General features: G+C 48.0%; 118 protein-coding genes, 1 tRNA gene and 1 riboswitch (1 of these 120 only partly in view). Of the genes, 35 read left to right on the forward strand and 84 right to left on the reverse strand.

What is annotated here, in order from left to right; translation table 11 throughout:
* The 9 genes from ATH33_RS09735 to ATH33_RS09780 form a co-directional block, all read right to left on the reverse strand.
* On the reverse strand, positions 1-628 hold the 5' portion of the coding sequence (locus tag ATH33_RS09735) for an MBL fold metallo-hydrolase (RefSeq protein WP_037995213.1). It extends 332 nt beyond the left edge of the window; the window shows 628 of its 960 coding nt (coding positions 1-628); its start codon is at positions 626-628; its stop codon lies off the left edge, out of view.
* A gap of 115 nt (positions 629-743) precedes the next feature.
* Positions 744-1,304: a hypothetical protein gene (locus ATH33_RS09740; RefSeq protein ID WP_121874358.1), complete on the reverse strand. Its 561-nt coding sequence runs from the start codon at positions 1,302-1,304 to the stop codon at positions 744-746.
* Between the two features lie 26 nt (positions 1,305-1,330).
* Positions 1,331-2,521, reverse strand: a complete 1,191-nt coding sequence (locus ATH33_RS09745) for a hypothetical protein (RefSeq protein ID WP_121874359.1) — start codon at positions 2,519-2,521, stop codon at positions 1,331-1,333.
* A 93-nt stretch (positions 2,522-2,614) separates the two neighbouring features.
* The gene (locus tag ATH33_RS13860; RefSeq protein WP_258558506.1) at positions 2,615-2,740 is read right to left on the reverse strand and encodes a hypothetical protein; all 126 of its coding nucleotides are present in this window, start codon (positions 2,738-2,740) and stop codon (positions 2,615-2,617) included.
* An 858-nt stretch (positions 2,741-3,598) separates the two neighbouring features.
* On the reverse strand, positions 3,599-4,747 hold the full coding sequence (locus ATH33_RS09760; RefSeq protein WP_121874361.1) for a mannitol-1-phosphate 5-dehydrogenase: 1,149 nt from the start codon (positions 4,745-4,747) through the stop codon (positions 3,599-3,601).
* A gap of 13 nt (positions 4,748-4,760) precedes the next feature.
* Positions 4,761-5,186, reverse strand: coding sequence for a PTS mannitol transporter subunit IIA (locus ATH33_RS09765; protein WP_037995198.1), 426 nt, complete (start codon positions 5,184-5,186; stop codon positions 4,761-4,763).
* Between the two features lies 1 nt (position 5,187).
* Positions 5,188-7,311 (reverse strand): BglG family transcription antiterminator, encoded by a 2,124-nt coding sequence (locus tag ATH33_RS09770; RefSeq protein ID WP_121874362.1) that lies wholly within the window; start codon positions 7,309-7,311, stop codon positions 5,188-5,190.
* A 60-nt stretch (positions 7,312-7,371) separates the two neighbouring features.
* Complete coding sequence (locus ATH33_RS09775) at positions 7,372-8,826, reverse strand: PTS mannitol transporter subunit IIBC (RefSeq protein ID WP_037995194.1); 1,455 nt, start codon at positions 8,824-8,826, stop codon at positions 7,372-7,374.
* A gap of 206 nt (positions 8,827-9,032) precedes the next feature.
* Positions 9,033-10,322, reverse strand: a complete 1,290-nt coding sequence (locus tag ATH33_RS09780; RefSeq protein ID WP_121874363.1) for a homocysteine synthase — start codon at positions 10,320-10,322, stop codon at positions 9,033-9,035.
* Positions 10,323-10,399: 77 nt separating this feature from the next.
* Positions 10,400-10,512: riboswitch (SAM riboswitch) on the reverse strand.
* Between the two features lie 389 nt (positions 10,513-10,901).
* On the opposite strand from ATH33_RS09780, the gene ATH33_RS09785 reads away from it, so the two are divergent.
* The 3 genes from ATH33_RS09785 to ATH33_RS09795 all read left to right on the forward strand — a co-directional run bounded on the left by ATH33_RS09785 (position 10,902) and on the right by ATH33_RS09795 (position 12,517).
* Complete coding sequence (locus ATH33_RS09785) at positions 10,902-11,300, forward strand: DUF1259 domain-containing protein (RefSeq protein ID WP_037997593.1); 399 nt, start codon at positions 10,902-10,904, stop codon at positions 11,298-11,300.
* Between the two features lie 88 nt (positions 11,301-11,388).
* A complete protein-coding gene (locus ATH33_RS09790; protein ID WP_037997591.1) occupies positions 11,389-11,871 on the forward strand; it encodes a TVP38/TMEM64 family protein in 483 nt (160 codons plus the stop codon).
* 100 nt (positions 11,872-11,971) lie between these two features.
* The gene (locus ATH33_RS09795; protein ID WP_037997588.1) at positions 11,972-12,517 is read left to right on the forward strand and encodes a DJ-1/PfpI family protein; all 546 of its coding nucleotides are present in this window, start codon (positions 11,972-11,974) and stop codon (positions 12,515-12,517) included.
* A 41-nt stretch (positions 12,518-12,558) separates the two neighbouring features.
* Here ATH33_RS09795 and ATH33_RS09800 read toward each other — a convergent pair whose 3' ends face one another.
* A complete protein-coding gene (locus ATH33_RS09800; protein ID WP_062842828.1) occupies positions 12,559-16,872 on the reverse strand; it encodes a PolC-type DNA polymerase III in 4,314 nt (1,437 codons plus the stop codon).
* Between the two features lie 223 nt (positions 16,873-17,095).
* Between ATH33_RS09800 and exaC the strand changes: the two genes are divergently transcribed.
* Both exaC and ATH33_RS09810 read left to right on the forward strand, forming a co-directional pair.
* Positions 17,096-18,628, forward strand: a complete 1,533-nt coding sequence (gene exaC, locus ATH33_RS09805) for an acetaldehyde dehydrogenase ExaC (RefSeq protein WP_121874364.1) — start codon at positions 17,096-17,098, stop codon at positions 18,626-18,628.
* 11 nt (positions 18,629-18,639) lie between these two features.
* Positions 18,640-19,005, forward strand: a complete 366-nt coding sequence (locus ATH33_RS09810) for a DUF779 domain-containing protein (RefSeq protein ID WP_037997583.1) — start codon at positions 18,640-18,642, stop codon at positions 19,003-19,005.
* 41 nt (positions 19,006-19,046) lie between these two features.
* Here ATH33_RS09810 and ATH33_RS09815 read toward each other — a convergent pair whose 3' ends face one another.
* Positions 19,047-19,607, reverse strand: coding sequence for a CAP domain-containing protein (locus ATH33_RS09815; RefSeq protein WP_052186866.1), 561 nt, complete (start codon positions 19,605-19,607; stop codon positions 19,047-19,049).
* An 83-nt stretch (positions 19,608-19,690) separates the two neighbouring features.
* Positions 19,691-20,266: a hypothetical protein gene (locus ATH33_RS09820; RefSeq protein ID WP_121874365.1), complete on the reverse strand. Its 576-nt coding sequence runs from the start codon at positions 20,264-20,266 to the stop codon at positions 19,691-19,693.
* A 509-nt stretch (positions 20,267-20,775) separates the two neighbouring features.
* Here ATH33_RS09820 and ATH33_RS09830 point away from each other — a divergent pair.
* Positions 20,776-21,093, forward strand: a complete 318-nt coding sequence (locus ATH33_RS09830; RefSeq protein ID WP_037998441.1) for a hypothetical protein — start codon at positions 20,776-20,778, stop codon at positions 21,091-21,093.
* 107 nt (positions 21,094-21,200) lie between these two features.
* Here the strand turns inward: ATH33_RS09830 and ATH33_RS09835 are convergent.
* Together ATH33_RS09835 and ATH33_RS09840 are read right to left on the reverse strand one after the other, a co-directional pair.
* A tRNA-Leu gene (locus tag ATH33_RS09835) sits at positions 21,201-21,284 on the reverse strand.
* A 123-nt stretch (positions 21,285-21,407) separates the two neighbouring features.
* The gene (locus ATH33_RS09840) at positions 21,408-21,650 is read right to left on the reverse strand and encodes a hypothetical protein (protein WP_037997417.1); all 243 of its coding nucleotides are present in this window, start codon (positions 21,648-21,650) and stop codon (positions 21,408-21,410) included.
* A gap of 181 nt (positions 21,651-21,831) precedes the next feature.
* Between ATH33_RS09840 and ATH33_RS09845 the strand changes: the two genes are divergently transcribed.
* Both ATH33_RS09845 and ATH33_RS09850 read left to right on the forward strand, forming a co-directional pair.
* Positions 21,832-22,362, forward strand: coding sequence for a divergent PAP2 family protein (locus ATH33_RS09845; protein WP_049719679.1), 531 nt, complete (start codon positions 21,832-21,834; stop codon positions 22,360-22,362).
* Between the two features lie 75 nt (positions 22,363-22,437).
* Positions 22,438-23,256, forward strand: a complete 819-nt coding sequence (locus tag ATH33_RS09850; protein WP_121874366.1) for a cobalamin-binding protein — start codon at positions 22,438-22,440, stop codon at positions 23,254-23,256.
* Here the strand turns inward: ATH33_RS09850 and ATH33_RS09855 are convergent.
* The 4 genes from ATH33_RS09855 to ATH33_RS09865 form a co-directional block, all read right to left on the reverse strand.
* Positions 23,242-24,114, reverse strand: a complete 873-nt coding sequence (locus ATH33_RS09855; RefSeq protein WP_049719678.1) for a diacylglycerol/lipid kinase family protein — start codon at positions 24,112-24,114, stop codon at positions 23,242-23,244. The two genes, ATH33_RS09850 and ATH33_RS09855, sit on opposite strands and share 15 nt — an antisense overlap.
* Before the next feature lie 61 nt (positions 24,115-24,175).
* Entirely contained in the window at positions 24,176-24,445 is a 270-nt protein-coding gene (locus ATH33_RS09860; RefSeq protein WP_082240761.1) for a YuiB family protein, read from the reverse strand.
* Between the two features lie 90 nt (positions 24,446-24,535).
* Positions 24,536-24,670: a YuiA family protein gene (locus ATH33_RS13630; RefSeq protein ID WP_049719677.1), complete on the reverse strand. Its 135-nt coding sequence runs from the start codon at positions 24,668-24,670 to the stop codon at positions 24,536-24,538.
* Between the two features lie 203 nt (positions 24,671-24,873).
* The gene (locus tag ATH33_RS09865; RefSeq protein WP_037997405.1) at positions 24,874-26,073 is read right to left on the reverse strand and encodes an NAD(P)/FAD-dependent oxidoreductase; all 1,200 of its coding nucleotides are present in this window, start codon (positions 26,071-26,073) and stop codon (positions 24,874-24,876) included.
* 283 nt (positions 26,074-26,356) lie between these two features.
* On the opposite strand from ATH33_RS09865, the gene ATH33_RS09870 reads away from it, so the two are divergent.
* Positions 26,357-27,364: an NAD(P)/FAD-dependent oxidoreductase gene (locus tag ATH33_RS09870; protein WP_037997403.1), complete on the forward strand. Its 1,008-nt coding sequence runs from the start codon at positions 26,357-26,359 to the stop codon at positions 27,362-27,364.
* A gap of 63 nt (positions 27,365-27,427) precedes the next feature.
* Complete coding sequence (locus ATH33_RS09875; RefSeq protein WP_037997401.1) at positions 27,428-27,691, forward strand: hypothetical protein; 264 nt, start codon at positions 27,428-27,430, stop codon at positions 27,689-27,691.
* A 32-nt stretch (positions 27,692-27,723) separates the two neighbouring features.
* On the opposite strand, the gene ATH33_RS09880 is transcribed toward ATH33_RS09875, so the two are convergent.
* Both ATH33_RS09880 and ATH33_RS09885 read right to left on the reverse strand, forming a co-directional pair.
* Positions 27,724-28,083 carry a HesB/IscA family protein gene (locus ATH33_RS09880; protein ID WP_037997398.1) on the reverse strand — a complete coding sequence of 120 codons (360 nt, stop codon included), beginning with the start codon at positions 28,081-28,083 and terminating at the stop codon, positions 27,724-27,726.
* Positions 28,084-28,146: 63 nt separating this feature from the next.
* Positions 28,147-28,395: an aspartyl-phosphate phosphatase Spo0E family protein gene (locus ATH33_RS09885; protein ID WP_037997396.1), complete on the reverse strand. Its 249-nt coding sequence runs from the start codon at positions 28,393-28,395 to the stop codon at positions 28,147-28,149.
* A 393-nt stretch (positions 28,396-28,788) separates the two neighbouring features.
* Here ATH33_RS09885 and mqnE point away from each other — a divergent pair, with 393 nt between their 5' ends.
* Entirely contained in the window at positions 28,789-29,889 is a 1,101-nt protein-coding gene (gene mqnE, locus ATH33_RS09890) for an aminofutalosine synthase MqnE (protein WP_049719675.1), read from the forward strand.
* 36 nt (positions 29,890-29,925) lie between these two features.
* On the opposite strand, the gene ATH33_RS09895 is transcribed toward mqnE, so the two are convergent.
* The 10 genes from ATH33_RS09895 to cysK form a co-directional block, all read right to left on the reverse strand.
* Positions 29,926-30,165, reverse strand: coding sequence for a DUF1450 domain-containing protein (locus tag ATH33_RS09895; protein ID WP_037997390.1), 240 nt, complete (start codon positions 30,163-30,165; stop codon positions 29,926-29,928).
* A gap of 102 nt (positions 30,166-30,267) precedes the next feature.
* Complete coding sequence (locus tag ATH33_RS09900; RefSeq protein WP_037997387.1) at positions 30,268-30,837, reverse strand: hypothetical protein; 570 nt, start codon at positions 30,835-30,837, stop codon at positions 30,268-30,270.
* 24 nt (positions 30,838-30,861) lie between these two features.
* Entirely contained in the window at positions 30,862-32,502 is a 1,641-nt protein-coding gene (ggt, locus tag ATH33_RS09905; protein WP_037997384.1) for a gamma-glutamyltransferase, read from the reverse strand.
* Positions 32,492-33,631, reverse strand: coding sequence for a CapA family protein (locus ATH33_RS09910; protein WP_165489713.1), 1,140 nt, complete (start codon positions 33,629-33,631; stop codon positions 32,492-32,494). Before ATH33_RS09910 ends, ggt begins: the two co-directional genes overlap by 11 nt.
* Before the next feature lie 107 nt (positions 33,632-33,738).
* A complete protein-coding gene (locus tag ATH33_RS09915) occupies positions 33,739-34,899 on the reverse strand; it encodes a CapA family protein (RefSeq protein ID WP_049719673.1) in 1,161 nt (386 codons plus the stop codon).
* A gap of 96 nt (positions 34,900-34,995) precedes the next feature.
* Positions 34,996-35,472 (reverse strand): poly-gamma-glutamate biosynthesis protein PgsC, encoded by a 477-nt coding sequence (gene pgsC, locus ATH33_RS09920; protein WP_037994174.1) that lies wholly within the window; start codon positions 35,470-35,472, stop codon positions 34,996-34,998.
* Positions 35,473-35,484: 12 nt separating this feature from the next.
* Positions 35,485-36,753, reverse strand: a complete 1,269-nt coding sequence (gene pgsB / locus ATH33_RS09925; protein ID WP_121874367.1) for a poly-gamma-glutamate synthase PgsB — start codon at positions 36,751-36,753, stop codon at positions 35,485-35,487.
* Between the two features lie 269 nt (positions 36,754-37,022).
* Positions 37,023-37,331 (reverse strand): YuzD family protein, encoded by a 309-nt coding sequence (locus ATH33_RS09930; RefSeq protein ID WP_037994172.1) that lies wholly within the window; start codon positions 37,329-37,331, stop codon positions 37,023-37,025.
* A 26-nt stretch (positions 37,332-37,357) separates the two neighbouring features.
* A complete protein-coding gene (locus ATH33_RS09935) occupies positions 37,358-38,491 on the reverse strand; it encodes a bifunctional cystathionine gamma-lyase/homocysteine desulfhydrase (protein ID WP_037994170.1) in 1,134 nt (377 codons plus the stop codon).
* Between the two features lie 3 nt (positions 38,492-38,494).
* Positions 38,495-39,421, reverse strand: coding sequence for a cysteine synthase A (cysK, locus tag ATH33_RS09940; RefSeq protein WP_121874368.1), 927 nt, complete (start codon positions 39,419-39,421; stop codon positions 38,495-38,497).
* 185 nt (positions 39,422-39,606) lie between these two features.
* Between cysK and ATH33_RS09945 the strand changes: the two genes are divergently transcribed.
* Positions 39,607-39,840 (forward strand): NifU family protein, encoded by a 234-nt coding sequence (locus ATH33_RS09945; protein WP_037994168.1) that lies wholly within the window; start codon positions 39,607-39,609, stop codon positions 39,838-39,840.
* 100 nt (positions 39,841-39,940) lie between these two features.
* Complete coding sequence (locus ATH33_RS09950; protein ID WP_049719671.1) at positions 39,941-41,212, forward strand: Nramp family divalent metal transporter; 1,272 nt, start codon at positions 39,941-39,943, stop codon at positions 41,210-41,212.
* A gap of 55 nt (positions 41,213-41,267) precedes the next feature.
* Here the strand turns inward: ATH33_RS09950 and ATH33_RS09955 are convergent, their stop codons facing one another.
* From ATH33_RS09955 to ATH33_RS09980, 6 genes are all read right to left on the reverse strand, one after another.
* Positions 41,268-42,269, reverse strand: coding sequence for an ABC transporter ATP-binding protein (locus ATH33_RS09955; protein WP_249037513.1), 1,002 nt, complete (start codon positions 42,267-42,269; stop codon positions 41,268-41,270).
* On the reverse strand, positions 42,262-43,287 hold the full coding sequence (locus tag ATH33_RS09960; RefSeq protein ID WP_037994164.1) for an ABC transporter ATP-binding protein: 1,026 nt from the start codon (positions 43,285-43,287) through the stop codon (positions 42,262-42,264). Before ATH33_RS09960 ends, ATH33_RS09955 begins: the two co-directional genes overlap by 8 nt.
* 14 nt (positions 43,288-43,301) lie before the next feature.
* Positions 43,302-44,234 (reverse strand): ABC transporter permease, encoded by a 933-nt coding sequence (locus ATH33_RS09965; protein WP_037994163.1) that lies wholly within the window; start codon positions 44,232-44,234, stop codon positions 43,302-43,304.
* Between the two features lie 7 nt (positions 44,235-44,241).
* Entirely contained in the window at positions 44,242-45,171 is a 930-nt protein-coding gene (locus ATH33_RS09970; RefSeq protein WP_037994161.1) for an ABC transporter permease, read from the reverse strand.
* Positions 45,172-45,262: 91 nt separating this feature from the next.
* The gene (locus ATH33_RS09975) at positions 45,263-46,891 is read right to left on the reverse strand and encodes a peptide ABC transporter substrate-binding protein (RefSeq protein ID WP_037994158.1); all 1,629 of its coding nucleotides are present in this window, start codon (positions 46,889-46,891) and stop codon (positions 45,263-45,265) included.
* Positions 46,892-47,278: 387 nt separating this feature from the next.
* Positions 47,279-48,928, reverse strand: a complete 1,650-nt coding sequence (locus ATH33_RS09980) for a peptide ABC transporter substrate-binding protein (protein WP_037994156.1) — start codon at positions 48,926-48,928, stop codon at positions 47,279-47,281.
* Positions 48,929-49,110: 182 nt separating this feature from the next.
* Between ATH33_RS09980 and ATH33_RS09985 the strand changes: the two genes are divergently transcribed.
* A complete protein-coding gene (locus tag ATH33_RS09985) occupies positions 49,111-49,476 on the forward strand; it encodes a DUF3899 domain-containing protein (RefSeq protein WP_049719667.1) in 366 nt (121 codons plus the stop codon).
* Between the two features lie 37 nt (positions 49,477-49,513).
* Here the strand turns inward: ATH33_RS09985 and ATH33_RS09990 are convergent, their stop codons facing one another.
* Both ATH33_RS09990 and ATH33_RS09995 read right to left on the reverse strand, forming a co-directional pair.
* Positions 49,514-49,882 (reverse strand): PqqD family protein, encoded by a 369-nt coding sequence (locus ATH33_RS09990; protein WP_231564576.1) that lies wholly within the window; start codon positions 49,880-49,882, stop codon positions 49,514-49,516.
* Positions 49,882-51,801 carry an OPT family oligopeptide transporter gene (locus tag ATH33_RS09995; RefSeq protein ID WP_428843392.1) on the reverse strand — a complete coding sequence of 640 codons (1,920 nt, stop codon included), beginning with the start codon at positions 51,799-51,801 and terminating at the stop codon, positions 49,882-49,884. Before ATH33_RS09995 ends, ATH33_RS09990 begins: the two co-directional genes overlap by 1 nt.
* 325 nt (positions 51,802-52,126) lie before the next feature.
* On the opposite strand from ATH33_RS09995, the gene ATH33_RS10000 reads away from it, so the two are divergent.
* The 3 genes from ATH33_RS10000 (at position 52,127) to ATH33_RS10010 (ending at position 55,730) form a co-directional block, all read left to right on the forward strand.
* Entirely contained in the window at positions 52,127-53,524 is a 1,398-nt protein-coding gene (locus ATH33_RS10000; RefSeq protein WP_121874370.1) for an FAD-binding oxidoreductase, read from the forward strand.
* A gap of 2 nt (positions 53,525-53,526) precedes the next feature.
* Positions 53,527-54,867 carry a (Fe-S)-binding protein gene (locus ATH33_RS10005; RefSeq protein WP_121874371.1) on the forward strand — a complete coding sequence of 447 codons (1,341 nt, stop codon included), beginning with the start codon at positions 53,527-53,529 and terminating at the stop codon, positions 54,865-54,867.
* A 167-nt stretch (positions 54,868-55,034) separates the two neighbouring features.
* Positions 55,035-55,730 carry a DUF6022 family protein gene (locus ATH33_RS10010; RefSeq protein ID WP_121874372.1) on the forward strand — a complete coding sequence of 232 codons (696 nt, stop codon included), beginning with the start codon at positions 55,035-55,037 and terminating at the stop codon, positions 55,728-55,730.
* Positions 55,731-55,803: 73 nt separating this feature from the next.
* Here ATH33_RS10010 and ATH33_RS10015 read toward each other — a convergent pair whose 3' ends face one another.
* Together ATH33_RS10015 and ATH33_RS10020 are read right to left on the reverse strand one after the other, a co-directional pair.
* Positions 55,804-56,985, reverse strand: a complete 1,182-nt coding sequence (locus ATH33_RS10015) for a phosphotransferase (protein ID WP_170151257.1) — start codon at positions 56,983-56,985, stop codon at positions 55,804-55,806.
* A gap of 56 nt (positions 56,986-57,041) precedes the next feature.
* On the reverse strand, positions 57,042-57,821 hold the full coding sequence (locus ATH33_RS10020) for an SDR family oxidoreductase (protein WP_037994140.1): 780 nt from the start codon (positions 57,819-57,821) through the stop codon (positions 57,042-57,044).
* Between the two features lie 89 nt (positions 57,822-57,910).
* Here ATH33_RS10020 and ATH33_RS10025 point away from each other — a divergent pair, with 89 nt between their 5' ends.
* Complete coding sequence (locus ATH33_RS10025; protein WP_037994138.1) at positions 57,911-58,423, forward strand: phosphatidylglycerophosphatase A family protein; 513 nt, start codon at positions 57,911-57,913, stop codon at positions 58,421-58,423.
* 52 nt (positions 58,424-58,475) lie between these two features.
* On the opposite strand, the gene ATH33_RS10030 is transcribed toward ATH33_RS10025, so the two are convergent.
* From ATH33_RS10030 to ATH33_RS10050, 5 genes are all read right to left on the reverse strand, one after another.
* Entirely contained in the window at positions 58,476-59,441 is a 966-nt protein-coding gene (locus ATH33_RS10030; protein WP_049719662.1) for an MBL fold metallo-hydrolase, read from the reverse strand.
* 19 nt (positions 59,442-59,460) lie between these two features.
* Entirely contained in the window at positions 59,461-60,225 is a 765-nt protein-coding gene (locus ATH33_RS10035) for a TIGR01457 family HAD-type hydrolase (protein WP_049719661.1), read from the reverse strand.
* A complete protein-coding gene (locus ATH33_RS10040; protein ID WP_121874374.1) occupies positions 60,222-60,953 on the reverse strand; it encodes a class I SAM-dependent methyltransferase in 732 nt (243 codons plus the stop codon). The genes ATH33_RS10035 and ATH33_RS10040 overlap by 4 nt, the downstream gene beginning before the upstream one ends.
* 122 nt (positions 60,954-61,075) lie before the next feature.
* Positions 61,076-61,705 carry a helix-turn-helix transcriptional regulator gene (locus ATH33_RS10045; RefSeq protein ID WP_049719659.1) on the reverse strand — a complete coding sequence of 210 codons (630 nt, stop codon included), beginning with the start codon at positions 61,703-61,705 and terminating at the stop codon, positions 61,076-61,078.
* A gap of 32 nt (positions 61,706-61,737) precedes the next feature.
* On the reverse strand, positions 61,738-62,154 hold the full coding sequence (locus tag ATH33_RS10050) for a DUF86 domain-containing protein (protein ID WP_037994135.1): 417 nt from the start codon (positions 62,152-62,154) through the stop codon (positions 61,738-61,740).
* Positions 62,155-62,297: 143 nt separating this feature from the next.
* Here ATH33_RS10050 and ATH33_RS10055 point away from each other — a divergent pair, with 143 nt between their 5' ends.
* From ATH33_RS10055 to ATH33_RS10075, 5 genes are all read left to right on the forward strand, one after another.
* The gene (locus tag ATH33_RS10055; RefSeq protein ID WP_049719658.1) at positions 62,298-62,534 is read left to right on the forward strand and encodes a spore coat protein; all 237 of its coding nucleotides are present in this window, start codon (positions 62,298-62,300) and stop codon (positions 62,532-62,534) included.
* Positions 62,535-62,549: 15 nt separating this feature from the next.
* Complete coding sequence (locus tag ATH33_RS10060; protein WP_049719657.1) at positions 62,550-62,888, forward strand: spore coat protein; 339 nt, start codon at positions 62,550-62,552, stop codon at positions 62,886-62,888.
* A gap of 157 nt (positions 62,889-63,045) precedes the next feature.
* Positions 63,046-63,660: a MerR family transcriptional regulator gene (locus ATH33_RS10065; protein ID WP_037994131.1), complete on the forward strand. Its 615-nt coding sequence runs from the start codon at positions 63,046-63,048 to the stop codon at positions 63,658-63,660.
* Between the two features lie 52 nt (positions 63,661-63,712).
* Positions 63,713-63,985, forward strand: a complete 273-nt coding sequence (locus ATH33_RS10070) for a DUF3055 domain-containing protein (RefSeq protein ID WP_082813455.1) — start codon at positions 63,713-63,715, stop codon at positions 63,983-63,985.
* Between the two features lie 55 nt (positions 63,986-64,040).
* On the forward strand, positions 64,041-64,292 hold the full coding sequence (locus ATH33_RS10075; RefSeq protein WP_037994129.1) for a hypothetical protein: 252 nt from the start codon (positions 64,041-64,043) through the stop codon (positions 64,290-64,292).
* Positions 64,293-64,349: 57 nt separating this feature from the next.
* Here the strand turns inward: ATH33_RS10075 and ATH33_RS10080 are convergent, their stop codons facing one another.
* Positions 64,350-64,643: a YutD family protein gene (locus tag ATH33_RS10080; RefSeq protein ID WP_037994127.1), complete on the reverse strand. Its 294-nt coding sequence runs from the start codon at positions 64,641-64,643 to the stop codon at positions 64,350-64,352.
* Positions 64,644-64,771: 128 nt separating this feature from the next.
* Between ATH33_RS10080 and ATH33_RS10085 the strand changes: the two genes are divergently transcribed.
* Entirely contained in the window at positions 64,772-65,449 is a 678-nt protein-coding gene (locus ATH33_RS10085; RefSeq protein WP_170151258.1) for a YhcN/YlaJ family sporulation lipoprotein, read from the forward strand.
* Positions 65,450-65,495: 46 nt separating this feature from the next.
* Here ATH33_RS10085 and lipA read toward each other — a convergent pair whose 3' ends face one another.
* The 3 genes from lipA to ATH33_RS10100 all read right to left on the reverse strand — a co-directional run bounded on the left by lipA (position 65,496) and on the right by ATH33_RS10100 (position 68,690).
* Positions 65,496-66,398: a lipoyl synthase gene (lipA, locus tag ATH33_RS10090; protein WP_049719656.1), complete on the reverse strand. Its 903-nt coding sequence runs from the start codon at positions 66,396-66,398 to the stop codon at positions 65,496-65,498.
* A 241-nt stretch (positions 66,399-66,639) separates the two neighbouring features.
* Positions 66,640-67,680, reverse strand: a complete 1,041-nt coding sequence (locus ATH33_RS10095; RefSeq protein ID WP_037994121.1) for a FecCD family ABC transporter permease — start codon at positions 67,678-67,680, stop codon at positions 66,640-66,642.
* A complete protein-coding gene (locus ATH33_RS10100) occupies positions 67,677-68,690 on the reverse strand; it encodes a FecCD family ABC transporter permease (protein ID WP_121874383.1) in 1,014 nt (337 codons plus the stop codon). Before ATH33_RS10100 ends, ATH33_RS10095 begins: the two co-directional genes overlap by 4 nt.
* A gap of 205 nt (positions 68,691-68,895) precedes the next feature.
* On the opposite strand from ATH33_RS10100, the gene ATH33_RS10105 reads away from it, so the two are divergent.
* Together ATH33_RS10105 and ATH33_RS10110 are read left to right on the forward strand one after the other, a co-directional pair.
* The gene (locus ATH33_RS10105) at positions 68,896-69,870 is read left to right on the forward strand and encodes an ABC transporter substrate-binding protein (protein ID WP_052186653.1); all 975 of its coding nucleotides are present in this window, start codon (positions 68,896-68,898) and stop codon (positions 69,868-69,870) included.
* A 93-nt stretch (positions 69,871-69,963) separates the two neighbouring features.
* The gene (locus ATH33_RS10110; RefSeq protein ID WP_049719653.1) at positions 69,964-71,019 is read left to right on the forward strand and encodes a M23 family metallopeptidase; all 1,056 of its coding nucleotides are present in this window, start codon (positions 69,964-69,966) and stop codon (positions 71,017-71,019) included.
* 60 nt (positions 71,020-71,079) lie between these two features.
* Here the strand turns inward: ATH33_RS10110 and bcaP are convergent, their stop codons facing one another.
* Together bcaP and ATH33_RS10120 are read right to left on the reverse strand one after the other, a co-directional pair.
* Positions 71,080-72,489, reverse strand: coding sequence for a branched-chain amino acid transporter BcaP (gene bcaP / locus ATH33_RS10115; RefSeq protein WP_487248017.1), 1,410 nt, complete (start codon positions 72,487-72,489; stop codon positions 71,080-71,082).
* 197 nt (positions 72,490-72,686) lie between these two features.
* Positions 72,687-72,938: a glutaredoxin family protein gene (locus ATH33_RS10120; RefSeq protein ID WP_049719652.1), complete on the reverse strand. Its 252-nt coding sequence runs from the start codon at positions 72,936-72,938 to the stop codon at positions 72,687-72,689.
* A 108-nt stretch (positions 72,939-73,046) separates the two neighbouring features.
* Here ATH33_RS10120 and ATH33_RS10125 point away from each other — a divergent pair, with 108 nt between their 5' ends.
* Positions 73,047-74,804: a menaquinone biosynthesis decarboxylase gene (locus ATH33_RS10125; RefSeq protein WP_037994115.1), complete on the forward strand. Its 1,758-nt coding sequence runs from the start codon at positions 73,047-73,049 to the stop codon at positions 74,802-74,804.
* Positions 74,805-74,848: 44 nt separating this feature from the next.
* Here the strand turns inward: ATH33_RS10125 and nikC are convergent, their stop codons facing one another.
* The 6 genes from nikC to pdxK form a co-directional block, all read right to left on the reverse strand.
* Positions 74,849-75,709, reverse strand: a complete 861-nt coding sequence (gene nikC / locus ATH33_RS10130) for a nickel transporter permease (protein WP_121874386.1) — start codon at positions 75,707-75,709, stop codon at positions 74,849-74,851.
* 59 nt (positions 75,710-75,768) lie between these two features.
* On the reverse strand, positions 75,769-76,779 hold the full coding sequence (locus tag ATH33_RS10135) for an ABC transporter permease (protein ID WP_037994111.1): 1,011 nt from the start codon (positions 76,777-76,779) through the stop codon (positions 75,769-75,771).
* Between the two features lie 80 nt (positions 76,780-76,859).
* Positions 76,860-78,467, reverse strand: coding sequence for an ABC transporter substrate-binding protein (locus tag ATH33_RS10140; protein WP_037994109.1), 1,608 nt, complete (start codon positions 78,465-78,467; stop codon positions 76,860-76,862).
* Between the two features lie 91 nt (positions 78,468-78,558).
* Positions 78,559-79,527 (reverse strand): ABC transporter ATP-binding protein, encoded by a 969-nt coding sequence (locus ATH33_RS10145; protein ID WP_049719715.1) that lies wholly within the window; start codon positions 79,525-79,527, stop codon positions 78,559-78,561.
* Positions 79,514-80,506: an ABC transporter ATP-binding protein gene (locus ATH33_RS10150; protein WP_049719714.1), complete on the reverse strand. Its 993-nt coding sequence runs from the start codon at positions 80,504-80,506 to the stop codon at positions 79,514-79,516. Before ATH33_RS10150 ends, ATH33_RS10145 begins: the two co-directional genes overlap by 14 nt.
* A gap of 271 nt (positions 80,507-80,777) precedes the next feature.
* Complete coding sequence (gene pdxK, locus ATH33_RS10155) at positions 80,778-81,605, reverse strand: pyridoxine/pyridoxal/pyridoxamine kinase (protein ID WP_121874376.1); 828 nt, start codon at positions 81,603-81,605, stop codon at positions 80,778-80,780.
* 131 nt (positions 81,606-81,736) lie between these two features.
* Here pdxK and ATH33_RS10160 point away from each other — a divergent pair, with 131 nt between their 5' ends.
* From ATH33_RS10160 to ATH33_RS10175, 4 genes are all read left to right on the forward strand, one after another.
* Positions 81,737-83,227: an FAD-dependent thymidylate synthase gene (locus tag ATH33_RS10160; RefSeq protein WP_049719650.1), complete on the forward strand. Its 1,491-nt coding sequence runs from the start codon at positions 81,737-81,739 to the stop codon at positions 83,225-83,227.
* A gap of 132 nt (positions 83,228-83,359) precedes the next feature.
* Positions 83,360-83,695, forward strand: coding sequence for a hypothetical protein (locus tag ATH33_RS10165; RefSeq protein WP_037994104.1), 336 nt, complete (start codon positions 83,360-83,362; stop codon positions 83,693-83,695).
* Positions 83,692-84,078, forward strand: coding sequence for a hypothetical protein (locus ATH33_RS10170; RefSeq protein ID WP_037994102.1), 387 nt, complete (start codon positions 83,692-83,694; stop codon positions 84,076-84,078). Before ATH33_RS10165 ends, ATH33_RS10170 begins: the two co-directional genes overlap by 4 nt.
* 109 nt (positions 84,079-84,187) lie before the next feature.
* The gene (locus ATH33_RS10175) at positions 84,188-85,603 is read left to right on the forward strand and encodes an alanine/glycine:cation symporter family protein (protein ID WP_062842819.1); all 1,416 of its coding nucleotides are present in this window, start codon (positions 84,188-84,190) and stop codon (positions 85,601-85,603) included.
* Positions 85,604-85,629: 26 nt separating this feature from the next.
* Here ATH33_RS10175 and ATH33_RS10180 read toward each other — a convergent pair whose 3' ends face one another.
* The 18 genes from ATH33_RS10180 to yfkAB form a co-directional block, all read right to left on the reverse strand.
* The gene (locus tag ATH33_RS10180) at positions 85,630-86,199 is read right to left on the reverse strand and encodes an isoprenylcysteine carboxyl methyltransferase family protein (protein WP_121874377.1); all 570 of its coding nucleotides are present in this window, start codon (positions 86,197-86,199) and stop codon (positions 85,630-85,632) included.
* Positions 86,200-86,201: 2 nt separating this feature from the next.
* On the reverse strand, positions 86,202-87,272 hold the full coding sequence (locus tag ATH33_RS10185) for a type III polyketide synthase (RefSeq protein WP_037994099.1): 1,071 nt from the start codon (positions 87,270-87,272) through the stop codon (positions 86,202-86,204).
* A 93-nt stretch (positions 87,273-87,365) separates the two neighbouring features.
* Complete coding sequence (locus tag ATH33_RS10190; RefSeq protein ID WP_037994096.1) at positions 87,366-87,668, reverse strand: hypothetical protein; 303 nt, start codon at positions 87,666-87,668, stop codon at positions 87,366-87,368.
* A gap of 74 nt (positions 87,669-87,742) precedes the next feature.
* Positions 87,743-90,361: a helicase HerA domain-containing protein gene (locus ATH33_RS10195; protein ID WP_049719645.1), complete on the reverse strand. Its 2,619-nt coding sequence runs from the start codon at positions 90,359-90,361 to the stop codon at positions 87,743-87,745.
* 91 nt (positions 90,362-90,452) lie between these two features.
* Positions 90,453-91,574: a peptidoglycan DD-metalloendopeptidase family protein gene (locus tag ATH33_RS10200; RefSeq protein WP_121874378.1), complete on the reverse strand. Its 1,122-nt coding sequence runs from the start codon at positions 91,572-91,574 to the stop codon at positions 90,453-90,455.
* The gene (locus ATH33_RS10205; protein ID WP_037994092.1) at positions 91,558-92,130 is read right to left on the reverse strand and encodes a hypothetical protein; all 573 of its coding nucleotides are present in this window, start codon (positions 92,128-92,130) and stop codon (positions 91,558-91,560) included. Before ATH33_RS10205 ends, ATH33_RS10200 begins: the two co-directional genes overlap by 17 nt.
* A gap of 45 nt (positions 92,131-92,175) precedes the next feature.
* Entirely contained in the window at positions 92,176-93,645 is a 1,470-nt protein-coding gene (locus tag ATH33_RS10210) for a CD3337/EF1877 family mobilome membrane protein (RefSeq protein ID WP_037994090.1), read from the reverse strand.
* A 41-nt stretch (positions 93,646-93,686) separates the two neighbouring features.
* Positions 93,687-96,185 carry an ATP-binding protein gene (locus ATH33_RS10215; RefSeq protein WP_052186651.1) on the reverse strand — a complete coding sequence of 833 codons (2,499 nt, stop codon included), beginning with the start codon at positions 96,183-96,185 and terminating at the stop codon, positions 93,687-93,689.
* Positions 96,182-96,577 (reverse strand): TcpE family conjugal transfer membrane protein, encoded by a 396-nt coding sequence (locus ATH33_RS10220; RefSeq protein WP_037994089.1) that lies wholly within the window; start codon positions 96,575-96,577, stop codon positions 96,182-96,184. Before ATH33_RS10220 ends, ATH33_RS10215 begins: the two co-directional genes overlap by 4 nt.
* Entirely contained in the window at positions 96,574-96,828 is a 255-nt protein-coding gene (locus ATH33_RS10225; protein WP_037994088.1) for a hypothetical protein, read from the reverse strand. Before ATH33_RS10225 ends, ATH33_RS10220 begins: the two co-directional genes overlap by 4 nt.
* 4 nt (positions 96,829-96,832) lie before the next feature.
* The gene (locus ATH33_RS10230) at positions 96,833-97,744 is read right to left on the reverse strand and encodes a conjugal transfer protein (protein WP_037994087.1); all 912 of its coding nucleotides are present in this window, start codon (positions 97,742-97,744) and stop codon (positions 96,833-96,835) included.
* Positions 97,745-97,771: 27 nt separating this feature from the next.
* Positions 97,772-98,374, reverse strand: a complete 603-nt coding sequence (locus ATH33_RS13430) for a class D sortase (RefSeq protein WP_049719641.1) — start codon at positions 98,372-98,374, stop codon at positions 97,772-97,774.
* Positions 98,371-99,315, reverse strand: a complete 945-nt coding sequence (locus ATH33_RS10240) for a hypothetical protein (RefSeq protein ID WP_037994086.1) — start codon at positions 99,313-99,315, stop codon at positions 98,371-98,373. The genes ATH33_RS13430 and ATH33_RS10240 overlap by 4 nt, the downstream gene beginning before the upstream one ends.
* A gap of 456 nt (positions 99,316-99,771) precedes the next feature.
* Entirely contained in the window at positions 99,772-100,164 is a 393-nt protein-coding gene (locus tag ATH33_RS10245) for a VOC family protein (protein WP_121874379.1), read from the reverse strand.
* A gap of 22 nt (positions 100,165-100,186) precedes the next feature.
* Positions 100,187-100,879, reverse strand: a complete 693-nt coding sequence (locus ATH33_RS10250) for a DUF3891 family protein (RefSeq protein WP_049719639.1) — start codon at positions 100,877-100,879, stop codon at positions 100,187-100,189.
* Positions 100,880-100,914: 35 nt separating this feature from the next.
* Positions 100,915-101,169, reverse strand: coding sequence for a hypothetical protein (locus tag ATH33_RS10255; protein WP_131470855.1), 255 nt, complete (start codon positions 101,167-101,169; stop codon positions 100,915-100,917).
* Between the two features lie 68 nt (positions 101,170-101,237).
* Entirely contained in the window at positions 101,238-101,912 is a 675-nt protein-coding gene (bluB, locus tag ATH33_RS10260) for a 5,6-dimethylbenzimidazole synthase (RefSeq protein ID WP_197051996.1), read from the reverse strand.
* A 117-nt stretch (positions 101,913-102,029) separates the two neighbouring features.
* Positions 102,030-103,184: a radical SAM/CxCxxxxC motif protein YfkAB gene (gene yfkAB, locus ATH33_RS10265; RefSeq protein WP_062842814.1), complete on the reverse strand. Its 1,155-nt coding sequence runs from the start codon at positions 103,182-103,184 to the stop codon at positions 102,030-102,032.
* 598 nt (positions 103,185-103,782) lie between these two features.
* Between yfkAB and ATH33_RS10270 the strand changes: the two genes are divergently transcribed.
* Together ATH33_RS10270 and ATH33_RS10275 are read left to right on the forward strand one after the other, a co-directional pair.
* Complete coding sequence (locus ATH33_RS10270) at positions 103,783-104,217, forward strand: DUF2621 family protein (protein WP_049719638.1); 435 nt, start codon at positions 103,783-103,785, stop codon at positions 104,215-104,217.
* A gap of 170 nt (positions 104,218-104,387) precedes the next feature.
* Positions 104,388-104,597: a cold shock domain-containing protein gene (locus ATH33_RS10275; protein WP_037994743.1), complete on the forward strand. Its 210-nt coding sequence runs from the start codon at positions 104,388-104,390 to the stop codon at positions 104,595-104,597.
* Positions 104,598-104,651: 54 nt separating this feature from the next.
* Here the strand turns inward: ATH33_RS10275 and ATH33_RS10280 are convergent, their stop codons facing one another.
* The 4 genes from ATH33_RS10280 to ATH33_RS10295 form a co-directional block, all read right to left on the reverse strand.
* Positions 104,652-104,954: a YunC family protein gene (locus ATH33_RS10280; RefSeq protein ID WP_037994745.1), complete on the reverse strand. Its 303-nt coding sequence runs from the start codon at positions 104,952-104,954 to the stop codon at positions 104,652-104,654.
* Between the two features lie 76 nt (positions 104,955-105,030).
* Positions 105,031-105,288, reverse strand: a complete 258-nt coding sequence (locus tag ATH33_RS10285) for a DUF6154 family protein (protein WP_049719637.1) — start codon at positions 105,286-105,288, stop codon at positions 105,031-105,033.
* Between the two features lie 47 nt (positions 105,289-105,335).
* Positions 105,336-106,781 carry a bifunctional metallophosphatase/5'-nucleotidase gene (locus ATH33_RS10290; protein ID WP_037994748.1) on the reverse strand — a complete coding sequence of 482 codons (1,446 nt, stop codon included), beginning with the start codon at positions 106,779-106,781 and terminating at the stop codon, positions 105,336-105,338.
* A gap of 37 nt (positions 106,782-106,818) precedes the next feature.
* On the reverse strand, positions 106,819-107,691 hold the full coding sequence (locus ATH33_RS10295) for a DUF72 domain-containing protein (protein WP_037994751.1): 873 nt from the start codon (positions 107,689-107,691) through the stop codon (positions 106,819-106,821).
* Between the two features lie 237 nt (positions 107,692-107,928).
* On the opposite strand from ATH33_RS10295, the gene ATH33_RS10300 reads away from it, so the two are divergent.
* Entirely contained in the window at positions 107,929-108,336 is a 408-nt protein-coding gene (locus ATH33_RS10300; RefSeq protein ID WP_037994753.1) for a M67 family metallopeptidase, read from the forward strand.
* Between the two features lie 22 nt (positions 108,337-108,358).
* The gene (locus ATH33_RS10305; protein WP_037994755.1) at positions 108,359-109,849 is read left to right on the forward strand and encodes a nicotinate phosphoribosyltransferase; all 1,491 of its coding nucleotides are present in this window, start codon (positions 108,359-108,361) and stop codon (positions 109,847-109,849) included.
* Between the two features lie 55 nt (positions 109,850-109,904).
* Here ATH33_RS10305 and aceA read toward each other — a convergent pair whose 3' ends face one another.
* The 5 genes from aceA to ATH33_RS10325 all read right to left on the reverse strand — a co-directional run bounded on the left by aceA (position 109,905) and on the right by ATH33_RS10325 (position 115,188).
* Positions 109,905-111,185, reverse strand: coding sequence for an isocitrate lyase (gene aceA / locus ATH33_RS10310; protein ID WP_037994758.1), 1,281 nt, complete (start codon positions 111,183-111,185; stop codon positions 109,905-109,907).
* A 27-nt stretch (positions 111,186-111,212) separates the two neighbouring features.
* On the reverse strand, positions 111,213-112,799 hold the full coding sequence (gene aceB / locus ATH33_RS10315) for a malate synthase A (RefSeq protein ID WP_062842811.1): 1,587 nt from the start codon (positions 112,797-112,799) through the stop codon (positions 111,213-111,215).
* A gap of 167 nt (positions 112,800-112,966) precedes the next feature.
* Entirely contained in the window at positions 112,967-113,092 is a 126-nt protein-coding gene (locus tag ATH33_RS13865) for a hypothetical protein (protein ID WP_255347178.1), read from the reverse strand.
* Between the two features lie 182 nt (positions 113,093-113,274).
* Entirely contained in the window at positions 113,275-114,357 is a 1,083-nt protein-coding gene (locus ATH33_RS10320) for an AI-2E family transporter (protein ID WP_037994761.1), read from the reverse strand.
* Between the two features lie 6 nt (positions 114,358-114,363).
* The gene (locus ATH33_RS10325) at positions 114,364-115,188 is read right to left on the reverse strand and encodes a YihY/virulence factor BrkB family protein (protein WP_049719632.1); all 825 of its coding nucleotides are present in this window, start codon (positions 115,186-115,188) and stop codon (positions 114,364-114,366) included.
* Between the last annotated feature and the right edge of the window lie 155 nt (positions 115,189-115,343).

Below are 115,343 nucleotides of genomic sequence, written 5' to 3' on the forward strand. Positions count from 1 at the left end.
AAGCCGTATCCCCCGGAAAAAAGATCCGGGTTCCTTTTTTCTCTATCAAATAACCGTTATAGCCGTACCGGCGATTCCAAGGGTAACGGTTCCCCCAATGTTTGACGGGGACGCCCAGAATCTTGATTCCCAGTTCTTCAATCTCCAGTTGTTCATCCCATCCCAGCTCAAAAACTTTTTTAAACGGCAAGTGTTTGATCAGACGGGCCGTGTTTTTGGGAGTCACCACATAACACCCTTCATGGGCCAATTGCGACAAGCTGGGAACGTCAAAGTGGTCAAAATGGGCATGGGACAAAAGGATCAACTGCACCCTCTCCAAATCTGAAAGAGAGACAGCCGGCTCGGTATGGCGTTTCATCCCGATCTGCCGGTTCAACCATTTGATGGACTCTCCCACGCGTTTCCCCAAGACGGGATCGGTGAGAATGCGTGTATCATAAAGTTGCATCAAAACCGTGGAATGCCCGACCCAGCCAACCGTCACCTCTTCCCGGCTCCATTCCTGCGGTTTCAGCATCTTTTCAGGCTTTTTCAATGGCAGCCGGGGCAAACGGTTGAACCGGAACCACATTCCCAAACCAATGATTCCAACCATCACCACAAGCAGAATGAACAGTATTTTCATCCCCAAACATCCTTTAAACTCTTGTTGTCGAATTTCTTTTTGTTTTAAAAATGCAAACGGCTTCGGAATTTTTCGTATACAGCTTTTTTATTTTACATTAGCGGTCTTTGGCTCATCAACCGATCCCGCAGCCACCATGCCGTTCTTCCCCCGCATCAAAAAGAGCCTGCCCGCCTCCAAAGGAAAAACCGGACGGTCCAAAGGGAGTTCCTTTTTTTCCGTCCGGCTTCCGTCTTGCCAAAATGTCCTGGCTTTCCATATAATTCTTTTTCCGGTTCAGTGAATCGTAAAGAAAGTTCCCCGATTTCCGATCAAGGCTGGCCGTGATGAGCGACAGCGGGGAAGTATCCGGAATGTTGCCCGGAAAACTGATCACCGGCAGGTTGTAAAACAGATGCTCCGGATCCTCCTGATGGATATTCCACCGCCCTTGTAGATGAATTTTAAAAACTTCGCCCACATACCGCAACAGGCCGTCCAACGTCATTTTTTCTTCATCTTTCAATATCTCATCCGGCGAGGAGTAATTTTCCAACACCCATGCTTCCACTCTCAGCAGGGACTCCGGAGTGTAATCCAGATCCAAATGCCCCAGCTTCTTTTGCAATTTTTCCAGTTCATCCGGATGGATCATCAGCCATTCTTCGAACCAGTCTCGCTGATTTTCCTGTACCACTGCCTTTTTCCCTCCTTTACGGTTAATTACCGGAATTCCACCTTAATTCCTGCCGCTTTTAATTCATTGATCAACGGCTGGCTGGCATCGGCATTTTCAAACACCCAGGTGATATCCCAATTTTCCACTTGCACCAGATATTTGTCCTTTTCCAGTTCATCCCGGATGTGCGCATCTCTTGAAAAATACCCTCTGCTTCCATCGGTTTTGGTCGTGGTCTTATGTTCAACCGCTTTTAATGTTTTGGGATCGGCAATGTCGATAATCCGCACACCAAGTGGGGTGTCCACACTGTGTTGCGTGGTGGAGTTTTCCCAGTTGAGGGTTTTCCGGTAATTTTCCACCAATTGGTGCGACCGGTTTGCTTTTTCCATGTTGGCATCATACGTTTTGCTCCATTGTTCATAACTCCATTTTCCGCCGTTTGCCTTGTAAATCTCCCACCGGTTTTGTTTATGTTCCGGGGTTCCCGGAACCAATGAGATGTCTTTTTCCACTTTGGGCGTTTTCGGATCCGGTGTGCGGTTTCCGCAAGGCAACTCGATCATTGCCGTGTAACGTTCGGTGGACCGGGCTTTTAAACACCTTTGAAAGCTGTCAAACAGTTCATCCGTTTCTGATTTGACCACCGGTATGCCGAGATCGAGCTGTTTCACTTTGTTAAACACGGGCACGGCAAAAGCGGTGACCCCGACCAACGCCGCACCACCGACACCGGCGATGATCGCATTCTTCCAGTTGATGCCGCGTCCGTGAAGCAGATCATCGGCAACGCTGGTTCCGGATCCTTCCACCGCACCCACGACACCAGCTCTGGAGAAAATGGAACGAAGCGGCCCCGGCAATTTCGTAACCCCATTCCGAATCCCGGAAGCCAGCGGCCCCAACAACCTCGAACCGGTGATGGATGCAATCAGCCGGCTTCCCAATGAACCGGCCAATGCCCGGGCCGCTCCCCCGGCAATAACCAATCCGATCGCCCCCAATACACCGCCGAGGGCTGCTTCCAAAAAGGTGTCCTGCGTGATTTCGCCATTCATCAACCAGCTCATTCCAAAAGAAAGGCCCATCCCGATTAACACCGAAGCTCCCAGCGGTGGAGCGACAAAACATAATACCACTCCGACCACCAACACCACTCCGGCCGCGATATATCCAATATTCTCCTTAACCCATTTCCAGGAAGCGGACAGTTTGTCCACCACCACTTCCTTCATCTTGGCACAAACTCCGGTGAATCAGTCCCATAAGTCCCCCAAAAATTCCTTTGTTCCTTCCCAAACTCCCTTTACTTTTCCCTTAAACCAATTTCACGCTTTACCAATCGGATTACCCGATTTTTCGGAAGAAGGGCTCTCTTTCTTCACTTCCTGTGAGACCGGTTGCTCATCCGCCGGACCCGGACCCGGATTCACTTCCTCAAAATGGTCATCCACCTTCGGGACCTCAAAACCTCCGCTTTCGGCAAACGAAATGGGAAAGCCGGCCGCCATCATAAAAAAAAAGGGCTGCCAACCCCGGAAGGATCAATTTTCGCATGTTCCCCGTTACGGAAAAAATTGTGTCTGCGCCCGTTTTTTCTGTTCTGTCGGTAAAATCGATCCGTACGCCGATAATTGATTAATCATCCCGTAGCCTGCACACCTCCTTTTTTAACTCTATTCAGCCATTTCACAAGAGACTGATTTATTCTATTTTACAAAAAGATAAGCCGTTTTTGTTAAAAATCATGAAGTTCGCTTTTTTTACGGACTTCTTTGGCTTCCCGGAATGTTCACGGGATGCTTTACACAAATAAAAAACCCCGTCCCCCAGAATGACAGACGGGGTTGGGTTTGCACTTGCCATTTCCGTTTGGCTCACCATGAAAATTGCCGGCCACTGCCAATGGTGCGGCGTTTTTCCATCGATTCTTCCTCCGGATTTCGCTTTTGATCCGGTCATGAGTTCGAAAAAATTTCAGAAAAAAGGGCAATTGTCAACAGAACCAGAATAACGTAAATGATCATATGAACCTCTTTTTGCATTTTCCAACTCCCTCTCGGTGAGTAAATGGATCCGTTTGAACGGAAAAAGAATCGAATTGCAACCCTGTGACATTGGAAAAACGGGTCGTTTACACCAACGGTTTGCCTTTTTTCTGAGCAATCATTGCAACTGGATTCATTCAATACACAAATCGATGTTTTATTTTGATTAAATAGAATATTTTTAATTTTATTTTAAATAAAATGATGGGCTTCATCAAGATCGCTTCCAAAAAAACCGGAGCAGACAAAGCTCCGGTTTTTTCTTTAAAGCGCAAAATGGGAATATTCCCCGACAATCCGTTTCATGAGGTCGCTTTCGGGCGGGATTTGTGTGATCTCATAAATGGTGTTCTCCAATCCCTTTTGCCGGATGCTTTCCTGAATTTGAACGGCCTCGGGATCTTCCTGGTAATCATACCGCAGGGCAGCGGCAATGCCTTTGGCCAGTGAAACCGGCTGCTCCTTCAGATACGTGATATATTGGGCAGCCGGACTGACCAGACGGTCTTGGGGTCCCAGTTTCCGTATGGGGGAACGGCCCACCCGGGTCACGTCATCAGAAATATGCGGGTTGACAAAACGCCGGATGATGGTGTCGATGTATTTTTGATGTTCCTCTGGGTTGAACCCGTGCTTTTCAACCAACAGTTTTCCGGTTTCCTGCAAAGTGTTTTTCACCAGGCTTTGGATCTTTGGATCCGCCATGGCTTCATCAATGGTTTGGTAACCGGCTTGGTAGCCGAAGTATGCGGCCACGGCATGGCCGGTGTTGACGGTGTACAGCTTTCGTTCAATATACGGCATTAAATCATCCACCAAGGTCATGCCGGCCACTCGAAGTTCTCCCACCACTTGTGAACGGTCCACCGCCCACTCATAAAAGGGTTCCACCACCACTTTTAACGGATCCGCATGGGACTGGTTGGGAACAATCCGGTCCACCGCCGCATTGGGGAAACCGACCATTTCATCAGCCTTTTCTAATTCTTCTTCATCCAGTTTGGAATAAACTTCTTTTTTTAGCAGGGCGCTGCCGCCAATCATGTTTTCACAAGCAATGACATTCAAGGGCTTGGTTCCGGTTGCCATCCGCTGTTTCAACCCTTCGGCAATCAGTCCGGCAATCAGCGGCAAGACATTGGGACCGACCGCCGTGGTGACCAGATCCGCACCGGCAATGGCCGACATCACTTGCTCCGGATGGTCTCCGCTGTGAATGGCGTAAACATTTTTGACGATGATTTCTTCATTGGAATCATCGGCCAACCCGATGGAATAGCTTTTCCGTTCGTTGATCAAATCCACTATCTCCCTGTTCACATCCACAAAACAAACCTCATATCCCGATTGGTGAAGCAGGCTGCCGATAAATCCGCGTCCGATATTTCCAGCTCCAAAATGTACTGCCAGCATGTGTGTCCACCTCTTAAAAGAATTTCATGATTTCTTCGGCTGTTTCCGCTTGAACAATTTGATGCACGTTTTCCTCCTCGGCAACCACCAGAGCGATCTTGGATAAAATCTCCAAGTGCTCATCGCCTTTTGCGGCAATTCCGATCAAAAGTTTGACGATGTTGCCGTCGCCAAAGTCCACGCCGTCAGGAACCTGTACGATCACAATGCCGGATTCGATAACATTTTCCTTGCCTTCTTCCGTTCCATGGGGAATCGCAACATAATTGCCCATATACGTCGAAGTCAATTTTTCCCTCTCCAGCATGGTATCCACATAAGCCGGTTTGACGTAACCTCTTTCCACCAACAATTGGCCCGTTAAGCGGATCGCTTCCTCTTTGCTGTCCACGCTTGCATTGAAACGGATGTTTTCCGGAGATAAGATCGATGATGCCATGTCAAACACTCCTTGTTTCTTTTAATTTCTCTTCAAAGAATCGTTCAAACCGTTTAGCGAGGTAAGCGGAAATTGCCTGGCGGTCTCCCGACTGAAACAAGGCAATCCCCTCATCATTTTCAATAAACAGGGAACTGATGAAACTCAAGACTTCCAACACCGGACCGGAAACCTTCTCCGGCGCCAACAACAACAGCAACGTATCGGCACGGATGTCCGATTGATCCATGCCCTTCATCACAAACGGCTGCTTCAGAAAACAAACCGTAAAGGAGGGGCGAACCACCTGTTTGCTCCGTGTGTGGAAAAGTGCGAGCCGTGTCCCGGGAATTCCCAATCCCCCTTTTTCCTCCCGCTTTAATAAAGCTTCCACCACCGGCGCCACCCTTTGGATCACCCCTTCATCCCACAATCGCAAACAGGCTGCTTCCAAGGCTTCCGGGACAGATCCGGCCTCTTCCGCAACAAAACATTGGAACCCTTGGAGGATGGTGGCGATCCCCCCCGAATACTGATGGATCTTTTGCATGTTGGAGACGGTTTGTTCCAGCTTTTGGGAAGGGGCCGGATCCGGACGCCCGGAAGAAGGTTTGAAGCCCTGTCTCTTTTTGCGCCTTTTTTCCCGGATACAGGCCCGGATCTTTTCCACTTCATCGCGGGTCAAAATGGGACTGACCACCAGATAATTCTCTTGGAAATAAGGCAGTTGGATGGTGGAAATGATGAGGTCAAACGCCTCCGGGTCCTCCTGATCGATTTCAAAAACCGACCGGTTGGTCAAATTTTTGATCTCAGGAATCTCCTGCCGGATCCGGGTTTCCAGCATTTTGGATGTGCCAATCCCGCTGGAACAAATAATGAGCGCATGCAAATCCTGATCTTGTTTGTTGAGCAATGCCGAACCGAAATGCATCACGAGGTATCCGATTTCTTCATCCGGAACAGAAACATCAGGGAAGACGGCCGCCATCCCTTTTTTGACGACCGCAAACAAATCCCTGTAATCTTCCATGATTTTGGGCAACATGGGGTTGGTGATTTTCATATTTCGCCGGATGCGGGTGAGGGCCGGCTTCAAATGAGAAATCAGCCCCTGAACCAGTGATGTTTGATCCGACAAGCGGCAATTCAGCTCTTCTTCCACAAACCGGATCAGCTTTTTGGTCCAAAGCAGAACGGGATAATCCTCTTCCTCGATCCGGTATTCCTGATCGTGTCTAAGCCGGGCCCCTTGCAGATGCATGGTGATATAGCCGACTTCCGCTTCGGGGATCGACAGGCGGAACACCGTTTGCAACCGGGCGATCAATTGCCGGGCGAACGCATACTCCGGCGTGTTTTTCAACCGGTTCAGATGAACGGGATCCATTTCAATGTTTTCCCCCTGCATAATGCGTTCGATCGCCAGCGCCAAGTGGACAACCAAACCGATGTAGGCACTGTCCGCAAGAGAATAAGGCAATTGTTTGCTGATTTCTTCAACCACTTTTTCCACCAGGATGAGCTTTCGCTTTTCAACCAACCCCAGCAATCTTCCGGAAAGGGATTCAGACGTTTTTTTTGTCTTGTTTTGAATGTTTTCGCGGATCAGGGATAAGAACTGGACTTCATCAATATTTTCGGCAATCAGGTTGCTCATGGCCCGCCGCTTGGCCGACTCGCTTCCGACAATTTCAACCCCGTATCCGCGTTTTCGAATCAACGACAAATCAAACTTTTCAAGCCCGCTTTCCAGCTTGGTCAGGTCATGGCTGACGGTTGCCATGGTGACGTCCAGTTCACTTGCCAGCGAAATCAGTTTCACGGGTTCTTTTGCTTCCAAAAGCGTGCATAAAATCAGGATTCTCCGTTCTTCCGGCGTATACTCCCGGCGGGATTGCCGAAACAGATCCTGTTTCAATGCCTCCATTTGGCCGGCTGCACCGGACAGCTGAATGCCGACTCCCGGCTTTTTGACCAGTTCCAGGTCATACTTTTGAAGCAATTGTTCAATCCCTTTCAAATCCCGGTGGATGGTGCGGACACTGACATCCAGTTCTTCCGCCAGTTGCTTCGTGGTCAAATTATCCACCCGGGTGGATAACAAACGTTTTAAAATCAACCTTTCCCTTGCAGTGATATACATCTTGTCCACTCCATTAAAACGACATCGCCCGGAAAGCTTCGGACAAGCCGTGCTTTCCCGTTATTCTTTGGCCTTTTTCAATTCTTCCACGAGTTCATCGTATTTCGGACTGCTCAAAAAGTTGTCCACGGAAATATGATGAGCATGGGGGACCTTGGCTTTGGCCCGGTCCGTCAGGTCTTTGTGTGTCACCACAATGTCGGCATCATCCGGCAGGTTGTTGATCGATGTGTTGGTCACAGACAGATCCAAGCCTGCTTTTTGCACTTTGTTTCTCAAAATGGATGCCCCCATGGCGCTGGAGCCCATTCCTGCATCACAGGCAAAAATAATTTTTTTCACTTTGCCGTACTCAACCGTCTCGGCTTTCGGCTCTTCGTCTGCCGGTTTTTCTTCTTTTTTCAGCAGCTCGGCCGCTCTGCCTTCTTTCCCTTTTAATTCACTGGTTTTTTCAACAGCTTTGTCCAAGTCTTCACCGCTTTGTTTGGATGTTTTCAAAATCAACGATGCGATAAGGAAAGAAACAAGCGTCGCCGCGATGACTCCCGCCAAAACACCGACATAGTTCCCTTTCGGCGTCATGGCCACCAAGGTGAAAATGCTTCCCGGTGACGGCACTGCGATCAATCCGGCGCCGGTCATCAAGAAGGTGAAGACGCCGGTGGCTCCGCCGGCAATGGCCGCAACCAAAAGGAAGGGTTTCATCAAAATATAAGGGAAATAAATTTCATGAATTCCCCCGAAGAAATGAATGATTGCCGCACCCGGCGCGGATTGTCTGGCCGTTCCTTTGCCAAACAACATATAAGCAAGCAAAATTCCAAGTCCGGGACCCGGGTTGGTTTCCAACAAGAACAAGATCGATTTTCCGGACTCAGTTACTTGTTCAATCCCGATCGGACTTAAAATTCCATGGTTAATGGCATTATTCAAAAACAGGACTTTTGCCGGCTCCACAAACAAACTGGCAAGCGGCAACAAATGCGCATCGATGATGGCTTGAACCCCCGCCGCCAGTGTGCTGTTCAACAACAATACCACCGGGCCGATGGCTTTATAGCCGAGGATGGTTAAAATTCCTGCGATGATCCCGGCGGAAAAGTTGTTCACAAGCATTTCAAACCCTTGTTTCACTTTTCCTTCGACCAATTGATCCCATTTTTTGATGCAATAACCGCCAAGCGGTCCCATCACCATCGCTCCCAAAAACATGGGAATACCGGATCCGACGATGACGCCCATGGTGGCCGTGGCTCCCACCACACCTCCTCTGACATCGTAGATCATTTTTCCGGCGGTGTATCCGATTAAAACCGGAAGCAGATATTGGATCATGGGGTCGACCAGTTTGGCCAAATCCTCATTCGGGAACCATCCGGAAGGAATAAATAAAGCCGTGATCAATCCCCAGGCAATGAAGGCGCCGATATTAGGCATAATCATTCCGCTTAAAAAACTCCCGAAACGTTGTACCTTCATTTTGACTCCGGGATTTGCCTGACCCGATTCCGCCATGTTCCTCTCTCCTTTCTCTTTTGGGAATATATATTTATATTTTGTGAACATCTCGTTACTTTTATCATAAGACGGCGATCCAAGCTGGTTCAATTTATAGAAAATCCTATTTTGTCCTCCTAATTGTTGACATTATTAAAATAAACAAAACCCCTTTCCATAAAAAATAGAAAGGGGTTGACGGGTGAAGGGATTCGATTTAACAGTTATAGCTGGCTTTTTCTCAAGGCCTGATCCAGATCGGCAATAATATCATCCACCGACTCAATTCCAACGGACAAACGGACCAGATCCGGAGTCACTCCTGCGCTTCTTTGCGCTTCTTCCGTCAATTGTTGGTGCGTGGTGCTGGCCGGGTGGATCACCAGGGACTTGGAATCGCCGACATTGGCCAGATGTGAAAAGAGTTCCAGGCTTTCAATGAACTTCTTGCCGGCTTCCAATCCGCCTTTGATGCCGAAAGTAAAAATCGCCCCTTGGCCTTTGGGGAGATATTTTTGAGCCAGTTCATAAGACCGGTGGTTCGGAAGCCCCGGGTGATTGACCCATTCAACCGACTCATGTTTTTCCAGATATTTTGCAACTTCCAGTGAATTCTCACTGTGCCGTTCCATCCGCAGATGCAATGTTTCCAACCCTTGCAACAACAAAAAGGCGTTAAACGGGGAAATCGCCGCTCCGGTGTCACGCAAAAGCTGCACCCGCGCTTTGGTGATGTATGCAAGCGGTCCGAGCGCTTCGCTGTACACCACTCCGTGATAACTCGGATCGGGCTCCGTGAAATCCGGGAACTTGCCGTTGGTCCAGTCAAATTTTCCGGAATCCACAATAACTCCGCCGATGCTGTTTCCATGTCCCCCGATGAATTTGGTGGCCGAGTGAACGACAATGTCGGCCCCGTGCTCAAAAGGACGGCACAAATACGGGGAAGCAAAAGTATTGTCCACAATAAGCGGAATTCCGTGGTCGTGAGCCACTTTCGAAACCGCTTCAAAATCCAGCACATCCAATTGGGGATTTCCGATGGTTTCGGCAAAAATGGCTTTGGTCCGGTCGGTGATCGCTTTCCGGAAGTTTTCCGGATCCGATTGATCCACAAATTTCACGCGAATCCCCATTTTGGGAAGAGTATGGTAAAAGAGATTATAAGTTCCTCCATATAACGCACTGGAAGCGACGATTTCATCTCCGGCTTTGGCAATGTTCAAAATGGCATAAGTGATGGCTGCCTGCCCGGAGCTGGTTGCCAACGCTCCGACTCCGCCTTCCAGTTCCGCCACCCGTTTTTCAAAAACATCCTGGGTGGGATTCATGATGCGGGTATAAATATTTCCCGTTTCTTTCAACGCGAACAAATTGGCAGCATGTTCCGTATTGTCAAACACATAAGAGGTCGTTTGGTAAATCGGCACGGCTCTCGATTTCGTGACCGGGTCCGGCACCTGTCCTCCGTGTACGGCAATGGTTTCGCTTCGATAGTTCGTGGATTCACTCATTGGCCTTTTTCCCCCTTTTGTTGTAAAAAAGCCTCTTCTCTGATCCAGAGAAGAGGCTTGATCACTCATCGAAGTCTCTCCTATCTTCTAGAAATCCCAAAGGATTTCTACAGGAATTGGCACCTTCCGGATCTTTATCCGGGGTTGCCGGGCGTCATTGGGCCAGTCCCTCAGCCTCTCTGGATAAGAGCAAAATCTGATAAGAATAGTATTATTTTATTGAATTGACTCTATTATAATGACTGGAAAGGACCATCGTCAATGATTTTTCTCAAAAAACCCATTAAAAAACCAGGGCAATTGCCCTGGCCAGATATAAACCCGGTTCGAATGGGGATTCGAAGAGATTTAATCGGGAGTCCATCTGATGATTTATTCGGACGGTCTTCCTAAATTATGGTCTTTTTGTACGAAAAAAGTTTTTTTGTCACGGATTATTCAATTTTTAAGACAAAAAAACAACCTCTTTTCCAAAACGCCTCTTTTTGCATTTAAGCTTTCATTCCTTGGGTACTGGCCCTTTCGTCCGGATCCTTCATACATATGTTATAGCGATTTGAAAAACGCGGAGGTGATTTTATGTCAGCGCTTGAGCGCTTATGCCGTCAATTCGCACGAATTGTCAACGGCCAGCCAAGCACCATAAACGGGGTTTGTTTTATTCAAAAATTCCGGAACATCCCCGTCACCATTTTGGGGAAACGGTCCCGTTCTCCGCTGGTTCTTCCCACCTTCTTCAGTTTTGAAAGCCTTGACCGCCAAGGCCGCGCGCTCAATTTGGGAGAAACGGTGATTTTACAAAGAGAGATTAATCCGTTCATCTCCGAATTGCGTAAACGGGGAATTATTGTAACCGCTCTTCACAACCACTGGTTGTTTGAAAACCCCCGTTTATTTTACATTCATTTTGAATCCGTCGAAAATCCGATCACTTTTGCCAGAAAAGTTGCCGCCGCCTTGAGGGTATTGAAAAGATGATGATTTCTTTAAAAACCACCCGGAAGCCGGGTGGTTTTTAAAAACTCCCGGTATAATAAACTTAATCTGAAGCAAGGGAGAACGTTGCATGGAAGAAATGTGGAGAAACATTTTGCTGGAACTCGGCATTTGGGCCATTCCAGTCAGCCTTTTGATCAATACGCTCGTCAACCTGACCGGCTTTCTCCCCTCGATCTTTATGACGGCAACAAACGTCTGGCTTTGGGGAGCTTGGTGGGGCGGGGTCCTGTCCTGGACCGCGGAAGTTTTGGGAGCTATGCTTGCCTTTGTGCTTTATCAGCGGGGCGTGCGCATGCTTCCCCGAAAATACCGAAACCGCTGGCATTGGCTGGAGTCCATCCATGCACAGCCGCAATGGCGGCAATGGACCCTGCTTGTTACTGCCCGGCTGGTGCCCTGGATTCCGACAGGGGCCGTAAACCTTTTTGCCGTATGGGCAGAAACCCGCTTTTTCATCTTCTCAAGTTCCACCGCCTTGGGCAAAATTCCATCCATCGCCTTGGAAACCGGAGCCGGGTATGGGTTCATCCAATGGATTCAACTTTTTTAAGGGAAAGAAAAATTTTTACATACAGATCCTTTTGGGTTAAAATAAATAATGTACGAGAAAATAGTAAGTAACTTGTAATAACAAGATGGAGGGATTTTTTATGGCAAAAGTGTTGATTTTGACCGGTGATGCCGTGGAAGCCCTGGAGATTTTCTATCCCTATTACCGGTTGCTGGAAGAAGGACACGAGGTCACCATCGCGTCCCCGAATAAAAAGAAATTGCAAACGGTTTGCCATGATTTTGTGGACATGGAAACATTCACGGAAAAACTGGCATACGGCATTGACTCCCATGCATCATTTTCCGAAATCAATCCGGCTGATTATGACGGCTTGATCATTCCCGGGGGACGGGCTCCGGAATACATCCGCATGGAAAAAGAAATCCCTGCACTGGTCAGCCATTTCTTCGAAAACAACAAACCGGTGGGGGCCATTTGCCATGCCGCACTGGTGTTCAGCGTGATTCCGGAATCCGTCAAAAACCGTTCGATGACGGCATTCACCACTTGCAAACCGGAAGTGGAAAGCGCAGGAGCAGAGTACGTCAACAAAGAGCTTCATGTGGACAACAACTTGGTATCGGCTCATGCTTGGCCGGATCTCCCCGGATTTATGCGGGAGTTTTTAAAGAAATTAAAATAATTTTGATCAAAAAAGGAGCCGGTTTTTCCCCGGCTCCTTTTTTAAAACAAAGCCAACTGGTTGCTTTCCGGAAGCCCCTTCAAACAACCCAGCCGCTCCAGCACTTCGATCACCGTGCTGGACAAACGGGCCCGCTTTTGCAAATCCTCAATCGACAAAAACTCTCCTTGCTCCCGGGCTTGGACGATGTTTTGCGCCGCACTCTCCCCGACTCCGGAAATCGAAGCAAAGGGAGGGATGAGGCGTTTTTGGTCATCCAGCCAAAACTTGACGGCATCCGACTGGTACAAGTCCACGGGCGCAAATTCAATTCCCCGTGCATACATTTCCATCACCAATTCCAAGGTGGCCGCCATGGCTTTGTCTTTCGCCGATGCCTGGAAGCCCATCTCGTTGATCTCGTTCAGTTTCCGTTTGACCGCATCATATCCTTTTAAAACCAGCTCAATGTCAAATTCATTGACGCGGGTGCTGAACAATGCCGCATAAAAAGCTTCCGGATGATACACTTTAAACCACCCGATGCGGACCGCCGCCGTCACATAGGCCGCGGCATGCGCACGCGGGAACATGTATTTGATCTTCCGGCAGCATTCAATGTACCAATCCGGCACGCCATGCTCTTTCATCAAGGCTTCCTCTTCTTCAGTAACCCCTTTTCCTTTTCTCACTTTTTCCATGATCTTAAACGCCGCTTTGGACGGCAATCCCATGCGGATCAGATACAACATGATATCATCACGGCAACAGATGGCCTCCGAAATCGTACAAACGCCGTCATTGATCAAATCCTGCACATTGCCCTGCCAGACGTCCGTCCCGTGCGACAGCCCGGACACACGAACCAATTCACTGAAACAACTGGGTTTGGCATCTTGCAAAATCCCACGCGCAAAATAGGTTCCAAATTCCGGAATCCCCAACGTGCCATGTTCAATTCCGTTAATGTCTTCGGGCCGGACACCGATGCTTTTGGTGCTGCGGAACAGTTCAATCACCTTGGGATCCCCGAGCGGAACCTTGGTGGGATCCACACCGGTCAGTTTATGCAACAGACGCTGGATGGTGGGTCCCGTATGCCCGAGCAAATCCAGCTTCAAAATCTTCCCGGAGATGGCTTTGTAATCAAAGTGGGTCGTGATCACCCCGGATTTGGTGTCATCCGCCGGGTGCTGAATGGGCGTGAAATCATAGACTTCCCGTTCCTGCGGCACCACCATCAACCCTCCGGGATGTTGCCCGGTGGACCTTTTCACCCCGACGCAACCTTGCGCCAGGCGCTCAATTTCGGCACGCCGCAAATTCAAATTATGTTGTTCCGCATACTTTTTCACATAACCAAACGCGGTCTTTTCTTTCACCGTGTTGATGCTTCCCGCACGATAAATGTACTCTTTCCCAAAAAGTTCCTCGGTGTACTGGTGCGAGCGCAATTGATATTCTCCGTCAAAGTTCAAATCGATATCGGGCGCTTTGTCCCCTTCAAAGCCAAGAAACGTCTCAAACGGGATGTCATGCCCGTCTTTCCACAGATCTTCCCCGCACCGGGGACATTTTTTGTCAGGCAGGTCAAATCCGCTTTCATAAGAACCGTCGGTAATAAACTCGCTGTACTTGCACTTTTTGCAACGATAATGGGGAGGCAACGGATTCACTTCGGAAATATAGCTCAAACAAGCAACGACCGAAGAACCGACCGATCCCCGGGAACCGACCAAGTATCCGTCTTCCAGCGATTTGCTGACGATTTTTTGTGAAATCATGTACAGCACACTGAATCCGTGTTTGATAATGGAGTTCAATTCCCGTTCCAACCGGTTCTTCACGATTTCCGGCAACTCTTCCCCGTACCATTCGTGAGCCGTTTGGTAACAAATCCTTTTTAACTCTTCTTCGGCTCCTTCCAAATGGGGCGTGTACGTTTCATCCGGGAACGGCTTGACCACTTCAATCTGCTCCGCAATCGCCCGGGGATGATCCACCACCACTTCTTTGCATTTTTTCTCGCCCAAATATTGAAATTCCCGCAACATCTCGTCCGTCGTCCGAAAATGCGCTTTCGGCAAAGGCCCTTGCGGTTTCGCGCCGGTTTGGTTTGCGGCGATGATTTCGCGGAAGATGGCATCCTGTTCATCCAAATAATGGGCGTTAGAAGTGGCAACCACCGGTTTGCCCAGCTTCTCACCGATCTCGACAATCAATTGATTCGCTTGCCGCAACCGCTCTTCATTTTCCACCAAGCCTTTTTCCACCAGATGCATGTTGTACTCCACCGGTTGGATTTCCAAGTAATCATAAAAACGCGCGATTTCTTCCACTTCGGAAGGCGACTTGTTTAACGCCGCTTCATATAATTCTCCGCGTTCACAGCCCGATCCGACCAAAAGGCCGTTCCGGTGCTTGACGAGTTCGCTGCGGGGAATGCGCGGCACCCGGTAAAAATATTTTAAATGGGACATCGAGATAAGCTTGTACAGGTTTTTCATCCCTTCCTGGTTTTGCACAAGCAAAATGGCATGGAAAGGGCGAACCCTTTTTAAATCCCGTTCCCCCCGGTTTTCATTCAACATGTGCAAATGGGTGATCTTCTTTTTCTCAACCGCGATTTGCAACATTTTCCACATCACATGGCCGGTGGCTTCCGCATCATAGATCGCCCGGTGGTGCTGTTCCAGTTTGATACCGAGCTTATCCGACAGTGTGTTCAAGCGGTGGTTCCGCATCTCGGGGAATAACATCCGTGCCAGTTCCAGGGTGTCCAGCACCGGATTTTTCACCGGCTCCTTGCCAATCCGTTTCACCGCTTCCTGCAAAAATCCCATGTCAAATCGCGCATTGTGCGCCACCAGTACGGTTCCTTCGATAAACTCAAGAAAATCCGCCACCACATCATCCACTTCCGGTGCGTCTTTCAACATGTCGTCGGTGATATGCGTCAGCTCGACAATATGTTTGGACAACGGGCGGTGAGGGTTGGCAAAGGAGGAAAATTTATCGATGATTTTTCCGTCTTTCATCTTGACTGCTGCCAGTTCGATAATGACATCGTGAACGGCGGACAACCCGGTGGTCTCCACGTCGAAGACGACATATGTACCCTCGAGCAAATCCATCTCAGCTTCATTCATCACAATGGGAATGCCATCGTCAACGATATTGGCTTCCACTCCGTAAATCACTTTGATGCCATGTTCGCCGGCCGCTTTGTATGCTTCCGGATAGGCTTGCGCAACGGCATGGTCGGTAATCGCCACGGCGGGATGACCCCATTCCGCCGCTCTTTGAATCATTTTCCCCGCACTGGCAATCCCGTCCATCGCCGACATGGAAGTGTGCAAATGAAGCTCAACCCGTTTTTCTGCCGCCGTATCCCGGCGCGCAAACGAATCGGGTTCGGTTTCTTCCAAGCTGTTCACCATCACGACCAGTTCGCGGGAAAACGTGTCATATTGAACACTTCCGCGCACTTTTAACCAATCACCGTCACGGATCATGGCCAAAACGGCGGCTTGCTCCTTGTCACGGGCAAACACTTTGCACGAAATGGAATCAGTAAAGTCGGTCAAATTGAAGGTTAACAACTTCCGACCGCTTTTTAACTCTTTCAACTCGCTTTTAAACACTTTGCCTTTGATGACCACATTCCGCTCTTCTTCGACAATGTCTTTGATTTTCACCGGTTCTCCCTTGATGCTGTAGCCCAATTTTTTGCTTACAACCGGTTCCTCCGGATGCCCGCTCTTTTCTTTCTGTTTCTTGGCCCGCTCTTTTTGTTCGGCCAACGCTTTTTGCATCAAGGTCTTTTCCTCTTGGATTTTCTGCTCGCGGAATTGTTCGGCGGCCTGCTCCGGTTCGGTTTCTTTTGCTGATAAAATGACGGGGAGTTTGGTTCCGGTGATGCGTTCGTAATACTTCATGATGTAGCGGTCTGTTTCCCGTTGTTTGGCCATTTTCAAAACAGCCGGGTTGGGGAAGATGACAACGATCCGGTCCCCTTCCACCTGCCATTCAGCCTGTCCGAACCAAGTGGCGGCGGCGGGTGTGACCTGTTCTTGCAAACATTTTTGGATAAAATATTTATATTTTTGCAAAACGATTTCATGTTGCAAGCGGTCGTAGGTAAAGTACATATTCACCCGGACCCACGGCTGAAAATGTTTTTTCACGCGCATCTGAAAATCCTGCCATAACTCCGCATTCATCGGCTCCACCAAATGAAGGTGAATATTCCATGTTCTGTCTTGGAGACGGACTTGCACCTCTTTAATCACACCATCCCGAAAGGCATGATTCAGCCATTCTTCCGGCAATTCGGCTTCATGGAACAGGTTAACCAGTGCTTGCCTCCCCTTCATTGCTAAAGACCTCCAAATACTTGGTTTCTCTTCCCATACCACATCGGAATGATTCGAGTCATTTACTTATTGTATCGAACATATACAAAGAGAGAAAGAGGCGATTTTTGTAAGGCCGTTTTAAAAGGATAAAACCCTGCGGTCAGGCAGGAATCAAACCATCTTTCAAGAAATTTATATATGGAACATTTATATTTTTCGAAAAAATAAGGAGGATGAGGCCATGAGCGTCAAACTTTCCGGTTACAAAGCCCCCAACACGGAAGGCAGCCTGCTTCACTTTAAACCCCGTTATGAAAACTTTATCGGCGGCGAGTGGGTTCCTCCGGTAAACGGCGAGTATTTTGACAATCCGTCACCGGTCGACGGCAAGGTGTTTACCAAAGTTCCGCGTTCACAAAAAGAAGATATCGAACTGGCTTTGGACAAAGCGCACCAAGCCAAGGAAAAATGGGCCAACACCCCGCCTGCCAAGCGAAGTAAAATCCTCCTTGAAATTGCCGACCGGATTGAAGCCAACAAAGAAAAACTGGCACTTTCGGAAACATGGGACAACGGAAAACCCATCCGCGAGGCACTGGCGGCAGACATCCCGCTTGCCGTTGACCATTTCCGGTATTTCGCCGGTGTCATCCGCGGAGAAGAAGGCAGCGTTTCCGAAATTGACGCCAAAACGCTTTCGGTTCACATCAAGGAACCGATCGGTGTGGTCGGACAAATCATCCCCTGGAACTTCCCCTTGTTGATGGCCGCATGGAAACTGGCACCGGCACTGGCGGCAGGAAACTGTGTCGTACTGAAACCTGCTGAACAAACGCCTGTCACCGTCCTGTTATTTGCCGAGATCATTCAAGATTTGCTTCCACCCGGTGTCCTCAATATTGTAAACGGTTTCGGCCCCGAGGCCGGCCAGGCGCTCGCCACCTCTCCGCGGATCGGAAAAATCGCTTTCACCGGTGAAACCACCACGGGCCGGTTGATTATGCAATATGCTTCTGAAAACATCATTCCGGTCACGCTGGAGTTAGGCGGAAAATCTCCCAATATTTTTACGGAAAGCGTCATGCGGCAAGATGATAGCTTCCTGGAAAAAGCCATCGAAGGATTTACCATGTTCGCGTTAAACCAGGGGGAAGTCTGTACCTGTCCGTCCCGTGCACTGATTCAGGAATCGATCTATGAAGAATTCATGGAACGGGCCCTCGAACGGGTGAGCAAAATCAAACTGGGGGATCCCCTGCATCCGGAAACGATGATGGGGGCGCAAGCTTCTTCGGATCAATTCCAAAAAATCCTAAGCTATCTCGAATTGGGGCGTGAAGAGGGAGCGCAATGCCTGACCGGCGGAAAACCGTATGACAATCCGAAATATCCGGACGGCTTTTATATTGAGCCGACCGTCTTTGTCGGAAACAACAAAATGCGCATTTTCCAAGAAGAGATTTTCGGACCGGTTGTCTCCGTCACAACATTTAAAGATGAACAGGAACTGTTGGAAATCGCCAATGACACGCTCTATGGCTTGGGAGCCGGATTGTGGACCCGAGACGTTCATCAAGCTTACCAGATCGCCCGGAAAATTGAAGCCGGCCGCGTGTGGGTGAACTGTTACCATGTCTACCCTGCACATGCTGCCTTTGGCGGATACAAACAATCCGGGATCGGGCGGGAAACCCACAAAATGATGCTGGAACACTACCAGCAAACCAAAAACATGCTGATTTCCTACGATCAAAACCCCACCGGATTGTTTTAAGGTGAACACGGATGAAAAAAGTGGAGCGGGTGTCTGTGACCGAAGAAGCAGCCAAAGTGATTGAGGCTTTGCGAAAAGAACATGGCGATTTAATGTTTCACCAAAGCGGTGGTTGTTGTGACGGATCTTCTCCAATGTGTTTCAAAGCGGGAACATTCCGGGTCGGAGCCAACGATATTTACCTCGGGGATGTGGCCGGTTGCCCTTTTTATATGTCACGGGCCCAATATGAATACTGGAAACACACCCACCTGACCATCGATGTCACCAAAGGCCGCGGAGCGTCTTTCTCCTTGGAAATCCCGCTCGGGATCCGGTTTATCATTCGTTCCCGTTTGTTTACCGAAGAAGAGCAAAAACAATTGGGATTCCTTTAAACGAAAACCCCCTGCCCATGCAGGGGGTTCACTTCGCCTCTTTATTTTTGAATAAACAATTGTGTCCAATAAGTGCCGTAATCTCCACCTTGAACATAACCGATTCCAATATGGGTAAAATCAGGATTCAAGATATTGGCCCGGTGTCCTTCACTGTTCATCCAGCCGTCCATCACTTCTTCCGCCGTTTTTTGTCCCGCCGCAATATTTTCTCCGGCCGCTTTAAAATCAATGCCTTGTTGTTTCATCATTTCAAAAGGAGAACCATAAGTCGGGGATTGATGGTCAAAATAGTGATGATCCCTCATGTCCTTGGATTTCATGTCCGCTGCTCCGGAAACCGCGGCATCCAGTTGCAACGGGTTCAAGCCGTGCTTCTCCCGTTCCTGATTCACCAAGGCCAAAACCTCTTTTTCAATGGGAAGGATCTCTGCATCTTGATCATCGGTTGCCGCCGCAGAAGACGGTTGCGTTTCACTTACTGCCTCCTGTTGTTGCGGTGTCACCTTTGGATCGGCTTGATTTTGGATTTCCAAAAACCCCAAACCGGAAACAGTGGACAACAGTGCCGTCAATCCGGCAAGAATCAATTGAAAACTCATGCTACATCCCCTTTCCCTTCAACTTGCTTCACAGTCTAACATAAATCCGAAGCAATAAAATTGTAGAATATTGGAAAGGAGTTTCATTTCCGTTTTATCAATGCATCAAACCGGTGCGAACTCAATTCTTGTTCAGGAGTGATCAGCATGTTCAGGCTGATGGGGTATTCCCGGTCCTGATGTTCCACTTGCACGGCAATGTGGGCATCTTGCACTTTCCACAATGCCATCCGGATGCTGACATACTGGTCACGCGGAAATTGCGGATCCCAAAATTCCCCATAAAAAAAAGGAGCTCCCCAATTGGTTGACAAAAAGCGCACAACAACGTCCAAACTCCTCAACATTTCCATGGTTAATTCGTTCATCCGGTCTTCACTTTGATCCTTCAGGATCTCATCCATTTCCCGGTATGTATCAATATCCAGCCATACAGATTGAATGCGCCCTTCCTTTTTTTCCAAAAGAATACGGGGATATCCGTCCAAATGATTGCAAAAACACACACCTTCTTCCTTTTCCCACATCATGCGATAATCCAAGAGTTCGGCAAGTACTGAAAATGAATGAACCATTTGCTCCTTATCCCAATCAAATTGAATACTTGGCAAATAGGAAGCAATCATTTGTAACTGGCGATGATGTTGTTCATTTAACATGATCCGGCTTCACCCTGTTTTCTAGTGTTCAAAAATCAAGAACCTATATATTTTAATTCAAAAACAATCATACAAAGATTATAATTATTTTTATATTAATTGATCAAGTATGGATCTACTACCTTTCTTTTCTTCAAACAAAGGTGATTTCAACCGGATCCATACCAGCCCGCCTGACGGGGAAAAACGCAATCATCCCGGGCGCCGGGACACACAAGGGAGGGATGGGAAAGAAACGGGAAACCAACAGGAGCGGATAAAAACCACAAGCAAATGCGAAACATTCAAATATTGAGATATTAAAAAGAAAAAATGGCAGATAAAATATCGGAGATTTGTTCTTCCTGATCATTTGAAACCTGTTTTTTCCGTTTCCGGCTTCAGTCGCCAGGCACCCCCGGTCAAAATTTTCGAATGTTTGCGGATACGATGGAGCGGCAGGATTTTCCGGCCGTACGACGTATAAAAAAAGCAGGTCTTTGATTTGTCACCCGTGGAGGTGGTACAACATGTCACGTCAATTTACCATCAAAGGATGGTTATATGAACATATCACTTTGACGTGGAAAGAAGGAGAATTATTCAGCGACTGCCCCGAAGTCTTGGAAGTGATTCAAAAAAGAATTGAGGAACTGGAAGAGTTAAAAGCGTTTATCTTCTGTCCCGACACAAAACGTTTTTTTACCGAAAACTATCTGGAAAAGCCTTACTCCGCCTATTTGGTGTTAAAACATGTATTGGAGGAAGTTTATGAACTTCCGGACAAAGAAGAGGTCCTGCGGTTGGAAGACCAATCTTCTTCATCCACTCCTCTTCTCAGTTCATAACATGAAAGATGCCCCGCTGTTCACGGGGCATCTTTCATTACCGGTCAAACCACGCAAAAAGCTCCGCTTGTTCAAGCGGAGCTTTTTTAACGGGCCGATTCACACTTTGGTGCTGAGGGTCGGACTCGAACCGACACGGTGGTACACCCACCGCAGGATTTTAAGTCCTGTGCGTCTGCCAATTCCGCCACTTCGGCTTGAGATGAAAATTCATTATCGAATCGACAAAAAATATCATATCAGCAACAAGAATAAATGTCAACGATTTTTTTAAAACAGGTAAAAACAAAGAACCGGTTAAAAACCAGTCATCATCAGCTTTTATGGGAGCTTTTCATCTTGAAAAAAACTTTTTCCAATTTTTTGCGTGCCAAAGCAAGTTCATGAAGGACGGCTTCTTCCGTCATCCACTCAGATAATGTCCCGGACCATCCGCAGGACGGACACACCATTTTCTCTTCGAGCGGCTCCGAATGTAATGTTTTAAACTGTTCCCGGCACTCCCGACATTGCAAACGATGGCTGACTGGCAACGGATCCGGTAAATAGTCCCTCATAAAAAAACTCCTTAATGAAACGTTTTTTGGAGACAATAAATGAAGTGCGTTTTTCATTTTTCATATTAATCCTTCGAAAAACACTCAGGCTTTTCCTGCAACAATTTGCCAAGAATCATTTAAAAATCGTCTCTTAATGAGATATAATAAAATAGTTTCACAAAGGATTCGGAAACAACGCATGGATAAAATAGAACCGACACCGAACGGAAAGGATGACCAGGCATTGATACCGGCTGAACTTATGGCCAATTTTCCTCTTTGGGCATCTCTCGCTGCCATTATCTTGGCACAACTGTTAAAAGTCCCTTGGAATTTTTTTATCACGCATCATTGGGATTGGAACTGGATGGTCAGCTCCGGGGGCATGCCCAGCTCACACACTTCCGCTGTGACCGCGCTGGCAACCTCCCTGGGAATCACGGAAGGATGGGATTCTTCCGCCTTTGCCATTGCAACTGTCATTGGAATCATTGTGATGTACGATGCCACCGGTGTCCGCCGACAGGCCGGCATGCATGCCCAGGCTCTCAACCAGTTGGCTGACGACTTCGCATTACTGTTGAAGGAACTCAGGAACATCAAAGAAAAGCCGACCTCGGAAACGCGGATCCGCTTGAAAGAAATCCTGGGCCACCAACCCATCGAAGTCTTTACCGGTGCCTGGTTAGGCATATTGGTTTCTGTTGCGATGTACTTTCTCTGGTATTAAGTGAAGCGGGACATTCAAGCAATGCCCGCTTCATCATTCTGAAGAAGCGCAATGCACTCAAAGGAGGGGATCAGGATGCGACTGGTTTCCATTTGTCCCAGCAATACGGAAATGCTTTATTTTCTGGGAGCGCACTCATGGCTTGTCGGAATTGATGATTACTCGGACTGGCCCCCGACATGCCAACACCTTCCGCGCGTCGGTCCGGATCTAAATGTTGATATCGAAAAAATCAAAGCATTGAATCCGGATCTGGTGATCGCTTCCCTCAGTGTCCCGGGAATGGAGAAAAATATCGAAAGATTAAAACAAGAAAATCTCCCCTTGATGATTCTGAACCCCAAAACCCTCCGGGATATTGCACAAGATTTGATCCGGCTCGGAGATGCTCTCGGCCTCCAAACCAAAGCGGAACAGACCGCCCGCCGGTTTACAGACCAAATCGACCGGCTCAAAGCCCGGATTCCCGGCAAGGAAACACAGCCGCGCCTGTATTGGGAGTGGTGGCCAAAACCGGTTTTCACCCCGGGCAGACGAAACTGGCTCACCGAGGTGAGTGAATTGGTCGGGGCAGTCAACATCTTCTCCGACATTGACAAAGAAAGTGTACAGACGGATTGGGAAACCGTACGGGATAAAAAGCCCGATTATGTTTTGACTGTCTGGACCGGGGTTCCGCTGAAGCGGATAAAAAAAGAGATGATCCAATCCCGTCCGGCCTGGCAAGGAACGCCACTTTCAAAGGAGCAAAATATTTTCCTGTTGGACGAGGGATGGTATTGCCGCCCCTCCCCCCGGATTTTGACCGGCCTTTGCCATTTGGCACACTTGTTATATCCGGAAACGTTTTCACCGCCGGATCCGGATCACCCTTTTCCCTTACAGGAGGAGTAAAGAACGGGGGTGCACTTCAATCCGGATTGGAGTCGTCCCCTTAACTTCCCCGTCAATATGGTAAGGAAACGATTCCGGTCCCAGGATTTCAATTTGTTGTGCCCGCTCAAACCGTATGGACGGGTGCCGGGCATGCCACCCGAAATAAGTTAATGGAAAAGCGCGAATAAACTGACCTTTCCTCAGATTTTGCACACAACAGACATCCAAATATCCGTCTTGAGTATCCGCCTGCGGACAAATCCGGATTCCTCCGCCGTATTGGCGGATATTGGCAACGGACACCATCCAACATTTCTCCAGCCGATACTCATTTCCGTCCATCCTCAGTGTCATGGACCGGGCCCTGTAGGAAAACAAACATTTCACCGCTTCCATCCCGTATGAAAACGATCCGAACCACTTTTTTAAGCCGGACCGGTTCACCCGCTCCACCACACTGACATCAAATCCCACCCCCGTGGATCCAAACATGGGTTTTCCGTTCACGGTCGCCGTATCCACCGGTTCCGGGTGAAAATTCAAGATACGCGCCAGCGCTTTTTCCGGCCGGGAAGGGATGGCGTGGGCAAAAGCAAAATCATTTCCGGTTCCGGACGGAATAATCCCGAATGGAACCGGAACGCCAATCAAGCCGCTCCCCACCTCGTTCACCGTTCCGTCGCCACCGATGGCAACCACCGCTTGCCACTTTTTCTGTTTGGCTCCGTCACGAATCCGGGAAGTCAATTTTTCGTTTTGCTTCGTATGCCAGACTTCATAAGCAACGGACCGGGCCTTGAGATATTTTTCTGCCTTTTCCCAAAAAACTTTTCCTTTTCCTTTTCCCGATTCCGGATTCACCACAAATAAAATCATGTTCTCACCTTCTGCCCGAATGCATTCTTGCTAAAAAAAACCCAGGGTGCATCCCTGGTTTCTAGAACATCCGATATCCTTTTAAGCGCAACGTACGAATGGTAAAAATCCCGCCCAGGACTCCCAAAAAACCCGAAAAGAACAAAACGGCATTGACAATGGTAAAAATTTGCGTCACATCCCGCCCCACATACAAAACAACCCCGAAAAAAAGGGCGAGCGGCAACCAAGTGGTTTTTAAAATCATATTCAGAATAAAGCCCAATCCAAAAAATAAAACAAATAACAACGGAATGGAAATGATCAATTGGGCGAGCGTCACTTGAGTCATCGCCTCCACATCTCAAAGTTCCCACTCATTTTACTGAATATCTTTCAGAAGGTCAACGATATAAAAAAACCCGCCAAAAGCGGGTTCACTTCATTTTTTATCTTCTTTTCCGGTTCCGTGACAGGCATAACACGCTTCCGTACCGCCCAGCAAAAGCTCCAAATACCCTTTTCCGCTGCAATAATGGCAAGTATTTTCTGATAGTTCTGACATGGCTTTTTTCATGGAATCGCCCCCTGTGGTCCCGTTTCAGAAATGATATAATATTCTAATCTAAATGAAAAATTCCATTCAGGAGCAAGAACCGCGTTCACAATCCATGTAAGCGATAACATCAGAATCATGCCTTTTCTTTCGGAAAATTTCTGTATTCCATAACAAAAAACCCTTCTTAAACCAAGAAGGGTTTTTGTAAAAATCATAAATGATTACAGTTTTCCTTTGCGAAGAACCAAAGAAACGCCACCCAACAAGAAGAGCCAGCGAAGATCAATGATTTTTTTCATGAACGCAGCTGTTCCGCCGGTCATCTTTTTATTTCCGACCACACCGATGGCCTCTTTTCTTCCCAGAGAAGCCACGGTTCCTTTCGGTTCATATTTAAACGGTTGGTCAAATTGACCCCCGCGAACCACTTTGGCCAATTGTTTGCCGAGATATTGGCCTTGCTGTGTGGAGATTTGGGCTGTCGGCGGGTAAGGACGCTCATTTTCGCTTTCTCCCGGGAACACGAGAGAGCTGTCACCCACGATAAACACATTGTCATGGCCGGGAGCACGTAGATATTCATCCACTTTCACACGTCCGCGCATCGTTTCAATGCCGGATTCTTCAACCAGTTTATTTCCGCGCACGCCACCGGTCCAGACCACGGTAGACGATTTGATTTCACGTCCGCCTTTCAGGATGACACCGTCTTTGGTGCACTCTTCGATCGGCGTATTGACAATGAATTCAACACCTTTATTTTCCAGGTATTTCACTGCATAGTCCACCAGTTCTTTGTCAAATCCCGGCAAGACGGTCGGTGCCGCTTCCACATTCACAATACGGACTTTTTCAAGCGGAATGTCATAATCCCGGCACAGCTCGGGCATGCGATCCACCAATTCGCCCACGTACTCAATTCCGGTGAATCCGGCTCCCCCGACCACGATCGTGATCAATTCTTCTTTTTTCTCAATGGCATAACGCGAGAACATGTATTCCATGTGCTCGCGAATCATGCGCACGCTGTTGATATTGCGAATAAAGAACGCATTTTCCAATAAACCTTTAATACCAAACGTTTCCGGTGCGCTTCCCAATCCAACCACCAAATAGTCATATTGGATCGGGTCATTGTTTTCCAACAGAACCGTTTTTTCGTCCAACTTCATTCCGGTCACCCGGTCTTGGATAAAACGGATCCGGTTGGTGTCAATGACCGACGGGATCGAAACACGTGCGTGATCATGATGGGAAGTTCCTGCAGCCGGCTCATGCAATTTCGTCGTGATATAGTGGTAACTGTTTTGGTTGACCAGGGTAATTTCTGCTTCGTTCGCATTCAGATTTTTGGCCAATCCTTTGGCTGTCATCAGTCCGCCATACCCTGCTCCAAGGATCACGATTTTAGGTATACTCATCACAAATCACATCCATCTAAAGTATTATTTAGTATGATTGATTTCTCACAATCTGAAAAGGTTCGAACGCTTCGTGATCATTGAATCATGCCATTGATTATGATATTATTTTCACGAACTTTTAGCAAGAGCTTTTGTTCACATTTTCTCCACTTCATTTCAGTCTATCCGGCAAAAACGAATTGGTAAATTTTTTAAAGCTATGGATTCGATCATCACATCATGTTATATGATTATTATATAATTTTCTCCATTTTCGCAATAATATTTTGGAGGTGCGCTTGTGACAACACAACAAGTTGAACAAAACATAACCGATATCATTGTGATCGGCGGAGGGCCAACCGGGCTCTTTGCTGCTTTTTACGCCGGAATGCGCCAAGCTTCCGTCAAAGTCATTGAAAGCCTGCCGCAATTGGGAGGCCAATTGTCTGCACTCTATCCGGAAAAATATATTTATGACATTGCCGGTTTTCCCAAAGTGACCGCCCAAAACCTGGTGGATAATCTGATTGAGCAAGCCAACCTTTTTCATCCCACCTATTGTTTGGATGAAAAGGTCTTACAAGTTCATAAAAAAGAAGAACGATTATTTGAGGTTGTCACCCAAAAACAAGTGCATTTGGGCCGTTCTGTGATTATCACCGCTGGTTGCGGAGCTTTTGAACCACGCAAATTGAAACTGCCGGAAGCTGAGAAATTTGAAAACACCCATATTCATTACTTTGTCAAAGACAAGCGGCAGTTTGAAGGAAAAGATGTTTTAATCGCCGGCGGGGGAGATTCCGCGGTGGATTGGGCTTTGATGCTGGAACCGGTCGCCAAAAGTGTCACTTTGATCCATCGCCGGGACAAATTCCGCGCTCATGAGCACAGTGTCGAAAAAATGATGAATTCCGGCATCAGGGTGTTAACCCCGCGGGAAATTACCGCGATCGAAGGAGCCACACACATCGAAAAAGTGACGATTTCTGATAAAAAAAGCGGTGTATCCGAGGAATTGAAAGTGGATGAAGTGATTGTCAGCTTTGGGTTTGTCTCTTCGTTGGGGCCGATTCAAGAGTGGGGACTTCACATCGAAAAAGGATCCATCCTTGTCAACTCCAAAATGGAAACCAACATCCCCGGCATTTACGCCGCCGGCGATATTGCCACCTATGAAGGAAAAGTCAAACTGATCACTGTTGGTTTCGGGGAAGCCCCCATTGCCGTCAACCATGCCAAACAATACATTGATCCGGATGCCCGTGTTCAGCCTCAACACAGCTCCAATTTAAAATTGGACCGGTAATTTGTTGCATGATCCCTCCTTTGATTTGAAACGATAAATATAAAATCAAAGGAGGGATTTTTTTTGGGTACTCATTATGCTTGTCCCGTTTGCAACGGGTTTTCCGCCCTCGAAACTCATCGTTGCCCCGGGTGCGGTCATGTTTTGGAAGACAACGGACGGTTGACTGACCTGTTCAGTGATTACAGTCCTTACCGGGAGATTGATGATCTGAAAATGACCGACGGGCTGACCGATCTGAAAACCCGTCAATGTCCTCACACCCTCATCTGTCCCGCTTGCGGGCATTCCAAAGTGATGCTGGTGGATGAAATCCCGATATCGTAAAAAAACCCATCTCACATGGAGACGGGTTTTTTTTAACAATCCTCGTCGGGCCGGCCTGATTCCGTTGCCGTCCGAAATGATGATCCGCAACCGCAAGTAACCGTTGCATTCGGATTATCGATACTGAATCCGCCGCCCATGACGGTCTCTTTGTAATCAATCACCGTTCCCTGCAGCAACGGTTGGCTTCGTTGATCAACCAAAATCCGGACACCAAACTGGTTCAATTCCATATCATTTTCTTTCTTTTCTTCATCAAAACCCATACTATATGAAAAACCGCTGCATCCGCCGTATTCCACGCCAACGCGCAGATAGAGGTTTTCCGGATGCTCTTGTTCGCTCAACATATCCTTCACTTTTAAAGCGGCTTGTTCCGTCAATGTAATCATGGGGCATTCCCTCCTTCTCTTTACAGTATACAAGGGAATCTTCCCCTGATACAACCGATGAGCTCAGATCGCTTTCATCATCGCCTGTTTGGAACGTTTTTTCGTTCTTTGCATCGGGGAACGAAGCGGATAGATGATTTCTTCTCCCCTTTGGTGAAGAATCGTTTCCTGCTCCCACAAATTATGCAGTTCGTCGAGCTCCCGGCTCAGTTCATAAACGGCCGGATGATTCAAACCGAAACGATCTGCCGCTTCTTCCATGCGTTTTCTTGCTTTTTCCAACTGATCTTTTAACGCCGGACCCCCACTCATCTTATGACCTCCTCTCCCCTGTCTTGACCCATCTCTCATCAAACAAGGCACATTTGTTCGAAATCTGCCAGTTATTTTCAGTATACAATGACAAAACTGAAAAGAAAAGCCGCATTTTTTACAAATTATTCAATTAAATATATTATTTAGACACAACTTCTTGTTATCTCCATCCTTTCCAAACTTTTTGCGCCGTTATGTAAAAAAATGTAACCCCCTTCCCTCCCGGGAAATTGACAAAATCCGGGCGACGGAAGAGGCCTTCCCGTTTGTTTTCCAATGATTATCCTTTGTGGTAGAATAATATAAGTTCGATTTGTTATTTAGACATTCGAAATAATTTCAGATATCATTGGTTCTTTGTTTGATCAGAAATGAGAGGAGGAACCCTCCATGTCGTTAACCTCCACGGTTTCAGACCGCAATTTGGATATGATTGTGGAGAAGGTGAAACATGGGGAACGCCTTACATTGGAAGACGGGCTCACTTTATACGAATCGCCGGACTTACTCACCATCGGCCAATTGGCCAATGAAGTAAACAGGAGAAAGAATGGGGATCGTGTTTACTTTATCCAGAATATGTACTTAAACCCGACAAACGTTTGTGAAGCCAGATGTGCATTCTGCGCTTTCCGGCGGGATCCCGGGGAAGAAGGGGCTTACACCATGTCGCCCGAGGAATTGCTGGAACATGTCGGCGAGCGGTACACGGAAGGAATCCGGGAATTCCACATTGTCGGCGGACATAACCACACGGTGCCGTTTGACTATTATCTTGAAACGGTAGCCATCTTGAAAAAACACTACCCGCATGTGACCATCAAAGCTTACACGGCGGCGGAAGTGGAATTTTTCTCCCGCTTGTCCGGGCGTCCGGTCGAAACGGTCTTGAAAGAACTGATGGACGCCGGCGTCAGCTCCCTGACCGGCGGCGGCGCGGAAATCCTGACCGAGCGTTACCGTTTAAAAATGAGCCCCGACAAAGCAAGCACCGACGACTGGTTGAATGTCCACCGCACCGCGCACCAGCTGGGAATGAAAACGCACAGCACCATGCTTTACGGATCGATTGAAACCAAGGAAGAACGGTTGATTCACATGATCCGCCTGCGTGAATTGCAAGACGAAACCAACGGCTTTTTGGTCTTTATTCCCTTGGCGGTACAACCCAAAAGCGTCAATGCTTCCATCAAACGTCGCACTTCGGCGATGGACGACCTGAGAACCATTGCCATCAGCCGGCTGATGCTGGATAATTTCCCGCATATCAAAGCTTATTTTATCAATATCGGAACGCAGCTGGCGCAATTGGCCACGCAATTCGGTTCTTCCGATCTGCACGGAACCCTGGTTCAGGAACGAATCAGCCATGCCGCTGGCGCTTTGACGCAACAAGCATTGACCAAAGACGAACTGATCTGGCTGATCAAAGGAGCCAACCGCACACCGGTCGAACGGGACACGTTCTACAACGAAATTGCGGTTTACTAGAAAAAAAGCATCCGGCTGAAACAACCGGATGCTTTTTTAATATCGAATTTCCATGTCTTCAATCTCCTCATAAATTTTCTTGAGAAGTTCTTTTCCGCTGTCCGCCGTGACGATTTCCCCGTTGACCAATGCATAGGGACCTTGCGCACAGATTCCGCAGTTCCCCAAACAGTCATACTCCAACACATCAATCCCCGGATCTTTTTCCAGCTCGTTTTTTACGGCCAACACTTCATCCGTCAAATTATTGATGCAAAACTCAACAAGAGGGATCATTTATATTCACTCCATCATTGACTTCATCTTTTGGTTGTTATTATATAACGATTCCATGGCTTTTCCCATTTCCAGAAAAAAACAGCACTCCGGGCCATGGATTCACCCGGAGTTTGGTGCATTCTGATTCTCTTCTTTGATTAATTTCAGGCCGGTTTCTTTCATCACCCGGATCGTCTCTGATTGGCTCCATTGCCGGTCCTCGATGATTTCATCCGTAAAAACCAAGGTGGACAAGTCGTCCAAGATGTCATGGGAAGCTCTCGTTCCCAATTTATTCTTTGCCTGGTTCAAATCCTGACGAAAAGCTTGGAAAAAAGCAAAGTACTTTCCGTTGTTTACATATTCGGGTTGATTGATGATGGATTCGATATTTTGAAATTCGCTCTCCGGATGATCGAGCGGGGCCCCCCATTCCGGCCCGAACACAAAATAGTGATCATGCTGATGGAGTGCGTCCAAAGATCTGGCAATCGCATCGAAATCCTCCCGCCGAAAAATCCCTTCATCCGGCTTGTCCAGTAAGGTTCCTTTCACCAACTGTTCCCGGTATTTTTCAATCGCTTGTTTTTCTTCAGGACTCAGCTGTTCCACATGACGAAAATCCATTAAAAAAAACAATATGGCTCCAATGATCAAAAAAGGAGTAAGTATTCGCAACAAACGCTTCATACCCATGCCTCCAACCCGTCTCCATTAGTCTGCACCAAAGCGAAAGGCTCCGTCCCGTCGTCCGTCAAACCCTCCTTCCATCTTGTTCTTACTCCGGTTCACCCGGATGCCTTGCACTCCCCCGTAATACATGCCCGTCGGTTTCACAATCACCTGATATCCTTTTTGTTCCAATTCTTTCTGGACATCGGCAGGCAACGCTTTTTCGACATAAACGATATTATCTTCCACGATAAACCGGGGGCGGTTGATGGCGGACTGGACCGAAAGATCATATTCCAAGACACGCAACACCACTTGTGTCAAAACCGGCGTAATCCGGCTTCCGCCTGCACTTCCGATCCCCAAAACCGGGCGTCCGTTTTTGGCAAAAATGGTCGGAGCTGTATAACTGACGGGCCGTTTCCCCAACTGGGGACGATTGGGAGAGCTTTTGATGATACTGAAGTTTTTTAACTGGTTGTTTAAGAAAAAGCCATCCACGTATATCCCCGAGCCGAAAAAGTTACTCAAGGTATTGGTGGCCGTCACCATGTTTCCGTCTTTATCGACAACCACAAAATGGGTCGTATTGTCATGTTCCTCTTTGTCCGCGAGCGAATCGGCCACGGTTTGATACTGGCTCGAAATTTGTTTGAGGTTGATATCCTTTGTTAATTGTTGAATATATTGATCCGCCAACATCTCCTTTACCGGAACCTTGGAAAACTGAGGATCTCCCACGTTTTGGCGCCGCGCATGGTTCACCCTTTTGTCGATTTCCCCGAGCAAATGGATCTGATCGGCAGACAAGTCCTGGGTTTTGCCCACCTTCAGTTTATCCGCCATTTTTAACGACTCGGCCAACATAATTCCACCGGTTGGGGGAGAAGGGGTGATCATTTCATAGTCCCCGTATTTTACAACAATCGGTTCTTTGACCAACGGCTGATACTTGTGTAAATCACTGACTTTCACGCCTTGGGATTTATTCTCGATGTCTTTGGCGATCAAGCCTTCATAAAACGCTTTGGATCCGTCTTTTTGAATCGCCTTCAGTGTATTGGCCAGATCTTTTTGGACCAGCAAGCGGTGCGCCTGAATCGGCTCCCCGTCCGGGAACATGTGCTTCAGATCGTTGACCGGCAGCCGGTATTTAGCAGCCTGTAAGCGGCTGTTTAAAATCGGGGTGACTTCAAACCCCTGTTCCGCCAGCTCAATCGAAGGTTGAATCAACTGATCCATCGGCAATTTTCCGTATCGTTGATGAACGAGTTCCATTCCTTTCACAAACCCCGGAACCCCCACTCCGTTATCCGGAATGATCCCGGTGTATGGCGCTGTTTCCCGATAATCGATGACCACGGGGTCTTTCTCCTTGCTGTAAAAATCGATCAACATCGTTCCTCCGCCGCCAAGCCCCGATCCGTAAGGCTCAACGACGCCCAAAGCATATCCGACGGCAATCGCCGCATCCACCGCATTGCCGCCTTGCTCCAAAATGCGCATCCCCACTTTGACCGCTTCCGGATGCGCCGCTGCCACTCCGTATTTATGCTTGTTCTTTTGGTCAACGGTTTGCTCAAAGGCTTTGGAATCATACTCATTGCTTTTATAAAAATAAGCAAAAATGGTGCCGATAATAACAAAAACAGCCAAGATGACATGAAATTTTTTATTGTTCAACCTTTTTCCCTCCTTTCAGCCCGGGCGGAAGCGGAACCGTGCGGACAAGGATGTTGTTTTCCCGTTTCCATGTGCGATTCCACAAATCCGAATATATCCTCTCTTGTGTCATTTGCATAAACACCCGCTCACGCCGGTACGCCTGACTCCATCCCAGAAGCGGACGTGGTTGTCCTTCCCGGATCATTAACGGATAAATTTCCAACCGGGCTGTATCATTTTTTAACACCTTGTATTGCACCAGCACACTTTCGCGGGTACGGGTCCAACCCTGATCAAACACAAAATTGCCCAAGCTGTAGAAAATCACGCCGTTTTTATACACCTCGACCGGCTCCAACACATGGGGATGATGGCCGACCACAAGATCCGCGCCGGCATCGATCAAAGCATGCCCCAGATCTCTCTGCCGCGGATGATAGCGGCTGTCATATTCCAATCCCCAATGCATATGTACAATCACCAGATCCGCATTTTGTTTGGCTTTGGCCACTTGTGGAAACCAAACATCCGGATCCGCCGGGGCGATTCCGGAACGTTGATGCATCGCGCGGAAATCGACCGGCATCACATCGGAAAAGCCCAAGGTGGCAATTTTTATCCCGTTCACGGTTTGATATACCACTTCAACGGCTTCGTCCAAATGACTGCCGGCCCCGACGGTCTCCAATCCGGCATCCCGAAAAGCCTTCAATGTATCCAACAAGCCTTGTTTCCCATAATCCTTCATATGGTTGTTAGCCAGATTGACGGTGGAAAAACCGACCTTTTTCAATGCTTTGGCAGCTTCGGGTTTTGTGCTCAGATGAATAAATTTGTCCGCCTTGGGATAACCCGGCCGGTTCACGATGGGATTCTCGAAGTTACCCGTCACATAATCCGAATACTGAAAATAAGGACGAACATAATGAAACAAATATTCATAACCGTAGTTTTTGACGATCACATCCTCGATATGCCGCCCGAACATCATGTCCCCCACCAGCGTGACCGTCAGCCGGCTGTCGGGATCCTCCCGGACGGATACGGCTTTCACGCGATCCAAGGCCGCCCATCCCGTCATCAACACGATGACGAGGAACAAAGCAATGTACGAATGGATCACAGCCTTTTTTTTCTCGCGTTTCATGTATCGCTGGAACCTCTGCCGATAAGTCAACATTTCCTCCATTCGTCCCTTCACGATGTAATCTTAATCAAAATCAATTTCAAATGGAAGAAAATTTCCTATATCTTTTATGGAGCCAATTTTGCTTTTAGTTTCGGCGGAAGATCGATGGTGCGTACCAACGCGTCACCTTCCCGTTTCCACAAACGACTCCATTCCTTCGAAAAGACAGGCTCATCGGTGATTTGCATAAAAATCCTCTCCCGACGGTAAAAAGAACCAAAACCGGTTAAAGGCCTCGGGGTTCCCTGCCGAATGACAAGCGGGTGAATCACCAAATTCACCTTTCCATTCATCACTTTATACTGAGCCAAAGCACTTTCGCGGGTACGGGACCACCCCTGATCCGAAATAAAGTTCCCAAGGCTGTAAAAGATGACCCCGTGTTTGTAAACTTCCACCGGTTCCAAAACATGGGGATGGTGGCCGATCACGATATCGGCTCCGGCATCGATCAACGACCGTCCCAAATCCTGCTGTCTCGGGTGGAAGTTGCTGTCATACTCTTCACCCCAATGCATATGGACAATCACCAGATCGGCATTTTTTTTGGCTTTGGCCACATCATAAAAAAACACGTCCGGATCCGCCGGGGCCACACCGGACCGGTCGGACAAAGCGCGAAAATCTTTGGGAAGAATATCGGAAAACCCGAGGGTGGCAATTTTGATGCCCCGGATCATCTGATAGGTAACGGTGGAAGCATCTTGGATATTGTAGCCGGCTCCGACCGTCTTCACCTTTTGGTTTTGAAACACCCGAATGGTATCCAACAAGCCTTGTTTCCCATAATCTTTTATGTGGTTGTTGGCAAGGTTGACGGTCGTGAAACCTTCTTCTTTCAACACTTTGGCAATCTCCGGTTTGGTGGAAATATGCACCCGTTTGTCCGCTTTGGGATAATCTTCGCCTTCGGTGACGGGCTGATCAAAATTTCCGGTAATATAATCCGATTTCTTGAGATAAGGCCGCACATACTGAAACAACGACTGATATCCGTGATTGGGGACCACCACTTCATCGACATACCGCCCGAACAACATGTCTCCTGCCATGCTGATGGTCAAAAGGCTGTGATCATCTTTTTCCTCCACTTTTGGCGGCGAATCCAAAACCTGGCTGAGGACGATGAGCAAAACGGTGATGCCAAGAGCAATCAACGTGTGCTGCATCGTTTTTTTCTTTTGCCTTTTGATATAGCGTTGAAATTTTTGTTTCCAAGTTAACATGTAGAATCCATCCTTACACCTTGCATAAAAAATAAAGTTCGGGGTTAGAGCCTGTTTCTTTCTCCACCCCCGCATCTTTTGGCTGCCCTTTGATGTTTAGAAAAATTTCAGCAACACAAATTCGTATAAAAACATAATGACGAAAGTCGCCCCGCTTAATAACAACGTACTTCCGACGGTCGGAATCACGCCCTGTTTTTGAATGGTGTTGGCAATGAGTCCGGGAACAATCACACCGATCCCCCGGAATTCCTGCATTTCAAAAGGCAAATAAGGAAAAGTCATGGGAGCAAAATAATCAAAAACCAGCTTCAAGGCGACACCGACGGACAACATGGCGGCAAACTTTCTCCGCCCGTATAAAATGGTAAATCGCCCGACGACTTTTGTCACAATTATAAATGTTAAAAAACTAATCAACAAAATCACACAAATGAAAACAGGTTGATCAAAAACCAATCCCATATATCCGGGAACAATCAGTCCTGCAGGCATTACCCCCACTTTTTCCGCATACAACAGGCTGAGTACCACGCCGATAATTAACGAAACGTATAAGTCTGATCCAAACAACGAACTTTCCTCCTAGCTGACAATATGTGCCATTTTCTTGTTTTGTACCGCTTTTTGTTCATCTTCGGGTTGATTCGATTCAGACTCCAGCCGGGCGGTAAACTGCTCTTTGGCTTTTTGGTTCATCTGTTCAAACCATTCACACAACGGCTCCGCAGCCCCGTGAATGTTTCCGACGCCGTAAACCAACCGGTTATGTAATTTGCCTTGAATCGCTTGAACAATTTGTTCCACCGGCTGATTTTCCAGATCCAGCAGTTCACTGCACCGGATCAGGCCTTTTTCGCAGGCTTCCACGATCGGCTGAGTCGTTTGTCCGATGACGACAAGTGTATCGATGGACATATGCGGCAAAACATCCCTTGCGAATTGTTCGGTCCGATCCACCCGGTCCGGACGGCAGTTCATAATGACCACGGGATCTTTGACCGGATATCCCAACATTCCGACACGTTCCCAAATATTGAGGGTGGATGAAGCATCATTGGCTGCAAATCCGTTGACAAAATAGGCAGGATGTTCATCCGCACTCAGCGGAAGGATCCGCATGGCTCCCGGATCGGGATTTGCCTTCAACATGCCCCGGAAAGCCGTTTCCTGGTCAATGCCCAACGCTTCGGCAACAGCCAACGCCAATGCGGCATTCTCCGGAAACACCATGTAATCGAACTGGCGCAAAAACTTTTCCGAGATCTTGGAAGTATCGGCAACAAAAACACGCGTGCGGCGGCGACGGGCAACCTTTTTGAAAAAGGGAACGAAAGGCCCTTCGGATACAATCAGATATCCTTTGTACGGAATTGTCGCCGTAAACGCATCCGCCACCTCTTGCAACGTCGGCCCCATCACATCCATATGGTCTTCCAAAACATTGACAATCACGCCGACATTGGCTTGCAACATTTCTTCCTGAAATACAATCTGATAATCCGGATTCACTGCCATGCATTCGCTGACCAGACAATTGGCTCCGAGCTTGGCCACTTCTTCCACAACCACTTTCTGTTCCCGGATATTAGGCCCTTCCAGGCGTCTGCGAATCGGTTTTTCTTCCTTTTTATCCCAACAGATCATCCGGGCGGCCGTCCCCGTGGTTTTCCCGACCGCACGATATCCGGCTTCAATCATGACTCCGGTAATCAATCTGGTCACCGTGGATTTCCCGCGGATGCCGTTCACATTAATCCGCAACGGAATGGAATCAATATTTTTTTGGTGTTTTTTCTTTTCCCAGACCCCCAGGCCAAAAAGCGCCCCAAGCGACAGGGGGATCAACCACATATCCATCAACTCCTCGGTTCCTCCGTGATCCAAGCGGTGATGGCCATTTCATCACCCATCCGGAACATCCATTTTTTATCTGTTTATATTATACTATTAATGACTTTTAATAAGATTTTACTAGAACGTTAAATAGCAGACACATAATAAGATATCACGAACCCGCCGGAACTCGTAGCAAAAATAGCACAAAAATATTAAACCTTTTTGAGTTGCTGATGAAAACCCCCGATCCCCGAAGCAACAAAAAAAATGCTGTGCAGAAACCTCTACACAGCAATCAAGCGGTCGATCACTTCACAGATTTTTTTCAGTTTCGGATTTCCTTCCGCAACCATTTCATCCTCAATGACCACGACGGGGTACCATAAATCTTCTTCGATGACCCGTTGGCTGAATGCTTTTTCTTTTTCTGTCTGGGGATGGAAAATATCCACATATTTTACCGTCACCTGCCCGGGATATTTTCGCCTGAGGGCCGCTTCCAACCAGGTTGCGGTCTCCTTGGAAGAAGGCAGGTTGACACAACTGGCACAAATTTCTTCCGCACCATAGACGTATACAACGACATGATTCACCGGCTTCCCTCCGCTTCTCTATTCTATTACCGAAGCGCCTGATCCAAATCCATGATCAAGTCTTCCACATCCTCCACACCAACGGAAATGCGGACCAATCCGTCCGTGATCCCGAGTTCCGCCCTGCGTTCGGCAGGAATCGATGCATGGGTCATGCGGGCCGGGACAGAAATCAGGCTTTCCACCGCTCCCAAGCTTTCCGCAAGGGTGAAGAAGCGGGTGTTCTCCAACAATTGATCCGCCTTTTCCGCGCAGCCCACATCAAACGAGATGATCCCGCCATAGCCTTTGGCTTGTACGGATGCCACTTCGTGCCCCGGATGGCTTTCCAATCCCGGATAATACACTTTCTCCACTTGCTCATGCTCATTCAACCAATCGGCAATCCGCCGGGCATTTTGTTCATGTTGGCGCATTCTCAATCCCAGCGTCTTCATTCCTCTCATCAAAAGCCAGGAATCTTGCGGTCCGAGAATGCCGCCGATCGAGTTTTGCAAAAAGTGGAGTTCCTCACCCAGGGATTTTTCTTTGGTGACAACCAGTCCGGCGACCACGTCACTGTGTCCCCCGAGATATTTGGTGGCACTGTGAAGAACAATATCGGCACCAAGGTCCAACGGGTTTTGCCAGTAAGGAGTCAAAAACGTGTTATCCACAATCAGCAACAACCCTTTTTCTTTGGCCAACTGTGCGATCGCCCGGATATCAGATACTTTTAAGAGTGGATTACTTGGTGTTTCCATATAAATGGCCTTCGTGTCGGGAAGAATGGCCGCCTCGATTTGTTTTGGATCACTGGTGTCCGCAAACGTGGCTTTCAATCCCATCCGGTTAAACACCTTGGAAACCACCCGGTACGTCCCGCCGTAAACATCATCCCCGATGACCAAATGGTCTCCTTGATTGAAGTAAGAAAGGACAGTTGAGATGGCAGCCATTCCCGAGCTGAAAGCCAACCCGGCCGCACCATTTTCCAATTCCGCGATCAGCTGTTCCAATGCCGCCCGGGTCGGGTTCCCCGTCCGGGAATATTCATAACCGGAATGTTCACCCACCCGTTTTTGTTTATAGGTTGACACCTGGTATATCGGAACGCTGACGGCTCCGGTTTGGGCATCGCCAAAAACGCCTCCGTGAATCAATTTTGTATCCGTTTTCATCATTTACACCCCACCTTGGTAAATTTTTGAGCTGAGATAACGTTCGCTGCTGTCTGGAAAAATGACCACGATCTGTGCATCTTTGGAGCATTTTTTGGCTTCTTCCAAAGCGGCATAACAAGCGGCCCCGGAAGAACTTCCCACCAGCAACCCTTCCTTCGTCGCCAGTTCCTTGACGAGCCGGAAGGCATCCTCGTCCTTTACCGTATACACTTCATCGATCAAAGACCGGTCAAAGTAATCCGGGAACATTTCCATGCCGATTCCTTCCGTCTTGTGCGGCCCCGGCTTTCCGCCCCCGATGATGGATCCTTCCGGTTCCACGATCACCGTTTTGATCGCCGGATTTTTTTCTTTCAGGTAGCGGGCCGTCCCCATAAACGTTCCGGCTGAACCAGCCCCGGCCACAAACACGTCAATTTGGCCGTCCATCTGCTCCCAGATTTCAGGGCTGGTGCTTTGATAATGCGCCCGGGGATTGGCCGGGTTGACAAATTGTTGCGGGCAATAAGCGCCGGGAATGGATTGTTCCAATTCTTTCGCTTTTTCCATGGCCCCTTTCATCCCGAGCTCGGTCGGCGTATTGATCACCTCGGCTCCCAACGCGCGCATCAATTCTTGCTTTTCCACTGAAAACTTTTCCGGAACGACAAAAATCACCCGATAGTCCGTCCCCACCGCGGCCAAAGCAATGCCAATGCCTGTGTTCCCGGCTGTCGGCTCGATAATCGTCCCGCCCGGTTTCAGTTTCCCCGTTCTTTCCCCTTCGCGAATCAACGCCACTCCCAAGCGGTCTTTCACACTGCCACCGGGATTAAAAAACTCCAATTTCGCAAACAGTTTTATATTCTTCGGAGTTCCCATCCGTTTCAGACGTAACATCGGGGTTTGACCAATCAATTCCTTTACGTCTTCATAACGCTTTTTCATATACATACTCCTTTGAAATGAAACTGAGACATATCCATCATATCAATTTTCTGATTTGGAAAAAAGACTCGTTTTTCCCTGCCGGTTTCCGCCAATTAACCATTGATTTTGCTGGAAAAACCCCCTACAATGAATTTGATATTGGGATATCTGCTTGGTTTGTTACTCCTATTTAGAAAGGGGTTATGGTTGTGTCAGTAGAAGAACGCGTTAATGAAGTATTGGGCAAATTGCGCCCTTTCATTCAGCGTGACGGTGGAGACGTGGAACTGGTTGAAGTCGAAGACGGAATCGTGCGTGTGCGTTTGCTCGGTGCCTGCGGAAGCTGCCCCAGTTCCACCATTACACTGAAAGCCGGAATTGAACGGGCGTTGATGGAAGAAGTACCGGAAGTTCGCGAAGTCGAGCAGGTATTATAAGCTCTTTCTCAAATCCCTCTTACTTTTTGTAAAGAGGGATTTTTTATATTCATCTCGAAAACAAAAAAAGAAACTTATTTAATGTATAAATACAATTGCGATGAAGGAGGGATCTCCCGTACAAACCAAAACGCCTCCCAAAACATTAAAAGAACGTTTTTTATTGATCGGACCCGGGCTGGTTGCCGCCGCCACCGGTGTGGGAGCCGGAGACTTGGTCGCCGCCTTGGTGGCCGGAACCAAGTTTGGAACGGTTTTTGTTTGGACCATTATTGCAGGGGCCATCATCAAGTATTTCCTGAATGAAGGTGTGGGCCGTTTCCAACTCGCCTCCGGACAAACCATTCTGCAGGGATGGAGATCTTTGGGCCACTGGGCATTGATCTACTTTGGAATTTATATCGTGATATGGGGATTCATTTACGGAGCCGCCGGATCATCCTCCGCCGCTCTGGCCGCCACCGCCATCTTTCCACAAATCCCGTTGAAAGGCTGGGCCATCCTGCACGCCATTATTTGCTTAATATTCGTATGGATCGGAAGATATCAGTTTTTTGAAAAAGTGATGTCCCTGCTGACCGGCATTATGTTCATTACCGTCGTCGGCACCGCTGTCATCGTTCTGCCCCAGCTGGATCAAATTGCCACGGGACTCATCCCCCGCACGCCAAACGGCTCCATCACATATGCCTTGGGATTGATCGGCGGCGTTGGCGGATCCATCACCATCGCTTCCTATGGGTATTGGGTGCGGGAAAAAAACTGGTCGGGTCCTTCGTGGATTCCGGTCATGCGCCTGGATACCTGTGTCGCTTACACGCTGACCGCCATCTTCACCCTTTCGCTGTTGATCGTGGGAGCTGAATTTTTATACGGATCGGGCATTGAATTGCAAAACGAAGAAGGATTGATCCACCTTGCCGTCCTTTTGGGCAAAGAATTTGGCACCCCGGTCTATTGGTTGTTCCTGCTCGGTTTTTGGTCTGCGTCTTTCACATCGGTCTTGGGGGTGTTTAACGGTGTTCCCTATCTTTTCGCCGACTTGGTGCGCCATTTCAAAAAAGAAGTCCCGGGAACAAAAAAACCCGCTCCGGTTTCCGTGCGGGATCCTTTCTACCGCGGCTTTCTTTTGTGGATGACATTCCCTCCGATGTTGCTTTTGTTTTTGGAAAAACCGGTCGGCCTTGTGATTTTGTATGGAGTTCTCGGTTCCTTGTTCATGCCTTTTATCTCCGTCACATTGTTGATTTTGTTAAATTCCAAAAAATTGGATCCGGTTTACCGGAACCGTTGGTGGGCCAATGCCGTTCTGATCATCAGTCTGGTCTTGTTTGCCATCCTTGCTGTCATCCAAATCATGGATATGGTTTAGAAGAACCTTAAAAATTATCATAAAAAAGAAATCCCGGTATGAAACCGGGTTTTCTTTATTGTTCATTATACAAATGGCAAGCCACCCAGTGTTTGGGTGCGGCTTCTTTCCATTCCGGAACGGCCTTGGCGCAAATGTCCATCGCTTTCGGGCACCGGGTCCGGAACCGGCAGCCGCTGGGAGGATCAATGGGACTGGGGACATCCCCTTCCAAAATAATCCGTTCCCGTTTTTTGGAAACATCCGGATCCGGGATGGGAACGGCAGACAGCAGCGCTTCCGTATACGGGTGCAACGGTTTGTCATACAGATCCTCACTGTCCGCAAGCTCCACCATGCTTCCCAGATACATCACGCCCACACGATCCGAAATATATTTCACCATTGACAAATCATGGGCAATAAACAGATAAGTCAGCCCTTTTTCTTTTTGGAGTTTTCGCATCAAGTTGACGACTTGTGCCTGAATGGAAACATCCAATGCCGAAATCGGTTCATCGGCAATGATAAACTCGGGATCGACTGCCAGAGCCCGGGCAATTCCGATCCGCTGCCGTTGACCCCCGCTGAACTCGTGCGGGAAACGGTTGGCATGCTCTTCATTGAGCCCGACCACTTTCAACAAGTCTATGACCCGTTTTTTTCGTTCTTCCCCCTGAGCCAGCCCGTGGATGTCGATCCCTTCCGCAATGATATCCATGACTGTCATGCGTGGATTGAGCGAAGCATACGGATCCTGGAAAATCATTTGCATTTTCCGGTTAAATTCTTTCAGTTTCTTTCCTTTTAATTGATACACATCGTCCCCGTTAAACGTAACCGAACCTTCCGTCGCATGGTACAGCCGAATCAAGGTGCGGCCAATGGTGGACTTTCCGCAACCGGACTCCCCGACCAACCCGAAGGTTTCTCCCCGGTAAACGTCAAAGGTGACCCCGTCCACCGCTTTGACCACTTGGCCGTTACTGAGCCGGAAATGTTTTTTCAATCCCTTCACCGACAAAATCACATCTTTTTCCGGCCGTGTTTCATGATTTTTATTTTCTTGCTTACTCACTTTTCTCCCCTCCAATCGGTCCTTTCCGGACATTCGGCTTCGGCGCCATGGGATGTTCCAGCCAGCAAGTCACTTGATGCGTGGATGACACCTCGGTGACTCCCGGCATGTGTTCCTTGCAAACCTTCATCGCATGCTTGCAACGGGCTGCAAACGGACACCCTTTCGGAGGGGAAATCAAATCGGGAGGGGAGCCCGGAATCGGAAGCAATTCCTGCTCATGCGACAAATCTAGCCGTGGCATGGAATCCATTAACCCCCAAGTGTACGGATGGCGGGGATGATAAAACACTTCTTCCAAAGTGCCTGATTCCACGACTTGTCCGGCATACATCACCACGACCCGGTCGGCAATGTCGGCCACCACCCCGAGATCGTGGGTGATCAAAATGATGGAGCTTCCCGTTTTCCGTTGCAATTCTTTCATCAACTCAATGATTTGCGCCTGAATGGTTACGTCCAAAGCCGTTGTCGGTTCATCCGCAATCAGCAGTTTGGGCTGACAAGCCAGTGCAATTGCAATCATCGCCCGTTGCCGCATGCCTCCGGAAAATTGGTGGGGATACTGCTTGATCCGGGATTCCGGGCTGGGAATTCCGACCAATCTCAACATTTCCACCGCTTTTTCTCTGGCTTCCGACGCACTCAGATTCTGGTGTTTCATCAACCCTTCCGTGATTTGCCGTCCCACCGTCATGGTCGGGTTGAGAGAAGTCATGGGATCTTGGAAAATCATGGCAATTTCGGCCCCGCGGACTTTTTCCATCTCTTTGTCGTTGAGTTTTGTCAAATCTCTTCCTTCAAAAAGGATTTCGCCTTCTTTGATGATGCCCGGGGGTTGGGGAATCAAGCGCATGATGGTTTGCGAGGTGACACTTTTCCCGCATCCTGATTCTCCCACAACAGCCACGGTTTCCCCCTTGTTGACGTGAAAGCTCACACCTCTTACCGCTTTCACTTCTCCGTTATACGTTTTAAATGAAACATGCAAGTCTTTCACATCGAGTAATTTCTCCATACTGATTCCCCCCTTTATTTGCGCATTCTTGGATCAAGTGCATCCCTCAAGCCGTCTCCCAAAAGGTTGAAGGCGAGCATGATCAAACAGAGAATCGTTGCCGGATAAAAGACTTGATACGGAAAAATCTGCAAATATTTGGAGCCGTCATTCACAAGTGATCCAAGGCTTGCCAGCGGCGGGCGGATCCCCAGACCGATAAAACTCAAAAATGCTTCAAAGAAAATGGCTGAAGGAATGGCAAACGTCACCGCAACAATAATCGGCCCCATCACATTGGGAATCAAATGTTTGAGCAGAATGCGCCGGTGTCCGGCCCCCAACGTGCGAGCCGCCAACACATATTCCTGGGATTTCAGTTTCAGGATCTGCGCACGAACCACCCTGGCCATCGGCACCCATCCCGTGAGGGACAAGGCCAGCGCAATGGGGATAATCCCCGGTTCAAAGATCAGAAGCATCAAAATGATGATGATCAGGTTAGGAATGGAATATAAAATCTCCACCACCCGTTGCAAGATCATGTCCACCCGGCCGCCGAAATATCCGGAAACACTTCCGACGGTCACACCGATGCAAAGATCAAACAAAGCCGCCAAAAAAGCGATTTGCAAGGAAACCTGGGCCCCGTTCCATGTCCGTTGCCACAAGTCACGGCCAAAACTATCGGTTCCAAAATAATGGTCGGCAAACGGTTCCTTGTTTTGAGCGGAGTAATCCTGTGACCGGTAATCATAATCATTCATCAAGGGACCGGCAAAAGCGAAAAATCCAATAACCAAAATAATGACAAGGCCGATCATCGCTCCCCAGTTGGAACGAAAACGGCGTGCCGCATCTTTCCAAAAGCCGATCCGCTCCCGGGTAATCTGCTCCCCGGCCGATTCATCAGCGCCAATCGGCTCAAACATTTCCGGTGTGATCTCGTTGATTGTTTTTTCACTCATCGCTGATTCACTCCTTTGCACCCGTTAGTCGAATCCGGGGATCGATGACTCCATACAAAATATCCACGAGAAAGATGGTGGCAAGAATCAAAATGGAGTAAAAAATGGTAACCCCCATAATCAAGGTGTAATCATTGACCTGGATTGACTCAACAAAGAATAACCCGATTCCGGGTACAGCAAAGATAGTTTCCACAACCAGCGAACCGGTAATAATATTTACCGCCAAAGGACCCAACACGGTAATCGCAGGGATGAGGGCATTTCGCAAAGCATGGCGGAAAACGATGGCCTGTCTTCCCAAGCCTTTGGCTTTGGCCGTTTTCATATAATCCTGATCCATCACTTCCACCATTTCGGTTCTCACATAACGGGACATCTGTGCAATGACGGTGAATGAAAGAGCCAACGACGGCAATATGGTATGTTCATAAGACCCCCACAACGCCGCCGGCAGAATTTGCCATTTCACGCCGACCCAATAAGATAAAAGAGCCGCCATCACAAAGCTGGGGATCGATATTCCCCCGACGGCAATCACTGTGGCCACATTATCCAGCCAGCCTCCGCGCCGGAGCGCCGCACCCACTCCGAGCAACAGTCCGACCAAAACCCCGAAAACCAATGCCTGTCCCCCGATAAAAGCAGACGCTTCAAATCCTTCCAACAGCATTTCGGTGACAGAACGTCCGTCGTGCGATAAAGATTTTCCAAAGTCCCCCTGCACCAGCCGTTTCATAAAGTTCACATACTGCACCGGCAACGGGTCATTCAAACCATAGGTTTCCATGATCTGTTCCCGGATCAAGGGAGGCAGTTTTTCTTCATTTTTCAACGGGGTTCCCGGCAAAGAGTGCATCAAAAAGAAAGTGGCCGTGACAATAATCCAAAGCGTAAGCACCATATACCCCAACCGGCTTAAAATATATCGCAGCAAACCGCTTCACTTCCTTTCCTTCCTGATTGAGCATGGATGAAGGTATATGCCAAACCGTTGACATATACCTTCTCCCGGCAAAACTCGGATCTTATTTTCCGGTATCCACTGATGCCCATTTCAACGTGTATTCCGGACCAATCGCGCTCCAGTACCAATCTTTGATAAACGGTCTTTTCACCGCAATTTTCGTACGGTAGTAAAGCGGTGCAATTCCTGCATCCTCAATCAGGATTTGCTCAGCCTTTTTCAAGTCTTCAAAACGTTGTTTAAAGTCCCCGTTTTCTTTCGATTTTTTAACAAGCTCATCATATTCCGGATTGCTGTACTTTCCGCGGTTGAAGGAGTTGTCGCTGGTAAAGAGATCGAGGAAAGTCATCGGGTCGTTGTAATCGGGTCCCCAACCGGAAATCAACAGATCGAACCGTTGGTTTTTCCCTCTTTCCAGACGCTCTTTAAACGGCACCGAGGTAATTTGGACATTAGCCCCCAAGTTGACGCGCAGTTGCTCTTGGATAAATTCCATACTTTGTTTTGCAGAAGCGGTGTCATCTCCAAGCAATTCAATGGCCGGCGCTTGGGACAAGCCCAATTCTTTCAATCCTTCTTGCCATAACTGTTTGGCTTTGTTCGGATCAAACTGCGGATCCATTTTCACCAAATCGCGGTATTTTTTGTTGTCATCCACGCCGCTGGCTTTGATAAACGGCGGAACCAATCCTCCTGCCGGAATCGATCCGTTTTTCAGGATATTGTTGACATACGTGTTTTTATCGATCGCCAAATTGATTGCTTGCCTGATTTTTTTGTTTTTAAAGAAATCTTTGGTTTGGTTCATTTCCAGGTACCAACTGGAACCGTCATAAATCGAAAAAGTGTTCGGATCGTCTTTAAATGCGTCGATAAACTCGGAATTTAAATAGGCAAAATCCAATTTTTCGGTGTTATAAAGGTTGACTTGTGTCGAGTTATCCTTTACAATTTGCCAGTTGATTTCTTCCAATTTGACAACCCCGCTGTCCCAATACCCGGGGTTCTTCTTCATTTGGAAGCTTTGGTTGTGTTTCCATTCGGAAAGAACGAACGGACCGTTGTAAACCAATGTGTTGGCTTCCAAGGAATATTTATCTCCATACTGTTCTACAATGTCTTTTCGTTGCGGCAAGAAAGTCGCAAAGCACAAGAGGTCTTTGAAGTAGGGAATCGGGCGCTCCAAAACCACTTCCAATGTTTTGTCATCCAAAGCCTTTACTCCCACATCGTCGGCTGAACCATTCCCGGTATTGTAAGCTTCAGCTCCTTTCAAGGGGTAAAGGATGTACGCATATTCGGATGCCGTTTTGGGATCCAGCGCCCGCTTCCATGCATATTCGAAGTCATGGGCCGTCACCGGCTTTCCATCACTCCATTTGGCATCACGCAAAGTAAAAGTCCATTTTAAATTGTCCTCGCTCACTTCCGGCTCTTTGGCTGCCATCCCGAGAACCGGTTTGCTGTCTTTATCCAAACGATATAGCCCTTCCATGGTGTTTCCCAAGATCATGAAAGACACCACATCTGTCGTTTTGGCACTGTCCAGGTTTGGCGGCTCGGACATTTCTGCCAAGTTCAATACCTGACTGTTTTTGGTCTCGGTCCCTCCCCCAAAGCAAGCCGTCAACACCATCGCTGACGCCAAAACCAGTGACAGCAAAGAAAACAATTTGATTCTCCGCCTCAAAACGTCTGCCCCCTTTTTTTAAAATAAAGTATATAGTTTAGACCAAAAAATGGTCATAAACCCTGAATGGAAAAAGACTGGTTGTTCCCTCCGCCTAATAATCTGAAAATAAATAATTCATCTGTTATTTTAAGGCAAGATGAGCGGTTCACCAAGAAAATCGAACAAAGAGTCAACTCAAATTTCTAACAATTTTTTATTCTAATTTTATCAAATTTTAGGCGTTATTTATATTTAACTCATATTTCATTGATTTGTAAAGGGGGTTTATCTTTTGTTGTATTAAATAAAAGTCTACAATAAAGGAATACCCTTTTTCATCCGCCTTTGATAACAAGCTGCACAAAAAAGCTCAAGCCCCTTTCGGCCGAGGCTTGAGCTTTTTTATCATTCTTCATTTTTCTCCACAATATATGCCCATTTCAAACTGTATTCCGGACCAAACGGATGGCGGTACAGGTCTTTGACATAAGACTTTTGCACAAACGCTTTAGAGTAGTAAATTAACGGCACAAAACCGGCACTCCCCTGATCATCCACGCCGGTAAGCAACGCTTCGGCCTGTTTTAACAACTCAAACTGCGCTTTCGGGTCGGAAGTTTGCCTTGCCTGATCCATCAACTGGTCAAATTTGGGGTTATTGTAATGGGAGAAGTTCATTTCATTATCCGACTCCCAAATTTCAAAGAAGTTGAACGGATCATTGTAGTCCGCCACCCAACCCAGCATGGCCATGTCAAAGTTTCTGTTTTTCACTTTGTTGACATGGGTTTTCCAAGTCGGGGAATCCAGCTTGATCTCCAAATTCAGCTTTTTCCGCAATTGCTCTTTGATGTTGATCGCCACATCCCTCAGCGGGGTTGCGTCATAACTGACCATCACGATATCCTTGGGCGGTTCGGACATTCCCAATTCCGTTAAACCTTCCTGAAACAAGGCTTGGGCACGGGCAACATCGGTTTTGACGTAGGATCCTGAAAGTTCACGGAAGTTTTTGCCGCCCACCCCGCTGATCGATGACGGAATCAAAGCATCTGCCGGTTTGGATCCGCCTTTCATGATATCGTTGGCAATGGTCCCCCGGTCGATCGCCAGATTGATCGCCTTCCTGATTTTTTCATTTTTAAAAAAAGGATCGTCATGATTGAACAGAATATAATAGTTTCTTGCCCTTTCCGCTTCCACGTATTCTTCTGTATTTTTAAAGGCATCCACAAACGCCTGGTTCAGCGTGGCGGTGTCAATTTCCCCGGAGTTGTATAGATTGATTCCCGTTGCCAAATCCTTCACCACGTTGATTTCAACGGTTTCCAGCTTTACTCCGTTTTTATCCCAGTAATTTTCATTTTTTTTCAACAACACTTTTTGCGGTGTCCAACTGGCGACTTTAAATGGTCCGTTATAAATGGTTTCTTCCGCGGATGTTCCGTATTTACCCCCAAACTTTTCAACCACATCTTTACGTTGCGGCATGAAAGCGATCATGGTCGTACGCTGAATAAAGTTCAATGTCGGCTTTTCCAATTGCACTTCCAAGGTGTGATCATCCACCGCCTTGATTCCGACAGCAGACGCATCCACTTGCCCCTGGTTATACTGTTTGGCATTTTTAATCGGGAAAAAGACATAGGCATATCCGGAATCAGTTTGAGGATTGAGCACCCGTTTCCATGCATACTCGAAATCTTGCGCCGTCACGGGTTCGCCGTCACTCCATTTGGCGTCTTCCCGCAGTTTGAAGGTATACTTGGTTTTGTCCGGGCTGAGTTCATATTCATACGCAATCCCGTATTCCGGTTGTTTTTCCCTTCCCAATCGCATCAAGCCTTCATTCACATTATTCAGGACATTAAACGTGATCGCATCATTGGCCTTGACCGTGTCCAGTGTCGTGATGCCGCCTTCTTCGGCAATCCTCAACACCTGCTCGTCACTTAATTTCATGTTGGAACCACTGTTTGCTTGAAAACCGCACCCGCTCAGTACTAAACTGAAAGAGGCTGCGATTGCCAACAACACTTTCCCTGTCTTGAGCATGACTCCCCCTCCCTGCAGTCGAACCTTGGATACTTTCTTTTCTGACAATTCCCCTTCAGATCGTGATCTGGACCGGGTTAACTTGTAACATTATAAATGAATTGCTAGCTTTAGAAAAGATTATATGGATATTGTCCAAAATAAACCATATTTCCATTTCAGACCGTAAACGGAGGAACGCCATGAAGATGCGAAATAAACGTGCTTGGGCAACCATTCTCATCACGATGGTCGTGTTTTTGTTTCTCGGCTTCATTTCCAAAGGGAATGCGCTTGCCTTTATCGATCAATCCTTTTTGGCCGGATTGCTCTTTTTGATCCTTGCCGCCGGCATTTTTGTCGTCCAAGGCGGTTTCTTTTCCGTCTTTTTGCGCACTTTTAAAAAATTCAACAAACTCCCCGGACAGAGGCGGGAGGATGAAGCCGAAGATGATTCCCCTTTGTCCAAAGCGGAACGGAGGGCTTTCCTCCAAAACCTGCAATTCATTTGTTTGAACGTTGGAATCATCTTCATTTTGGCGTCGCTTCTGTTCCTGTTCTTTCAGTAATCTTTTCTCACTCCCAAATAAAAAAGGCTGTTGAAAATCAACAGCCTTTTTTTTCGCCTGATTTTTCCAAACGGATCCATCCGTTTTCTTCCATCATTTGCAAAAACGTCGCAAGCCTGGGCAAAACCGGCTCTGCCTTTTCCCCGAATTCCGATTCCAGTTTTTTCTGTATTTCATCCACGGTATGGCGCCCGTCACACAGCCGGATCACAAAGCTTCCCAGTTCATCCAGTTTCACCTTGATGGCTTCCGGCTGTTTCAAAAAACGGATGGAAAAGCGTTCAATCCAGCTGGTCCGGGGGATCACCACAAAAACCAGCTCTTTGTCTTCCCTTGCCGGCTGCAAAGAAAGATGCGGCTTTAAACACGGGATTAATTCCAGCAGATTTTCTCTTTTCTTCTTCATCATTTGGCAGAAGAAGAAGATCCTTTTACATTTTTATTGGCAAATTTCACAGCGACAAATCCCAACAAGCCGACCAATGCAAGGAAAAGAAGCAATGGCAAGAGCTGGCTTTCCACTTTAAACGGAGCTTCCGGATCGATGATTCCCGGCACGATGAGCAAGGCAACGACAACGCTGAGCAACGCTTCCCCGGCAATCAAACCGGAAGCAAAGAGCGTTCCTGCTTCTTCGCGCCCTTGTTTTTCAGCTTCGGTTTTGCTGAACCGGGTCGTAAGCCAGCGGACAATACCTCCGACCATGATCGGCGCACTGATGGAAATCGGCAGATAAAATCCGACAGCCACCGTCAAGGAATTGATCCCCAAAAATTCAATCGTAATCGCCAGCGCCGCCCCCATTATGATGAGTTCCCAAGGCAAGTTTCCTTGCATCAGCCCCTCAACAATGATCTTCATTAACATGGCTTTGGGAGCCGGCAATGCTTCGCTTCCGATTTCATACGCCTGATCAAAGAGGTACAAAACGTATCCGATCAACAAACCGCTGGCCAGCACCCCGACCATCATGGCAATTTGTTGTTTCCACGGAGTTGCTCCCACCAGATAACCCGTTTTTAAGTCTTGGGAAATATCCCCCGCGACGGCAATGGCCACACAAACGATGGCTGCGGAGGTCAGTGAGACAATCATCCCCGTTTGACCGGTAAAGCCAATCGCCTTAAAAATTAAGGTGGTGATCAGCAAGGTGGCAATGGTCATGCCGGACACAGGCATGGATGAACTTCCGACAATCCCGACGATCCGGGAAGCAACCGCCACAAACAAGAACCCAAACAAGGCGATGCAAATCGCACCGATGATTCCGACTTTCGTCACCGGCACAAAAGCAATGATCAATATCAGCAAAATCGAACCGCCCAAAATATAATGCATCGGCAGATCCTTGTCGGTTCTTTCGATTTGCAAGGCCGCATTGTGATCTTGCTTCAACAAACCTTGCAGCGTATCACGTACGGAAGTGAACAATATGGGCAAGGTTTTCACCAACGTGATCAAACCGCCCATGGCCACCGCACCAGCCCCGATATATGTGATGTAACTGGAATAGATCGCGGAAGCATCCATTCCTCCCACTGGATCTTCAGACGGGAAAAAGACCGCAGGACTTCCTTGTGTAAAAAAGGAGATCATCGGAATGAAAACGACGGAAGCCAGAAGCCCTCCGGCAATCATTTGTCCCGCGATGCGCGGACCAATGATATATCCCACCCCAAGCAAGGCGGGCATGGTACTCATGCCGAGCACTGCATTTTTATAGCCAATGATTTGTGTTTCCACCGAAGTTTTAAACCATCTTAAACCGTCTCCCAATGCTTTGAACAAGCCGCCGACAATAAACCCGGACAAAATCAGCTTGGCATTGGTTCCACCGGTTTCGCCTGATTTTAAAACCTCTGCACATGCAGTTCCTTCCGGATACGGCAGCACTTCATGCTCGTTGACAATCAACAAACGGCGCAAAGGAACCATCATCAAAACACCGAGCAATCCACCGGTCACAACGATAAAAGCAATCATGGCCTGGCTTGGACTCAAATCCCACAAGTAAAGAGCCGGCAGGGTAAAAATCGCACCGGCCGCCACAGCTTCCCCGGCCGTGGTCATTGTTTGCACAATATTATTTTCCAAAATGGATTTTCTGCGGAACAACCCGCGCAAAATAGCCATTGAAATCACAGCTGCAGGAATGGAAGCAGAAACGGTCAATCCGATTTTCAGCCCCAAATAAGCGTTGGCCGCACCAAAAACAATGGCCAGCAAAATTCCGAGAATCATTGCGACAACCGTTAATTCCGGCAATGACTTGGACGCTGGAATATAAGGGACAAACTTTTGTTTGTTTTTTGACACTTTTTTCACCGCCTTTGATGTGTATCATTTTGACAAATTAAGTAAATTGACATGACCTAGTTCATAATAACATGGAAACCAAAATATATTAAATGTTTTTTATCGAAAAATAAAATTATTGCTGTTACATCAACTGCCAATTCACTGCCCATTCCTATCCTCTCTGAAAAAACGGCATTTATCCATGTCGTTGTTTTTAGAAAAATTAAATTTATTAAATATTTTATATTATCACAACAATGGAGGTGGATACAAGCAAAACAAAGATTGTGGTAGCATAAAGATAAATCTTCTGCTACAGCCTTTTCATTTAGTATGGATGGGAAGTGAAAAGATGTCATTGGATCCTCAAATCATCCGTGAGCTTGAAAAAATTGTGGGGCAACCATACTGCCGGACGGATCAGGAAGCCCGTCTCACCCATTCCTATGACGCCACACCGCTGTTTCAAGCCTTTCCTCATGCCGTTGTTTATCCGCAAAGCACAGAAGAAGTCCAAGCCGTCATGAAAGTGGCAAACCGATACCAAATCCCCGTAATTTCCCGCGGTTCCGGAACCAATCTCAGCGCTTCCGCCGTACCGGTCAATGGCGGTATTGTCATGGTTTTCAACCGAATGAACAACATCCTGGAAATCGACACCCAAAACTTAACGGCCACGGTGCAGCCCGGCGTGATCACCCGGGACTTGCATGAAGCTGTTTCAGCCCACTCGCTTTTCTATCCGCCGGATCCCGGAAGCATGTCCATTTCCACCATCGGCGGCAACATTGCCCAGGGCGCCGGCGGATTGAGAGGATTAAAATACGGAACCACCAAAGATTACGTGCTCGGCCTTGAAGCCGTGCTCGCCAACGGGGAAGTCATCCGGACGGGAGGAAAACTGGCCAAAGATGTTTCCGGCTATGATGTCACCAAGCTTATGGTCGGCTCCGAAGGAACCCTTGCCATCATCACCGAGGCAACGTTGAAATTACTTCCCCAACCGGCTTTCCAACAAACCATGGTCGCCTATTTCCCTGAGCTTGATCTGGCTGCGGAAGCCGTTTCCAACATCATTTCCTCCCGGATCATTCCTTGCACTTTGGAATTTATGGATCAGGGCACGATGGAAGTGGTGGAAGCCTTCACCAACATCGGGCTGCCGACGGATCAAAAAGCCATGTTAATTTTGGAACAAGACGGCCCGCCGGAAGTGGTGGAACGAGATCTGGAGCAAATGGCTGAAATCTGCCGACGGCTTCAAGCCACCAAGATTGAAATCGCCCGTACACAAAAAGAAAGGGAATCGCTGTTGGAAGCACGCCGGACAGCCCTTTCCGCCCTGGCCCGTTCCACCCCCACCACCATTTTGGAGGATGCCACGGTTCCGCGCGCTTCGATTCCGGAAATGGTTCGCAAAATTACCGAGATATCGAAAAAATACAATATACGCATTTGTACGTTCGGCCATGCAGGAGACGGCAACCTGCACCCGACATGCATGACAGATGCCCGCAACAAAAAAGAAATCGGGCGGGTTAAAAAAGCATTTGACGAAATTTTTGAAACGGCTTTAAAACTGGGTGGCACCATCACCGGGGAACACGGTGTCGGAATAGCCAAAGCCCCTTATATGGAAAAACAGTGGGGAAAAGCGGGCATGGAGTTATTAAAACGCATCAAAGAGGCATTTGACCCTCATCATCTCCTGAATCCGGGGAAAATTTTGCTGCCATCCGAGGAGGAGTGATCATGGACAAATGGAACGAATCGCTTGCCAAACAGTTGCAAAACACGTTGGATGAAGACCAACTGACCCAATGCATGCGTTGCGGCTTTTGTCTCCCGGCTTGCCCCACTTACCGGGAAACCGGGTTTGAGGGAGCCTCTCCCCGGGGAAGAATCGCCTTGATGAAAGCGGTTTATGACGGTCAAATCAAGCCGGACCAAAACTTCATCAACCAAATCGACCTTTGTTTGGGTTGCCGTGCCTGCGAGCCGGCCTGCCCCGCCGGGGTTCCCTACGGGCAACTGTTGGAACAAACACGCGCGGCCATCCATCAAGAACGGCCGGGCAGCAAAAAAAGCCACATCCTGCAACAAATTTTGTTGCGGGATGTGATTTCGCATCCCCGCCGCTTAAAAGCGTTGGGTTCCCTGCTCCGTCTGTATCAGCGGTCCGGCATGCCCAAATGGATCAACAAGGTGCCTCTTTATCGCCTGTTGCCGGAGCCGGTCCGGGAAATGGAACGGATCCTGCCGGACGTGGAATCCCCCGCATTTTCCCCGGGAACCCGGGTATATCCTTCTTCCGGCAAAAAATCCGGACGGGTCGGTCTGTTTCTAGGTTGCGTCATGGATGTCCTCTTCAACCGGACCCATCGAAACACCATCCGGCTGTTGACGTCGGCGGGCTATGAAGTCGTAGTTCCTGGTGGTCAAAATTGTTGCGGCGCATTGCATGCCCATGCCGGGGACCGGGAGCAAGCCATCCGGCTGGCCAAACAAAACATCCAGGCTTTTGCCGGTGCAAAGGTGGATTTCATTTGCTCCAATGCAGGCGGATGCGGGGCCATGCTTGCCGAATATGCCGAGCTTTTCAAAGAAGAACCAAATTGGCGTGAACAAGCCCTCGAATTTCAGCGCAAAGTGAAAGATGTCAGCGAACTGATTCTGGAACAAGCGGACTCCGGTTTGATCACCTTCTCCGCCGACCGGCACCAACGGATCACTTATCAGGATTCATGCCATTTAATCAACGGCATGCGGGTTTTTGCGCCGAGAACGTTGTTAAAGCAAGTCAAAAACACCACGTTTGTTGAATTGAAAGAAGCCAACCGGTGTTGCGGATCTGCCGGCATCTACAATTTATTGCAGACGGAAATGGCCAACCGTTTGTTGGACGAAAAAATGAATCATGTTAAAAACACGCAGGCAGATCTGTTGATCACCAGCAATCCGGGATGTTTTCTGCAAATGGCGTTGGGAGTGAAAAGGGCCGGATTGCAAAAACAAATCAAAGTCATGCACCTCGCTGACTTTCTGGCCTCCACCCTGCAACCCGGCGCAAAGAAACAAAAACATCCATCTTGATGAATTTGAAATGAAAATCTATGATTTGAATAAAAGCATTGGAACAGGTTACAATGCCACAAAACGATTCTTCGCCGCAAGAAAATCGTTGAGTGGTTTAAACGGAAAGATCACAGGGGTTTGAAAGCCCGGTTGTTCTTTCTTATCCGAGGGGAAGGATGATCCAAATGAAGACTTGGAACGAATTTTTCAAACCGTATCAAGCGATCACCATCCAGGGGATCGCCAAATATTTTAATCACGTGATCCAAGAACAATGGGAAGTGATTTTGAAAGAATATCGCGAAGAATGGAACCGGAAATTTTATGAAATCGGGGAACAGGTGTACGGATTGTATCTGGGCAAGGTGTTAAACCCCGTGTTTCGTGAACTCTGGGAGGCTGGCTTTGTCACCAAACCAGGCTTTATTCTCCCCAACTCCATCGAACACTGGGGTCCGCCGGAAGAGCGGGAAAGATGCATGTGGTGTGTGGTGAAGGATCAAAACGGAACCCCATTGGGAAGCTTGGTCCTCCGGGTGTTCCACTCCCATGTCCGATTTAACGTTCCTCATGCTCCGGATGTGTTCAGTCTGGAGGAAACAGAAAGAGAAGCGATCCAGAATGCCATCTGCAACGCTTCGGTCCGCCTGAACCAAAAATACCGCGGGGTTTGGCAAGAGCAAAAAAACGACGGGTGGGAATACAGTGTGGAAACCGGCCTCGGCGATTACCTGAATGCCGGGCGCGGGGAAGTCGAGGTATCCTACCTGGACCATGCCCTCGCCTCCTGGGGAAGAAACGGCTGGGAACTGGTGTCTGTTGTTCCCCACGGAAATCGTTTGCTCGCTTTTTTCAAACGTCCGGTTCAAAAACAAAGCTGACTGCCAAAACGGGTCATCATTGGAATCCAGTCCAATGGATGACCCGTTTTTGACTTGAATGCCTGTTTTTCTCCTAGGAATATGGATCATTGGAAAATGAATCCTCTTCCCAATCGTTGTCATTTTCCCGGTAATGATCCCCTCCTTCCGGCACCGGATCCTCTTTTTTATGAATCCAATCAATTTCCGGAAAAGATGCGTGAAAATGGTCACGCGCAAGTTGTGCATAGCACTTCAGCAAATTCGCCTTTTTTTGTTCGGTTTGAATGGCCTGATGCACCAACCGGACGGTAAAATCCCCCGGTTTTTTTTCATTCAGATAGACATTCCGCAGATGGCGGACCAATTGTCCGGGAAAAAGCAACCGGGCATAAATCAAAGCATAATCGGCGTCGGTCAATTCCGATGCCTCCTGATAACCGCTCAGGATAATTTTGATCACTTCCGGGCTTTGGGTTCGTCCATAGGCATACATTAACCAGTCAGCGAGATCAGCCGCACGAACGTCGGCAACCATTTCATTCCAATCAATGAGCGCAAAAGCCCCATCCGGCTGGATTAACAGATTTCGCCTGTGCCAGCGTCCATGGCTGATGTTCCCGAACTTTTCCGTTTCCAGGCATAACCGGTCAAGCCCCGTTTTCACCGAATATTTTAACAAATTTTTCATCAAGCCCAGCGAATAATGGGAAACTTTCCGCCAGATTTCATCCAGTTCCGTGGGAACCGCTGTCCATCGGGCCGCCAAATGGAAAATTTCCATTTCTTTATACACTTGCAACCACCAATCGCCCCATTTCCCAATCCGGTTCCACGGATCGGGCATTTTCCGGGTTTCAAACCCGGCGGTTGCCAAATGAAAAGAAGCCATTCCCCTGGATAATTGCCGCCACTCCTCCGCCTTGTTCAGTTGCGGAGTCTCTCCTTCCAGCCACGGGAGGAGAACATACGGATACCGGTAACCATCAAAAAAAATTTTTTTTCGTTTCGTCCGGACCGGATTTGGCATTCTAAACGACAGCCCTTTCTCCATCGACAAGAAATCAGCCAGTCGGGCAATCTGCTGCCAGCGGTCTTTTTCCCTCATCCGAACCCGTTTCAATACAAAAAAACCTTGGTCGGTTTCCAGCTTTAACACGCCTCCGACCGGTTCCACCGATACCAAGTCAAGTCCGTAATGATAGCGGATCCAGTCATCCAGCCGTTCTTCCCCGGTTAAGAAGGCCCACTCCTCTTTGTTTTTCAATACAGGCATTGATCCCTCACCTCTCATCCACCATGATATGTGCGGAGGCAAGGGATGGTTCCCTGTCACGCTTCGCGCTTGGAAGTCGGATGAATGACATCCAACCCGCCCGTCACTTGCAGGATGTTTCCCGTCACAAAATCGGATTTGTCTTCAAGCAAAAATTGAATCAACCGGGTCACATCCTCCCCCGAACCGGGCCGTCCACGCGGCGTTTCCCCGTCATCCAGCGCTTTGACCTCATCGATCCACATTTCTTTCCGTTCCTTGACGATATCCCCCGGACAAATCATGTTGACCGTGATTCCGTACGGCGCTTCTTCCACCGCCAAGGTTTTGGCAAAGGAAACCAATCCGGTTTTCGCCGCGGCATATACCGAGCGGTCCGGCCAGGCCGGGGCCTCCATCGCCCTGCCAAATCCAAAAAACAAAATCCTTCCCCACTTTTGCCTGCGCATCACCGGGATCACTGAATGCGCCATCCACATGGCACTTAACAAATTCCCTTCCACCATTTCCTCGATCTCGGCGGGTGTATGTTCAATAAACCATTTTCGTTCCCGAATAAACGGGCCGACCGCATGAATCAAAGCGTCAATCCGCCCGTACCGTTCCATGGTCTCTAAAACTACCTGACGGGCCGTTTCCCGACAGCGGAGATCTCCGACACTGATTTCGATCTCCGTCCCTTGGCGGGCCAGTTGATCCGCCCATTCATCCACTTCTTTTCTCCGGCGCCGGCAATTCACCATTAAAGACCATTGGTCCTGACTCAAAACCACGGCGGCCATTTTTCCCAAACCACCGGATCCTCCTGTTATCAATGCCACTTTCTTGTGACTCATTCCTGAAGGGACTCCTTCCTTTATCAAACTCATATTTCGATCGGTTACGGAAAAAATAATGTTCACGAGCTCCTGAAAGGAGAGATAGCATGGATCAAGAAGCATTTTCACCGGTTGCTGATGAAAAATGTTACCAAGCCACACTGGATTGGATTCAAAAACGGGGCGTCCGCCTTGAAGAGATTGCAGAACTCACTTTTTTCCTGCAGAAGGACTATATCCCGGATTTGACCATGGAGAAATGTCTTGAAAGCGTCCGTCACGTCCTCACCAAAAGAGAAGTCCAAAATGCAGTGATGACTGGCATTCAACTGGATATGCTCGCTGAAAAAAAACAGATTGAAGAACCTTTACTGAGTATCATCAACAATGATGAAGGATTATACGGAATCGACGAAATTTTATCCGTTGCCATTTTAAACGTTTACGGGAGCATCGGACTGACCAATTACGGTTACATCGACCGGATCAAACCCGGTGTGCTTGCCCGGTTAAACAATCATGACAGCAAACAAACGCACACCTTTTTGGACGACCTCGTGGGGGCCATTGCCGCTTCCGCATCCGCAAGAATCGCACACAGCCGCAGCTTTGGTCTGTAACGGAAAAGGCATGGAGCAAGGGGTGTTCTCCCATCGCTCCGTGCCTTTTTTCTCATTTCACAAAATAACGGTATTGGTCTTCGAACCACTCGCGGCAAATCTCTCCGTTGATTTTCAAGTATTCCAAATGAGCCAATGTTTCTGCCAAGGCAAACCGCAAATTGTGAATGTTCAAGTTGGTCCCGAACAAATCCCTGCACAGATCATACGCGGTGCAACGCCCATATGTTTTCAGCTTGTTCTTGATGGAAGCCAACCGTTTTTCATGATGGTCGATCAATGCGTCAATCCGCTCCCGGTAATGGGTAAACGATGATCCGTGGGCCGGAAACACCCGTTTCACCGGCAAGCTTTTCATTTTTCCCAGAGTTTGCAGATAAACTTGCAAGGGATTCGGGTGGCAAGCCGGCCATAAACTGATATTTGGAGTAATCTTCGGCAACAAGAAATCCCCGCCGATGAGAAATTCGCGTTCGGGATCATAGAAACTCAGATGACCGTCCGCATGGCCGGGGGTATGGAAGATGACATATTCACGGTCCCCCAGTCGAATCGTTTCCCCGGCCTCAATAAATTCCGGTTCGGGGTGAGGCTCCACCCATGGGTAAAAACTTTGCATATGGCCGGGAATTTGCGCGGTCCGTTCCGGCGTCAGCCCGTGTTTCGCGTAAAAATCAGCCAACTGCCCCGGCATGTTGCTTTCCCGGGAAAAGAAAAGCTGTGCCTGTTCAAAGTCGGTTTTGGACATATACACCGGAGCTTTCGTTTTTTGTTGCAACAGTCCGGCCAAACCGTAATGATCCGGATGATAATGGGTCAGGACAATCTTTTCCACATCCGCCCAAGACCAGTTCCCTTCTTTTTGTGCCTGCTCCCACCGGGCCAAATCCGCTTCGTCATGAAGGCCGGTGTCCACAATGGTGTATCCCGTCTTTCCTTTGATCAAATAAGCGTTAATGATCTTTAAAGCAAACGGCAAAGGAAGCGGTACTTCGATGATGTCCTCCCACTGTTTCATGAGGTTGTCTCCTCTCTCTTCATTTCATCCAGCTTGTCAAGCGATCCACCGCATAAGTAGCCTGAATCTCCGAACGTTTTGCCATTTCCGGGGTCGTGATTCCCGTGTAAACCAAAAGCGTATCCATCCCGCCGCGGACTCCTGCCAAAATATCGGTTTGCAAATTATCGCCGACCACAAGCACTTCGTCTTTCCGACAACCCAGTTTTTCAAGGGCGTAACGCATGATCACCGGTTCCGGTTTTCCGATAAAACGAGGTTCCACCCCCGCCGCCGCGGCGATGCCCATTGCCAGCGACCCGGATCCCGGCCAAAAACCTTCTTCAGTGGGCAAAGCCCGATCCGCATTGGTCCCGATCAATTCGGCTCCGGCCTGGATGCCCAAAAAAGCTTTTTTCATTTTTTCGTAGGTGAAATCGCGATCCAATCCCACCACCACTGCATCGGGATGGTCGTCGGTCACCACAAACCCGGCTTGTGTGATCGCTTGGTGAAGCCCTTCTTCCCCGACAATATAAACTGACTTCACATCCTCTTTTTCCTCCAGATAGCGGGCACAGGCCAACGATGAGGTATAAACCTGCTCCGCTTCTGCCGGAAAACCAAAGCGGTGCAACTTTTCAGCCACCTGTTCCGGCGAACGCGTCGAATTATTGGTCAAAAAAAGATAAGGAATTTGATCCTCATCAAGCCGTTTCACAAATTCCAAGGCTCCTGGTATCACTTGGTCACCGCGGTACAAGGTTCCATCCAGATCGATTAAGTATCCTTTGTATTGATTCATTTTTTCACACAACCTGTCACAATCATTCTTTTTCCTTCAGGAGAATAAGGTTCCCCGTCAAAATCCGAATAGACTTGCTTATGTTTTAAAGAGTATTTTTCCAACATGGAGATCAATTGTTCATAATCGTACATTTTGACCCGTTCCTGATAGGTGCGTTTTCCACGTTCATCGCTCAATTCGATCGACTTGCAGACAAAATCGCCTTCAATCCACCGTTTTTCCTTGATCCATCGTCCGTCGACCTGCCGCCGGCTTTCCGGAACCAGGTTTTTCTCCACCGATGCCCGGTTTAAAAAATCAATCAAAAAGCGGCCACCCGGTTTCAACACCCTGGCAATTTCCGACAAAACCCGCTCATTGTCCGCGTCTTCTTTAAAATACCCGAACGAGGTGAACAAATTGAGCACCACGTCAAAAGACCCGTCAACAAAAGGCAGCATCCGCATATCCGCCCGGATAAACGGAATCGCCAGGTCTGCCGATTGTTCCAAGGCCTTTTTCAACAAAACCTCAGACAAATCAAGCCCGGCCACTTGATAACCCATTTTTTCCAGCGATATACTGTGGCGGCCCATTCCGCAGCACAGATCCAAAATCAAATCATCCCGGTTCAAATCCAGCCATTTGGCGGCTTGTTCTACCTCCTTGGATGCATCCTGCTGATTCCGGTGTTTATATACGATGAGATAGTCTTCTCCAAAACTTTCTTCATACCATTGCGGCATGGATTTCCCTCCTGCTTGTTTAAAAGGAACTATTCTCCTTGTAAATTGTATCACAAGTACCAGAAACTTCGAAAAAGAAAACGACACGCAACCCTCGTGCCGTTTTGAAAGTTTCCCTGTTTTCATTCCTTCCGCTCACGAATCACATAGACACAATTTTGTCCGCCCATCGCTTTGCATTCTTTCTGTTCCACCTTGGCATCCAACAGCTTGCAAAACCAATTCATTTCACATTGGCATGCCTGATTGTAAACACTGGCCACTTGTGAAATGGGACAATTGCATTCAACAAACCGGTAAACCCCTTCCCCTTCTTTTTCCCATTTCACCATGTATCCTTTTTCGTCCTGAAGTTCAGCCAGCCGTCTCACCTTTTCGTCCAAGCTCTTTCCTTGAAAATCAGACAAGTGTTCTTTCAGGAGGCGCTTCTCCCGGTTTTTGAAGACGGATTGGATCATCTCCTCTCCGTAATTCTCTTCCAAATCCTTCAGGATCTCCATCGCAAACCCGGCATACATTTTTGGAAAGTACTGCTCGGAACGTTCCGTGAGGAAGTATTGGTTGCTCGGTCTCCCCATGGACTTTCGAAGCAGTTGTGGCACAATCAATTGATCCCGCTCCAATTGGTTCATGTGCCGGCGGACCGCCATTTCCGTAACCCCCAACCGCTCGGCGATTTCGCTGACGGTCAAGCCTCCTTCGGTCTTGAGCATCGTCATGATCTGCATTCGTGTCGATCCGGTTTCATTCATTGCTTCCACCCCCTCCCCGCCAAATGGTTTCTTTATAATTCTCTTTTCAGATAATCCTGTACTTGCACGCGGAACTCACGGTAAAGGCCGCTGTCTTTGAGAAACGGCTTCAGCTCGTCCAAGTCGACCTCAGTATAATACCGGACCAAGCGGTCCCGCAAATGGACATGTTCCTTTACCCGGTTGCCCACTTTTGAATCAATCACTTTTTCATCCAACAAAATGTCGACAATGTCCAGATATCCTCCGGGATCCCGCATGATGAACCCGTCAATCATGGCCGTTCCCACATCAATCATGCATTCCACGGCCAAGTGCAAAGCCCGCTCCAACGCAAAGCGGTCTTCTGTGTTTGAAGGCCCTTCTCCCAACCGTTCCAACACGATGGCGCATTGCTCCAAATGTTCCAACTGTTTTTCAATCCGCTCCACATCCACATCGTAAACCATGATTTTTCCCCTCTTTCTGCCGGTTTCCAACCGCGATAAATGTATCCTTCAAACAAAAATTATAAGGGAAGCCTGTTCAAGAATAAATGAAAACGATCCAACAAAGATTAATAGTAAATTTCCTGTAAAGGAGGATCCGTGTGATGCAGATCTCCACCAAAGATCTTTCGTACTTGAGCGATGAAATGTCCTGGGAACTTCTGGCGATGAAAAAATGTAATCACTTCGCCCAAGAGTGCCAGGATGAACAAGTTCGCCAACTGCTTCACCAAGTTGGCCAAATGCATCAAAATCACTACGAAATGCTTTTGAATCAATTACAACAAGCCACAGGACCGACCGGAGCGCCCGGCGCCGGAAATCCGTCGGTCACACAATAAGGGAGGGAATGATTAATGCAATCCACACCCCAACAAAACATGGGACCTCAGCAGTCAACCGGATTGCCGCAAGTGAAAGGTCCGGAGTTGAATGACCGGGACCGGATCAATGATATCCTGGCCACGGAAAAATATTTGGCATACGGTTACAACACAGCCTGCCATGAAGCAAGCCATGAAGGATTGTTTCAATTACAGATGCAGTGTTTGTCGGATGTCCAAAAAGCCAGCCGCGAACTGTTCAATCTGATGCATCAGAAAGGATGGTACAAACTCGAAGCGGCACAACCTGATAAAATCAGCCAGAAATTCCAGCAATTCAGCAACTACCGTACACAATTCCCCTATTCCTGAAGGATAAACCTCTCCTGCTTCCAGAAGCGGAGAGGTTTTTTCTGTCCGTTGAACAAGGAAATTGTCAGCAAATGACTTCCTTTGTCAGAAGGAAGGAATTTATTTACAGGTCTCGAAATCGTTAACAAATATACAGCGAAAAAAGGAGGATTCGGTTATGGCAGAGTCACACATGACCACCAAAGAAGCCGCTGAACAACTGCAAGTCCACGCCCGCACCATCCGGAAATGGATTGATACTTTTGAAGAATATATTCAACCCGATATCAACGAACGGGGGCATTATCTGTTATCCAAAGAAAGCTTTCAACGCCTGTCCCACATTAAAAGCCGGCTGCAAGAACCGCACCGTTCCATGAAACAAGTCAAAGAGGAATTGATCCAGGAAGGGAAAATGAGCCCTTATCCCGCTTCCCCCTCCCAGGAGTTCATGGAAGAGACGGAAAGATGCTTGCAAGACATGATGGATATGATGGATGGCATGACCGATTTATTGGAAGAGATGACGAACCGGATCAATCATATCGAAAAGCATATGATGAACTTGTTTAATTCCCTGGATGAAATGCAACATAAACTGTTGTCCGTCCAATATGAATCCGCCTCTTCCAACGAAGTTCACCAAATGTTCGATGAAATCCGGAAAAAACAGGATCAATTGCGAATGGAGCTGCGCAATGTGACCTTCACTCAACGGCTGACAGCGGCAACCGGGGAACAGGGACTATTGCCCAGGCGGCAGAAAAAAGCCCGTTTTTTCGGACTCTTATAATGGATCCTTTTCATGTATAATGGGGTCAAACGACGACAAAGGAGCAAAAAAGATGGAAAATCAGGACCTCATGGTTTTATATGATGAAAAGGAAAACACCCGTACCCGTTTTGTCAGTTTTGCCGGGAACACCAACCGGTTTGACCTTGCCATTACCTTTACGGATCGTTTCTACGGCAAACTTTTGGTTTTGGATCTCCAATCCAACCGGTTTGCCATTATCGGCCCGGACGACGTGGATGAGCCGGGTTATCTGGAAGAAGTGTATCAATTGAAAGAAGACGAAGCGGATGAATTACGGCAATTTTTGCATACCCTTGTTTAAAACGTATAACCTTCCTTTGGTTCACACAACTTAATCCCAAAGGGAGGAACTGTGCATGAAAAAAAAGCAGAATTTCCGGGAACTGAAAACGGTGGAATCACAACAAAACGAGCTGGTTCCGGAAGAATTTCCCGAAGGACCTTACGGGGCGGCTGTCAGCGGCAAGCCGGGAAAATCATCTCCCTGGCGGCCCACACAACACGCTTCTCCCCGTTTTACATATGAAATGCGGGAGTTTCATGAGGGGTTGCAACGGCATTTTCCAGGCAGCCATCCGACCCACGATGATCCCGATGATCATGAATAAACCCGCTTTCCATCGCAAACCGGCCCGCCGCTTGAGTCACGACGGGCCGGTTTGTCGTTAACTTTTTGCTTTTGGATTCACTTTTTTCAACACAAAATAGGCACAGCCAAAATTGCAAAATTCATTGAGATATTCCTCCAAATAACTGATTTTGGTATCAGCCGTGGCACGTGACCGGTGATCGGCAAAAAATCCTTTTAACCGCAGTTGTCCGTACCCCCAATCCCCGACAATATAATCGTATTTGTCCAGAATTTCGCTAAAACGGCGTTTAAACGCTTCCGGATCCCATCCTTCCCGATGGTTGGTCAATAACTCATACTCATGGCCATGTATATAAATTCGCTCCATAACGACCTACCTTTTCCATTACAAATCTCTACTTATATGTTACCATATCCCTCCTATTTTCCGGAAAAATTTAGCCCGTTATGACCGCCTCCTTTTGGGCAGTTTATAAAACAAAAGGAGGGAATGGCATGAAACGATGGATCGTCTTTTTACTCTCTGGCCTCTTTGTTTTTTCCCTGACCGCTTGTTCCCCTGACAACCGGGGAGAAAACCAAGGAAATCAGGGAATGGAAAATCAAAGTTATGAAGAACCTCTTTACCGTGAACAAAACAATGACACACGCATCGGCAGAACGAGCAACGATTCAATCAACGGGAACGAAGAAGCACGCGGCGGGGGACAAAACGAAATCGGATATTTCAAATACAACCCTCAAAATTATGACGAAAAAAGCGCGGGAAAAACCAATGTGTTTGTGGATCGTCCTTTGCTGGCAAGACATATCGCGGAAATGGTGACCAACCTGCCCAATGTCAAAGACGCGACCGCACTGGTCACGGATGACCGCGTGTTCATCGGCGTGAACACAAAGAACGGGAAAGTCGACCCGAAGACCGTCAAAGAAGCGAAACGTACGGCCGAAAGCTTAACCCCCCGTTATTACCGGGTTCATGTGACCAGCGACAAAAATCTGAATGAGAAAATCACCAACATCGGGATGCGGATGTCCACCAATAACGATGTGGAAGGTGTCCGGGGAGATTTGGAAGATCTGTTGCGTCGATTGGGAGACGACACCCCTCCGGACGTCAACGAACAAATCGAACCCAACGGACGCCGGGATATCAACCCGCTGGAAAAATAAACAAAAGCAGTGTCATCCCGTAAGGACGGCACTGCTTTTTGTTGATTCAAGCCATTTTTTCTTCACTTTGTTTTGCAGACCGGACTTGTTCATGCGCATGATAAGAGCTGCGCACCAGCGGACCGGATTCGACGTGGGAAAAGCCCATTTCCAACCCGATCTCTTTCCATTTTTCAAATTCCTCCGGAGTGTAATACCGTTCGATTTTCAAGTGCTTTTTCGTCGGTTGCAAATATTGGCCAATGGTGACAATGTCCACTTGGTGATCGCGAAGATCCTGCATCGCTTCCACCACTTCTTCAAAGGTTTCCCCCACTCCGACCATGAGGCTGGATTTGGTGGGAACATCCGGTTGCATTTCTTTGGCCCGCTTCAATAATTCCAAGGAACGGTCGTATTTTGCTTTGGAACGGACCCGGTCGGAACGGCGGCGAACCGTTTCAATATTGTGATTCAAAATATCGGGTTTTGCATCCATCACGACTTTTAAGGCATCCCAATTCCCTTGGAAATCAGGGATCAGTACTTCCACACTGGTAAATGGATTCCGTTTGCGGATGGCTTTGATGGTTGCGGCAAAAATGGCAGCCCCGCCATCTTTCAAGTCATCCCTGGCCACGGATGTGACAACGGCATGACGAACACCCATCTGTTCAACCGCTTCCGCCACACGTTGCGGTTCGGCCCAGTCCAGTTCGGTTGGGAGCCCGGTTTTCACGGCGCAGAAACGGCAGGCCCGGGTGCAGATATCCCCCAAAATCATGAAAGTCGCGGTTCGGTTTGCCCAACATTCATAAATGTTCGGGCAACGCGCTTCTTCACAAACCGTATGCAGGGTTTTTCCCCGCATCATCTTTTTTAATTCGCGGAAATTTTCATTGGTGGTTAAACGCACTTTCAGCCATTCAGGTTTCCGCTGCCGGGTTTTTGCTTTGTTATCGCTTGCCACTTGAATCCCTCCACAATCAAAATCGACACCAAACCGCCCTTCCCAGCCTTGCAAAAAATTTCACAAAGTACAAGAGGGAACAGCCGGATCGTTTCCATTTTCACCATTGCAAAAAAATGTTTTTTCCACAAGTGTTTTTATCATTTTCACTTAAAATGGCAAAATCGATGTTCCTTTATACTATAACGCAAAAAATCATTTTTGCATAATCAAAAGACCAGCCGTGCATCAAGCTGGTCTTTCATTGGTGCTGACGGATCAAAAGATAAATGAAATAAGGGGCGCCGATCACGGCGGTAAACACGCCTGCCGGGATCTCCGCCGGCGCCATGACGGTCCGGCCGATCATATCGGCCACCATGACAAAAACGGCCCCCAACAATCCGGACAGAGGCAACATCGCCCCATACGAAGCCCCCACCAACCGCCGGGCCAAATGCGGCGCAATCAAGCCCACAAAACTGATTCCCCCGGCAAACGCCACTCCCGATCCGGCCAGACCGGTACTCAACAACAAGAACCCGATCCGTATCCGGTCACTGTTTCCCCCGAGCCCTTTGACCACTTCTTCTCCCAACTGCCCGCTGTTCAGATGGCGGGAAAACAGCAAGGCGACCGAAATCAAAATTAAAAGCCAGGGCCACAAGACCGCCACTTGGTCCCAATTGCTCCCGTAAACTGTTCCGGTGATCCACATTTTGGACTGGCTGGCATGGAAAACGGGTCCAAACAAAATAATGAGATTGGTCAATGCCTGGGTTGCCGTATAAAAGCCGATTCCCATCAGGACCAAACGAAGCGGGGAAACCCCCCGGTTCCATGAAAGAAAATAAATAAGCGCTCCAACCACGGAAGCCCCGATGAAAGCGGCAAACGGAACCCAAAATAAATGAATGGACAATGTACTGGACCAGTCGCTGAAAAAAGTGATCACGCCAACCGCACCCACGGAAGCACCGCCGGTCACCCCGATAATATCCGGAGAAGCCAAAGGGTTTCGGATCACCGCCTGCAAGATCGCTCCGGACAGGGCCAGTGCCGCCCCGGACATCATGGCGATCAAGATCCTTGGAAATCTCAGCGTCAGAATGACAAAAGCATTTTCCCCCCGGCCGAAGAAAGCCTGAATCACGTCCTGCAAAGAAACCGGGGTTTCCCCGATCATCAACCCGGCAGTGAAAATCAACCCCGTCAGCACGGCAAACAAACTGATGATCCACACCGCTTTTTTGTCCATCATGACGGAGAACCGGCTGCAACGCACGGAAAAATAACGCTTCATCCCCGCACCCTCCCTTTTCGTCTGGCCAAATAGATAAAGAACGGCGTTCCGATCAATGCCGTCATCACGCCGACCGGAATGGGCTGTTGCTGCATGATCAGCCGCCCCAGTATGTCTGCAATTAAAAGCAAGTTGGCACCGTACACCAAACAATAAGGAAAGAGCCAGCGATGATCATTCCCGACCAGCACACGAACCAAATGCGGCACAATCAGCCCGACAAAAACAACCGGACCGGCAACGGCTACCGATCCGCCCGCTGAAAATGCAATCATGACCACACCCAAAAGCTTGATGATTCCGACATTCATCCCCAGTCCTCTGGCCACATCATCCCCCATCATGAGCACATTAAAAGCCCGTGCCAAACAAAGCGCCATCACCGCGCCGACCAAAAGAAACGGAAAAACCGGAATCGCCAAATCCAAACTCCGGCCTTCCACCGATCCGACCAGCCAAAACAACAATTCTTCCAAACTTCTTTCATTCATGGTCAAAAATCCTTGTGTAAGCGATGAAAAAAGCGCCATCACCGCAGCGCCGGCCAAGGTCAACTTCACCGGCGTCATTCCGTCCCGGCCGGCCGATCCCAATATATACACGATGAAAATGGCAAACGCGGCCCCGGCAAAACCCATCACCATCAAAGTGGACATCACAGTGACGGAAAATAATGACACCGCCAAAACAATAAACAAACCCGCTCCCTGGTTCACGCCTAACGTTGAAGGCGAGGCCAGCGGATTCCGGGTCAAAGCCTGCATCACCGCACCGGCAACAGCCAAACTGGCTCCCACTGCCACGGCAATGATCGTCCTGGGTACCCGGGTTGTCCGGACGATCAAATGTTCATTGGTGTTTTGAAAGTCAGTAAAGGATTCAATCACCGTTTCAAACGGGACCGGTGTCACCCCGACACTGATACTTGCCACACTGAGGAAACCGGCCAAAAATATTCCCAAAATCAGTCCCGTCCATTTCCATCCCTTGGTTGAAAAAATTTCGTCCATGCCCGTCCCCTTTCTGTCCAACCCTTTTCCCCCGGTAAACACGCATTTTTTCTTTTAAAAATCAATTTAAGTCTATGTGATCCGCTAAAAAGTGTCAACGATTTTGAAAATCATTATCAAATAGATTTGACAAGATTGTTACATTTCCCTATAGTAAAAATGCACGATAAATGATAATCATTTTCAATTAGAAAGGAGTCAAAACATGTCCCGTTGGATCAAAAACGGAATCCTCTTTTGCTTGCTTCTGTCTCTCATTGCCACCGGATGCACCAACTCCTCCACCACCACAGAAAATAACTCACCCACCCGGTCGATTGAGCATGCCATGGGAACCACTCAAGTTCCTGAGCATCCCAAACGAATCGTGGTGCTGACTAATGAAGGTTTGGAAGCCCTGTTGTCAATCGGGATCAAACCCGTGGGTGCGGTTCAAGGGTTTACCCCGGACGGGGGTCTGTGGTATGACCACCTGGAGCCGGAAATGTCCAGTGTAAAATCCGTGGGGACGGAACTTCAGCCCAATCTGGAAACCATTGCCGGTTTAAAACCCGATTTAATTATCGGCAACAAAGTGCGACAGGAAAAAGTGTATAACCAGTTGAGTGCCATTGCGCCCACCGTATTCGCCGAAGATCTCACCGGGGATTGGAAAGAAAATTTCAAGCTGTACGCCAAAACCGTGGGACAGGAAAAGAAGGCGGAAGAAGTCTTGGACGAGTATCACAAAAAGGTGGAAGCCGTACGGAAAAATGCCGGAGATTTAATCAATAAAGAAGTATCCGTTGTCCGATTTGTAGCTGGAAACACCCGTCTTTATCAATTGGACAGTTTTTCGGGAGTCATTTTAAAAGATATTGGCTTTAAACGTCCGGAAATCCAAAACAAAAACGATTTCGCCGCCGTGATCACCAAAGAACAAATTCCTCAGGCAGACGGGGATATTCTTTTCTACTTTACTTATAACTATGGGGATACCCAAGGTGATGCTCAAGAAAAAGAATTCACTTCCGATCCGCTTTGGAAAAACTTGAAAGCCGTAAAAAACAATATGGTTTTTAAAGTGGATGATGTGATTTGGAACACTGCGGGAGGAGCCAAAGCCGCTTTCTTGATGCTGGATCAGTTAAATCAGCACATCAATGAAATCAAACAAAGAAAGTCTACTGCATCCGAATAAACAGCCTGCCACCGGGCTGTTTTTTCTGTGCATAATTTTTCCCGGGCCGTGCAAACTATTCTTATCATTCACTTAAGACACATGGTGATTCACATGATGAAACAGTTGATCACACTCGCACTCTTTCTTGCGTTTCTCTTTCCTTTCCCGTCTGCCGTCGCCACCGGCCGGAATCAAACGGATCAAGAGGAACTTCTGCATCTGTTTGAAGCCATGGAATCCGTATCCGGAGTCCCTTGGTATTATCTGGCGGCGGTCAACCAGTATGAAAAAAACATCCGGCAAAACCGGAACCAAGCCAAAGATGACAAAGCAAAAAGCAACGACCGGAAATTATTGTCCATTCAAATTCCGCAAGAACGTTGGGCCGGGAAACTGAATCCGGATCCGGATGACAACATTCCGGAGTCGATTTCATTTTTTCAAGGCATCGGCCGGGACGGAAACGGCGACCGTCTGGCAGATCGACAGAATGATATCGACGTCCTGTATTCCGTCGCTCTCTACCTGTCCGAAAACGGAGTGGAAGAAGACCAGATCCGAACCAGATTATGGGACTATTACCAACATCCCGTGGCAGTGGATGTGATCACCCATATTGCGAAAATTTATCAAAAATTCGACCGATTGGATTTGGAAGAAAAAAAATTTCCGATTCCGATCCAATATAATTACACATACCATGATACCTGGGGCGACCGCCGCGGTTGGGGCGGGTTGCGCATTCATGAAGGGACGGATATTTTTGCCGGTTACGGAACTCCCGTATTAAGCACCTGCTACGGCTATGTGGAATTGATCGGTTGGAACCGCTATGGCGGTTGGCGGATCGGAATTCGCGACATCCATAACAATTATCACTATTTCGCCCATCTGAACCATTTTCGCAAAGGGCTGAAAAAAGGGGATATCGTCCGCCCCGGAGACTTGATCGGAACGGTGGGCTCTTCCGGATACGGCCCTCCGGGAACCTCCGGTAAGTTCCCTCCGCATTTGCATTATGGCATCTACCGTTTTAACGGGGAAAACACATACTCGTTTGACCCCTATCCCCAACTGAAAAAATGGGAACGGGAAGCTTACAAACTAAAAAAGCAAAAAAAGAAAAAATCCGCTACGTTCAAAAACACCTGGAAATGGATTGATTGAGGAATGAATGGAAAAAGCATGGTGTGTTTTATACACCATGCTTAAAAACCCGTTCACATGTCATTGCGAATTGGAATCCGATTTTTTGCGAAGATTCGAATGTTCATATCCGTACACGAGGTAAAAGATGAGTCCTGCAGCAAACCAACCGAGGAAACGGATCCACGTCATCACCTCGAGATTGAAAGCCAAAACACAACAGAAGATAATAGCCAAAATCGGGACATACGGAACCAGCGGAGTTTTAAATTTCCGAGGCAAATCCGGCTGTTTGTAACGCAGGACAATCACAGCGACCGAGATGAGGACAAAGGCCGCCAATGTTCCCAAGTTGACCAGTTCGGCAAGCTGATCCAAAGGAACAAACGCGCCGAGGAATGCGGCAATCAATCCCAACGTCCAAGTGGAAACATACGGTGTGCGGTATTTTTTATGCACTTTGGACAAAAACTTCGGCATCAATCCGTCCCGGGACATCGCAAAAATGATCCGGATTTGGCCGTACAACATGACCAACATGACCGTGATCATGCCGATGGCGGCCCCCAAGCTGACAATCCCGACCAGCCAATCCTGTCCGGTCATGCTGATGGCATAGGCAACCGGGGCATCGGCATGCTTTTCAAACTGTTGAAACGGAACAATTCCCGTCATCAATGCAGACACAATCATATAAAGCAGGGTGACGATCCCAAGCGACCACAGAATTCCTTTCGGCAGATCTTTTGCCGGATTTTTGGTTTCCTCTGCCGCCGTACTCACCGCATCAAACCCCAGATAAGAAAAGAAGATCAGTGCGGCACCTTGAAATACGCCTTTGATTCCAAACGGCATGAAGGGGGTCCAGTTCTCCGGCTTCACATAAAAGGCACCCACCAGAATAAAGAGCAAAATCACTGCCACTTTGATCAGAACCATGATATTGTTGACTCTTTTCGATTCTTTCACGCCGATGGAAAGCAACCAAGTAATGAAGAGGATGATCAAAAAAGCCGGCAAATTCAAGATGCTTGTGCCGTCAATCAGGGGGGACTGGGTTAACACATGCGGAATTTCGATTCCAAAACCGGCCAGCAAGGACTGGAAATAACCGGACCAACCCACCGAGACCGAACTGACGGCAAGCAAATACTCCAGAATCAAATCCCAACCGATCACCCAGGCAAAAAATTCTCCCAGTGTGGCATAGCTGTAGGTGTAGGTGGATCCGGACACAGGAACCAATGAGGCAAATTCAGCATAAGTAAATGCGGCAAGCAAACACGTAAATCCCGCAATAATAAAAGAGAGCGGCAGTGCCGGTCCGGTGACCAGGGAGCCCACCCCGGTCAATACAAAAATTCCCGTCCCGATAATCGCCCCAACGCCCAGCATCGCCAGATCCACAGCGTTTAATTCTTTGCGGAGCGTGGTGCCTTGTTGAGTCGTTTGAATCATTTCCTGAATGCTCTTCTTGCGGAAAATCTCCACTCAGAAACCCCCTAACCCTTTTTGGTTTAGAAAAATCTTTCTTATTAAATTATTTTGAAAATAAAACTTTGTATATATTATATATTAAATTTTTGTAAAATTAAATAATGAATTATTCCATATAAGAAGAATTCATCAAATAAAAAATCCCCTTTGAAACCGTTGTTATCAAAGGGGTTTGATCCTTTGCGGCTGGTTTAATCCACATTGACATTTTTGTCTTGTTTTTCCAAAGCGGCTAAAATCGCATCCGGCTGCAATCCCTCGATGGCCTGACCATGCACGACCGTCACCGGGACGCCCAAAAATCCCATTTTTTTCACTTCTTCCAAGTAGGCCGGATTTTTTGAGCAATCTCTTTCTTCATACGGAATTTTATAGTCATTCAAAAACCGCTTCAGTACATTGCATTCCAAACAATGGGGTCTCGAATAAACGATTACTTTCAATGTCAGACACTCCTTTAATCCTCATGATCCCGCGCAAGCAAACTGTCCGTTTTCCGTTTATAATGTGGCTAGAGCCTAAATAGTCCATCAAACTGGGAGAGATGCAATTTGTATAGAAATTTACGTCAGTTCATCCAAAAATTAAAAGCTGAAGACGAGCTCGTGGAAATCCATGCAGAAGTGGATCCCTTCCTCGAGTTGGCAGAAATACACCGCCGCGTGATCGAAGAAGGCGGACCTGCTTTATTATTTACACAGGTAAAAGGAAGTTCCTTCCCGGTGGTCACTAATTTATTCGGCACCCCCCGACGGGTGGAAATGGCATTTGGCCCGCGTCCCGAGCAATTGATGAAACAAATCGTATCGCTCATGGACAAGTTGATGCCCCCGACCCCGAAAGCCATTTGGAACGAACGGAACGTCTTCAAAGAGCTCTTGAAAGTCGGCCTTAAAACCGTGCCGGCCAACAAAGCGCCGGTTTTGGAAACCAAACAAAACGAAACGGATCTCACCCGGCTTCCGGTGATCACTTCATGGCAGGAAGACGGCGGCCCTTTCATCACGCTTCCGCTCGTGTATACAGAGCATCCCCAAAGCAAACAACACAATCTTGGCATGTACCGCATGCAAATTTTTGACAAACAAACCACCGGCATGCATTGGCAAATCCATAAAGGCGGGGGATTTCACCACTATGAAGCCGAAAAACGAAATGAACCGTTGCCGGTCCATGTTCACCTGGGCGGGCCTCCGGCACTGATTGCCTCGGCCATTGCACCGGTTCCGGAATTTTTGCCTGAATTGATCCTGACCTCCTTGATCATGGGCGAAAAACTGCCGGTCGTCACCGGTAAAAACGGCTATCCTTTCATTGCGGAAGCGGAATTTGTGCTGACAGGGAGTGTTCCCCCGCATGAACGCCGTTTGGAAGGGCCGTTTGGGGATCATTACGGTTACTATTCCCTGGCACATGAATTTCCCGTCTTCCATGTGAAAGAAGTTTATCATCGCAAAGATGCGATATATCCCGCCACGGTTGTGGGCAAACCCCGTCAGGAAGATTATTACATGGGCGAGTTTTTGCAACGGTTGTTGTCCCCGGCTTTCCCCATGGTTATGCCCGGTGTGCGTGATTTATGGACGTATTCTGAAACCGGCTTCCATTCGCTGGCTGCAGCCGTTGTACGCGAAAGCTACCAGCGTGAGGTGCTGGCCAACGCTTTCCGGATCTTGGGCGAAGGGCAGCTGACGCTCACCAAGTTCTTGATCTTAACCGATCAGTCGGTATCGCTCGGGGATTTCCCGAAATTATTTGAAACCGTTCTTGAACGGATGGATCCGGCCACCGATTTGTTCATCTTTAACCACACTTCGATGGACACCCTTGATTATACCGGTAAACGGCTCAATCATGGAAGCAAAGCCGTCCTGATCGGCACCGGGGAACCGAAACGCACGTTGCCGGCATCCTTTCACGGGCCGGATATGAAAGGCATCCGCGACGCCCGGGTGTATTGCAAAGGTGCCCTCGTTCTGGAAGCGGAACCTTATGAACAAAATCCAAAACTGGCAGAACAGATCCTCCGCGACCATAAAGAGGACTTGGCCGGGTGGCCCTTTGTCTTTTTGGTGGATGACATCGAGGCGGCTAGCGGGCAAACCGCATTTTTGTGGACCATTTTCACCCGGTTCAATCCGGCATTTGACATCCATGCACAAACCCGGTTTCAACATCATCATCCACATTACCAATTCCCCTTCATCGTGGATGCACGAATGAAGCCGGGATACCCGGATGAACTGGTGCCCGACCCTTCCATCACAAAGAAAGTGGACGAACGCTGGAAAGAATATTTTGGTTCCTAAAGAATACAAAAACGGTGTGTCCCGAAACCGGGCACACCGTTTTCTTACTGTTTCATCCGCGGATCAAAAAGATCCCTGAGACCGTCTCCCAACAGATTAAACCCGAGAACCGTCAACATCATGGCCATTCCCGGAAAAATCATGGTCCAAGGTGCGAGCTGGATGAATTCACGCGAATCGGACAACATGGTTCCCCATTCCGGCTGGGGAGGTTGGGCTCCCAATCCCAAAAACCCGAGCGCCGCGGCCTCGATCACCGCCGTGGCAAATCCCAGCGTCCCTTGCACCATGATCGGTGTCCAGCAATTGGGCAAGATATGTTTCCATAAAATGCGGCTGTTCTTCATCCCCAACGCTTTGGCCGCCAGAATATAATCTTCCGCCTTGACGCTTAACACTCTGGAACGCATCAACCGGCCAAAGTTGGGGATATTGATGATGGCAATCGCAATCAAAGCATTGTTCAAGCTTGGCCCCAGCATGGCCACAATGGCAATGGCCAGCAAAATACTCGGAAAAGCAAGCAAAATATCAAACAAACGGGAAATGACCGAATCGACCCATTTTCCGTAATAACCGGCAATCAATCCCAAAAAACTCCCGATCACGATGGACCCGGTGATCGCCACAAAACCGATCCACAAGGAAATCCGCGCTCCATACACCACCCGGGTAAAAATGTCCCGTCCCAAATCATCCGTTCCAAACCAATGGGACGACGACGGGGGCTGTAATGTATCCGGACTGGAAGATTGATAGTCATAAGGAGTCAAGACCGGGGCAAAAATCGCCAGCAAGATAAAAATCATCACCAAAGAAGTGCCAATGAGCGCCGAACGGTGCCGGACAAAAGCTTGAAAAAAATCACGAAGAAAATGGGTTTCCGTGTTTTCTTCCAGACCCATTTCACCGGCTGCATCGGGAGCGGGCGGCTGAATTCCGGATGAAATTTGCTGCACCTTCATCACTCCTTCCCATATTGGATGCGGGGATCAATCCATGCATACAACAGATCAACGATTAAATTGATCACGACAAAAATCGTTGCAAGCACCAATATTCCGGACTGAATCACCGGATAATTTCTCTGTGTGATGGCGTCATAAATATACCGGCCCACTCCCGGCCAGCTGAAAATGGTCTCCGTCAAAACCGCCCCCCCGAGCAACAGGCCCATCTGCAGCCCCATCACGGTCAGGATCGGGATGAATGCATTTTTTAACGTATGCTTGTAAATCACCCAAAACTCGGATAATCCTTTGGCCCGGGCCGTACGAATATAATCGGATCTCATGACTTCCAACATGCTGGACCGCGTCATCCGCGCAATGATCGCCATCGGGATGGTCCCCAGCGCAACCGCCGGCAGAATCAAATGCTTCAACACATCTCCCAGCCACTCAAAATCCCCGTATAACAAGGAATCCAAAATATAAAAATGGGTGAGCGGCTCAAAACCGAGGCGGGGATCCACTCTCCCGTTGGACGGCAACCAATCAAGAACCTGGGCAAAAAGCCACTGTTCCATCAACCCCAGCCAGAACACGGGAATGGAAACCCCGATCAATGCAATCAGCATTGATCCATAATCCAGCCATGAATTTTGCTTCCAAGCCGATAAAATCCCGAGATTCACCCCGAAAAATACGGCAATCAACATGGCAGCCAAGGTGAGTTCAGCCGTGGCGGCCAAAAAAGGAACGATTTCTTCGGAGATGGGGGTATTGGTGATCAAGGATGTCCCCAAATCCCCTTGCAACAGTCCTTTGACATAGTTGAAATATTGAATGTAAAACGGCTGATCCAAGCCCAGACTTTCCCGGATTTCCTGCAATTGTTCCGGTGTCGCTTTGTCACCCGCTATCGTTTTGGCCGGATCCCCCGGGATGGCATGAACAATGGAAAATGTAATGAGCGACATGCCGATCAACACAGGAATCAACATCAAAATCCGGCGTATCGTGTAAGCCAACATAACATCCATTCACCACCTGACTCTTGCAATGAATAAGGAGGCACTGCGGACTCCCCGCAATGCCGCCTTTACACCTGTTTTCAGTTCTTCAGATCAACAAATTCCAATTTCAACTGTGTTGTCGGATGAGGAACAAAGCCGGTGATTTCTTTTCGCCCAGCAAAGCTGACGGTCGCATGCGCGATGGGAACCCAAGGCGCATCCGCTTTGATGATTTCCTGTGCTTGTTCATAAAGTTTGGCACGTTCTCCCTGATCGGTTAAGCTTTGCGCCTGAATCAAAAGATCATGCACGGCATCACTTTTATAGAAAGCAATGTTTCCGGCGTCAGGCATCCGCGTGTTGTCTTTATCCAACAAGACGTACAAGAAGTTATCCGGGTCTCCGTTGTCCCCGTTCCACCCCATCAACGCCATTTGGTGTTCCCCTTTTCCGGTCTTATCCAAATACGTTTGCCAGTCATAAGTCACAATTTTGGCCCGGATGCCGATTTTGGCCAAATCCGCCTGAATAAATTCCGCAATTTTCTTTCCGTTCGGCATATACGGACGGGGTTCGGTCATCGCATAAAATTCCACTTCAAAACCATCCGGATAGCCAGCTTCTTTCAGCAATTGCTTCGCTTTATCCAAGTCATATTCATAATCTTTCACTTGGTCATTGTATCCCCACATCATGGAAGGCATGGGGTTGACGGCCGCCACGGCCTGGCCTGCATAAAAGTTTTTGATAATGGCGTCTTTATTCACCGCATGGTTGATCGCCTGCCGCACTTTGACATTGTTCAACGGTTCCTTCTCGGTATTTAAAGCCAGATAACCCACATTCATGCCTTCTTGTGCGTACAGTTCAAAGTTTTGATCCTGTTTGACCAGTTGGACATCATTGGGGTTGAGTCCGTCCATCATGTCAATATCCCCTGATTTCAATGCAGAAAAGCGGGCCGCATTATCCGGAATCGATTTAAAAATAACCCGGTCCAGTTTCGGCTGACCTTTTTTCCAATAGTTCTCATTTTTCACGAGCACGACCGTGTCATTTTTCTTCCAGCTTTCAAACTTGAAGGGACCGGTTCCGACCGGATGTTGTGCAAACTTCACCGGATCTTTTTTCACAGCCGTCGGGGAAGCAATTCCGAACGGAGACATGGCCAGGTTGCTGAGGAAAGGCCCCAATGGCTTTTTCAGTTTAAACTGCACCGTATATTCATCCTGCGCGCTCACGCTTTCAATCAAATGGCCTTCATCCCCTTTAAACCCGCCAAACATATATCCGTAGTAGGGAAATTCCCCGCCTTTATGCTCAGGATGTTCCGGATCCATCCAACGTTGGAAGTTATAAACCACCGCTTCGGCATTAAATGGAGTGCCATCATGGAACTGGACGCCTTTTCGCAAATGGAATGTCCATGTCAGTCCGTCTTCGCTGGTTTCCCAACTTTCAGCAAGTCCCGGAACCACTTCGGTTGTTTTTTGGTCATATTCGACCAGGTTATCAAAAATCTGGTCTGTCGGCTTAAAAGATTCTCCATCCGTCACCTGAATGGGATCCAATAATTTGGCGTCGGCTCCCCTCCCATAAATCAAAGTCTTTCCGCTTTTCGCCGAATCTTTTTCGACACATCCGGCCAGGATGGTGGAAAAAAGGAAAATGGCCATCACACTGACAATCCAAAAACGCTTTTTCATATTTCGTCCTCCTTTATTGGTTTTTCGTTTGATTGCATCGTCACGTTTTCCCGATCAACCACCTCCCCCATCAAGTCAAGGGATCTTCTTTTCATCCCTCATGAACCAAGTGGCAGGCAACCAAGTGTCCGCCGCCGGCATCTTTCAACTCCGGGCGTTCCTCCTTGCAACGGTCCGTCACATATGGACAACGCGGATGAAACGCGCAGCCTTGTGGGGGATTTTCGGGACTCGGCACATCGCCCTCAAGAATGATGCGTTCCCGCTTGGCTGTCGGATCCGGAACGGGAATGGCCGACAACAGAGCCTGGGTATAGGGATGCAACGGCTTTTCATAAAGCTCGTCGCGCGGGGATATTTCCACCATGCGCCCCAGATACATCACGCCGACCCGGTCGCTGATATGTTTGACAACACTCAAATCATGCGAAATAAAGAGATACGTCAGTGAAAACTGTTCCTTTAAATCCATCATCAGATTTAAAACCTGCGACTGGATCGACACATCCAATGCCGATACCGGCTCGTCGGCAACAATCAGTTTGGGTTTGGTCGACAATGCGCGGGCAATCCCGATCCGCTGCCGCTGCCCCCCGCTGAATTGATGGGGGTAACGGTCACCGTGAAATGCATTGAGCCCGACCACCCGAAGCAATTCTTGCACTTGTTCTTTTCTTTCCTTGGGCGTTCCCATGGAATGGACGATCAAAGGTTCCTCCAGGATTTCGCGCACTTTTTGCCGGGGATTGAGGGATGCAAAAGGATCCTGAAAAACCATTTGCAAGTCTCTGCGGGCTTTTCTCATCTCCTCTTTGTCCAAGGCAAACAAATTTTTCCCGTTAAATTCCACTTCGCCGCCGCTGGGTTCAACCAAACGGATGATGGTTCGCCCGGTCGTCGATTTCCCGCAGCCCGATTCCCCGACAATCCCCAACACTTCTCCTTCTTCAATGGCGAAACTAACGTCATCCACCGCCTTGACTTCCCCGACTTTTTTGCTCCACAATCCCCCGTAAACCGGGAAACTTTTCTTTAAGTTTTTCACGTTAATCAGTGCCATGTACCGGTTCCTCCCTCTGATGCAAAAAACAGCGGCTGTAATGGTTCTTGTCTGTTTCGGTAAGTTCGGGCGTTTCTTTGCGGCAACGATCCATGACAAATTCACACCTCGGCGCAAACCGGCATCCTGCGGGCATGTTCCGGGGCGTCGGCACCTGGCCGGGAATGGCATACAACCGTTTTTTTCTTTCTTTCAACTTGGGAATTGACTTTAACAATCCCCGGGTGTAAGGATGCTTCGGATTGCTAAACAGACGGTGACGGTCGGTTTCCTCCACCACTTGCCCGGCATACATGACCACAATGCGGTCACACATTTCCGCGACAACCCCCAAATCATGCGTGATCATTAAAATCGCCGTTTGATACTCTTCATTCAATTGTTTCATCAAATCAAGAATTTGTGCCTGAATGGTGACATCCAGCGCGGTCGTGGGTTCATCGGCGATCAATAACTTAGGGTTTAAGATCATGGCCATGGCAATCATGACTCGTTGGCGCATTCCGCCGGACAATTGATGCGGATATTCACGCAAAATCCCCTTCCGGGAGATCCCCACTTTTTCCAACATTTCAACGGCACGGGCTTCCGCTTCTTTTTTGGAACATTTTTCATGCGCCCGGACCGCTTCCACCAATTGATTTCCAATCGTAAACAACGGATTCAGGGAGGTCATCGGTTCCTGAAAAATCATTGCAATCTCTCTACCTCGAATTTTCTGCATTTTTTTCTGTGAAAGTTTGGTCAGGTCTTGTCCCTCAAACCAAATGGAACCGTTGACGATTTTCCCGGGCGGTTGCGGGACCAGCCCCATAATGCTCAGTGAGGTCACGCTTTTTCCGCATCCCGATTCTCCCACCAGTCCGACGATTTCCCCCCGGCGGATGGTCAGGTCAATCCCGTCAACCGCTTGGACCACTCCTTTTTCCGAAAAAAAATGCAGCTTCAATTGCCGGATATCCAACACGGGCTGAGTCAAATGGATCACCTCAAACGATTTGTTAAAAACCTCTTAAATCCAATCATAAGCGGATTTTTTCTTTTAATTCCCATTTTTCCAATTAATTATTTTTTATTTTGAATAAAAATATTATCAATTCCTTATATTCTCTGTATAATCAAAAATCCCTTTTAAAAAATAAATCCTTTCCTTTCTACTTTTGGCCGCTTTCTTCCCCAAATGGAAAATACCCCCTCGTTTTTTCCATTAAAAATAATAGAAAACAGGGCGGATTGTTCCATCTGCCCTGTTATTTCAGATCCTCGTTTCCGTTTTTTAACCGGTAACCCATATGAAGCACGGGACCCACATATTCATTTAACGGAAATCCGCCGCGAATGGCTTCGGTGATGAAGGCTTTGGCCAGGCGAATGGCTTCCGAAACCGTTTTTCCTTTGGCCAATTCGGCGGTAATGGCTGCGGAAAATGTGCAACCGGCACCGTGAACATAAGGGGTTTCCACCCGTTCTTCTTCCATCACTTCGAAGGTACGGCCATCATAGACGACATCAACCGCTTTTTCGTGATCCAACTTACTTCCGCCTTTGATAATCACCACTTTTGCCCCCAGGTCATGAATGCGTGCCGCCGCTTCTTTCATTTCCTCCACCGTGCGGATCGGATGCATTTTGCTCAGTTGGCCGGCTTCAAATAAATTGGGGGTCGCCACGGTCGCCAGCGGAATCAGAATTTCCCTCAAGGCATCGGCTGTTTCGGGATTGAGCACCTCATCCGTTCCTTTGCATACCATCACCGGATCAATCACCAACGGGACCACTTGGGAACGGATGGTTTTGGCCACATATTCAATGATCTCTACTGATCCCAACATGCCCGTTTTTAACGCATGGATGCCAATCCCTTGCAAAATCGTTTTTAATTGATCCTGAAATGTATCGAAAGGAATGGGGAACACCTTGTGATTCCATTGATGATCCGGATCCATCGCCACAATGGTGGTGATGGCTGACATTCCATAGACGCCGCGCTCCTGGAATGTTTTCAGGTCTGCTTGGATTCCTGCACCTCCGCTGCTGTCGGAACCTGCAATCGTCAGAACTTTGTATCTGGTTGTCATCTTCATCCTCCTACCTTTCGTCAGCTCAAAATTAGCTTAAACTTTCTCACATCATTTCACAACATTTTTCTCCATTTTCCATTGGAAGGAATTTTGCTAGAATGTAAGGCAATGACAGGGAGGGTGGAAGTATGAAACAGGAGCAAAAAATCGATTTATCCCATTATGTATCCAATCTTGATAAAAATGTATACACCATTTTTAATTTGCCTGAAGAAGTGATTGCCGTCATTTTTGCCTATGTGAGTCGTTCTTCAGCCAGCTTCCGCGACAATTTGCGAAAGCTGTTGTCCGATGAAGAGTTAAATGTCAACCTGAAGACGGCCGGTGCCGCCAAGGGGCATTCGGAAAAAGCGGCCCGCTTCCATGAAAAATGGGTTGTCGGTTACGGCCACAGCAGCGTGGCGGAACATGCCGTTGCACACATCGGAATTGAAAAGATCAGCCGGCTGGCATCGGCCGAATTGGAACTGTCCAACCCGTTTAACAGTTTCACCGAATACAGCCAGCGTTATCAGCGGCCAAAACGGGGCGATTTTTATGTCCCTCCCGTTCTGGAACAAAACCCCGGGTTGAAAGAAAAATTTTTGTCTTTGCAGGACAAAGCTTATGACACGTATGAGCAATTGCTCAGCGGCCTGACCGCGTATTTGGTGAAGGTGATCCCGCAAAAACCGGAAGAATCAGAGCGTGCCTACCGGATGCGGATTGAAAAAATCGCGTTTGAAGATGCCCGTTATGTCCTCACTTTGGCCACGTTCACCAACCTTGGCATGACCGGGAACGGACGCGCATTACGGGACACTTTGGTCCGTCTTCTGTCCAGCCCTTACGACGAATGCCGCAAACTGGCCAAGGAAATGGAACGGGAAATCAGCCAGGTGATCCCGACGCTGTTGAAATATGTAAAACCGAACGATTATCTGCTACACACCAGAAAAAAGCTAAAGGAGCTTTTCTTTGAACAAACAGCGTCTTTGCAACCGGTCCAAGGCCCGCGCGCCCGCATGGTTCACATTCCGGACTATGAAGAAGCTTTGACCGAATTGGTCACCCGTTTGATCATCAGCGAAACGGCTCTTTCTTATGAGCAAGCACACCAACAAGCCCGTTCGTATTCCAGAGAACAAAAAGAACAAATTGCCGAAACGGCTTTAAGCGAACTGCGCTTTTTTGACAATCCCCGATGGGAATTTGAACATATTCATTACCAGTTTGAATTGCTCATTTCCGAGGCAAATTGGCACCAACTGCTCCGCCACAACCGTCGCACGCACTTCAGCCATGGTTTGCCAACCATTCATCTCGGATATACCATCCCTCCCCACATCCGGGAAGCCGGACTGGAAGAACGTTACCAATCCTTCCTCCATGAAGCGGAAAACGTCTACCAAGACATTGAGTCATGGAATCCGGAAGCCGCCGCCTATGTGGTGACGAATGCGCACCACCGGCAAGTCACCGCCACGGCCAGCCTGTGGGAGCTGTACCATCTGATCAATTTGCGAACATCCCCGGAAGCTCAATGGGATATTCGCCAAACGTTTTTATCTTTGTTTGAAGAACTGAAAAACCACCATCCGGCACTGGCCAAATATGCACAGCGCCGGATTAATAACTGACCGCTTTGTCACGGCATGGAACCCGCTTTCATGCCGTGATGTATTATTCTGTTTCAGTAAAAGCAAAATATTCATGAATTACCCGATAAAAGGTATAATAGACTTATAACAGAAACGGAGGTGTTCGATCCCGTGTCCAAACCTTTTGCTCAAAATGAACTGATTTCCACCAGCGAGCTCAAGGAAATGAATAACCGCCACTTCTTTGATGATCTGTTGAACACCTGCAAAAAGCTCGGATTGGTCCATGACAATCAGTTGCGGGCCGTGATTTTGGATATAAAGACGTATGAAAAGCTGATGCACCGTTTGGAAGAACTGGAGGAAATCTTGGAGGACATGAAATGGAATGAAATGTTGCAGGAACGGATCCGGCTTCCTGAAACCAAATGGCTGGAAAAGCCGGAACAAATGTCCCGCCTTGCCTTCTTTGAACAAACGATCGACAAAGGGTCATCGTCCTCATGATTGAAAAGTATCACCCGCAATTTCGCGACGACTTGTTATTCATCGCCAGCAGGTTGGGACGAAAACGGTTCCAGGAATTTTTGATCCAACTGGATCGCGCCATTGTCCAAGTCATCCGAAACCCTTACAAAGCCGCCCGGTTAAAATATCCCCCGCTGACCGGATTCCGGAAGAAAAAATTTTTTTCCGTCGCTCGCCCACGCAAAAGACAACGCCCTGATCTCCGATTGATCTACCGGTATATTCCCGAAAAAAAAACCATCTATTTTGCAGCCGTCGGATTTCGTATTGCTCAAAAGCCCCGCAACCCCCATGACGTTTACCAACGGGCCAAGAAAAGAGATTTGTCGGAAGGAATCGAAAACAATTCATCTTCCAATTAATCACCTCTGTTCATTCGGATTGTTATATTCATCCAATGACGAAATGTATTTTTTTGTGATATAAAATAAATTGTGTAAATGTGTAAATTTCTTGAACAGAGGTGATCGGATGGTCGATCTATTAGACAAGTATGTACTGGCAATCAATGATGTGTTATGGACGTATGTCATCGTGGCTTTGTTAATTGTTGCGGGTTTATATTTTACCATTCGTTCCCGCTTTGTCCAATTCCGGTTTATCAAAGAAATGTTTCGTTTGCTCGGCGAAGGAATGGGAAAAAAAGACGGGATTTCATCGTTTCAGGCATTTTGTATCAGTACGGCATCCCGCGTCGGCGTCGGGAATATTGCCGGTGTTGCCATGGCAATTGCAATCGGCGGTCCGGGTGCTGTTTTTTGGATGTGGCTGATTGCCCTCATCGGCAGTGCCTCCGCATTCATTGAAGCAACCTTGGCGCAAGTTTATAAAGTAAAGGACGGGGATACGTTTCGCGGCGGACCCGCTTATTATATGGAAAAAGGGCTCAACAGGCGGTGGATGGGGATTTTGTTTGCGATCCTGATCACCTTGTGCTTCGGCCTTGTTTTCAACTCCGTACAGGCAAACACCATTACGGTGGCTTTTGAATCCACCTACGGCATCAACCGGGCCGTTCTCGGACTCATCATTGCTGCGGTTTTTGCAATCATTATTTTTGGCGGAATCAAACGGGTGGCCCGCTTTACAGAATGGATTGTTCCGATCATGGCGGTCATCTATATTTTGCTCGCTCTTTATGTCGTGTTGACAAATATTACACAGTTGCCGGCCGTATTCAAGCAAATTTTCGCCGGTGCGTTCGGGCTGGAACAAGCAATCGGCGGCGGAATTGGTGCGGCCATGATGCAGGGGATCAAGCGCGGACTGTTTTCCAATGAAGCCGGAATGGGTAGTGCGCCGAACGCGGCGGCAACCGCCACGGTTTCACATCCAGCCAAACAAGGGCTGATTCAAGCTCTCGGCGTCTTTGTGGATACATTGATCATCTGCAGTTGTACAAGCATGATTGTCTTGTTCTCCAGCGCGTTTACCCACGACAACCTTTCCGGCATTGAAATTGCCCAATTGGCTTTGAACCAGCAAGTGGGTGTGTGGGCGGAACACTTTTTGACCATCAGCATTCTCCTGTTTGCTTTCTCCTCCTTGATCGGCAACTACTATTACGGAGAAACCAATATCGAATTTATTCGCGAAAACAAAACCTGGCTGTTGATTTACCGTTTGGCCGTAATCGCCATGGTCATTTGGGGCTCCATCACTCAAGTTCAAGTCGTTTGGGATCTGGCCGATTTATTTATGGGCTTAATGGCGATTCTCAACTTGATTGCCATCCTCCTTTTGGGAAAAGTGGCATTTGCCGTGCTCCAAAACTACCATCAACAGCTGAAAGAAGGGAAAAACCCGAGTTTCACCAGCGATCAGATCAAAGACTTGGCCAATGCCGATTGCTGGGAAAAAAGCGAGTCCACCCGTCGGACAGGATAACACCATCCCCCGCCCGGGGGATTTTTTCATTTCTGAAACGAAGGGAAAAAACGGTGTTTCTTCATGATTTCATCCGGATCTTCCCCATACATTTGCCAAGCTTTTTCCTCCGCAGGAATGCGAATCAAATAAAGGAAAAGGAACTTTACGAGAGGAAAAACGATCAACGTGCCATAGGCTCCGAAACAAAGCGGCAACAAAACAAACTCCAACAGAACCACAACATAATTCGGATGTCTTACGTAGCGATACGGGCCGCGGTTTTGGGGCTTCCTGCCAGGAATCACATAAATCCGTGTGTTCCAGAATTTCCCCAGAGACCGCATGACCCATATCCTTAACCCCTGCACCCCCAGAAACAACAGAAACGGCACCCACCACCATGCAACCGGCTCCGTCCTTCCCCATCGTCCCTCCAAAAGCAAACTGAGAAAAAAGCATCCATGAATCAAAACCAGCCACGGATAATGTTTTCCGCCGTATTCAACACCACCTTGTTCCCGGATCCACCGGGCGTTTTTTTGTGCAATCCGCAGTTCATAAAGCCTTTGCACAATGACCAAGACCCATAACAGCCAACTTCCCCAGGCCGGCATGATCATCCCTCCTTATCCCAATGCAACAAAGATAATTCCAAACTGAAACCTGGTCCCATCGCTGCCATGAGGCCGTAACTTCCCGCAGGATGCGTTTGCATGAGCTCCCGTTCCAAAAGAAACAAAACTGTCGCTGATGACATGTTGCCGTAACCGGCCAATATTTCAAAGGCTCCGCTCAAGCTCCCGGGAGGAAGATTCAACGCTTTTTGATAAGCTTCCAACACTTTTTTCCCACCCGGGTGGGTTAGAAATACATCGATTTGTGATAAAGGGACCCCGGCTTCATCCAAAAACCGTTGCACCACCGGCTTCACTTTTTTCAACACCAGTTCGGGAATGCTCCGGGAAAAAATGACTTTTAATCCGTCCCCGGTCAAGTCCCATCCCATCACCTCTTCCGTGTCCGGCCACAAAAAACTTTGTGCCCCGGTGATTTCCGGAAATGTCCCGTCCGGAAGCGAAACCTGATCCCCGCAGATCAAAACGGCGGCCGCCCCGTCCGCAAACAACGAAGTTGCCACCAGGTTGCTTTTGGAATGATCCAAGGGACAAAAGGTCAAACTGCAACATTCCACGGCAAGCAGCAATATTTTTTCCGATGGATTGGCTTTGGCAAATTCATAAGCTTTGGATAATCCTGCCACCCCTCCGGCACAGCCCAATCCCCAGACCGGGGTGCGCTTCACATCGCTTTTCATCGACAACCGGTTGATCAAACGGGCATCCATACTGGGCGTTGCAATCCCGGTCGTTGAAACAAACACCAAATGATCGATATCCTCCGGGGTCCATCCTTGCTTATCCAGACACGTTCGGATGGCCTTTTCCCCCAGTTCGATCGCAGTTTCGACGTAAATCCGGTTCTTTTCCGTAAACGGGTGTTGTTGTTTATACCAAGAGATCGGTTGGCTGATATAACGGTTGTGAATGGAAGCATGATCAAAAATGGACATGTAACGTTCGATTTGCGGAAAAGATGGGGCAAAACATTCCCTGGCAAATGTTTGGGCTTCTTCCTGTTTCACAGAATACGGGGGGACTGCGGTTCCCACGGCAAGGATTTTGGGCATGACAGACACTCCTAAACAAGTGAAATTGTTTAGGAGTATTTTTTTACTTTTCCCTTCAAAACATACTGTTTTTTATCAATTGAAGACTGGCGGTTATTTTCGCAACCATTTTTCCAAAAGAAAACGCAAAACCCCGACCGCCAATGCAAAGATGACGGCAAAGAGCATGCCGGAGGAATCCTCTTGGGTCATCGTCAAATAAATCATGGTCCCCCAAGCAATCCCCTTGACCAGGGAGTGCCAGATAAATGAACCGATCATCAAAACGATAAACAAAATGATCCCGGTGGAAGTCGACTCCAAATGCCTGGAGATCACAAACGTTAAAAACAATGTTTCAATAATAGGAATCAGATTGGCAAAAAGCCCAAAAATTGCTTTGATCAGGTTCCCCAATTTCTGTCTTCCTCTCTGTCGAAAAGTGGAGAAGAACCGATCCTTCAACCGGACCGGTTCTGTTTTGCTCACGATCAGTTGGCATTTTCCGAAGGCGGATTTTCATATAAAGTACGATCCATATAATCCGAAATTTCTTTGTCCACCTGTTCAATGGGAAGTGTCTCCCCGTCATGGTAAAGAGCATTTAATCCCCATTCCAATCCCCAATTCATGGCTTCATCTTTCTCTGCCGTGCGATGGTCCGCCGGCTTGCCGTCGGGCCGGTACACGACCGGCGGTTCATTGGTGACCACACATGTCGTTACATCGCTCCGACCTTTCCGCTTGGAGCGGATGTAGACCGCTGCATTTCGTTCAGGCAACGATTCCACCAGACTGGTCTTGATATATTTCCGCGTCAGGCTTTCCACTTCATCCGAACCTTCCGTCTGACCGCAACTGATGACCATCCCGATATAGGAACGGATCGCTTGCATCAATTCTTGATTTTCGAAGTGATCGATCTCTCTGGTCACAAGCCCCAGCCCAAACGGATATTTTTTATCCTCTTGCAAAATCTCGGTAAGGAGCGGAATTTGAACCATGTGGGCTTCTTCCACCAGCATTAAATGGAATTTGGAAGCAGTGTTCCGTTTTCGTGCTGCCTGATAGTAAAGGTTGATCAAATAACCGACCAAAACCCGCAAGTTGTAGTCTTTGATTCCATTGGTGTCAATCAAGACAATATGTCCTTCATCCATATACTTTTGGGGATCCAGGCTCAACCCTTTCTGGCAGAACAGACGGCGCAGCGTTGAATGTTGCAAGATCCGGTCTAACCGGTACAGCACCGGCTCCACTTCTCTTTTGATTTCCTGCTCATCGGTGTTGACCCAGAAGCGTTTGATATAAGGATCTTGCACGTTTTTGACCACTTTTTCCCTGAACTGATGGTTTCTGAACAGATCATCGATGCCCAAAATCGTATGGGTTTCCTTATCTTCCAACAGGCTCTGCACCGCAATTTCAACGAGCCGGCGCGAGCGTTCAATGGATTCTTCTTTAAATTCAAAGTCCACTAGTATAGTGGCCAACTGTTGGGCCATCTGTCCGGGGATGACGTTCTCCGGACAGTGAAGCATATTCAAAGCCGGAAGATGAGTGGTATCATCCGACAGATTCAGGTGATGGATTTTCTCCCGGGGGAACTTCACGCCGAATTTTTCTGCGATGCGCAGACGGTTTTCAATGATCGCCACCAACTCTTTGGCCGGGTCAATAATGGTGAAACCCGGGCTTTCATCCGGATTGTCAAACCACTCATCCAAAAGTGACTGGACCATGTCCATCGCGACACTGGATTTCCCCATGCCGCTGGCACCCGTTAAAACAAAATGTTTGTTTAACTGTTCAAAGTTGACGCGCACTTCCCGGTCATCAAAAGGATGTTTCAATTTTCCGATTTTCACGCCCTCCGTCAATTCGCCCGGCTCCAATGTCCTTTCGTTTTCTTGCAAATGGGCCACATATCCCCGCGCGTTGGGGCCATCTTCTGCCGGAGGACGATAAATGTAATGATTGGCCGGAGGCAAATGGAACAAGCTCGAAATCTCATCCGACGTCCAAGCCATCAGGGTCAACGGCCAGGGAATCGGAACCAGGTTGTTGTCTTTCATGGGATTCCACCAAGGTTGGCGGATAAAACGGAGTTCCCCGTCATACTTCATCGCGGTTTGAACCGACTCTGCCGTTGAACGGACCACCGCTTCCGCGTTTTCGTGATTGGACCAGATGGAAAGGCGCACTTGAAAGGAAAGTTCACGCCCGGTCAAGCGTTGAATCAAACCGGCGCGACGAATCCGCTCTTCCGGTCCCATGTCTTTGTTCTTTTTGCTGGTCAACAGGCTCCGGGCACTTCCCGAACGTTCCTCGACAGCCCGCCAGCTGACCGGGGAAAATTGCAAATCCAAATAGGTTCCGGAACGCAAACAGTTTAAAATGCTTCCCAATTGGCTCTGTTTGCTTTGGAGCAACGAGGTCAAGGGATAACCTTTGGTTTTGAATTTAAAGATGAAGTGTCCGCCGGTCCCCCCTTTTTTCGGAGTGGGGAATTCTTCCTCTTTGATGTCATGCAACTCTGCAGAAGGATAAACACTGCGCAAGGTGTCCTTTACACTGTTCTCCTTGTCCTCGGGGTAAGCCAGGTAAATGCCGATCTGGTTGCTGCCCTCCGGAATGGCAAACCGCCAGCGGAACCAAGGGCGCCCGTATTGGACACGCATGCGGATCGGGCGAATCATGCTCCCGAAAGTTCTTGTCAATTCTGAGATTTTATCCAAATCCAGTTCGGTGTCGTATGAAGGCAGAATGCGTAAATATTTCACTCCCTTTTTGGCCCGGCTCCGATAATGGGATTTGGTGGACCAACGCCCGGCCAAAACGGCAATGACAATCAAAATCCCGAGTAAAATCAGCCAGGGAAGTACGGCAAGCGCCCAGATTCCGATGGATGAGAGCGTATCCCATGCCAAGTTGGTCGCTTTACCCGCCGTTTCGGCTTGATCACTTTCCCCGAACAACTCTGCGAGAAACTTCCACAAATACAAGATCCCGATCACAGATGCCACGCCGATAACCGTGTAAAAAAACCATTTGGCGACCTGACGCATCTGCTCTTCACCGCCCTTGGGCACATTATTCCAAGGAAACAATCCAACCCCACCTTTCTTTTAACTCCGTCCAGTCCTGTATCAGGCATTCTCCCGCTGTCCTTCTTTCCCTTCACCAATCAGAAGCAAGGATTCATTTTTTCAGTATTTTCATCGGATCAACCACTTGCCCGTCTTTTAAAATTTCAAAATGCAAATGGGGACCGGTGCTCCATCCGTTGGAACCCACCTTGGCAATCACATCCCCTTTTTTGACTTCCTGTCCGACACGGACTTGGACATCTTGCGGATACATATGGGCATACAGGGTTTGGTAGCCGTTTCCGTGATCAATCACGATCTTCCAGCCATACCCGCTGGATGTCCTTGATTCCACCACCACACCGCTATTGCTGGCAAAAATGGGGGATCCCAAAGGTTTGGCAATATCAATCCCTTCGTGTTTGCGATACACCTTTTTCAAGGGGTGAAAGCGAAGCCCGAAAGGGGACGTCACCTTTCCCCCTTCCACCGGCCAGAGAAACCCGCCGGAAGCAAGGCCGTTTGCTTTTGAAATCACCGGCTTGGCAAAGGATTCAGCGTATTCTTTGACTTTCAGCACATAATTCTCATAGTCATGGTTGTATTGCCAGACCGGTCCGCCACGGGCAAACCAATCTTTTCCCTCCTGATAATTTCTCGCCAAATAATGGGCGGTGGAATAAATGGCATCAACCGGGTTGTTCGGATCCGCTTTGCCGTCCTGATCCCCATCGACCCCATATCCACCGTATTTTTCAATCAATTTCGGATCCGTGATATCCACGGAATCGGGCAAATCCCCCAAACGCGTTCCGCCCGGGTAATCCCATCCGACCCACGTCTTATCCATGAATTGCGTGTGTCCCTTCGCTCCTTTGGAACTTTCCCTCAAATCCCGGCCGAAATTGGTCTCAACTTTGTGGATGGCAGCCAGGATTTGCCAAGGCACGCCGTATTTTTTCCCGGCTTCCTGATAGATGGGCAAGTAGGCTTCCGCCTCTTTCGGAAAACCTTCCGCCACTTCCCATTGTTCCATTTGATTTGTTTTGGAAGAGGAAGATGAAAACAAACTGACAAACACCGCTCCCAGAACGGAAATGAAAAAGAAAACAAATGTGGCCATCCCCATCAAACAAAGGAAGACAAACCCTTTGACATTCCGGGACAACCCTTGATTTCTCCGGATTTGACGGCGGCGGAGGGCGGAAAGTTTCGGTCTAGTCAAAACTTCCACGCACTTCCACCTCCTGTGCAATCCAATTCCCGTTTTGCTCCGTCAATGTCACCTGATAAACCCGCTCGATGGGAATGGTTTTTCCGTTCTCGCTTTCTTCGGCGACGGTCTCCGCCAAACACCGGACTTCACCCGATTGCTCCTGGCAATGGAGATTGTGGATTTCTTTCAACACGCTGATGAATTTCACGCCTTTTTCTTTCAGGAAATTTGTCTCCTCTTCGAGCAAGGCCAACAAGGAATCCGAGGCATAAGGCTTCACTGACTGAAGCCACCGGTCCACCTCATCTGTATTGCGGTTTGCATAAGCCCGCATGAAAGCATCTGCCGTTTGTTGCGCCTTTTGGAGCTGCTCCGGTGACAAAGTGGGTAAAACCTCCTCCGGGTTTGCGGTTTGTTCCGGTTGGCTCTGAGGCTTTTTATCCTGCTGACCGGCATTTCCCACCCAGCCAAGATGGATCAGCAGATACTTGGCTGAAAACCCGGCAACCACAAAAACAAACAAAACCAATAAAAACAGGCGACGGCGTCCACTGGGCAAATTTGTGTTAAACAATCATTTTCCCTCCTGTTTGCCAAAACCGCCGATGCAAACCAGCAGCTATTTCCGCACTTTGATCTTTCCGGCTCGTTGCGCGAGTGTTTGGGTGTACTTGGTCATCTGTTGGATCGGAATTTGGATATTAAATTGCCCTTTCAAGCTGTCATCGATTTTGCCCATGGGGGCTTTCATGATGCTGAACAATTCCTCCCGTTTCCAAATGACACCAATCACCAAAATCAGTTGCATGGCAATGGTCCAAATATAACCCACCTGTTCCGGCGGACTCATTTGATAGAGGAATTGCGAGATGGTAAGCAACATGCTGAAGAAAACACCGATGATCAATTTGATCAACTGATAACCGACAAACTTTTTAAACCAACTGACGGCAACACTGGACCAAGACGGGTTTAACGCGATCAAAAAGGCAAAGGGAGCAAACAAAGCAATCAGCACGAACAAAAACTGATACACAATCATCGCTCCGGCAATGATGAAAAAAAGCAATCCCAAGATAAAATGGGAAACACAGAGCAGAATTAACAAGGTTAAGCGTTGGAAAACCCCGTCCTTTTTCACCATCGGGTTGTTCATTTCTTTGGCTTCATATTCCACGGCCTGTTCCCGTGCCGTGCTTCCGGGTTTAAAAGCCAGGATTTTTTCGATTCTCCCCCGGGTCAACTCGGAATCATTGGAAGTTTTTGCATACTGCAACATGATGTAAGGTTCATAAACCATCATATTGTAGAGCTTGTCGGAAATGACCAGGGACGAAACCTCCGCGGGGTAATTCATCTTATCTTCATCCAGGTCTTCCTGAAATTCAATGCCGACCCCCATCAACTCTTGGCTCAGGCCGCTGCTGATTTCATTCAAATATTTCATCACACTGCCGGCATTGGCAAAAAAAGCGATCCCCAGGATCAAAATGGCCACACTGGTGAGCATTCCGGTCAGAGCTTCCGTTGTGTTTTTCTTAATCAATCCTTTGTATGCAATCCAAGCTCCGGCAATAATGATCATCAATGTCATAAAGTTGCCCATCAATCCTGTGTTTCCGTAACCCGCCCCGGTAAAGCCGGCCAATTGCTGAACCGCTTTTTCCACAGCATCGGCAAACTGATCCACCACATCAAGGGAAAAGGCATTCTCCACAACCAAAATCACGGTAAAGTTCCACGACAACAACGCTTGCCAGATAAAGTTGTTAATCTCGTTGAGCAGAATGTACGCCTGATTGGATATTTTTGTGTCCCATTCAAACATGGATGTCTCGTCGGTGTAAATTTCAAGGTTATACTGGCTGGGCTGATATTTGGCAAACCGCACATCATATCCTTTGGCTTTGGCTTTTTCAACTTGTTCCTTCGGGAAAATCGTCAACAAATCGGTAATCAGGCTGTAGCCATCCGATTTTTGTTGCTGCTCTTGCTCTTCCTGGGCCATGGTGACGGGATGATTCCCCAGCATGCCGGCGATCAGTATGAAAACAACAAGAAATCTTAGCAGATTTTGTCTTCTGTTCATCGAGCAGGTCTCCTCCGCTTTATTCTTTATCGGAAACCCCTTTATGGGACAGATTGATATGCATCCGGTTGCACATCTTTGGGTCGTTTTTGCTTCCTGGAACCGGGACGGGTGTCGAAAGCCTCAAACAGCCGCTCTTCCAAAACGCGGATTTCGACTTCATTCACCCGCTTCTCCAAATCGGACATCAAACAGGTTCCGGTCGGCAAGCTCCGAATCGTTTCAATGTTTTCTTCATTCGGCTCAATGCCGAGGATATGGCAGGCCGCTTCCGCTTCTTTTGCATCCCGGCACCGGAAAACAAACCGGCACCCCAGATTGGACCGAATCTCTTCTCCCAACAAATCTTTGGCGTTTTGGCTGATTAAGTAGATGGCGGCGTTCTTGCTGCGCCCGGTCCGTACCAATTCTTCCAAAATCGCTCTTCCTTCACTGACTTTCGCCAATCTCCATGACTCATCAAACAATACCAGCTTAAACTCATTCGACGACTGGTTGGAAAAGCGGCGGGAAAAATCGGAAATCGCCATCAAGAGCGCAATGGCCATCCGGCCATAATCGGATTTGCTTTCATCCGGAAGTTTTAAATCCTCCACCTGCAAAATGGTCAAACGCATGGACAGATCAATGGCTTTTTGCGTGCCATCTCCGAACAACAGCTGGCCTTGCCCGGATGTTGCCAGATAGCTTAACACATCCACAATCTCTTCCAGGCTGTCCTGCCGTTTTTCCGGGGCTTCTTTGGTCACCTTGCGCAATTGATCAATGACTTTCATCATGCTCGGGTCCGGATGTTTCAACACTTCATCGACAGCCTTTCCAATCACAATTGCCTCATAAGTGCCGTCTTCGGACCGCGCCAAAAACTGCAGTATTTTTTTGGCCGTCTCGCCCGCCGCTTGTTTTTCAGACGGGCTGACCACGCCCGCCAACGGATCCAGCTTCCCGCGGTCTTCACTGCTTGCCCGCAGGGTGACCACCCGGGTCATGTCCTTTAATTCCGGCAGTGCATCCACCCAGTGCGCCCGCTCATCTTTGGGGTCAAAAATCAGCACTTTGGCACCGTTTAACAGCGCTTGATAGGCAAGCAAGTTGGCCCCCAGCGATTTTCCGGCCCCCAATGCCCCGATAAATGCGGCGGAAGCGGTCGTGCTCAATTTTTTATCCTTGGGGCCCCGGTCATGTTGGAAAAAGACCGGCAAATTGCGGGACATCCCGATAAAATGACCTTGTCCGTCCCCGAGCTGCCGGGTGGCTCCGATCATTCCGGCGGCCACGGCAGCCGGCTCCATGTAATGAATATAGTCGTGGATGTACCTTTTCGCACCGGGAATGAATTCATTAAATCCGCGCCATTGGTCTCCGTAGGGAACTTCCACTTGAATCATCATGTCACTGTACAAATCTTTCACCAGCTGAATCCGTAAGTTCAACTCTTCAAGCGAAGAAGCATAGACACATAAAACGACAGAAGTTGTGATTAATGGAAATTTATCGGTTCGCAAATGGTTTTCCAGTTCATTGGCATCCTGGCGGCTGTGCAAAATGTGATATGCAGTTTCCACGCCGCTTTCCGCTGCGTGTTCGTCCTCGGCTTTCAGTTCTTTTTTCTTCTTCAACACCTGGGATAACGCTTTGGCGTACTCGATCGTCTCCGTCCGGACGGAGGCCTCCACGGGAAACGAAAGGTTTTGCAGATGATATAACCATTCCAATCCCGGAAAAGGCGATTTATCAGGGATGTGAGAAATCGTCAGAAAAGCCATATATCCTTTTTTGTTTTCTCCCGACACGTGTTGCTCAACGATCAAATTCCGGCCGTGCGAATCATCAAAACGGCCTTCTGCCAATGTCAAAATATCCCTGGCCGGACGAATTCCTTTTTTCCCTTTGACTTCTGCCGGAAGAGCCTTGGGTTTCCAATCTTTCCGCCGCGGCGCTTCCCCGATCCCGCGATAAAATCCCCGACGGATCAACCATTCCAAGTCAGCGGTATCCACACGTCTGGCACGCAAATAACCATTGATCCTGGAAAAAATCATTTCCTCCTGCACACGATACGCCTGGATTTCCTCTTCGAAAACCTCCGGGGCGTCCGTTCCGGCTTGATTGTTTAAATACCTTTTAAAATCCTTCCAGATATAACGGAGCTCATTCAAAAAAGAAAGCCCTTTGACCGTGGCTGGCTTCAACTTGACGCCCATAAAAAAACGATTTTGGTGTATTTCTTTTCCGCGTAAATGTTCCACTGCCGCCTGAATATGCTTTTTTCCCGTCTCTTTCAATTCGTCACACAAGCCTGTCTCCATCGCCCGGCGCTGCTCTTCCAGGCTTTGGTATTCAGGCACAACCAATGCATGCGTATCTGCATGGATATTCCAATAAAAAGCCTCCAAATTCGAATGGAGGCTGAGCTTATCATCCATTGACCGATAATCATAATTAAACCGCTGTAACTCATAATAAGCATAAACGGCTCCATCTTGCCCGAAAACCAAGTTATCTTCAAAATACTTCACGGGAAAAGGTATGCGCGTCACGGCAACTCCCTCCTGGATGCAAATCGGTATGATACTTCCCCTTCGTATTGATACGGATCTCTAGGTTTTTCAATTTCCTTGTAACGCGCAAAGTGATGCGGACTGAAAAAATGTTCGATCCATCGTATGATAAACCGGTGCGGCGCTTTGCCATCCAGCGTTTTTCTTGTAAAAAACCACGAAACCAAGGCTGGAATCCCTATAAATTTCACAAGAAAAAAATCGATCCAGCTGACCGGCGGAAACTTGTTTAAAATCACCATCACAATCAAGGCTCCGACAAAAAACGCCATTTGCCGGTAAGATACCGGTAATGGTAAATGGATTCCCTGTATGGAATAGACGGTTTTTTCAATGCGAAAAACCTGGTTGTACACACGAATTTGCTTCATTCCAAATAAGCCTCGAACAACCAGCGAAATCCGTCGGAACCAAGTGATGAAATCAATTCGGGTTGGAAAATGAAGACGCTGACCAGCATCGCAAACAACGCAAAACCGATGAACGCAGTAAATGCGCGTTTCCAAAACAATGTCAAACTGATAAAAATCACTGCCAGAAAAAACAACGATCCGATTTCCGCCCCGAGCGTTTCCTGGAGTTTTTCGCCAGGGCCTGCTGCAAGTAACATCATATGTGCCATCTCGTCAGACCTCTCCTTGTTCCGTACTGATTACATACCAACGCCCGCCCTCTTTGACGAGCTCAAAGCGGTAATGATCCGTGATCTTGGCTCCCGAAGCCAGATCCTCAAGCAAGACATCGCAATCGGCAAGATAGACATCCTGTTTTTTACGGACGGTAAGCTGTTTCATTTCGGAAAATGACATGATTCCGGTCAAACCGGGCAAAGATTGATTGTTTTTTTCGAAATAAGCAATTTCTTCAGATGTTCCGGTGGTATACACCTTCCAAAAAGATTTCATGAACTGTTCCACTTCGTCACGAATCTTTTGGTCAACCGCTTCCCCGCCATTGTCTTTCCCGCTCTTTTCCTCCTCAGCGGGTGCCTCTGCCACCGGCGGCGGGATAAAACGGGGGTATCCCACGACGAGATAAGACTCTCCGGCTTTCTTGACGGGAACAATCATATACCGGTCCACTCTCTTTTGGTCATTGGGATTCTTCACGTTGCTGAGAATGGTTTCGGCATATACCGTCACTTCCGTCACACCGGACCGGTCATCCCTTTCTTTGACCGCCCATGCACTCACGTTGCGGGCGTAAGAATTCCACTGAACCTGTTTAAAATCAAGCCCCCCTTGCACATCCATATTCGGTTTCCAAAAGGGCTTCAACCGCTCTGCCCTGGATTCCTCTTTTCCTTGCGTCCAAAAAAGATATTCTCTGGCGAATTGTTCCGCAAAAGCAAGTTCCCCGATGACAGGCTGTGTGTTTTTTTGTGCAGGTTCTCCTCCGGCTGCTTCCAATTGGCGCGGGGGCAACTGAATCAAGCCGAATTGAATGGCCAAAACCACCGTGGAAACACATGCCGTGTAAATAATGAGCAGCCAAAACAAAATCCTCGGAATCTTGCGGCGAATGATCGGCCGTTCCATTTTTCTCCTCCTTAATGATCTGAGAAGTCACTCAAGTTTTGTCATCTGTTCTGCCTGGATAATGTATCGTTTTGGAGCCGGTCCGACATATGTGAACGGATAGCAGGTTGTCAGGGTAAGTACCGGTTTTTCATGCGGGACGATCACTGTGCGGTCATCCGGGGTGGTGATCCATGTTTTGGTAATCGTATATGCAAATTTGCCGTATTCAGATTGGACGATCAATGAATCTCCCGGCTCCAACCGGCCGATTTTGCGGAACACCGTGTCCCGGTGTCCCGATAAAACGGCGTTATCCGGTTCTCCCGGAAGCACACTTCCGGCATAATGTCCGACTCCTTTGTCCAGCTCATCCTCATGCGTTCCCTCAATGATCGGCATTTTGGCCTCCAACGCGGGAATGATCAAATCAGCAAAATGTTCCCCTTTCTCCGGCCTTTTCTCCTCGGGGACAATCAGCCAATCCTCTTGCGGTGAAGAGCCCGTTCCGGCCTCCACCACCGCTTTGGGAACGGCCTCCGACGTGGTTTCCACCGTTTGCCGTTTCAGGAAATACGAAACCCCTGAATAACCGGCGTAAAAAGCTCCCAAGATCACAATCGAGAGAGCAACGGCTTTGTCCCATTTCAAGACGATTCCACCTTATTCTTGCGAAGCACGTAAACGGAGCCCAGCATGGACAAAGCGCTTCCCAGCAAAACGCCGTTTAAGTCATTCCCGGCGGTATCCGGCAAAACCCCGCCTTCTTCCGTTTGCGGCCGGTTTTGCTTCTGATTTTGTTCCTCGTCACCGGCTGCAGCCAAATGCTTGGTCTCAGCCCCGGCGTTTTCTTTATTTTCAGCGTTTGCCGCTTTGGGCGAATATTGCTTCTCCTCGATGGACTCTTTTGGCTTCGTCACTTCGGAGACAATCTGGTTGGCCACCGGGCTTTCTTCCCGGTCGTGGGATGGTTTCACTTCCTCTTGCTGTCGGGATTCAGGCTGTGCGGATTCTTTGGGAACTTCTTGAAGATTCGACACTTGCGGACGATTTTCGTCTGAGGATGAATTTTCCATGTCTGATGGATTATCGGATGATACCGCTTCTTTTTCCTTCACTTTTGGAGAATCGGATGGAATGACCGCTTTGCCGATGTCTTCAGGAATTTCTTTCATGGAGGGAAATTCTTTCTCTGCTGGTTGATGATCCTTTTCAGGTTTCGGGGTTTCTATCTTATTTTCCAATTCCACCGGTTGGTCCGACAATTTTCTTTCCAATTCTTTTCCTTCGGACTGCGGTTGCTCGATTTTCTGGTCCGGTTTGCTCGGAGGCTCATCCAACGGATGTTGGCCGGGTCCGAAATCACTGTTGGCAAAAGCGGTTCCCACTCCCGCCGACAAACCCGTCACCAAGCAGACCGACAACGCCGCAGCCATTTGATTCACGTTTTTTCCTGCCAACGGCTTGGGTTTGCGCCGGTTTCCCCTTGGATTGGGATATTCAAGGTCAAACTGCCTCAACAGGCTGGAGTAAAGGTTTCGCGATTGAACATCTGTACGAAACGACTCTAAAATTTGTTTGGGATCTTTCACTTCAATCCCTCCTGTCCCTCATTAAAAATAAACATTGAAAGAAAAACTCCATGCCAAACCGATTTAATCAAACATCAGGCGGCTTTTCATCCGCCCGGCACAATCACTTCTTTATCAAAAATGGGAGCAGGCATCCTCCCCCCTTGTAAAAACCGTCGTCATAACTCTTCCTTTTCCATATAATATTACATAAATCGTACTTTTTTCAACACAATTTCGTAAAATTTGCAGATGCGAATTTTTTATCAATTTTATTATTTGGCTCACATTTTTTCTGTCGGGACTCGCTTCATCGACAATGTTATTATTTATAAAAATAGATGAATGCGATTAAATCATTGTTTTTATTAATTGATTATTAAATTTTTTACATAAAAAATGCCGTCTTTCTTCATCTGCAACATTGCAGACCCAAAAAAACGGCAATTTTTGTGAACTGATTTTTCTCCTCGTGGTTCAAGCTGTCCAATGAATCATTCTTTTCTCTAAATTTCCTGTAAAAAGCTCCAGCACGATGCCATCCGGATCTTTAAACTGGACGGACCATCCTCCTCCCCGGAAAACTGGTTCCCTCACCATCTCCACCTGATTTTTTTTCAAAAGGGAAACTGCATGAAAAAAATCCGGTTCGCGGATGGTAAAAGCCACATGGTCCATTCCGGGACCCGATGCGGCGGAACTTTCTTCCGGCCTTTCCAATAAGCAAATCCAGGCATTCCCCCATTCCAGATAGACATCCTTCCGGCCTTTGTGCACCAGTTTCATTCCCAAAAGACCGCAATAAAACCGGAGGCTTTGCTCCAAGTTCCTCACTCTCAAAGTGAGGTGATTGAAACCGCTGACGTTCATCCACTCTTCTCCTCCTTTTCCGTCACACCATCACATGGAGTGTGTATGTCTGGCTTCCGACCAGGCGACGGTAGGAATCCACCATTTGGTACGGGATTTCAATGGAGTAGGACTGTTTAAACAGGTTGGGGGAAAGACGCAACCGGTCTTTTCCCTCCCAGATCCACTCATACCGCTTCCCTTGATAGAAGATCCCGTCTTTATACAACGGGAAGGTATTTTCCCCGGGTTCATTGAAGCACACAAAAAGCGACAACTGATCAAAAAATTGCAGCAACCGGAAGTTGCGGGCGATATTTTCTTCTTCAGTTTCCGTGAAATATTCACGCAACTGATTTTGTCTGGCCAATTCCTGCTCCCGGAACCTGCGGCAGGCGGGATCGGTCTCATTGGTAAAAAAAGAAGCATAATGCTTGCTGCATAAAAAACCGGCATAATGATCATTGGCAACCACTTTGGAAATCCCCCGGGTATAGGCTTCCAATTTGGGCAATAACGGATAATCGTAAAAGCTGACCGGACAATTGTTTTTTTCATCCCAAAGCACGGAGCGGTCCAGCTCTTCCCACCCGATATCATGGTGGGAAATGGCAAACAGCGTTTTGGCGAGGGGCTGAACCGGCTCATCAATATGCGCCGCCATTTCCCCTGCGATCAACGCATGGTCGTGTTGTTTGATCAAAATGAAATAATTTCCCCGTTTTCTGACGATCATTCGAAGCCCCTCCTTTTCAAGCCCTTCACATCGCTTTATAAAGCATCATTCATAAACAAAGCCGCATCGGGTTCCTGTTCATCCGCCGACTGATCCGTTTTTCCTTTTTGCTCCGATTTGCACGCTTCTTCTATCAACTTTACAAGGGCTTCGTTGAAACTCAGATTCCGTTTTCGGCAATAATGCTCAAACGACCTTTCCAAATCCCTCGGCAAAATCACCACCCGTTCCGACTTTGCAGTTTGAACCTGATCCACATTTTGCTGTACAAACCGTTGAAACACATCCATCATGGCTTCCCCCTTTCTTGTAAAAAGAAAAGCCAAACTTCCAAAACAAGAAATTTGGCTTCCGGGTCTCACTCCATCTGCTCCAGATCCAACGGGTTACCCCACTCGTTTTCATAAATCAGTTTCGACAAATCCAACCGGGATTTCCAACCTTTCTCTTCCAACATGGGTTTGGGACGAAATTCAACCGGATAGCCGATGCAAAGATAGGCAACCAGCCGGACTCCTTCCGGCAACTTCAAAAGTTCCTCCGTTTTCTCTTGGTCCAAAATGCTGACCCAGCCGATCCCGATGCCCTCGGCACGGGCCGCCAGCCACATGTTTTGGATGGCCAGACACGTGCTGAACAAATCGGTCTCCGGCATGGGACCGCGCCCCAACACAAAAGGGGCATCGCGATTCCGGTCACAGGTGACCGCCACATTCACCGGCGCTTCCATGATCCCTTCCAACTTTAAATCCCGGTACAACTTTTTCCGCTCTTCTTCCGGGATTTTTTCCAATTGCCCCCGGTTGGTCTCGATAAATTGATCTTTTATGGACCGGCGCAATGCATAAGAGTTGACAAAAATAAAATTCCACGGCTGCATAAATCCGACCGAAGGCGCAAAATGAGCCGCCTGTAAAATTCTCTTCAATGCATCTTTGGGAACCGGCTTGCTTGAAAAATGACGGATGTCCCGACGGGCTCGGATCACCCGGTAAATCACTTCCTGCTCCTCTTTGGAAAAAGTATCGTGCAAACGAATGCCTCCCTCATTTTTCCCGGTGACAACAATGTCTTGCCGGACATTCGCTTTCGGTGGCCGGAACCTTGTTCGGCCCTCACTTCTATTATATTCCTTTTTTAAGATGGTTTTCTACAGAAGATCCAATGATTCACGGCGACCCACCCTGACTTTGGCTTGCCGGTTTTGGAAATCCCAATGGGGGTAGTAAGCGTTTTTCACCAGCAGATTGGGGCCCGCACAGCGAGCTTCTTTGCAAAAACAATGAACTTCTTTGGCAACGGGACTGTTGAGCCAACGTTCAAACACATCACTGAGACGGTCACGATGAATGTTTCCGAGCGGAGGAACATCCCCGAAGTCGGTCACAATCACATCCCCGGTGAAAACATTCACATTTAACCGGTTGCGTCCGTCCGGATCCTGGCGAACGGTCACGTTGGCCTCTTGATGCAGACGCCTCCACAATTCACGGTCTTCTTTTTTGTCACTGCACGGATAAAAAGGAAGGGTCCCAAACAAAACCCATACATCCGGATGCCGGTGATCCAACAGTTTCCAAACGGCTTCCCGATACTCATCCAAACTTAAAAGCTCCATGTTTTTGGCAAAGTCACTGGGGTACAAAGGATGGACTTCGTGCCGTTTGCATCCCATTTCTGCAACGGTTTGGTGCATTTTTTCAATATATTTGGCCGTAAACGGGCTTAACAGGGACTCTGCCGAAACAAAAACCCCTCTTTTGGAAAGCTCGCGGGCATTATCGATCATCTGTTCATACAACCGCTCCGCCACTTTGGGCTTGATTTCCTTCCCGAAGTTTTTAAAGGCCATCCGGTAAAAATCTTTTTCATCCCGGTAATTGTATGAAATATGCAGAACATCCAAATCATCAATCCAATCCAGATACCGGTTCAGCGGCAACGTGAGATTGGAATTCAATTGCGTATAAATCCCGCGTTCCTTGCAATATTTCAACAAGGGTTGAATGGTGTTTTGGACGACTCCGGGATTCAAAACCGGCTCGCCGCCGGTAATGCTGACCGTCTTTAAGGTATCGATTTCCTCCAAAGCTGCAATCAATCGTTCAACCGGAATCGGAATGCCTTCCCGTTCCACCAATTCCTCCCCGACCGCACAATGTTCACAGCGAAGATTGCACAACTGTGTCACCGTGAATTCCACACTTGTCAATTCGTACCTGCCTTTTTCAACTCTTGTATACCAAGGATCCCACGGATCCCAATCGGGCGTCAGTTCTTTTTTTTGATTTGTCATCCTTATCATGGCCATTGCTCCTTTTAACCTGCCTGCAATACATAAAACACTGTGTATGAATATAACGCAACGATCTTCCGGGCGCAATGCCCGCTTTTTATTACAAAAGGATTCCGTATGTAACAAACCGGTCCATCTGTTTCTTTAATTTAACCCCATTATTACATGTACTTTACATTTGCCCGAAAACAAAGACAAACCATTCCCGGAGCCGCTATAATGAGATCAACAAAGAGGTCACGGAGGGAAAAACAATGAACCACGCATCGGTGGGATTATTTAACGCAGTGTTAATGAGTGTTCCGGTTTGGACGATGATTTACTTCGGCATCCGCTTGCTGGCCGGCTGAACCTGATCATACACAGAAACCAATTCACGGGAGGTATGCCTGATGCAAAAACCAATGGCTGGATTATTTAACGCGGTGTTATTAAGCATTCCATGTTGGGGACTGATCGGTTATGGAATTAGTTTGTTGGTATAATCAGCGGATCTTATAAACGCCTTCATCGGGAAAACAAGGATGAAGGCGTTTTTTATTTACTCCGATTTTCCTCTCCTTTATAATAACTTTTTAGATAGAAGCAGAGAAGAGGTGAAGCCGCGATGAGCATCGGACCAGCCTGGCTGCAGTGGATCTATTTGTTCTTTTGGATTGGTTTTCTCGTTTTTCTCGCCATTGGCGGTTATTTTATGTTCCGCAAGTTTTTAAAAGCCCTTCCCAAAGAAGATGGAAAATCGATTCTTGATTGGCAGGAATATTACATAAACGAGACTCTTCATTTGTGGAATCAGGAACAAAAAGAACTTTTAAACGAACTTGTCCAGCCGGTCCCCCAATTGTTCAGGGATGTGGCCAAACAAAAGATTGCGGCAAAAATCGGGGAATTGGCTTTGAAAGACCAGGCCGAGGCATTAAATGAAGAATATATTATCCGCGGTTATATTCTGGCCACCCCGAAACGGGACCACAAGTGGCTCATCAAAAAATTGAAAGAAAAACAAATCGATCTGTCCAAATACCGGCATCTTTTGGAGTGACACAGAAAAAACTTGCCACTTGCCGCTCAACATGGTAAACTTAGGTTCATAATGAGTTAAAAAGCTGGTATCGCAAGTCAAGTTTCATCTTGTGGCCTCTTGTTTCAAAACAATAGGTTTTCAAGTGCTTGAGTTTGGCCGCTTTTTAATGGAAAGAAGGAGGCCCTGAGATGAAGGGAACAGTAAAATGGTTTAACGCCGAAAAAGGTTATGGATTCATTGAACGCGAAGACGGCGGAGATGTATTTGTTCATTATTCGGCCATTCAATCTGAAGGATTCAAAACACTTGAAGAAGGCGAACCTGTTGAATTTGACATTGTGGAAGGAGACCGCGGTCCCCAATCCGCCAATGTCGTACGTTTGAACTCTGTACGCTGATTCAACGCAGACAACAAAGCACTTTCCAATGGAAAGTGCTTTTTTCATCTTTATTCAGATCATCCGCAGCAGAGCTTGCCTTCCGGTCATCCCCGGCTTGATTCCTTTCGCCTCCGCCGTATGCGTGACCGATTCCAGCGGCGCATCCAACAACTGCTCCAAGGTTCGGACCCCCAGCGCACGCGCCGCAATGATGTTCCGCTCCGAAAGCCGTTCGTTTAACAACGCGACATCCAAAGCACCGCACATAATATATCCTTTATCGGTCGTAACCACCAACAGGGTTGTTTTCGGCAATTTGACTTCAATTCCCAAAACTTGCTTTCCTTCAATATCCAAAGGTTTCAATTGGATCATCCGATTCCCTCCTCATGCGGACCGTTTTTATACAATGTATGTGCCGCAAACGGTGCATGTGAGGAAATCTTTCGGATCAATGATAACGAGTGACCGGGGACACGGAACGCAAACGGGGCAATTTCCCGTCCTGAACCATTTTCAGCTTCAACATTTCAACCAGATAAACCCCCAGCATTTGCGTGATTTCATCATCATCCATCTGCTCAATGAGCTGCATCATGTGTTCACGGGACTGCTCCTCCAGTATGCTGAGTACAATGGCCACGGCATCTTCTTCATCATCATTTAATTGATCGCGATACAAATCGTAAACCTCATCCACAAAACTCATGCAACAACCTCCAAATCCATATGAATTTATGTCACTGTCGTTCGTTCTCAATTACCTGCTTTGAAAAACCTGCGTTCTTTGCATCGTTCGACGGCCACCGGTTTCTTAAGCTGATAGGCCAGCAAATCCCGCAAAAACTCGGGAAGAAAGTACTTGATTAACCTCGCGTTTTTTAAAGACAGATAACCGGCCCCGAATATAAACATATCAATCATTCCCACCAAATAGGTTTCCTCTTCTTTCCATTCCCCTTTTTCCCCAAACCGGATGGATGTAATCTTTTGGTACGGTTTGCGCCTCGGGTCAAACCGTACTTCGATTCCCGATACACTCAGGGTTCCCAAGATTTCTCCGCGAAAGCCGAAACCGCGGATCGGTTTTTGTTGAAACTCCGCAAGCAGTGACTCTTCCAGCGCATTTTTCAAATCCCTTCCGCTGATTTCGACCAACACCGGATTGATCGGATGCGGACACGTCTGGTGAATCATTTCCAAGGTAACCGTTCCTTTGGGCAAATCGCATAACAATTGACCGCTGTTGACCAAGGCCACATCCGCCCCGACCCAATCCCGGATGCCGTCCGCCAACAAATTGGCAAAAGGCGACTCCGCATTCCAGTTGACGGTGAGCGGTTCCTCCAAACGGGCAACGGGTTGGGACAGGTTTTGCTCAGCCCGCTCTTTGTAACGGCGGATCAACAAATTGATGCTTTCGTCAGGCACCTGCCCCGCCAGATCATGACAGCGTGCCGTTACATCCTGAACTGACCGGGTGGTTTCATCAAAGAAAACCGTCACTTGGCCGACCGCCTGACCAAATTTTCCTGCTGCAGCCAAATATGTATTTCTCACTTTCTCGGCTTTTTCCAGCAAGTGATGGGTATGTGCGCCGATGATGATGTCGATTCCATCAATTTGTTCGGCCAGCTTCCGGTCGTTTCCCAAACCCAAATGGGAAAGCAATACAATAATGTCCGCCCGGTTGCGCAATGATTCAACAGTCTTCCCAAGGATGGCAAAAGGATTTTTCACCTGCCAGCCCATCATTTCATACACCCGGGGATAAGGGATCGTCGCCGCCAGAAAACACACACGGATGCCGCCGGCATCTTTCCATTCGTAAGGAACAATCCAATCCGGCCGTTCCACCCCGTTTACATCAAAAACATTGGTGGACACCACCGAAAAAGGCGCATCATCATACAACATCCCCAATTGTTCTTTGGAAAAAGTCAACAATTCATTATTGCCAAAAGTGACCATATCGTAACCGGTTCTCTCCAACAAAGCACGGTTGACCCTGCCGTCGGTTCCTTCGGTTTCCAACCGGAACCGGTCCATATGGTCCCCGATATCCAAAAGAAAATGCGGTTCCCCTTTTTCTTCGAATTGCTTCTGCAATAAATCCACTTGCGTGTAAATCTTCCCGGCCTGATCCAAATGACTGTGCAAGTCGTTGGTATGCAATAGATGAATTCGTTTCAATCGGCTCACGAAAATCCCCTCACCCCTGTTATTGGCTGCGACGTTCTCACAACTCTTCGAAAAAAGTCAACTGTCTCGGAGCCAGTCCGCTGAAGGTAAGATTCAGTTTGCCAATCATCTGCTTGGCATTTCCGGCCGCGTCCCCTTGTGAGTTATTGTTGAAAAGCACGGTCACCTGACCGGTTCTGCCCTTTAATTGCTCAATGATATTTTTCCATTCGTCCAGTTCTTCGTCCGAATATCGGTACGCATACCGCACATCCCGCCAGTTGGGTTGCCCGGTGTTATTCCATCCTTCCAAATTCCGTCCGTGCATGCGGATGAGCGCATGCTGCGGATGGGTGACTTCGACAACCGGAGGAACCGATCCTTCCCCCGCCTGGGGTTCATCGCAAATGGTATGGATCAGTTTTTCCTCCCGCAAAAAACGAAGGGTGGACGATTTGAACCGGGGCAGAAACCAGCTTTGATGCCGAAACTCAATTGCCACCGGATAATCACGAAATGCTTCGCGAACCCGCCGGATATATTTCACATGCTTTTTGGTGCAGTCAAACCACGGCGGAAACTGAAACAGCAACATCGACAATTTTCCATGTTTGATCAACGGTTCCACCGAATCTTTCATTTCCTCCACCAGCTCCGTCCACGTCCGGACCGGAGCACGCTCCAGGCGGCCATGTCCGGTCAGCTCCCGGTAAGCCTTCACCACAAACCTGAAAGAAGCCGGTGTTTCTTGTGCCCAACGCTCCATTCGGTCCGGCGGGGCAATGGCATGAAAGGTGCTGTCCAATTCAACCACCGGAAAATGACCTGCATAAATGGCCAATTTCTCATGGGACCGGGTTCCGGGCGGATAGATGTCATGGTCGCCCCACCCGCATAAACCCACCTGAACCGGGTTTATGATTTCGCTCATCTTTCATCCGCCTTTCCCCAATTCAACAAGTAACTAAATATCTTTTATTTTACCATTTGTATAAAGCAAAAAAAATGAAAGGCACACGAACCTCCCCTCCCCGCCGGCAACAAAAAACGGGGAAAAGGGGCGCAAGCGGCTTCCCGCTTTGAAATCCGGCATAGACTTTCTATTTATAGAAATATAAAATAATGGCAGACTCCTTTAAATGCAAATTCCGATGAGGGGGCCGGATTCATGCCGTCCTATTATACCATTCATCAGCATGTCGTAGAGCAAATCAAAGAGTATTGCTATAAAAAATACCCTGACGAAGGGTATGGTTTTTTAGCGGGGCATCTCACCACCATCACACATTTTTTTCCCGTTCCCAGCCAAAACCGCACACCTTGTTCATTGGAACCGGAACCCAGCGCCTATTTTGACATCATTAAACAAATCCGTTCCAATCAATTGGAGTGGCTGGGTGTCATGCGTTCACACCCGCTGACTCAAGCCTACCCCTCAAACCGGGATCTGTCTGCATGGAGTTTTGCAAACAAAAGCTTGTGGATCATGTCCTTAAAGGATAAAGAAATGCAATTTTGCGCTTACTATATACATGATCGCAAAGCCATTCCGCTCATGTTTAAGATCATCGAATGAATGTAGAACAGGAGTTTACACCATGAATGAACATATTTCAGTATTGCACACCGACAAATACCAACTGACGATGATGTATGCCCACTTTAAAAATGGAACCCACCTCCATCAGCGGGCATTTGATTTATATTTTCGCAAACTTCCTTTCGGCAACGGATATACGGTTTTCGCGGGGCTTGAAAGAGCCGTCAGGTATTTGATGAATCTACATTTTACGGAAGAGGACATTGAATATATCAAATCCTTTGATGAACCGTTTGACCCGGCGTTTTACGATTACTTGAGAAACTTTCGTTTCACCGGAAATATTTATGCCCTCCCGGAAGGAACCCTTACTTTCCCGGGGGTTCCCATGCTGCGTGCCGAAGGATCCATCATCGAATTACAATTGATCGAAACCGCGCTTCTCAATTTTATCGGTTTCCAAAGCTTGGTCGCAACCAAAGCGGCAAGAATCCGGCATGTGGCGCCCGATGAACAGCTCATGGAATTCGGAACCCGTCGTGCACAGGAAAAAGACGCTTCCGTCTGGGGTGCCCGCGCCGCCTATCTGGCCGGTTTTGATGCAACTTCAAACACATTGGCCGGAAAAAAATTTGGCATTCCCACCAGCGGAACCCACGCCCATGCATGGATCCAGGATTTCCCGAGCGAACTGGAAGCGTTTCGCGCTTATGCCAAAGCATTTCCCGATCATTGTGTGCTTTTGGTGGACACGTACAATACCTTGCGAAGCGGTCTTCCGCATGCCATCCAAGTGGGAAAAGAACTCAAAAAACAAGGAAAAACCCTGAAGGGAATCCGGATCGACAGCGGGGATCTCGCTTATTTATCCAAACAAGCCCGCCGGATGCTGGATGAAGCCGGACTGACGGAAACAAAAATCGTCGCCTCGAGCGACTTGGATGAATTCACGATTTTAAACCTGAAATCGCAAGGAGCCAAAGTGGATTCATGGGGAATCGGCACAAAACTGATCACCGCTTATGACACCCCCTCCTTGGGAGCCGTGTATAAAATGGTTTCCCGCTATGAAAACGGGGTGTGGGAACCCACCATCAAAATTTCTTCCAATCCGGCCAAAGTGACAACACCGGGCCGCAAAAACGTATACCGGATTCTCGACCGGAAAAACAAGGCACACGGCGACTTGCTCACACTCACCGATGAACAAATCGATGAAAACAGACCACTCACACTGTTCCATCCGGTTCACACATTCCGCCGCAAAAAAATGAAGCGTTTTAAGGCGGTCCCGTTATTAAAACCGATTTTTCAAAACGGAAAACTGGTTTATGACCTCCCTTCACTCAACGAGATCCGTGCTTATCACCGGGAACAGCTTTCCCAGTTTTGGGAAGAATATTTACGGATCTTAAACCCTGAAGAATATCATGTGAACTTGTCGACCAAACTTTGGCAAACGAAAGAAGAAATGATTCAAAAAGTGTATCAAACGATCAAAACCGAGGAAAACGGCCATGCTGAATCATCCGGTGATTCCACCCCGTGAAAAACCGGCACCAGACGAAAAGGACCTGCTTCACAGCAGGTCCTTCTTTTTGGGATCAAGTCGTAAATTGTTCTGCTTCGGTCGACTCTTTCAAAGCGGTGGTCGATGAGGTTCCTCCCGAAATGACCATGGATACTTCGTCAAAGTAGCCGGTGCCCACTTCACGCTGGTGCTTGACGGCCGTATAGCCTTTTTCCTGGCTTGCAAACTCCGCCTGTTGCAATTCAGAGTAAGCGGCCATTCCTCTTTCGCTGTAGCCTTTGGCAAGTTCAAACATTCCGTGGTTGAGCGAATGGAATCCGGCCAAGGTGACGAATTGGAATTTATAACCCATTTTCCCGAGCTCTTCTTGGAAAGTGGCAATGGTTTTTTCATCCAATTTTTTCTTCCAGTTGAAGGACGGCGAACAGTTGTAGGCCAGCCATTTGCCGGGATATTTTTCATGAATGGCTTCTGCAAAGCGGCGTGCTTCCTCCAGGTTGGGCTCAGACGTTTCACACCAGATCAGGTCGGCATACGGAGCATAAGCCAATCCTCTTGCAATCGCGGTGTCCAGACCGTTTTTCAGGTAATAAAAACCTTCCGGAGAACGCTCGCCGGTGATGAACGGATGATCATAGGGATCAATGTCGCTGGTGATCAATTTGGCGGCATTGGCGTCAGTCCGGGCAATCAAGATGGTGGGAACTCCCATGACGTCCGCTGCCAGGCGGGCTGCAATCAGGTTGCGGATCGCTTGTTGTGTCGGAATTAACACTTTTCCGCCCAAATGCCCGCATTTTTTCTCGGAAGCCAGCTGATCTTCAAAGTGTACTCCGGCGGCTCCTGCTTCAATCATCGCTTTCATTAACTCAAAGACATTCAACGGGCCCCCGAACCCGGCCTCGGCATCCGCCACAATCGGGGCAAACCATTCTCTTTCCCTTTTTCCTTCCGAATGCTCAATTTGATCGGCCCTTTGCAAGGCCTGATTAATGCGTTTGACCACATGCGGAACACTGTTGGCCGGATACAAACTTTGGTCCGGATACATTTGTCCGGCCAGGTTGGCATCGGCGGCAACCTGCCAACCGCTCAAATAAATGGCTTTCAAGCCGGCTTTCACTTGTTGGACCGCCTGGTTTCCCGTCAGGGCACCCAGTGCGCGCACAAAAGATTCTTTCTCCATCAACTTCCACAAACGCTCGGCCCCTCTGCGGGCCAAAGTATATTCAATTTTCACCGATCCCCGCAATTTCAGAACTTGTTCAGGCGTATACGGACGTTTGATCCCCTTCCAACGCGGATTTTCTTCCCAGTCTCTTTTTAATTCCAACGCTTCTTGTTGTTGAGTCATTTCGCTCATCCTTTCTTCTTGATGAAATCAATCTAAATAGCGGGAGGCATTCAGGGTCAAAAATTCGCTGAATTCATCTTCAAACACCAATTCTGAAAATATTTCTTTTGCCTGGTTCAACACACTGTCATCCTGCGCATCTTTGCGCAACTTGTTGAATTCCTGATCAATCCATTGGCGGACCAATTCCGCAGTGATTTTCCGGCCGTCGGACAAAATCCCTTTTTCATGCCGGATCCAATGCCAAACCTGCGCCCTGGAAATTTCCGCCGTAGCGGCATCCTCCATCAAATGGTCAATCGCAGCGGCTCCGGATCCTTTGAGCCAAGCCTCCAGATACTGCATGGCCACCCGGATGTTTTTCCGGAGTCCATATTCCGTGATCATGCCTTCCGGCACGGCCAACAGATCTTTCGCCTCGATCTTGACATCTTCTCTCTTCTTGTGAATTTGGTTTTGGGTTGTCATGTATTGGTCAAAAACTTCCTTTGCCACCGGAACCAAACCGGGATGTGCCACCCAGGTCCCGTCATGGCCGTCTTTGGCTTCTCTCTCTTTATCCAAACGGACTTTTTTCATGGCTTCCGCATTGGCTCTTTCGTCCTGTTTGATCGGAATCTGTGCGGCCATCCCTCCGATGCAGGGGGCATTTCGACGATGGCAGGTCTGAATGGCCAACAAGGTGTATGCCCGCATAAAGGGCACGGTCATGGTCACCCGTTCCCGGTCCGGCAGAATCACATCCTCATGGTTTCTCAAACGTTTCAGATAGCTGAAAATATAATCCCAACGACCGCAGTTCAATCCGGCCGAATGCTCACGCAATTCATAAAGAATTTCGTCCATTTCAAATGCGGCCATGATGGTTTCAATCAAAACCGTGGCTTTGATCGTCCCTTTCGGAAGGGAAAACTCATGCTCGGCAAACAGAAAGACATCATTCCACAACCGTGCTTCCAAGTGACTCTCCAATTTTGGAAGATAAAAGTAAGGACCGGATCCTTTTTCGATCAATTTCTTGGCATTGTGGAAAAAGTAGAGGCCGAAATCGACCAGTCCTCCCGGAACCGGATTTCCATCCACCAAAATCCGCGTCTCATCCAGATGCCATCCGCGCGGCCGTACGATCAACACAGCCGGGTTGTCTTTCAACCGGTATTCTTTTCCGTCCGGATTGCGATATTCAATTGTCCCGTTCACCGCATCCCTTAAATGGATTTGACCGCCAATGGTGTTTTTCCAGGTCGGGGAATTGGCATCTTCGAAATCGGCCATAAAGACGTTGGCTCCGGAATTCAACGCATTAATCACCAGTTTCCGGTCTCCGGCCGGCCCGGTAATCTCCACCCGCCGATCCTTCAAATCCTCCGGCAACGGGGCAATCGTCCAATCCCCTTCCCGAATGTGTTTGGTCTCCGGCAAAAAATCCGGCAACTCTCCCTGATCCAGCCGTTTCTGCCTTTCTTTCCTGTTCAATAACAGTTTGTCTCGCATCGGGCTGAAAGCACGTGCCAGCTTGGCAATAAATTGCAACGCATCGTCGGACAAGATTTCCCGATATAAGGGCGGCACCTCTTTAGAAACCCTGATTCCCTCTGACACCAGCTCAGTCATTCGATGATTCCTCCCCATTTTTGGCCACCTTATTATTATATAACAGATCTTGTTTTCAACATTTATATTATCACAGTTACTGTTATATAACAACAGAAAAATTCATTTTTTTCGAATTTATATTTTTAACAAATAAAAATAACCGCTCCACGGAGCGGTCCAACGGCTTAAATGTCAATATCCAATTCGGCGCATTCTTCATCGAGTGTCAACTCAAATTCTTTAATTCCCGCCTCGAATTCCGGGTCGGGTGATTCAAGCTTGATTTCTGTCGGATCCCATTCTTTTCCCATTCCCTTTCCCCCTTTTTTGGATGAATGGTGAATCAGAAATGGAAACAATCCAACGGATCGATGGCAAATGATTGGTATTTATTAATATATTTTATACAATATTTAAATTATTCCTTTTTATGATAAAGCGATTCTTTCATCTTTTTCAAATCAGCCCATCATGAGATGGACTGATTTGAATATCACCCTTCAGCCCTTTTTTGACGCCACCGCAGCAAAAAGAGCCGATACAGATGACTCAACACCACTTTCGTGACGGCATAAACCGGGACCGCCAACAACAACCCCAAAAAACCGACCAGACTTCCGGCAACCAAGAGCAAAACGATAATGGTCAACGGATGAATGTTCAAGCTTTTTCCCATCACAAGCGGAGAAACCAGATTTCCTTCAATCTGTTGGGCAACGATGGTGACCACCAGCACTTTGACCACCATGCCCGGGGAATCAATCAATGCAACAATGACTGCGGGGATGGTTCCGAGAAACGGGCCGAGAAACGGAATGACGTTAGTAAACATAGTGATGATGGCCAAAATCAATGAATACTCCAAGCCGATGATCAAATATCCGATGTAAACCAAAACCCCGACACAAAAACTCACCAAAATTTGTCCTTTGATGTATGAGCTGAGCGCAAAATCCATATCCGACAAAATCCGCAATCCCTTATCCCTTTCTTTTTCAGGGAGCCATTGCAAAACATAATGGGGAAAACGCTCCCCTTCTTTTAACATGAAATAAAGAATGAAAGGAACCGTGATAAAAACCATCACGATATTGGTCAGCACTTGGAAGAAGTTGGCGACATTGGCGCCGATCGCTTTATAACTGGAATTCAAGTAATTGGTCACATAGGTCATGATTTTCTTCCAATCCAGGTTGTCATTCACCCACGGATGATGGCTCCACCGGATTAACTCTTCTTTGGCCGCATCGGTGATCGCCGGCAAATTTTGGATTAAATGGGTCAACTGTTCTTGCAGAACCGGCGCCACCAACGAACCGAGCAAAAACAACAAGCCGATGATGGCAAGGTAAATCAACAAAATGGAGATGGTGCGGGGAATCTTTTTCTTCTCCAGCCAGCGGACCAACGGCCGGAACAAATAAAATAAAATCCCCGCCAGCAAAAATGGGAAAAACAAGGTTTGCACCAACACCACCAAAGGTTGAAAAATAAAGTTCACTTGATTCGCCAACAAAATAATCAATAATATAATGATGATCCCATATCCGATCCGAAATGCCTTTGTATCCGGCATAAGCTCTCAACTCTCCCATCTGTCCCGTTTTTTCAATTGTCCAAAGGTGGCATTAATCATCCCGCCCAATATCAAAATCATGGCAGACAAATATATCCATCCCACCAATACAATAATAGCACCCAAATTCCCGTAAATATGTGAATAATTGTTGATTGAAGCATAATAAGAAAAAGCCAGCGAGCTGAGTTGCCAGCCGATCGTCGAAAAAACGGCCCCGGGCAAAGCTTCCATCGTGCCGATTTTCCGGTTGGGCGCAAATTTGTACACAAAGAAAAACACCAGAAACAGAACGCAACTGCTTAAAATCCACCGCAGCCAAATCCATACTTCATAAAAAAAGTCACTCAACCCGAGCAGACCGAACACAAACTCTCCGATGATCTTTCCAAACACCGGCAATATCAAAGAAACCGTGATGGCGATCAAAAGCCCCATCATTAAAACAATTCCCAAAAGCCACTGGATGAGAAACGGCCGGGTTTGTTCGACCTGATAAGCATTATTCAAGATGCGGATGACCGATTGAAAAGCGATGGAAGCCAAATATAACGTGACAATCAGGCTGACCGAAAAAATGCCTCCCCGCTGTTGATCCAATATGACCCGCAAATTGTTCTCCACAAGCACATACGTATCTTCCGGCGCAAAAGGCTGGATCAAACGCAGGATGTTGTCGCTGGAAACAGGAAGATAAGCCAGCACGGTTACCGTAAACAATAAAAACGGAAACAAAGACATCAAGAAGTAATAAGCCAACTGGGCGGCAAGATCATAAAGCCTTTCTTTCAAGATCCGTTGTTTCAATTCCCTGATGAATACCCAAAACACAATGTTTACCTCCAAAGTTGAACCATTTTATTCCAACCGAAACGGATGGATGATCGGAATCTTTTTTTTTAATTTTTTTTTCGTCTTTTCTGCTTTTTTAAACCTCCTTCTTTTTCTTCTTACTTTTATTTCCTTGTCCCGGCTGCTTTAGTAAT

The sequence above is a fragment of the Thermoactinomyces vulgaris genome (assembly GCF_003688725.1).
Lineage (GTDB): Bacteria > Bacillota > Bacilli > Thermoactinomycetales > Thermoactinomycetaceae > Thermoactinomyces > Thermoactinomyces vulgaris.

Bases quoted from the DNA above. Each gene is read 5' to 3' on its own strand.
- ATH33_RS09745 (WP_121874359.1), bottom strand. From the start codon at position 2,521: ATGAAGGAAGTGGTGGTGGACAAACTGTCCGCTTCCTGGAAATGGGTT.
- ATH33_RS09760 (WP_121874361.1), bottom strand. From the start codon at position 4,747: ATGCTGGCAGTACATTTTGGAGCTGGAAATATCGGACGCGGATTTATC.
- ATH33_RS09765 (WP_037995198.1), bottom strand. From the start codon at position 5,186: ATGGCATCATCGATCTTATCTCCGGAAAACATCCGTTTCAATGCAAGC.
- ATH33_RS09770 (WP_121874362.1), bottom strand. From the start codon at position 7,311: ATGTATATCACTGCAAGGGAAAGGTTGATTTTAAAACGTTTGTTATCC.
- ATH33_RS09775 (WP_037995194.1), bottom strand. From the start codon at position 8,826: ATGGCGGAATCGGGTCAGGCAAATCCCGGAGTCAAAATGAAGGTACAA.
- ATH33_RS09780 (WP_121874363.1), bottom strand. From the start codon at position 10,322: ATGAGTGAATCCACGAACTATCGAAGCGAAACCATTGCCGTACACGGA.
- ATH33_RS09785 (WP_037997593.1), top strand. From the start codon at position 10,902: ATGTCAGCGCTTGAGCGCTTATGCCGTCAATTCGCACGAATTGTCAAC.
- ATH33_RS09790 (WP_037997591.1), top strand. From the start codon at position 11,389: ATGGAAGAAATGTGGAGAAACATTTTGCTGGAACTCGGCATTTGGGCC.
- ATH33_RS09795 (WP_037997588.1), top strand. From the start codon at position 11,972: ATGGCAAAAGTGTTGATTTTGACCGGTGATGCCGTGGAAGCCCTGGAG.
- ATH33_RS09800 (WP_062842828.1), bottom strand. From the start codon at position 16,872: ATGAAGGGGAGGCAAGCACTGGTTAACCTGTTCCATGAAGCCGAATTG.
- exaC (WP_121874364.1), top strand. From the start codon at position 17,096: ATGAGCGTCAAACTTTCCGGTTACAAAGCCCCCAACACGGAAGGCAGC.
- ATH33_RS09810 (WP_037997583.1), top strand. From the start codon at position 18,640: ATGAAAAAAGTGGAGCGGGTGTCTGTGACCGAAGAAGCAGCCAAAGTG.
- ATH33_RS09815 (WP_052186866.1), bottom strand. From the start codon at position 19,607: ATGAGTTTTCAATTGATTCTTGCCGGATTGACGGCACTGTTGTCCACT.
- ATH33_RS09820 (WP_121874365.1), bottom strand. From the start codon at position 20,266: ATGTTAAATGAACAACATCATCGCCAGTTACAAATGATTGCTTCCTAT.
- ATH33_RS09830 (WP_037998441.1), top strand. From the start codon at position 20,776: ATGTCACGTCAATTTACCATCAAAGGATGGTTATATGAACATATCACT.
- ATH33_RS09840 (WP_037997417.1), bottom strand. From the start codon at position 21,650: ATGAGGGACTATTTACCGGATCCGTTGCCAGTCAGCCATCGTTTGCAA.
- ATH33_RS09845 (WP_049719679.1), top strand. From the start codon at position 21,832: ATGGATAAAATAGAACCGACACCGAACGGAAAGGATGACCAGGCATTG.
- ATH33_RS09850 (WP_121874366.1), top strand. From the start codon at position 22,438: ATGCGACTGGTTTCCATTTGTCCCAGCAATACGGAAATGCTTTATTTT.
- ATH33_RS09855 (WP_049719678.1), bottom strand. From the start codon at position 24,114: ATGATTTTATTTGTGGTGAATCCGGAATCGGGAAAAGGAAAAGGAAAA.
- ATH33_RS09860 (WP_082240761.1), bottom strand. From the start codon at position 24,445: ATGACTCAAGTGACGCTCGCCCAATTGATCATTTCCATTCCGTTGTTA.
- ATH33_RS13630 (WP_049719677.1), bottom strand. From the start codon at position 24,670: ATGAAAAAAGCCATGTCAGAACTATCAGAAAATACTTGCCATTATTGC.
- ATH33_RS09865 (WP_037997405.1), bottom strand. From the start codon at position 26,073: ATGAGTATACCTAAAATCGTGATCCTTGGAGCAGGGTATGGCGGACTG.
- ATH33_RS09880 (WP_037997398.1), bottom strand. From the start codon at position 28,083: ATGATTACATTGACGGAACAAGCCGCTTTAAAAGTGAAGGATATGTTG.
- ATH33_RS09885 (WP_037997396.1), bottom strand. From the start codon at position 28,395: ATGAGTGGGGGTCCGGCGTTAAAAGATCAGTTGGAAAAAGCAAGAAAA.
- mqnE (WP_049719675.1), top strand. From the start codon at position 28,789: ATGTCGTTAACCTCCACGGTTTCAGACCGCAATTTGGATATGATTGTG.
- ATH33_RS09895 (WP_037997390.1), bottom strand. From the start codon at position 30,165: ATGATCCCTCTTGTTGAGTTTTGCATCAATAATTTGACGGATGAAGTG.
- ATH33_RS09900 (WP_037997387.1), bottom strand. From the start codon at position 30,837: ATGAAGCGTTTGTTGCGAATACTTACTCCTTTTTTGATCATTGGAGCC.
- ATH33_RS09910 (WP_165489713.1), bottom strand. From the start codon at position 33,631: ATGAAACGCGAGAAAAAAAAGGCTGTGATCCATTCGTACATTGCTTTG.
- ATH33_RS09915 (WP_049719673.1), bottom strand. From the start codon at position 34,899: ATGTTAACTTGGAAACAAAAATTTCAACGCTATATCAAAAGGCAAAAG.
- pgsB (WP_121874367.1), bottom strand. From the start codon at position 36,753: ATGTGGTTGATCCCCCTGTCGCTTGGGGCGCTTTTTGGCCTGGGGGTC.
- ATH33_RS09935 (WP_037994170.1), bottom strand. From the start codon at position 38,491: ATGAAAACGGATACAAAATTGATTCACGGAGGCGTTTTTGGCGATGCC.
- cysK (WP_121874368.1), bottom strand. From the start codon at position 39,421: ATGAAAAAGCGTTATGAAGACGTAAAGGAATTGATTGGTCAAACCCCG.
- ATH33_RS09945 (WP_037994168.1), top strand. From the start codon at position 39,607: ATGGTTGTGTCAGTAGAAGAACGCGTTAATGAAGTATTGGGCAAATTG.
- ATH33_RS09950 (WP_049719671.1), top strand. From the start codon at position 39,941: ATGAAGGAGGGATCTCCCGTACAAACCAAAACGCCTCCCAAAACATTA.
- ATH33_RS09960 (WP_037994164.1), bottom strand. From the start codon at position 43,287: ATGGAGAAATTACTCGATGTGAAAGACTTGCATGTTTCATTTAAAACG.
- ATH33_RS09965 (WP_037994163.1), bottom strand. From the start codon at position 44,234: ATGAGTGAAAAAACAATCAACGAGATCACACCGGAAATGTTTGAGCCG.
- ATH33_RS09980 (WP_037994156.1), bottom strand. From the start codon at position 48,928: ATGCTCAAGACAGGGAAAGTGTTGTTGGCAATCGCAGCCTCTTTCAGT.
- ATH33_RS09985 (WP_049719667.1), top strand. From the start codon at position 49,111: ATGAAGATGCGAAATAAACGTGCTTGGGCAACCATTCTCATCACGATG.
- ATH33_RS09990 (WP_231564576.1), bottom strand. From the start codon at position 49,882: ATGAAGAAGAAAAGAGAAAATCTGCTGGAATTAATCCCGTGTTTAAAG.
- ATH33_RS10000 (WP_121874370.1), top strand. From the start codon at position 52,127: ATGTCATTGGATCCTCAAATCATCCGTGAGCTTGAAAAAATTGTGGGG.
- ATH33_RS10005 (WP_121874371.1), top strand. From the start codon at position 53,527: ATGGACAAATGGAACGAATCGCTTGCCAAACAGTTGCAAAACACGTTG.
- ATH33_RS10010 (WP_121874372.1), top strand. From the start codon at position 55,035: ATGAAGACTTGGAACGAATTTTTCAAACCGTATCAAGCGATCACCATC.
- ATH33_RS10015 (WP_170151257.1), bottom strand. From the start codon at position 56,985: ATGCCTGTATTGAAAAACAAAGAGGAGTGGGCCTTCTTAACCGGGGAA.
- ATH33_RS10020 (WP_037994140.1), bottom strand. From the start codon at position 57,821: ATGAGTCACAAGAAAGTGGCATTGATAACAGGAGGATCCGGTGGTTTG.
- ATH33_RS10025 (WP_037994138.1), top strand. From the start codon at position 57,911: ATGGATCAAGAAGCATTTTCACCGGTTGCTGATGAAAAATGTTACCAA.
- ATH33_RS10030 (WP_049719662.1), bottom strand. From the start codon at position 59,441: ATGAAACAGTGGGAGGACATCATCGAAGTACCGCTTCCTTTGCCGTTT.
- ATH33_RS10035 (WP_049719661.1), bottom strand. From the start codon at position 60,225: ATGAATCAATACAAAGGATACTTAATCGATCTGGATGGAACCTTGTAC.
- ATH33_RS10040 (WP_121874374.1), bottom strand. From the start codon at position 60,953: ATGCCGCAATGGTATGAAGAAAGTTTTGGAGAAGACTATCTCATCGTA.
- ATH33_RS10045 (WP_049719659.1), bottom strand. From the start codon at position 61,705: ATGAATGAAACCGGATCGACACGAATGCAGATCATGACGATGCTCAAG.
- ATH33_RS10050 (WP_037994135.1), bottom strand. From the start codon at position 62,154: ATGGTTTACGATGTGGATGTGGAGCGGATTGAAAAACAGTTGGAACAT.
- ATH33_RS10055 (WP_049719658.1), top strand. From the start codon at position 62,298: ATGCAGATCTCCACCAAAGATCTTTCGTACTTGAGCGATGAAATGTCC.
- ATH33_RS10060 (WP_049719657.1), top strand. From the start codon at position 62,550: ATGCAATCCACACCCCAACAAAACATGGGACCTCAGCAGTCAACCGGA.
- ATH33_RS10065 (WP_037994131.1), top strand. From the start codon at position 63,046: ATGGCAGAGTCACACATGACCACCAAAGAAGCCGCTGAACAACTGCAA.
- ATH33_RS10070 (WP_082813455.1), top strand. From the start codon at position 63,713: ATGGAAAATCAGGACCTCATGGTTTTATATGATGAAAAGGAAAACACC.
- ATH33_RS10075 (WP_037994129.1), top strand. From the start codon at position 64,041: ATGAAAAAAAAGCAGAATTTCCGGGAACTGAAAACGGTGGAATCACAA.
- ATH33_RS10080 (WP_037994127.1), bottom strand. From the start codon at position 64,643: ATGGAGCGAATTTATATACATGGCCATGAGTATGAGTTATTGACCAAC.
- ATH33_RS10085 (WP_170151258.1), top strand. From the start codon at position 64,772: ATGAAACGATGGATCGTCTTTTTACTCTCTGGCCTCTTTGTTTTTTCC.
- ATH33_RS10095 (WP_037994121.1), bottom strand. From the start codon at position 67,680: ATGAAGCGTTATTTTTCCGTGCGTTGCAGCCGGTTCTCCGTCATGATG.
- ATH33_RS10100 (WP_121874383.1), bottom strand. From the start codon at position 68,690: ATGGACGAAATTTTTTCAACCAAGGGATGGAAATGGACGGGACTGATT.
- ATH33_RS10105 (WP_052186653.1), top strand. From the start codon at position 68,896: ATGTCCCGTTGGATCAAAAACGGAATCCTCTTTTGCTTGCTTCTGTCT.
- ATH33_RS10110 (WP_049719653.1), top strand. From the start codon at position 69,964: ATGATGAAACAGTTGATCACACTCGCACTCTTTCTTGCGTTTCTCTTT.
- nikC (WP_121874386.1), bottom strand. From the start codon at position 75,709: ATGGGTCTGGAAGAAAACACGGAAACCCATTTTCTTCGTGATTTTTTT.
- ATH33_RS10135 (WP_037994111.1), bottom strand. From the start codon at position 76,779: ATGTTGGCTTACACGATACGCCGGATTTTGATGTTGATTCCTGTGTTG.
- ATH33_RS10140 (WP_037994109.1), bottom strand. From the start codon at position 78,467: ATGAAAAAGCGTTTTTGGATTGTCAGTGTGATGGCCATTTTCCTTTTT.
- ATH33_RS10145 (WP_049719715.1), bottom strand. From the start codon at position 79,527: ATGGCACTGATTAACGTGAAAAACTTAAAGAAAAGTTTCCCGGTTTAC.
- pdxK (WP_121874376.1), bottom strand. From the start codon at position 81,605: ATGACAACCAGATACAAAGTTCTGACGATTGCAGGTTCCGACAGCAGC.
- ATH33_RS10160 (WP_049719650.1), top strand. From the start codon at position 81,737: ATGAAACAGGAGCAAAAAATCGATTTATCCCATTATGTATCCAATCTT.
- ATH33_RS10170 (WP_037994102.1), top strand. From the start codon at position 83,692: ATGATTGAAAAGTATCACCCGCAATTTCGCGACGACTTGTTATTCATC.
- ATH33_RS10175 (WP_062842819.1), top strand. From the start codon at position 84,188: ATGGTCGATCTATTAGACAAGTATGTACTGGCAATCAATGATGTGTTA.
- ATH33_RS10180 (WP_121874377.1), bottom strand. From the start codon at position 86,199: ATGCCGGCCTGGGGAAGTTGGCTGTTATGGGTCTTGGTCATTGTGCAA.
- ATH33_RS10185 (WP_037994099.1), bottom strand. From the start codon at position 87,272: ATGCCCAAAATCCTTGCCGTGGGAACCGCAGTCCCCCCGTATTCTGTG.
- ATH33_RS10210 (WP_037994090.1), bottom strand. From the start codon at position 93,645: ATGAACAGAAGACAAAATCTGCTAAGATTTCTTGTTGTTTTCATACTG.
- ATH33_RS10220 (WP_037994089.1), bottom strand. From the start codon at position 96,577: ATGAAGCAAATTCGTGTGTACAACCAGGTTTTTCGCATTGAAAAAACC.
- ATH33_RS10225 (WP_037994088.1), bottom strand. From the start codon at position 96,828: ATGGCACATATGATGTTACTTGCAGCAGGCCCTGGCGAAAAACTCCAG.
- ATH33_RS10230 (WP_037994087.1), bottom strand. From the start codon at position 97,744: ATGGAACGGCCGATCATTCGCCGCAAGATTCCGAGGATTTTGTTTTGG.
- ATH33_RS10245 (WP_121874379.1), bottom strand. From the start codon at position 100,164: ATGAACGTCAGCGGTTTCAATCACCTCACTTTGAGAGTGAGGAACTTG.
- ATH33_RS10250 (WP_049719639.1), bottom strand. From the start codon at position 100,879: ATGATCGTCAGAAAACGGGGAAATTATTTCATTTTGATCAAACAACAC.
- ATH33_RS10255 (WP_131470855.1), bottom strand. From the start codon at position 101,169: ATGGATGTGTTTCAACGGTTTGTACAGCAAAATGTGGATCAGGTTCAA.
- yfkAB (WP_062842814.1), bottom strand. From the start codon at position 103,184: ATGATAAGGATGACAAATCAAAAAAAAGAACTGACGCCCGATTGGGAT.
- ATH33_RS10270 (WP_049719638.1), top strand. From the start codon at position 103,783: ATGAGCATCGGACCAGCCTGGCTGCAGTGGATCTATTTGTTCTTTTGG.
- ATH33_RS10275 (WP_037994743.1), top strand. From the start codon at position 104,388: ATGAAGGGAACAGTAAAATGGTTTAACGCCGAAAAAGGTTATGGATTC.
- ATH33_RS10280 (WP_037994745.1), bottom strand. From the start codon at position 104,954: ATGATCCAATTGAAACCTTTGGATATTGAAGGAAAGCAAGTTTTGGGA.
- ATH33_RS10285 (WP_049719637.1), bottom strand. From the start codon at position 105,288: ATGAGTTTTGTGGATGAGGTTTACGATTTGTATCGCGATCAATTAAAT.
- ATH33_RS10295 (WP_037994751.1), bottom strand. From the start codon at position 107,691: ATGAGCGAAATCATAAACCCGGTTCAGGTGGGTTTATGCGGGTGGGGC.
- ATH33_RS10300 (WP_037994753.1), top strand. From the start codon at position 107,929: ATGCCGTCCTATTATACCATTCATCAGCATGTCGTAGAGCAAATCAAA.
- ATH33_RS10305 (WP_037994755.1), top strand. From the start codon at position 108,359: ATGAATGAACATATTTCAGTATTGCACACCGACAAATACCAACTGACG.
- aceA (WP_037994758.1), bottom strand. From the start codon at position 111,185: ATGACTCAACAACAAGAAGCGTTGGAATTAAAAAGAGACTGGGAAGAA.
- aceB (WP_062842811.1), bottom strand. From the start codon at position 112,799: ATGACTGAGCTGGTGTCAGAGGGAATCAGGGTTTCTAAAGAGGTGCCG.
- ATH33_RS13865 (WP_255347178.1), bottom strand. From the start codon at position 113,092: ATGGGAAAAGAATGGGATCCGACAGAAATCAAGCTTGAATCACCCGAC.
- ATH33_RS10320 (WP_037994761.1), bottom strand. From the start codon at position 114,357: ATGCCGGATACAAAGGCATTTCGGATCGGATATGGGATCATCATTATA.